Below are 110707 nucleotides of genomic sequence, written 5' to 3'. Positions count from 1 at the left end.
CCGGCAGCGGATGCGTACTTTACGCACGATCCGGGCTGAGCACAAGGGCTTTTTCCATCGATTGTCATTTCGAGGACATGCGGGCGACATCTCTTCCCTCATCACCTCTTCTTGCTCCTTGGGCCTCGTCTCGCCGTTGCTTGCTGACACATCTCTTCCCCGGCCAGAAACGCATTCGGCCCCGCTAGGAATGGCGGGGCCGAATATCGATCATCACACCAATGCCAGCTGGCGCTTACTTGTTGCCGCGCAGCTTGCGCCCCAGCGCCATGATCGGGCCACTGGCGACATAGCAACCGAACAGGCCCAGCAGCATCACGGACGGCTCCAGCGAGATGACCACGAAGGCCAGCACGATGGCGAGCAGCGCCACGAAGGGCACCGGCCCCTTGAGGTCGATTTCCTTGAAGCTGTAGTAGCGGATGTTCGACACCATCAGGATACCGGCAGCCGCGACCACGAAGACCATCAGCGACTTGAAGGCGAAGGTCTCGGCGTCGAAGTTGTGCATGGTCCATACGCAGCCGGCCACGAGTGCCGCCGCTGCCGGGCTCGGCAGACCGATGAACCACTTCTTGTCGGTGGAGCCGATCTGGACATTGAAGCGCGCCAGACGCAGTGCAGCGCCTGCCACGTAGACGAAGGCGGCGATCCAGCCGATCTTGCCGACATCCTGCAGAATCCAGCTGAAAGTGACCAACGCCGGCGCCACGCCGAAGGACAGCATGTCCGCGAGGCTGTCGTACTCGGCACCGAAGGCGCTTTGCGTATTGGTCAGGCGCGCCACACGACCGTCCAGGCCGTCGAGCACCATCGAGACGAAGATGGCGATGGAGGCGTTGGCAAACTCCCCGTTCAGCGCACACACCACAGCGAAGAAGCCGGAGAACAGCGCGGAGGTGGTGAACAGGTTGGGCAGCAGATAGATGCCACGCCGACGAACGGGCTTGCCGTCCTCGATGGCTTCTTCCACGACTTCGCTGTCGTCGGTGAACTCCTCCACTACCTTGTCCAGCACTGAACTGCTGCGGCGTGTCTGTGCTTCGGGGGCTTCTTCTGCGCCGGGATGTCGATTTTCGTCAGTCATGGGATTCCTTGCATCATGCCTCGTCGTGGCAGGGTAACCACATTCTACACCTGCCAGTGAGCGCGAATAGTGGTGACACCCTAGCGGCCTCACCGTCGACTGTCACTTCCCTCTCCCATTCGATAGCGCTTATAGAGCAACAACGCAAGCGGGGCGCCCTCCTGATGGAGAGCGCCCCGCTCATTTCACGCCGGACCCAATAGCCAGGATCAGTTGCGTGACTTGTCGACCAGCTGGTTGGCAGTGATCCACGGCATCATGCCGCGCAGCTTCTCACCAGTCTGCTCGATCGGATGCTCGGCGTTCTGGCGACGACGGGCCGTCATGGACGGGTAGTTGGTGTTGCCTTCCTGGATGAACATCTTGGCGTATTCACCGCTCTGGATGCGCTTGAGTGCATTGCGCATGGCGACACGGGACTGCTCGTTGATGACTTCGGTACCGGTCACGTACTCGCCATACTCCGCGTTGTTGGAGATGGAGTAGTTCATGTTGGCGATGCCACCTTCGTACATCAGGTCGACGATCAGCTTGAGCTCGTGCAGACACTCGAAGTAGGCCATTTCCGGTGCGTAGCCGGCTTCGGTCAGGGTCTCGAAGCCCATCTTGACCAGCTCGACCGCGCCACCACACAGGACAGCCTGCTCACCGAACAGATCGGTTTCGGTCTCGTCCTTGAAGGTGGTCTCGATGATGCCGGTACGACCGCCGCCGACGCCTGCCGCGTAGGACAGTGCGATGTCCTTGGCCTGGCCAGTCGCATCCTGGTGGATGGCGATCAGGTCCGGGATACCGCCGCCCTTCACGAACTCGGAACGCACGGTGTGACCCGGTGCCTTCGGCGCGATCATGATGACGTCGAGGTCAGCACGCGGCACGACCTGGTTGTAGTGGACGTTGAAGCCGTGAGCGAAGGCCAGTGTCGCGCCCTGCTTCAGGTTCGGTTCCACCTGGTTCTCGTAGATGGCCTTCTGGTTCTCGTCCGGCGCCAGGATCATGACCAGGTCGGCCGCCTTGACCGCTTCCTCGACTTCAGCAACCTTCAGGCCAGCCGCTTCGGCCTTGGCCCAGCTGGAGGAAGAGCGACGCAGGGCTACGGTGACGTCGACGCCGGATTCCTTCAGGTTGTTCGCGTGGGCGTGGCCCTGGGAACCGTAACCGAGGATGACCACTTTCTTGCCCTGGATGAGGGAGAGGTCACAATCCTTGTCGTAATAGAGTTTCATCGTCATTGCTCCTGGCGGCTCACCCCGTCAGCGGGATGGCGTGAGATCTTGAAAGAGTGTCTGTTGTTCTTGCGACCCTTCCCGCGAGGGAAGGGCGTATGTCAGTGTCCAGCGCCGACGGCCATCTATCCTGACCGCTCTGCGTCCCTGGGAGGTCGTGCGCCTTGGATCAAGGTCTGCCGTCCTCCTCCTGCGCGGCGATGAGTCCACCTTACCCGCACCTCGACATTGCGTAAAATGCTATATTTGCACCATCATATGCCATATAGCGCAACACAAGGCATTTCCCCCTTCAGCACTCATCGACAGCGGACTCCGGCATGGACAATCGTCAACTCAAGCAATTCCTGACCCTCGCCGAAACGCTGCATTTCGGACGCGCCAGCACTGCCCTGCACCTGAGCGCCTCTGCCCTGTCACGTGCCATTCGCGCCATGGAAGAGGAACTGGGCGTCAGCCTGTTCGAGCGCGACAACCGCAGCGTCGCACTGACACCGGCGGGAGAGCGCTTCCGTCGTCATGCTCGCGAACTCCTGAGTCAGTGGGATGACATTCGTCAGTCATTGCTGGAAGACAGCGACGAACTGCGTGGCGAGCTATCCCTGTACTGCTCGGTGACCGCCAGCTACAGCTTCCTGTATGAGATTCTCGCCTCCTTCCGGGCCCGCCATCCGCATGTGGAGCTCAAACTGCATACCGGTGACCCCGCCGTGGCATTGGAGCGCGTGCTGATGGGCCACGAGGACCTGGCGATCGCCGCACGCCCGGACGTGCTGCCCTCGCGCCTGGCCTTCACCGACTTCGCCGAGTCGCCGCTGCGCTTCATTGCCCCGCGTCGTGATGGCCCCGGCCATCAGCTGGAAGGCATCGGCGAGGCGGACGATTCGTCAGCGGGGGACGACCACATCGACTGGGCGCGCGTCCCGATGATCCTCTCCGAGACCGGCCTGGCGCGCGAGCGCTTCGATGCCTGGTGCCATACTCGTGGCATCAAGCCGCGCCTGTATGCCCAGGTTGCCGGCAACGAGGCCATCGTCAGCATGGTCGGATTGGGCTTCGGGATCGGCGTGGTGCCGCAGATCGTGCTCGACAACTCCCCGCTGGCCGATCAGGTGCGCATCCTCGATGTCGATCCGCCGCTGACCCCCTACAAGGTCGGGCTGTGCGTACAGGAGAAACGTCTTCGACATCCACTGGTACGCGCACTCTGGGAACAGCTGCCCGGCACCCCGCGGCGGCCAGAGGAGTGATGACGCAGTGACCCTGCGCCACGGAACATTGCGCTACATGGCCTGCCCCACGCCACAACGAAAACGGCGCCCCGAGGGGCGCCGTTCTTGTTTTGCGTTTCCACAATCACCGTCTTACAGGCTCAACACCTTCTCACCGCGGGCGATGCCGGAGACACCGGTACGAGCCACTTCCAGCACCCCTACCGGCTGCATCGCCGCCAGGAAGGCATCCAGCTTGCCACCATCACCGGTGATCTGGATGGTGTAGAGGCTCGGCGTGATGTCGACGATCTGGGCACGGAAGATGTCCGCCGTGCGCTTGATCTCGTCACGCTGGGCGCCCAACGCCTTGACCTTGACCAGCATCAGCTCGCGCTCGATGTGGCTGCCCTCGGTGAGATCCACCAGCTTGACCACATCCACCAGCTTGTTGAGGTGTTTGGTGATCTGTTCGATGACACGATCTTCACCGACCGTGGTGACGGTCAGACGGGACAGGGTCGCGTCCTCGGTCGGGGCCACGTTGAGGGTCTCGATGTTGAAATTGCGCTGTGAAAACAGGCCGACGACCCGTGACAGCGCGCCCGGTTCGTTTTCCATCAGAATGGAGATGATATGGCGCATCAGGTCCGCTCCGTCTTCGTAAGCAGCATGTCACGCATGGAGCCGAGAGGCACCTGCATCGGATAGACGTGTTCACGCGGGTCGACATAGATGTCGAGGAACACCAGCTCGTCCTTGTTGCGGAAGGCTTCTTCCAGCGCAGGCTCGAGCTCCTCCACCGTGTGCACCTTGATGGCACGGAAGCCATAGGCGCCCGCCAGCTGCACGAAGTCAGGCAGCGACTCCATATAGGAATGCGAGTGACGGGACTTGTAGTTCAGGTCCTGCCACTGACGCACCATGCCCAGCGACTGGTTGTTGAGGTTGATGATCTTGACCCCGATCCCGTACTGCTTACAGGTCGAGAACTCCTGCATCATCATCTGGAAGCTGCCTTCCCCGGTGAACAGCACCACATCGTCATCCGGGTAGGACATCTTGATGCCCATGGCCGCCGGGAAGCCGAAGCCCATGGTGCCCAGACCACCGGAGGTGATCCAGCGGTTGGGGCGCTGGAACTTGTAGTACTGGGCGGCGAACATCTGGTGCTGACCGACATCGGTGGCTACGAAGGCTTCGCCACGCGTCGCGCGGTGCACGGCTTCCACCACCTGCTGCGGCTTGAGCGGCTCGCCCGGGGCGGACGGCTCATACAGCTTGCCTTCACGCTCGGCACGCCAGCCATCGATCTGGGACCACCAGGCCTCCAGTGCATCAGGGTTGGCCAGCTCACGCCCCTGCACGAGGCTGATCATCTCGTTGATCACGGCATCGGCCGGACCGACGATCGGCACATCGGCGCGCACGGTCTTGGAGACCGAGCTCGGGTCGATGTCGACGTGGATGATCTTGGCCGTCGGGCAGAACTTCGAGGTGTTGTTGGTCACGCGGTCATCGAAGCGCGCACCGATGCAGATGATCAGATCGGTGTGGTGCATGGCATTGTTCGACTCATAGGAGCCGTGCATGCCGGGCCAGCCCAGACACTGGCGATCGCCCTGCGGATAGGCACCGATGCCCATCAACGAGGTGGTGATCGGGAAGTTCAGACGGCGCACCAGGTCGGTCAGCGCTTCGCTGGCACGACCGGAGACCACGCCACCGCCGGTGAAAAACAGCGGGCGGCGGGCCTTGAGCATCAGCTCGACGGCCTTCTTGATCTGGCCGCTGTGGCCACGGGTGACCGGGCTGTAGGAGCGCATGCGTACCTTCTTGGGGTAGCTGTACTCGTAACGCTCGGTCGGGGCGGTCATGTCCTTCGGGATGTCGATGACGACCGGCCCCGGGCGTCCGCTGGAGGCCAGATAGAAGGCCTTCTTGATGACTTCCGGAATCTCGCTCGGGTGCTTGATCGAGAAGCTGTGCTTCACGATCGGGCGAGTCACACCGACGATGTCGGTTTCCTGGAAGGCGTCTTCACCGATCAGGTGGCTGGCGACCTGGCCACACAGCACGACCATGGGAATCGAGTCCATGTAGGCCGTGGCGATACCGGTCACGGCATTGGTCGCGCCGGGGCCTGAGGTGACCAGCACGACTCCGGGCTTGCCGGAAGCGCGTGCGTAGCCATCGGCTGCGTGGGTAGCAGCCTGTTCGTGGCGGACCAGAATGTGCTGGACCTTGTCCTGACGGAACAGGGCGTCATAGATGTGCAGCGCCGCTCCACCGGGATAGCCGTATATATACTCCACGCCCTCGTCATGCAGCGCGCGGGCGATCATGTCAGCGCCGGAAAGCAATTCCACTTGGTTGTTCTCCCCTGGAGGTCTCGAGTGCGTCCGGCAGCAATACGCAAGCCGGATCGAGTGCGACCTGAATGTCGCTACCGCAACAGTTGCGGCACCTGATGCCAAACCCTGGCGTCTGCGGCCCGGTTAGGGCCTGCACTCTTGTCGCATCGGTTGGATGCGGTCGGGGCTGATGGCCGATCGGTACGGTTGGCGTACCCTGATCGGCATATCCTTCGACAGGCGGACAGCGACTCAGCGTCTGTCCTTCACGTGGCGCTTCGAGGGTCGCCCGAATGGCCACGCCCGCAATCAGGAATGGTCAAGAGTCCAACAGCCGCAAGGGGCTGTCAACTCAACCTTACGCCAGTGTGCGCCGCCTACGCCAAATGCCACACCGATAACGGGAAATCCGGCCATATGCGTGCGTAAAACCTCACAGATGGCATTTAATTCGCAATTTTCTGCCTCGTGATTTTCAGCATCCCTGCCGCCGGGTTGTCATTTTGCGCCCAGACGACAGACACGAAAACGCCCCACCGCAAGCGGAAGACAGACTTCCGTCACGGTGGGGCGTCACTCACGGGCGCGCGATTCAGCGCGTGAAGGTCAGCTCTCCGCCCTCTTCGCCGACCTGGATCACGTCACCGGGCACGAATTCACCGCCCAGCAGCGCCTGGGCCAGCGGGTTCTCGATACGACTCTGGATGGCGCGCTTGAGCGGACGCGCACCGTAGACCGGATCGAAGCCTGCCTTGGCCAGCAGCGCCATCGCGGCATCGGTGATCTCGAAGCCGAGATCACGTTCGGCCAGCCGCGCCTTGAGCCGCTCGAGCTGAATGCCGGCGATGGAGGCGATCTGCGCCTGCCCCAACGCGTGGAAGACCACCACTTCATCGATGCGGTTGATCAGCTCCGGCCGGAAGTGATTGCCCACGACTTCCATGACCGCCGTCTTCATGTCGTCGTACTGGAAGGCCGCCTTGCGACCGACACTCTCTTGCGTGTCTTCCTCGTCCGCCAGCTCGCCATTGAGACCGCTCATGCGCTGGATCATCTCGGACCCCAGATTCGAGGTCATCACGATCACGGTATTGCGGAAGTCGACGGTACGCCCCTGCCCATCGGTCAGGCGGCCATCTTCCAATACCTGCAGCAGGATGTTGAAGACATCCGGATGCGCCTTCTCGACCTCATCGAGCAACAGCACGGAGTACGGCTTGCGACGCACGGCCTCGGTCAGATAGCCACCCTCTTCATAGCCGACATAGCCGGGAGGCGCGCCGATCAGACGAGCCACCGAGTGCTTCTCCATGAACTCGGACATGTCGATGCGCACCATCGCCTCTTCGGTATCGAACAGGAAGCTGGCCAGCGACTTGCAGAGCTCCGTCTTGCCGACCCCGGTCGGGCCGAGGAACAGGAAGGAGCCGTTGGGGCGATTCGGATCGGACAGCCCGGCGCGTGAGCGACGCACCGCATTGGCCACCGCGATCACCGCCTCATCCTGACCGATCACCTTCTCGTGCAGCGCCTCTTCCATGCGCAGCAGCTTGTCGCGCTCGCCTTCGAGCATCTTGGAGACCGGAATGCCGGTCCAGCGCGAGACGACCTCGGCAATCTCCTCCTCGGTGACATTGGAGCGCAGCAGCACGTGGGCGGAGGTATCCGCCTCGCCTTCGCCGGCTTCGCTGATCTGCTTCTCGAGCCCCGGAATCACGCCGTACTGCAGTTCCGACATGCGGCTGAGGTCGCCGGCACGCCGCGCCTGTTCCAGATCGATACGCGCCTGTTCCAGTTCGGCCTTGAACTGCGCTGCCCCCTGGATACTGGCCTTCTCGGCCTTCCAGACCTCATCGAGATCGGCATATTCGCGTTCCAGCTCCGCGATCTGGTCCTCAAGCGCGCCGAGACGCTTGAGTGCCGCTTCGTCGGTCTCCTTCTTGAGGGCTTCACGCTCCATCTTGAGCTGGATCAGACGGCGGTCGAGACGGTCCATCTCCTCCGGCTTGGAGTCCAGCTCCATGCGGATGCGTGACGCGGCTTCATCGATCAGGTCGATCGCCTTGTCCGGCAGCTGACGGTCCGTGATGTAGCGCGATGAGAGGCGCGCGGCCGCAATGATCGCACTGTCAGTGATATCCACCCCATGGTGCACCTCGTAGCGTTCCTTCAAGCCACGCAGGATGGCGATGGTGTCCTCCTCGCTGGGCTGATCCACCTGCACCTTCTGGAAACGACGTTCCAGCGCGGCATCCTTCTCGATGTACTGGCGATACTCATCAAGCGTGGTGGCACCGACACAGTGCAGCTCGCCACGCGCCAGTGCCGGCTTGAGCATGTTGCCGGCATCCATCGCGCCCTCGGCCTTGCCCGCGCCGACCATGGTGTGCAGCTCATCGATGAACAGGATGACCTGGCCTTCTTCCTGCGACAGCTCCTTGAGGACGGACTTGAGGCGCTCCTCGAACTCACCGCGGAACTTGGCCCCCGCCAGCAGCGAGCCCATGTCGAGAGACAGCACACGCTTGTTCTTGAGGCCTTCCGGCACCTCGCCATTGACGATACGGCTGGCCAGCCCCTCGACGATGGCGGTCTTGCCGACACCGGGCTCACCGATCAGCACCGGGTTGTTCTTGGTGCGACGCTGAAGGACCTGAATCGTGCGACGAATCTCCTCGTCACGCCCGATCACCGGGTCGAGCTTGCCGTCGCGCGCACGCTGGGTGAGGTCCATCGTGTACTTGTTGAGTGCCTCGCGATTGTTCTCGGCGTCGGCATCTCCCACCGCCTCGCCACCGCGCAGTGCATCGATGGCGGAGGTCAGGGCGGGCTTCTTGATGCCCGAGGAGGTGAACAACTTGCCAAGATCACCGCCCAGCTCCAGCGCGGCCAGCAGCGCGAGCTCGGAAGCGATGTATTGATCGCCGCGTTTCTGGGCTTCGCGGTCGGCCAGATTCAGAAGCTTGCCGAGCGCCTGGGAAGGCGCGACATTGCCGTCGAACTGGGACACGGTGGGCAGGTCATCCAGTTGACGCTTGAGCCCGCTCATCAAGCTGGTGGCATCACCGCCCGCCTTGTTGACCAACGCCTTGAGACCGCCATCGCGGTCCTCCAGCAGGGCCAGCAGCAGGTGCTGGGGATGGATTTCATTGTGGCCTCGCCCGACGGCGAGCGACTGGGCATCCGCAAGCGCGTTCTGCAGCTTGCTGGTGAGTTTGTCGATGCGCATGGTGCCTTCTCCTGAGAGTCATGGCGGTACTCCTCTTCTCAGGAGCTTCGCCTGTAACATTTCGTATCTAACCCTAGAGATGGGGGGCTGGGAGGTCGCTTTCAAGGCGTGATTTGCGGCAACGCAGCATGTTGTCCGCGAAGCATGATCCAGATCAGGTTCCCCTGCAGCAGGTTGGCCCTCAGCGCCTGAAGATGTCGCCAGGGGCTTTCGCTCGACACGGAAAAGCGCCCCGCCAACCTGAGTGATCAGGTCAACGGGGCGCTTTTGTCTTTCGGCTTGCCGAGCGTCGGTGCATCGCGGCGGCCAGGTCTCCACTTCATGCTATCAGCGTAACCAGATCACCGTGGCCATTCGCCCCGTCACGCCATCATCACGGCGATGGGAGTAGAAGCGCGATTCCGAGGCGGTGCAGAAGTGACCGCCACTGACATGGCCGACACCGGCACGCTCCAGCCGCAGACGAGCCAGCTTGTAGAGGTCGCCCATATAGTGGCCCAGCCGGTAGGGACTGGATTCGAAGGCGTCGTCGGCCTCGGGGAGATCCGCGATGAAGGCGTCACGCACCTCGGGGCCGACCTCGAACTGGGCATTGGAGATCGCCGGGCCCAGCCAGGCCATCAGCTCGCCCGGGTCATCTCCCAGGCGGGCGACAGTGGCTTCCAGCACACCTTCCACCAGGCCACGCCAGCCCGCATGCGCCACCCCGACCCGCGTCCCCTGACGATCACAGAACAGCACCGGCAGGCAGTCCGCCGTCATCACCACGCAGGCCTGCCCCGTACCGGTACTGATGCAGGCGTCAGCACGTGGTGGCACCGCCTCATGGCGCTCATCGGCGTGACAGACGTCAAAGGCATCCACCACCTGAGTCCCATGCACCTGATCCAGCCACGCCAGTGGACGACCATCATCGACCTCCGCCGCGAGCAGATCACGCACCCGCGCGACCATCGCCGGATCATCCCCGACATGCCGCGCCGGATTGAAGCCAGCGTATGGCCCCTGACTCGGGCCACTCTCACGCGTGGTCACGAAGGCCTGCACCGGACTGGGGGCTGGCCAGTCCGGCAGAATCAGGGTCGGGCGTAGACTGTCGTCGTGCATAACCTCTCCTGGCGCGATGGGATACGCGAACCGAGCCCCTCAGCGGGCGATGTCTTCCTTGAGATAGTCGATCAAGACCAGCATGTCACCCGGCATCTCGGCGCGGAATTCGACTTCCTTGCCCGAGATCGGGTGGATGAAGGCGAGGCGACGGGCATGCAGCGCCTGACGCGGGAACTGACGCAGCAGCTCCTTGAGCGGATCACTGGCCCCCGGCGGAAGCTTCAGACGGCCTCCGTAGACCGGGTCCCCGATCAGCGGATAGCGCTGGTGCGCCATGTGCACACGGATCTGGTGGGTACGCCCGGTTTCCAGCTTGCAGCGGATATGGGTATGACCCCGGAAGCGCTCCACCACGCGAAAATGCGTGATCGCCATCTTGCCGCTATGGGTCACGGCCTGACGCTTGCGATCCTTGGGGTGACGCCCGATGGGCGCATCCACGGTACCGCCCGCCGTCAGCACCCCGGTCACGACGGCATCGTACTCGCGAGACACGGTACGCGCCTGCAGCTGCTCGACCAGGTCCGCCTGGGCGGTCAGCGACTTGGCGACCACCATCAGGCCACTGGTGTCCTTGTCGAGACGATGCACGATCCCGGCACGCGGCAGCATGGCATTACCCGGACAATGGTGCAGGATGGCGTTGAGCAGCGTGCCATCCGGATTGCCGGCCCCCGGGTGCACGACCATGCCGTGCTCCTTGTTGATGACCAGCACGTCGTCATCCTCGAAGACGATCTCGAGCTCGATGTCCTCGGGGCCATGACTGACTTCTTCTTCAAGCTCGGCGGTCAGGGCCAGACGTTCACCGCCATAGACCTTCTCGCGGGGTTTGACGGCGGCACCGTCGAGGGTCAAGGCACCGGTCTTGATCCAGTGCTTGAGGCGCTCGCGGGAATAGTCGGAGAAGATCTCGGCGCAGGCCTGATCAAGGCGCATGCCAATCATCGCCTCCGGGATCCGCTCTTCGCGGTTGATGGTGTCTGCCATATTGCTCTCTGAGGCCGTTTCGCAGGAAAGGGCCTTTGCTTTATAGTGAGTGCGGATCGGCGGATTCTAGCATGCCCGCCATGGATTGCCCGAGATGAGGAAACCGATGCGCGCCCTTCCCTTGACTGCCTTCGCCCTGGCCAGCACCTTGCTGGTCGGCTGTGCGTCCAACGAGCCGGCACCGGATCTTCAGGAGCAGGAGCTGTACCGTCAGGCTCAGGTTTCCCTGGATACCAGCCGCTTCAACTCCGCCGTGCAGCAACTTGAAGCACTGGATACTCGCTTCCCGTTCGGCAGCTATGCCGAACAGTCGCAGCTGGAGCTGATCTACGCCTACTACCAGGTGGACAACTGGGAAGCCGCACGCGCGGCGGCCAGCCGCTTCATTCGGCTGCACCCGGACCACCCGCAGGTCGATTATGCCTACTACATGCGTGGACTGGCAGCCTATAGTGCAGGGCGCTTCAGCCTAGAATCGCTGGACCTGATCGACATCTCCAAGCGGGATCTCGGTGCGACGCGGGACGCCTACGTCGACTTCGGCGAGCTGGTGCGCCGCTTCCCCAACAGCACCTACGCCGCAGATTCGCGTCAGCGCATCATCTATCTGCGCAACGTACTCGCACGTGGCGAGCTGCAGACTGCCGATTTCTACCTGCGCAAGCAGGCCTATCTGGCCGCCGTGAAGCGTGGTGAGTGGGTGATCGAGCACTACCCTAACACTCCTGCCACTCGCGATGCGCTGGCCGTGATGGTCGAAGGCTATCTGGGCCTCGGTCTGCGCGACCGCGCCAGCGAGACGCTCAAGGTGCTGATCCAGAATGATCCGGACAACGAACGTCTGGATGGCCGTACCTTCGAGCCGCGCTACGTGAAGGCGGATGACCTGACCGTCTGACGATCAGGCTTCCCGCCTCACCATCGAAAAGCCCGTGATCACCGATCACGGGCTTTTTTCATGCGATTGTCGACTCAACATCGCTGCATCCGGGCGTCATCGGCATCTTGCGCAAAGAATTCGCAATCCCTGACACCGGACATGAGTTGCCTCAGTCGCCGGCCGCCCAGCCATTGACGATCGGGTAGCGACGGTCACGCCCGAAGCCACGCGGCGTGACACGCACGCCAACCGGCGCCTGACGGCGCTTGTACTCACAGCGGTCGACGAGACGCACCACACGATAGACATCCTCTTCCTCGAAACCGGCACGGATGATCGCCTCGGCACTCATGTCACCCTCGATGTAATGGGTGAGAATCGCATCCAGGGTGTCGTAGTCCGGCAGCGAGTCGCTGTCGAGCTGGTCTTCGGCGAGCTCCGCGGATGGCGGACGCGTGATGACACGCTCCGGAATCGCCGGGCCCATGGTGTTGCGCCAGTTGGCAAGACGGAATACCCAGGTCTTGTAGACGTCCTTGAGCGCATTGTAGCCACCGACCATGTCGCCATAGAGCGTGGCGTAACCCACCGCCATCTCGCTCTTGTTGCCAGTGGTCAGCACCATCAGGCCCTTCTTGTTGGAGATGGCCATCAGCAGCACGCCACGACAGCGTGACTGCAGGTTCTCCTCGGTGGTATCGCGCTCACTGCCGGCAAAGCTCTCCGCCAGTGTCTCGGTGAAGGCCTCGACCATCGGGGCGATGGGCATCACCTCGTAATTCACGCCCAGCAGTGTCGCCTGCTCGGCAGCGTCTTCCCTGGAGATGTCCGCGGTGTAGTGGTACGGCATCATCACCGCATGCACGCGGTCCGCGCCCAGCGCATCGACGGCAATCGCCAGCGACAGGCCGGAGTCGATGCCACCAGAGAGACCCAGCACCACGCCCTTGAAGCCGCTCTTGTTGACGTAGTCACGCAGGCCGGTGACCAGTGCACAGTAGAGCGACTCTTCCGGTGACAGCAGCTCGGCGATCTCGCCGCTCTGCGGCGCCCAGCTACCGCCTTCCTCCTTGAGGAACTGCACCGGCATCAGGCCGACATCCCACCAGGGTGCCTGCACGCAGGTATTGCCCTCGGCATCGATGGCGGCGGAGCCACCATCGAAGACCAGCTCGTCCTGGCCACCGATCTGATTGACGTAGACCAGCGGACACTTCACTTCGGCCGCCCGCTGAGCGAACAGATGATTGCGCTCGGCCGGCTTCTCCAGATGATAGGGCGAGGCATTGAGGCTGACGAGAATGTCCGCGCCGGCATCCCGCGCCTGACGAACGGGCGCGCCATCCCACAGGTCTTCACAGATCACGATGCCCAGACGGGCGCCGCGGCATTCCACCACGCAGGCCTCGGAGCCCGGCGTGAAGTAACGCTGCTCATCGAAGACCTGATAGTTGGGCAGTGCCTGCTTTGCGTACTCGGCGATCCACTCGCCATCCTTGAGCACGCCGGCCAGGTTGTAGCGCTTGCCGTCACGCATGCCGGGGTAGCCGACGATGACCATCACGCCACGCGCGACCTTGCTGGCCATCCGCGCGCGCGCCTCGTCGAGTCGTGCCTCCATGGATTCGCGCAGCAACAGGTCTTCCGGCGGGTAGCCGGTCAGACACAGCTCGGGCAGCACGACGACGTCGGCCTTGTGCTCGAGACTCGCTTCACGGACGGCTTCGATGGCACGCTCGGTATTGCCGGGGATATCACCGACCAGCGGGTCGAGCTGGGCCATCACCAGAGTCAGATCTTGCATGCGGTAAGGATCTCTCGATTGGCGGTTCGATAAGGGGCCAGTACACTGTGGCCAGACATCTGGCTCAGACTGCTGAGCCGTGCACCGGCTCATCAGTCTCATGATGGCCGCCATTGTCCCGCAAGGTCGCGCCGCTGGCAAAAAGCCACGCGCGCCGCCTCATCTGGGAGTCATATAGGAATGAGCCTGTTGATCATCCGTCTGCTGGTATTCGTCGTCCTGTTCTGGGCAGGCCTGCGCCTCTATCGCATGTATCGCCAATGGAAGCTGAGCCAGGACAACCACAATGACGGCCAGCCTGCCGAGCGCGAGGCCCAGAACATGGTGCGCTGCGCCTACTGCGATCTGCATCTGCCGGAAAATGACGCCATCCGCCATGAAGCGCTGCACTTCTGCTGTCAGGAGCACCAGCAGCATTTCCTCGACGAGGGCCCACGCAAATAACGCACTGTCTTCCCCCTCGAGACGAAGGCTCGAGGGGGAAGACGCCATGACGATGCTCAGGCCCAGCGCGTCGCGTCTGGCTGGGACGAGGCTTCCAGCGTGGCGATCTCGCCCAGCAAGGTCTCGGGCTGGTAGGGGGTGGGGTCGATGATCGGCGTACGCCCCAGCAACTGGTCCGCCAGCAGGCGGGTCGAGGCCGGCGCCAGTACCAGGCCATTGCGATAGTGACCGGCATTGACGTGCAGGTGGCGGCGTTCAGGCACGGCACCGATGAACGGCGTGCCGGTCGGCGAACCGGGACGCAGCCCCGCCCAGTGATGCTCGACCTCACACTCGGCCAGCGCCGGGATGATCTCGCAGGCGCTCTTGATCAGCGACTCACGCGCCTCAAGGGTGGTCGCCTTGTCGAAGCCGACCTCCTCCAGCGTGGAACCCGCCACGATGCGCCCATCGCCCCGCGGTATCACGTAGCGTCCATTCTTGAGTACCACGCGCTCCACCAGCCCCTTGGGTGCCTTGAACAGCACCATCTGGCCGCGTACCGGCCGCACCGGCAGCGCCAGCCCCGCCTTACTCAGAATCTCGCGACTCCAGGCGCCCCCACAGACCACGACCTGTCCGGCGGACAGCACTGAATTGGCGGTCTGCACGCCGATGGCGGTGTCGTCCTGCAGCAGAATGCCCTGCACCGCGACATTCTCGAGCAGACGTACGCGCGGGTGGGCATCGAGAGCGGCGCGCAGTGACTTGCCCAGGCGCGGATTGCGGATGCTGCCCAGCGTCGGCATCCACAGCGCCGATTCGCAACCGGGCGCGACGGCCGGTGCCTTGTCGTAAAGAAAGTCAGCCTCCACGCGCGTCAGCGGCTTGGCGTATTCCTCGGACCAGCTCAGTGCCTGCTCGGCATCCTCGACATTCAGGTACAACAGACCCTGCTGGCGATATTCGGGGTCGATGCCGGTGGTCTCGATCAGGCGCTCGGCCAGCGTGGGGTAGAAACCTTCCGACCAGGCAGACAGGCGTGAGATCGGCGCACTATAACGCCACGGATACAACGGCGAGACGATACCGCCGCCCGCCCAGGATGCCTCGCGCCCACACTGGCCCCGCTCGACCAGCGTGACCTCGGCACCGCCATCCGCCAGTTCCAGCGCAGTCAGCGTGCCGATCACGCCACCGCCTACCACCACAAAGTCATTCACGCCTGTTCGCTCCTGCCTCAAGACCGGGAAAGGCTTCCAGAATACGCCGCCCGCAAGGCGGTGCAAGCGAGCCGCGCGCAATCCAGCATCGCACCGAGGCCGCTCTCGCCACTGCTACCAGCAATCGCCATCGCCGGTCGTGTCGCGGATGCCGGTATTGGTGAGGGTCAGCGCAGGGCAATCGGTATCGGCGCTCTGAGGCGCCACCGCAGTCGCGATCAGCGTGAAGCGGGTCGTCGTGGCGCCATCCTCCAGGCTCAGGGCGTAATAGCCTTCCGGCGACTCGGTGGCGCGCCCCAGTCCCTCCTCGTCACAATCACTGTCACCGGCGATGCTGGTCGCGTAGCCACCGCAACGCGCCATGTAACGCTCCTGAGCCTGGGCCAATGACATCAGTGCCGCCTGCCCATCGGCACGACGTGAGCGGATTACCTGATCCTGATAGCTCGGGTAGGCGATCGCCGCGAGGATGCCGACGATGACGACCACGATCATGATTTCCGTCAACGTGAAACCGCGGGCGTACCTGCGGTGAGACAGCGCATTGCGAGACAGGGCACTGCGGGACAGGCTAGCGCCTAGAGAGAGAAAGCTGGCCATGAAGATCTTCCTTGAAAGGCGGACTTGAAGGTACTGCTGAGAAGTGAAGGCGCCGCCACACTCTGAGAGAGCGTGACGGCGTCGGGTCATGCATCACAGATGCAATGCGATCAGCGCAGTTGATACCAGGAAACACGACCGGTATCCGTCGAGCTGGACACGTTCAGGTCGTAGGATGAGACGGTGCCTTCTACCGTTCCCAGAGAGCTGCTACCCACATAGACCGTATTGCCGACACTGACGCTGGACGTCGGCGTACCGCTCAGTTTCACGCTGACGACCACATTGCCGACGGCGACGGTGTTGTCGATGATGGTGCCGACCAGATCATCGGCGCTGAAGGCCTCATCCTGATTGAAATCGAAGATGGTCACATAGCTGCCTTCGCTGTCGTCGTAGGTCGGCAACCCTGTCTCGGTATCCAGCGCGACCAGCCAGCCGCCCCCGGTGCTTTCACAGAAGTTGGTCCCCGTGCTGGAGGTGCTGGTAGAGAAGACCACCAGGTTCGAGAGCAGGTTGGCCGGCTCGACCAGCTCTTCCTGCTCGGAGGCATCCAGATCCAGATACCAGCCGAAGCGATCGCTGTCCTGATCTTCCAGCTGGCTGGGGTAATAGCTGAAGCTGTCGCCACCGAGAGTCCGTCCAGTCAGCTCCCCGTTGGTGTAGCTGCCACTGACGAAAGTCCGCTCCTCGAGGTTGCTGCGCATCAAGCTGGTGTGACTGCCACCGGCATCCAGCACGGTGTAGAGGCTCTGGGTGACCCAGGCCTCGTCCTCGGCATCAGCGTACATGTCCTGCCCTGTTCCGAAGGACACCAGCAGATTGGGCGAAGACATGGTCTGCGTGCCTCCGGAGTAGCGACTCAGCGTCGGTTTGACCGTGATCGGTTGCAGCGCATCCGTCTGGCACTCCCCGCCAGTCAGGCTGGTAGCACAGGCCGTGAATAGCCGCGTGACACTCCACTTGCTGCTGTCGTCATCACTGAGATCGAACTTCCACAACCGCCCCTGAAGATCTCCCCCATAGGCAAAATCGACAGTGCCATTGCTGTCGATATCAGCAACCTGCAGATTGGCCAGGCCGCCGGTCACCCCACTGGGGGACAGCTTGGCGATCACGCCGCCGGCATTGACTCCATCGAGCTCCAGCGCGAACAACGTCGGCGCGGCATTCTCATCGGCCGTTTCCAGGCCATTGCCGACCAGCACCGCACTGTCACCATTGTTCAGTGATACGATATGCGCACTGCCGAAGACATGCCCCATGTCATCATCGTCGCTTGAACCGAACTCCCAGCGCACTACATCATCTTCATCGAAGTCTTCACCCGCCACGGCCTTGGTGACATTGAGCGCGAACAGGCCGCGTCCACCGCCCGCCAGACCGGATACCAGCCACTCCTCGCCATCCAGACTGGCGATACGCACTTCACCATCGACATAATAGCGATGCTGATAGCCCGGGTCGGTCAGATAGCCCAGCCCTGCGTCGTCCTCTTCGCTATAGAGCAGCTCCGGAATGTAGGCGAACTGCTCGCTACCGGTATTGAGGTCGAAGGCGTGCAGCATGCCGTCGTTGGCCCCGACGAAGACACTGCCCTGTGTCGTCGAGTCCTCACGTGTCACGACGACTGGCGATGAGCCGATGATGTCGCCCAGCTGCACGCCAGTGCGATTGCGCAGACCATCGCCCTCATATTCATCACTGCCCCGCAACCACTCGATCGCTGCCTTCACATGGTCATCGGTAGAGTTGCCACCGACTTCCATGCGCGCGAGATCGTTGCGCTGGCTCGAGCTCAGGCGGCCCGCGTTGTCAGTCGTGAACTCGACGCCGTTCCCCCCGGACATGGTGAAGACCGTACGTGACTCGAGGCCACCCTCCTCTGCCAATGCCTCACTCAGCTGGGTGGCAGCACTCCAGAGCTGATCGTCCTCCTCGACGTCATTGCCCTCCTGTACCGAGGAGGCCACCACATCTCCCGTCCAGGTCGAGGCGGAATAGCGGCTCTCGACCAGTCGACTGTCCGTCTCGACACTGGCCGTCGTCAGATTGGTAGAAAGGCCGCTGACACTGTTGCCTACCGCGACGATCTCGGAGGCGATCGCCGCCAGCGCCGAGACAAGATCCGTCGGGCTGGAGGCATTGAAGTAGGAGCCGCCGCCATCGATGGCGGCCTGTTCCAGGTCATCGATGGTGCTGGAGCTGCTCTCGATGACACGCTTGTTGTCGCTCCAGTCATTGCTGTCGGAGTCCACCCCGAAGGCGACGGTATAGGTCGTCATCACCTGCTTTTCATAGGTACCACTTCCAAGCTTCGGCAACAGATCATTATGGGCATAATAATAAGCGACATCCGCCAGCGTGGCATTACCGCCATAACTGTAGTTATAACTTTCCCGCCAGGTCCGTCCGTCCCCATTGGCATCGCCGATCTTGCTTTCGATATTACTGGAGGCGGTAGAATTCTCGGAATTCCAGAAACCATCCGTGATCAGAACAGTGAAGTTCTGCTGACACATGCCGCCTTCATCTTCGGAAAGAATCGGTGTAGAGCCCAGACCGGAATAATTATCACTGTAATATTCACCAGCGCGATAGAGAGCTTCTCGTAATGGTGTACCCCGGTAGGTGTTACTCGTACTAATTTCAGAGTCGACAATTGCATCTCTTACTTCGGTCAGATGGCCGTTACCACTATCACTATTGGTAATCAACTCAACCACATTACCCAAAACATTGGTCACAAGCTCGACAATTTGATCGACAATATTATCAACGACAGCTTTTTCACTACCATTGCGGGGATTTATAGTTAGGTAACCTGTCCTATATTCAGTACCGGCCAATAACTCCAATGCTGCAGCTTTACCGACGCCTAGACGATCTCGATAGTATGTAAACCAATTAGCGTAATTAACTTTCTCTGCATCTGAAAGTGTCTTATCTGATATTCTAACCTCGGTTTTATCCTTGCATTTATCACCTGTATAATAACGAAAATCAAGATCAGGGTCTGTCAGGTTAACAAGATTGCTTTTGGAGTTGCCGCCCTCAAAGTCAATCCATGCTGCTGTCGGGTCCATATTAGCATAGCGTTCGTCACCATCTCCCTTTTTCCAAGGTAGATAGGTTTGAGTAGGGTCGTAAGCCTGCTTGTTTTCAACAGCACAAAAATAATCATTGGATAAGTTATATCTAGGCCTAAACTCAACATCACACCAATATTTGGTGCAATTGGAGTATTTATAGTACCAGCCATAGACCAGATCATATTTCTGGACGGACTCTCCACCCTCAAAAGTGTCTTCAAAAGACATCGAGCCCGAATCATCCAATACCAGCAGGACATTGGGGGTGACGCCGACGCTCTGGGTAGTGGGCAACTGAAGTAGCGTGTCGCTGTCTGCCAGTACGGGCAAGGTGACCACCAGCAGTCCGCTTGAGAGCAAGACCGGCAGGCGAATACGACGCAAGCCGCTGGGGCGGGGTGAATGCTTCGATTTCATCGATAGATTCCCTTCAATCGGCCATCATGATTTCGCTTTGCACCACTGCCAGTGCACGCTTTCTGCTCTCAAGGTCTCCCGCGCTCTCAAGACTCCAACCGGCGGCCGTGATGCGGAAGGCATTCAACAACTGGCTGCTGCTCAGGTTGTCGTCATTCAGAACGCCTTCTGTCGTTTCCCCAAGATATTCAATGACATAGTTACCATTGGCAGCCGCATTGCCACTCAGGATGCCCTCGCCATCCCAGGCGTCTGCCTGCAGAGGATCGAAGTCCAGACTTTCTCCCGCCGTCAGGTCATAGAAACCATCCTCGCCGAAGTCATCCAGCGTCAGCTCGCCCTCGAGCAGACGACTTTCGGCCTGCTGCTGAAGGCTCTCGGCCTCGGCATAGGCATTGTCGTAGAACTGGGTATTCATCAGCATGCGGGTCTGCAACTGGGTATCCTCATTGCCCGTCACTGCCATCACGCCGACCACGATCAGCATGATCAACACGACCAGCAATGCCATCCCCTGCTGACGAGGATGCCGGGGGGCGTTCATCTGATTCATAGACCGATATTCCTCGGGCTCAGGGTAATGTCGAAGGTACGTTCCAATTCACCATCATCCTCACCCTCGACGTTGATCGTCGGTGGCGTCTTGAGGGTCAGGCTGATGTGGATACGTCTGACGCTACCCCAGTCATTTGCGGCTTCCACTTCCGCCGCGCTGCGCTCTACTGCGAAACGACTCGCACTGCCACTGCCCGAGGCCGTATCGAAGGACAGATCCAGCGCTTCGACGTATCGCGCCACTTCTTCATCACAGCCTGCGGTCGGGTCACCATCGACATCTTCTCCGTTCAGGCACAGACGGACGGGAGAATCGTCATCGGTCTGCGACACCAGCAGATACCAACGCTGCAACGGGTAGACATATGCCTGGGTCTGCTGGGCACCGCCGTAGCCATGTTCCACAGCACTCGACAGATCCAGTGAATTGCTGCCATCGCCCGCCAGGCGAGCGATATCACCACTCTCGCAGTCACTGATCAGCACGACGCTATCCGCCTCCAGCGTATCGGCGGCGTAATCTTCAAGTACCAACGACGTATCCCCCTGAGCGACACTCGACCCGAGCTGCCAGCCACGCTGCGCTCCCAGTGCGGGTACCTGCAGGGCCAGGCGGTCGTAGGTGACCCCCGCCACCGTGTCGGACTCGGCCGTCAAGGGAGCATCGGACAGCGCGTGGCTGCCGGTGCCATCACTGACACTGCTCACCGACGCACAGCCGGAAAAACCGGCATTGCGCACCAATGGCTGCAAGCGACGCGTGACATGGCGCGCAGACTCCTGCAGGTAGGACACGGCAGACGTCGTGTTGAGGGTTGAGCGCGAGGCGAGAAAGTACTCCAGCGCCATGGCGGAAATGAACAACCCCAGCACCAGCGCCAACATCAATTCGACCAGGCCGACGCCCTGCTGGGCACGCCGTGAAGGCATCGAGCGAGGCGCCCTGGGCGAGCGCGACGCGCAGGCTCGCCGCGAAAGAGAGACTTTCAATGACATCAGGGCACCACTCGTATCTGTAGGGTCTCGCTCAACGCCTGAGCATCGGCGTCCATGCTGTCTGCGTTCTGACCCAGCGGCGCGGCACCGCTCCAGCCGAGAGTCAGTGTCAGAAGATCACTCCCGCTGCTGGCGATGGCCCCGACCGGCGCGTTCAGTCCACTGTCCTCAAGCCTGTCCGCCCACACCGCTACATCGCGTGCCGCCAGCTCAGCAACACTGCAGGGACAATTGCCGGGATTGCCCGCGCTCTCGGTGTCGAGACCAGCGTAGTCATCCACGCCGTCAGGGTTGGCCTGGATACGCTCCGCCATGCTGATCAACAGGATGCGAGCTTCGGTACGCGCATAACTCTCGTTGTTGGCCTGCAGGCTCTCCATCTGCATGAGTCCGAAACCCAGCAACGTCAGCCCCATCAGCAACAGGGCGATCAGAGCCTCCAGCAGACTGGTACCTTGTTGCCCCTCTCTCGCGGGATGCGAGCCCACCTCAGCAACTCTGGTCATCGCTGCCATATGTCTCCGTCAGTACTCGTCCAATGGGGGTCAATTCAAGCTGGCGATGGCCCTGACCACCCGACTGGTCACAGATCAACAGCCAGGTGGAGTCCGGTGTCGCGCCCTGGTCATCAAAGGTCACGCCGGCGACATCTGCCTGCACGGTGATGGCGGCATCGAACAGACGCAACAGATCATCGCCCAGCGATACTCGTGCATCCGCCTGAGTGCCCTGCACGACCGCCCAGCCATTGCTCCAGCGGGTCGAATTCATGCAGGCATCACCCGCGGCATTCAGCGGACAGAGCGTGATGCTGCCACCACTGGCCACCGCCTCGCTGCGCGCGTAGTTGACCGAGGCAATGAGTGTCTCGGCGGTACTGGTCACGGCATTGCGCGCGACCACTCCCTGCCAGGCGGGGACGGCGATCGTGATCGTGATGACCAGCACTGCCAACGTGATCATCAGCTCGATCAACGTGAATCCTTGCTGCCCCTCCTGCTGACGTGTGCGTCGAAGCACATGCAAAACTGACATCGTCATATCCCTGAGAAACACGCAGGCGAAGGTGCCCTTCGCGATGTGAAATGGGGCAATGTAACGTCAACCAGCCACATAATGGAATTATTATGTTACATAGAATTACCTGACATCCCACAAATTACTCATATTCATCATTGTTTCATCTTTGGTGGCGCGAGTTTCTGGACAACGAAAAGCCCCGATCCAAAAGAATCGGGGCTCGTGTCTGCTGCAAACGGATGGCAGGGTGTGCTGCGTTACCAGCAATTGCTACTGTCGGTGCCTTCTGAATCTGCCAATACCGCAGCTCCCTTGATACCCAGCTCCGTCAACGTGAAAGTGGCACAGTCCTCATCATTGGCCTGACTGCCCGTGGCAGTGGCCGTCAGCGTATAGCTGTCGGCGTCCCCCGCGACGGCCAGTGTATAGAAGCCCTCCTCGCTGGCCGTATCCGCCTGGCCAAGCCCGATCCCGTCTCCGCCGAGCCCCAGAGCATCATCACAGTCCGTGGCGGTAGTCACACTGGCGGTCGCATATTCTCCGCAGGTGGCCATGATGCGCTCCTGGGTCTGAGCAAGCGCCAGCAGGGACGTGATGGCATCCGTGCGGCGTGAGCGCTCCACCTGATCCTGATAGCTGGGATAGGCGATAGCGGCCAGGATTCCGATGATGGCCACGGCAATCATCAGCTCCATCAAGCCGAAACCACCTTGTGATCGAGAACCGCCAGTTCGTCTGATCATCAACGCCCCCTGCGAAGCAGCGTGATATCGATCACCGGTCTTGGCTCGCCGCGCGGATCGAAGCGTACCTCGACCTCCTGCCCCGGATTGAGGTGGAATGCCTGAAGTTCTCGCCCATTGCGATTGAGGACGCGCGTGGAGGGCAGGATCACGAACCCCATGTCGTTGAGCTGCAGCTGGTCCCCCTCCACCTGGTCAATCACGCCTGTGACGGTCTGCTCCATGTCCAGCTGAATCAAGGTATCTGCCGCCATGGCCGTCCCGCCCCACCCCGTGAGGAGTGCACAGGCTGCCAGCATCCATGCGCCGCCGCTCCGCTGCCACTTGTGTCGTGATATCTGCATGTTCCCTCTCCTAGCGCAGCTGGTACCAGGCACTACGGCCTTCCAGTCCATCGATCCCGAAGTCCATGGCCATCTCGACCACCTGATTGGTACCGCCCTGACCGACGTACTGGGTATCTCCCAGGAACTTGGGCGAGGTGGGCTCCCCGTCCGTCTTTATCGACAGCACGACCTGATTGTTGACGTTGTCGCTGGCATCCACCTTGCCGTCGCCATTGTAGTCAAAGACCTGCTGGACACTGTTGTTGCTGCGGACCGGTTGCAGGCCATTGCGCAGGCTGAGGGCATTCAACCAGCCGCTGGCACCACCGGTACAGGGGCCATTGCTGCCCGGGATCGTGGTATTGAAGACGATCAGATCGCCACGTACTGCCGGAATCGTCACCAGACGCTCCCCGGAATCGGAAAGCTCCACATACCACCCGTACTGGATGCCATTGTTGTTCTGATTGGCATAATCGACACCCACACCGGTGACGGTACGTGCATCACTGACCCCGGTGATGTTCGTGAAGCTCTGCTTTTCCAGCTGTCCGTGATAACGACGCGTCGTGTCGCCCGTGTGCAATACGCTATAGAAAGACTGCGTCGAGGTGTCGATGGCATCCTGCAGTGTCAACAGTTGCCCCGTCCCCCAATAGACATTCAGGTACGGCGTATCGACGGTACTGTTGAAGACACCGCTGCGTGCCACGGCCACTCGCGAGGTGATGGGCTGGCGCGAAGCCGTCGGACAGGTCGATGTCGTGCTGTTCAGAGCCACCGCACATGACTGGAAGAGGCGCGACGTCTCGCCGCTCCCCACGTCATCCAACGAGAAATCACGCATGTCGAACACCCAGACATTGCCGTGAAGATCACCCGCGTAGACCCAATCGGTAATGCCATCGGCATCGATGTCCGCCAGCTCCGGGCTCGACATGCCATTGCAGTCGCTGTTGGCTGACGTGCAGGACCCCCCGGCATTGCTGCCCTGCTGTGAATCCAGCAGCGCGAAGTTTTCCGGGTCCTCCAGATCCACGATGAACAGTTTGGCACGCCCGTCACTATCCGCGTTGTAGCCATTGCCGAAGATGGCGTACCACTTGCCATCATCAAGTCGAGCAACCTGAATGTCGCTGAAGGTGTAACCGAGATCCTCGTGGGTGAATTCCCACTGCACGATATCCGCCGGCGAGGTGCCATTGGACTCCCCCAGCGTGTCGAAGGCTTCGGGATCCGTGATATCCAGCATGTAGACCGCCTTGCCACCCGCGCCAAGCCCCCCCACCAGGACCGAATGCCAGCTGGGAGCGTCTTCCTCTCCCAGTTGTACGTGGACATCGCGCGCGACAGGCGTGGCATCGACGTAATACTGGTGAACATAATTCTGGTCGGCGAGCTGACGAATGCCACGCCCACCCTCGATGCTGAAAGCGGCATATGGCATGTAGGCGAATTTCTCTTCCCCGCTTTCCATGTCGATGGCATGCAACATGCCATCGTTGGCACCGATGTAGATCATCGACTGGCGATCTTCATGCAAGGTCTTGAAGGAGCGGTACGAAGACACTTCCATGTCATTGCGGTAGCTGGCGGAAGGCGGGCCGACGATGGCCGGCGAGGCGTGGACGATATCACCGAGATAGTTGTCGTCACGATCACGGAACAAGGTACCTTCATAGGTATCATCGCCCTTGAGATAGCCGATCAGATTCTCGAGCTCCGACGTTCTCACGGCAAGCGGTGTCCCATTGAGCGTGAGGAAGGTCCCGCTCGTATCCAGAATCTGCCCCGTCAGCTGCGTCACGGTATCACCGACCAGCTCCAGCACGCCGCTCTGCCCGCCGGTCAACCCCAGGGCATTGGCCAGACCATTGCCATTCCCCAGGCCGAGCCCCAGACCGTTGCCGAGAGTCCCGGAGACCCCGTTTGCAGCTTCACGCACGGAGATCAGCACGGCATCGGTCAACAGCGTCTCGTCCAGGAAACCGACGAGGTCGAGAATCTGTTCCGCCTCCAATGAGCCGGCCTCCTCGATATCAAAGAAGAAGGCCTTCTCGTCGACGTCCGAAATCCCCGGATTATAGGTGATCACCTTGCGACTGCTGCTGCGACCGGCATCGTCACGCAACCACTCCGCGACGGACCACTCGGATGTGCTGCTCAAGGTGCCATCGCTGCCGATCTTGCGTGCGACCACATCCCCCGCCCAGTTGGCCGGGTCATAGGTCGTCTGGATGACATAGGCATCACTGGTCTGGCTACCACTGCTGATATCCAGACTGCCGGTGCTGGCAGCACGCCCCGCGATTGACTGGGCGATATTGTTCAATGCATCGATCAGGGCCTGGGGGTTGGCAGCACTCAGATACTCGCCGCGTCCATTCCAGGCGGCATGGCGAAGATCATCAATGGTGGTATTGGTATTGGACACCGGCTGAGGCCAGGTGAAGGAGGTATCGATACCGGATGGATTCTCGGTCAGGGAACCATCCACCCCGAAGCCGACAGTGTAGGTGACCATGTGCTGGGACGGGTTTTCATCCACATCCGGCACGGTGGGAACGCTATTGATCAGATCAGTGCGCAGGTCGGTGCGATAGTAATACATCGCCACGTCACCCAAGGTATTGGAGTAACTGTCACGGTGACTGGCACTGATGTAATCACCGCTGCCACCATCGACATTGCCGACACTGGGACTTGAGCCATTCCAATAGCCATCAGTCATCATGATCGCGTAATTCTGCTGACACATGCCGCCTTCATCCGCACTCAGGATGGGCGCATTGTTCCCGGTACTGGCGAAGTATTCGCCGGCATTCTTCAAGGCCGTGCGCAGTGGAGTCCCGCCGGAGGGATAAGCGGTGAACAGCTCTTCCATCAGGTCGTCACGTTCATCGGCATCGGTCATGTCCGCGACGTTGCGGTTGTTGCGCCCCTGGATGGTACGCAGGCCTACCCGAGACTCGTTGGTATCGATGACGCCTGCCATGGCCGACTTGGCAACGGACATGCGGTCGCGGTAATAGGTGAACCAGTTGGCGAAGTTGGTCTTCTGCGCGGCGGACTGCTGGTTGATGTAGGTCTGACGCGTGGTATCCACATAAAGACCATTGCCACTTCGATAGAGCCCGCACTCCTCGAAGTCATACTCGCCGTCACCGTCATTGTCCGTCCAGGGCATGTAATAGACCCCGGTAAGATTGACGGTTGTCGTCGGCTCATAGGGATCCGCGCGCGCCGTCAGGAGCGTCGCGTCGAGGTAATCCGCTCCAAAGCGATCCTTGCCCGCCCAAGGGGCATAGGTGAGCGCCGGATTGTAGGCCAGGACATTGAAGCCATTGCACGAGCCAATGGCGCGGGCAACGCTGGTCTGGGATTGATGACTGACAGTCCCAAAGTTGCTGATCGAGTAGACTCCGGAGTCTCCAAGCACCGACGAGGCGGGCTGATAGCCCCAGTATTCGACGCCCTGATTGAGCGTATCCTCCCAGGCCATGCTGCCCGAATCATCAAGGATGAACAGGATATTGGGCTGAACACCGGTGGCTTCCGTCACTGGCGCACGAGCGATTTCCCCGGGAGCCGCCAGGCAAGGCAGAGCGAAAAGGCATAGGGCACCACTCAGCAGATAACGCATGTTCATGCTCCTCTCAGAAGTAAGGGCCCAGTTCCAACTCGCTTTGCACCACTGTCCAGGAGGCGCCATTGCCGCCTCCCAGGCCCATTGCACTGACGCGGAAGGCATCCAGGCGCGTACCGACCGCATTCAATTCGTTGCTGGTATTCAGTGGGGGCTGCCCGACCTTGCCCAGATACTCGATCACGTACGCCCCGATCACCGCGCCGTCATCATCGTCCAGCGTATCGATGCCATTGGCCTGCCAATCCGCTTCAGAGAGCGGGTTGATCGGCGGCGCATCCTCAGGGAGTGCCAGCATCAGCCCAGCCGAGTCATCGAAATCGCCCAGTTCCCAGGCGCCATTCTCCAGCCCCTCCTGCAACGCCCGCTCACCGATGCTGAGGCTGGTCTCGGCGTTGTAATAGGACTGCTCGAAGTTACGGCTGTTGACGGCCATCCGGGTCTGCAACTGACTGTCCTCCACGCCGGTGACGGCCAGCAGGCCGATCACCACCAGCATGACCAGCACGATCAGCAGTGCGATGCCTTGCTGATGCGCGGGCCCCCTCGTTGCCGCGCAGGGCCCGGATGTTGACGGCGATGTATGCATCAGCTGCCCCTCAGTTGCAGATTGCGCGGCGTGAACGTGAGATTGAAGGTGCGTGTCAGACGGCCATCGTTATCTCCGCCCGGCACCACGCCTGGCAGGCTCTCGAGCGTCAGGGCGATCTCGATGCGACGCACCTCATCCCAACGGTCTTCGCTGCGAACCGTGGCGGCAGGCACCTTGACCCGATCGACACTGCCGTTGCCAGTGGTGTCCAGACTGAAGCTGACATCGAAGCCCTCGACGCCAGAGGCCAGCTCTTCGCGCGCAAAGGTGGCATCGATGCGATCGAGATACAGCGCACGCACCGAGCTGTCATTGGCCTGATCATCCAGCCGGAGCTCCCAGGCCTGCACCGGATACAGATAGGCGTTCGATGACTGTGAACTGCCATAGGAACGCGACAGGGTATCGTTGGTCTCGATACTGCCCTGGGTCGTCCCCGACACCTTGAAGACATCGGTGCTGTTGCAATCACTGACCAGTGCGAACTCGTCGGTCACGAAGGCCGCTTCACTGCCATTGCGCACGCTCAGCGGTCCGCCCAGTGAGGTCATGCTGCTGATGAGCGTGGTCTCATCGCCATCCTTGCTGGCGGCGACGAACGTCAGATTGAAATAGCTGAGGCTACGCTGGGTACGCTGCTGCCCACCGAAGGGCGCCGTGAGATCGTGGGAGTCATCCACTGAACTGGCATTGGTGATATCACGACTGTTGGCACACCCCGCGTAGCCCACATTGCGCATGAGGGGCTGAAGCCGGAACGAGACATAACGCGCCGACTCCTGAAGATAGGACAGGGCTTCCTGGGTACTCACGGTACTGCGTGACGTCGAGAACATCTGCACCGCCATCGCCGTGATCAGCAGACCCAGCACCAGACTGATCATCAGTTCGACCAGGCCAACCCCCGCCTGATGCGCGCGAGAGGCTGGAGAGCGAGAGAACTTCTTGCCAGCGATATAGACACGCGGGTTCATGGCTCCACCTCGAAGCGATATGCCTGGATATCCATTCCACCATTGAGCGTATCGCTCCATTGCACCTGGACACTGACGTCATGCACCCCGATACCGGCACCGCCGACCAGGCGCTCGTCTACCGTCACGTTGCCGACACCGCTGGTCAGAGTGGAACCCTGAATGGCCGTTCGCCAGTCGATCACATCCTGATTGGCCAACTGAGCAGGCGTGCAGTCTGACGAGCATCCATTGTCCGGTGGGTCCTGCGTATCGGCACCATCGTATTGCGCAATGGCTTCGAGATTGGCCCGGATGCGCTCGGCCATGTCCAATGACAGCAGCTGTGCCACCGTATTGCTGTAACTGACGCGCTGATGCTGCAACGTCTGCACCTGCAGCAGCCCCAGCCCCAGCAAGGAGACACCAAGCAGCAGCACGGCCACCAGCGCCTCGATCAGGCCGACGCCACGCTGACGATGCGCCGTCGCGATCTTCGGAGGGTTACGTCTTGTCATGAGCAATCACCTCCCGTCTCGAGTCTCACGCGCCCTGAAGGCGCCACCACCACGGAAGTGGAATCCGATGCTGCGCAGAACACCAGCGTGCTGTTGCCGCTGTTGAGTGTGCCGCGATCATTGAAGGTGATACGACTGGCACCGCCGGATTGCGCCACCGAGTTGCTGCCCTGATGAACCCACATGCGATCCCCTGCCGTGAAATTGGCTCCACTGCCTTCATACACCACCCAGCCATTCGACCAGTCCGCATCACAGACAGTGGGATTCGGCGTGGCAACGCTCGGAGCATAGGGGCAGACGCTGACCATGGTGCCGCGACTGGTCGCGGCACTGCGTGCCATCGCCAGGGCATGCGTCAGGGCGCGAACGTCGGACTCCACCTGAGAGCGCTGTACCATCCCTTGCCAGGCAGGCACCGCCCAGGCAGCGATGATGGCGATGATCGCCACCGTCACCACCAGCTCGATCAGCGTGAAACCGCGTGAATGACGCATAATGTCAGGCTCCCCGGCCTCTCGTGGCCTCTCATGCAACGCGAAAGGCAGTTCTCTCCCGACCCGATGTCGAGAGGATGGTCTCGCAGACTTCACCAACACCGCCCCCCTCCTTCCGCGCCGGTATTCATGACCTCATCCATCCACAGAATGCCGCAGTCATCGTTGAGCTGTGCTCCCTGCGGAGTGGCTTGCAACACGAAGGTGCTCGGCGTGAGGCTGCGATAGGAGATCAGGTAGCGCAGATTGCCGCCGGCATCCTCGATACTGCTGACGCCATCGGCTGGCAACTCCCCCTCCAGCACCGGCGCCTCGGAGAAATCGTGTCCATAGAAGCCATGCAACTGCCTGGCCTGCTGGCCCAGCGCCTGCTGAGCATGAGAACGCCAGCTGCGCTCCACGTACCCGAGATAGGATGGCACTGCTACCGCCGCCAGAATCCCGATGATCGCGACCACCATCATGACTTCGATGAGCGTGAAGCCTCGTGCTCCTCTGGGCCCGCACGCTCCCGCTGCCCCGCGTCGTGCACGAGCACCGATGACGCTTTTGGCTAGGGGATGGCATGGCATGCCGATATCTCCAGAGGTGGCTTACCCTCCATTATGTATCATTTTCGTAACTGAGCATTACATTTTTTTTCATATATCCTCAGGCCAGATCAACGCTCACCGGAATGATCAGGGCATTGAGAACATGCGCAAAAACTCACAAAGAGCCAGATATTGCGGTTCAGACATGAAAAAAGCCGCGACAGAGTCGCGGCTTTCAGATGACCAATGACTTACAGAGCGTTACAGCTCGCGAATCTGATCCGAGGCGATCAAGCGCTCCTTGAGCTCCTTGGGCATGGAGAAGACGATATTCTCCTCCTGACCTTCCAGTTCCTCGGGCGCCGAAGCCCCCAGTGCCATCAGGCGATCGATCACGCCCTGCACCAGCACTTCGGGCGCACTTGCGCCTGCCGTGATCCCGATACTGCCGATACCCTCGAGCCAGGCGGCCTCGATCTGCTCGGCATCATCGATCAACCAGGCCGGGGTCTGCATGCGCTCGGCCAGTTCGCGCAGGCGATTGGAGTTGGAGCTGTTGGGGCTGCCGACCACCAGCACCACATCGCAGGCTTCCGCCAGCATGCGTACGGCGTCCTGACGATTCTGGGTCGCGTAGCAGATATCGTCCTTGCGCGGCCCCTGAATCGCCGGGAAGCGTTCGCGCAGCGCATCGATCACACGCGCCGTGTCATCCATGGACAGCGTAGTCTGGGTGACGAAGGCCAGCTGATCCGGGTCCTTGACCTCCAGGCGCGCCACATCGGACTCGTCCTCCACCAGGTGGATGGTGCCACCCTTGGAGGTGTCATAGCGGCCCATGGTGCCCTCGACTTCCGGGTGACCCTCATGGCCGATCAGCACGCAATCCTGGCCCTTGCGCGCATAGCGCAGCACTTCCATGTGCACCTTGGTCACCAGCGGACAGGTGGCATCGAAGACCTTGAGGTTGCGACGCTCGGCCTCTTCCTGCACGGCACGCGAGACACCGTGGGCCGAGAAGATGACGATGACGTCATCCGGCACTTCGTGCAGTTCCTCGACGAAGATGGCGCCGCGCTCCTTGAGGGAGTCGACCACGAAGCGGTTGTGCACCACCTCGTGACGCACGTAGATCGGCGGCCCGAACACGTCGAGCGCCCCGTTGACGATATCGATGGCGCGATCCACTCCGGCGCAGAAACCGCGCGGGTTGGCCAGCTTGATCTGCATGACAGGCTCCGCTTGATGGCAAGGGGCACACGTGTGAGGCGCCCCTGGAAAAGAAGACTCAGTGCGTGGTCGCGGGGGAGACGGACAGCACCTCGACCTCGAAGGTCAGGGTACGCCCGGCCAGCGGGTGGTTGAAGTCGACCTTGACGTCACGCTCATCGATCTCGCGAATGATGCCCGGCAGCTCCGAGCCTGACGGCTCGGCGAAGGACATCACCATGCCGACCTCGATCTCGTCATCGAAGCTCTTGCGCGCCACGGTCTGGACATTCTGCGGATTGTGCTGACCGAAGGCATGCTCCGGCGTGACCGTGAAGCTGCCGGTCTCACCTGCCGCCATGCCCATGATCGGCCGCTCGAAGCCCGGCGGCAGATTGCCATCGCCTACCTGGAAGGTGGCCGGCGTCTTGTCGAAGGTGGAATCCACTTCGGTACCGTCTTCCAGACGCAGACGGAAATGGAGGCTGACCTCCATGTTTTCGGCGATACGATATTCGCTCATGCTGACCTCGTTTGCGCCACTCACTCGGAGCGGCCACGGAAGGATTCGATGATCAGTGCCACGGCTCCCAGGCTGATGGCGACGTCCGCCACATTGAAGGCCGGGAAGAAGGCATTGCCCCAGTGGAAGGACAGGAAGTCCACCACGTAACCATGCACGACACGATCATAAAGATTGCCCAGTGCGCCACCCAGTACCAGCGCGATGCCCAGCGCCGTGAAGGTCTCGTGACGCTTGAGGCGCGCAAGCCAGATGCTCAGACCGATGGCCGCCACCACGGCGATGCCGGCGAACAGCCAGCGCTGCCAGCCGTCATGACCGGCCAGGAAACTGAAGGCCGCGCCGGTATTGTGCAGCAGCGTCAGATTGAAGACCGGCAGCACCTCGTTGGCCTGACCGTAGATCAAAGAACTGCTGGCCAACCACTTGGTGGTCAGATCCAGCACCACGATCACCACTGACAGCCACAGCCAGCGCAACGGCGAACGCATCGGCTCACTGGCGGCCGAGCCGGCCTCACTGGCAGGCGGTTGTGAAGAAGACGTCATGTTACCTTCCTGTCGGGGATGCCATGGGCATCCCTGCATGAAATGAATCCGTCGGCGGCAAGACACGAACGCCGGGCCAGAGCCCGGCGTTCGATATCAGCGCTCAGCGGAGGCTGAACGATGCCGCGGTCGCGTCAGCGATCACGCGAAGTGACGCGTCTCGCCTTCGCCATCCGGCAGGTTGGTCACGCAGCGGCCACACAGGGTCGGATGTTCCGGCAGAGTGCCGACTTCCGGACGGTGGTGCCAGCAACGCTCGCACTTGACATTCTCGCTGACCTTGACCGCCACCTTGAGGCCGGACACTTCGGTCTCTTCTGCGTCACCCGCAGCATCGAGAGGCGCCAGGGTCACGCCGCTGGTCAGCATCACGAAGCGCAGTTCGTCGCCGAGACTTGCCAGCAGAGTGCTGAGCTCATCATTGACGTAGAGGGTGACTTCCGCCGCCAGGCCATTCTTGACCAGACCGGCGTTGCGCGCGCCTTCCAGCGTCTTGTTGACCGCCTGCTTGACGTGCAGCACCTGCTCCCAGAACTCACGCCCCATGGGGGCATCATCCGCCAGCGTGGTCAGGCCGGTGTAGGCCGTCTCCAGGAAGATGGTGTCCTTGCGCGGGCCCGGGATGTTGGCGTAGATCTCTTCTCCGGTGAAGGAGAGGATCGGCGCCATCCAGCGTGCCAGCGCCTCGATCACGTGATACAGCGCCGTCTGACAGCTGCGACGCGCACGCGAGTTCGGCTGCGTGGTGTACTGGCGGTCCTTGATGACATCCAGATAGAAGCCGCCCAGCTCACGCGAGCAGAAGGTCAGCACCTGCTGATAGATATCGAGGAAGCGGTATTCCTCGTAGGCCAGCTCGACACGTGCCTGCAGCTGGGCGGCACGATCGACCACCCACTGGTCCAGCGCCAGCATGTCGTCGAAGGCCAGCGCATCACGCTCGGGCTCGAAACCGTTCAGGTTGGACAGCAGGAAGCGCGAGGTGTTGCGAATGCGGCGATAGGCATCGGCAGTCCGCTTAAGGATCTCGTCCGAGACGGCCATCTCACCGGAATAGTCATTGGAGGACACCCACAGGCGCAGAATGTCGGCACCCAGCTTGTCCATCACCTGCTGCGGCGCGACCACGTTGCCCACTGACTTGGACATCTTGCGGCCCTGCGCATCGACGGTGAAACCGTGAGTCAGCAGTGCCTTGTAGGGCGCGTGGCCGTCGATGGCACAGCCAGTCAGCAGTGACGAGTGGAACCAGCCACGGTGCTGGTCGGAGCCTTCCAGATACAGGTCGGCACGCGGACCTACCTCGTGACCATGCGGGTGCGACCCACGCAGCACATGCCAGTGGGTCGTTCCGGAATCGAACCACACGTCCAGCGTGTCGGTGACCTTCTCGTAGTTCTCGGCCTCATCGCCCAGCAGCTCCTGGCTGTCGAGTGACCACCAGGCATCGATGCCGTGCTCGGCGACGCGATCCGCGACCGCTTCCATCAGCGCGACGCTGTCAGGGTGCAGTTCGCCAGTGGCGCGATGCAGGAACAGCGGAATCGGCACGCCCCAGTTGCGCTGACGCGAGATGCACCAGTCAGGGCGGTTGGCGATCATGCTCTTCAGGCGCGCCTGGCCCCAGGCCGGGATGAAGGTGGTGTCCTCGATGGCGGACAGCGCCTTGTCACGCAGGGTCACGCCATCGGTGCCGGCGATGTCCATGCCGACGAACCACTGGGCCGTGGCGCGATAGATGACCGGCGTCTTGTGGCGCCAGCAGTGCATGTAGCTGTGGGTGATCTTCTCGTGCGCCATCAGCGCGCCGAGTTCTTCCAGACGCGCGACGATGTTCGGGTTGGCCTTCCAGATGAACTGACCACCGAATTCCGGCAGGTCCGGCACGTAGACGCCGTTGCCCTGCACCGGGCTCTCGATCTCGTCGAAGCTCATGCCGTAACGACGGCAGGTGTGGAAGTCATCCTCGCCGTAGGCCGGCGCGGAGTGGACGATACCGGTACCGGCACCGGTCTCGACGTAGTCGGCCAGATAGACCGGCGACAGACGATCGTAGATCGGGTGGCGGAAGTTGAGATTCTCCAGTGCCGCGCCATTGACGGTCGCCAGTGTCTCGCCACTCAGCCCGAAGCGCGCCAGGCTGTCCTCGACCAGCTCCTCGGCGAGCACCAGCAGGCGCTCGCCGGTATCGACCAGCGAGTAGACGAAGTCCGGGTGAACGTTGAGCGCCTGGTTGGCCGGAATGGTCCACGGGGTGGTGGTCCAGATCACGATCGCCGCCGGCTTGCTCAGTGACTCGAGGCCGAAGGCCTTGGCCAGCGCCGCGCTGTCGTCTGCCGCGAAGGCGACATCGATGGCGTCAGAGGTCTTGTCGGCGTATTCGACTTCCGCTTCCGCAAGCGCAGAGCCACAGTCGAAGCACCAGTTGACCGGCTTCAGGCCCTTGAAGACATAACCGCCCTTGACCATCTCGGCCAGCGCACGGATCTCACCGGCTTCGTTGGCGAAGTCCATGGAGCGATACGGGTTGCCCCAGTCACCGACGATGCCGAGACGGATGAACTCGTGCTTCTGACCTTCCACCTGCACGCCCGCGTATTCCCGGCACAGGTGGCGGGCTTTCTCGGACTCGAGATGCTTGCCGTGGGTGGTCTCGACCTTGTGCTCGATGGGCAGACCATGACAGTCCCAGCCCGGCACGTAAGGCGCATCGAAGCCCGCCATCGTCTTGGACTTGACGATGATGTCCTTGAGAATCTTGTTGACGGCGTGACCGATGTGAATATTGCCGTTGGCATAGGGAGGGCCGTCGTGGAGCACGAAGCTCGGACGGCCCTTGCCTGCTTCACGCAGACGCGCGTAGAGGTCAATCTCGTTCCAGCGGGCCAGTTGGTCCGGCTCACGCTTGGGGAGATTGCCGCGCATCGGGAAGTCGGTATCGGGCAGATTCAAAGTGTGCTTGTAGTCGCTCATAGCCTTTCGGGTCAGCCGTCGTGGGGGCGGGAAGCCTGAGCTTCCCGAGCTGTGGAATCAGACACCTCAGCAGTGCCGTGTAAGGGTGCCGTCGGCGCATTCATCAGTGCGCTCAGCGGACGGCTGGCCAGCGGCAGGTCAGCCATCGAGGTCATGCAATCGAGCAATGCCTGCTCATCACTGGCGGGCGTCTCGCCTGCGGCCAGCGCGAAGAAGCGGCGTGCCAATGCGATATCGGCGTAGATGGCGGCCTTGAGAGCTTCCAGGCCATCGAAGCGCTGCTCGCCACGCAGGAAGGCACAGAAGCTGACACGCATCGACTGGCCATAGAGGTCCTCCGCGAAGTCCAGCAGGTGAACCTCAAGGACCGGGCGCGGCGTGCCGACCGTCGGGCGCCAGCCGATATTGGCTACCGCCGGGCAGGCGCGGCCATCGGCCAGATGCGCCATCACCGCGTAGACGCCGGAGACCGCCAGCGGCGCATTCGGCAGCGGCAGATTGGCGGTCGGCACGCCGATGGTACGCCCCAGCTGACGGTCCGCGACCACGCGCCCCTGCCAGTGATGGGCTCGTCCCAGCAATCTGGCGGCCAATGCCATGTCACCCGCGGCCAGTACCTTGCGCACGCGAGTGCTGGACACACGCTCACCGGCGATCTCGAAGGTGCGGGTATGCTCCACCGCGAAGCCCTCGGCGGCGCCGATGCGCTCCAGCAGCGCGAAGTCACCGGCACGATCACAGCCGAAGCGGAAGTCGTCGCCGACCACCAGGTGGCGCACGCCGAGGCCATCGATCAGTACCTGCTCGATGAATTCACGGGCCGACAATGAGCGCAGCGCCTCATTGAAGGGCAGGCACAGCACGCGCTCGGCGCCGTGGCTACCCAGCAGGCGGACCTTTTCCGCCAGTCGCGTCAGGCGTGGCGGCGCCTTGTCACCCGCGAAGAACTCGCGCGGCTGCGGCTCGAACACCACCACCGTGGCCGGCAGCCCATAGGCCGCCGCGCGCTCGCGCAGTTGCTCCAGAATCGCCTGGTGGCCGAGGTGCACCCCATCGAAATTGCCGATGGTGGCCACGCAGCCGCGACTGCCATCCTGCTTGCGCAGGCGGGCGAGATTGTGGAGTCCTCTGATCAAGTCCATGCGTGCATCACACAAGCCGCCGAAAGTGGTCGATTATAGCGAAGGGGCACGGCGCTGACAGCCACCGTTGCCCCACCAGAGAGAAAACTGCTGGAACGCGAGATGTGAATCGGGAGTCGGGGCTCAGCCCTGCATGCGGAAGTGGCGCGGACGTATGCCGCAAAGCCCCAACCACAGCGCATAGACCAGCACACCGCCGACGACCAGCGCCCCCATCATCGCACAGCGCTCCCACAGGCCCCAACCGAGCCAGGTGGTCCAGTCCGGTGACAGCCACAGCAGGCCGCCGCCCATCAGGGCGCAACCGCCAATCAGCGTCAGCGAATAGCGCCCCCAGCCCGGCTGGAAGCGCAGCACACCCTCGCGATACAGGCCACGCGCCAACAGCCCGGCATTCAGGAAGGCCGACAGCGCCGTGGCCAATGCCAGGCCCGCATGGGCCAACGGCACGATCAGCGCGAGGTTGAAGGCCATGTTGGCGACCATCGCGATGATGCCGATCTTGACCGGCGTCTTCGTGTCCTGACGCGCATAGAAGCCCGGTGCCAGCACCTTGATCAGCATGAAGGCCAGCAGCCCGAAGCTGTAGGCCCGCAGGCTCTGGGCCGACATCACCACATCATTGTCCGTCATCGCCCCATAGTGGAACAACGTGATCAGCAGCGGCTCCGCGAGCACGCCCAGCGCCAGCGCCGCCGGCACGCCGATCAACAATACCGAACGCAGCGCCCAGTCGAGCATCTTCTGGAAGTGCTCCAGCGACTGCTCCGCGTGACGCTTGGAGAGCGCCGGCAGAATCACGGTGCCGATGGCGATGCCGATGATGCCCAGCGGCAGTTCGACCAGCCGGTCGGAGTAATAGAGCCACGACACGCTGCCGGTGACCAGAAACGAGGCCAGCACGGTATCCAGCAGCAGGTTGATCTGCGAGACCGAGACCCCGAACAGCGCCGGTGTCATCAACTTGAGGATGCGCCGCACGCCTTCGTGGGCGAAGTTCGGCCATGGCTTGGGCATCAGGCCAAGACGCAGCAGGAACGGCACCTGGAACAGCAGCTGCACGCCACCGGCGATCAACACGCCCCAGGCCAGCGCCATGGCGGGTGTCTCGAAACGCGGTGCCAGCAACAGCGCCGCACCGATCAGGCTCAGGTTGAGCAGCACCGGGGTGATGGCCGGCACCGCGAAGCGATTCCAGGTATTGAGCACGCTGCCGGCGAAGGCGGTCAGCGAGATCAGCAACAGATAGGGGAAGGTCAGGCGCAGCATATCACCGGTCAGCGCCAGCTTGCCGGCATCGTCACCGAACCCGGGCGCGAAGACCCACACCAGCCAGGGCGCGCACAGCATCGCCAGCGCCGTGATCAGCGCCAGGATGACGCCGAGACTGCCACTGACGGCATCCAGCAACTCGCGGACCTCTTCCCGCGTGCGCCGGGTCGCATACTCGGACAGCACCGGAATGAAGGCCTGATTGAAGGCCCCCTCGGCGAACAGACGACGCATGAAGTTGGGGATCTTGAAGGCCACGAAGAAGGCATCCGCCCCGCTGCCTGCCCCCAGCAGACTGGCGATGATCACGTCTCGCGCCAGCCCCAGCACCCGCGACAGCATCGTCATCACGCTGACGATCAGTCCGGAGCGCAGCAGTCCCGCGCGCACCGGCAGGCTGTCTCCACTGCTGGTCTCTGCCTGAGCCGTCGCCTGAGAGCCAGTCTGCACGGCCTGGCGACCCGACTCCTTCCCGACATCCTGATCGCCTCTGGGCGACTCATCCTGCGGCTTGCTCACCCTGACACCCCTTTCACTTCCCTGATCCGATACCGATGCCATCCAACACGATAGACAGACACAAAAAAACCGGCCGAAGCCGGTTTTTTCACGCGAACACGTCTCAGACAGCCAGTGCCTTGACGCGTGCGTTCAGACGGCTCTTGACGCGAGCGGCCTTCTTCTTGGACAGGATGTCCTTGTCGGCGTAACGGTCGAGGACCTTCTGCGCGACATTGAAAGCGGCCATGGAAGCAGCGTGGTCACCAGTCTTGACGGCCTTCAGCACGTTCTTGACGCTGGTACGCACGGCGGAACGCTGTGCGGAGTTGTGCTGACGACGGACTTCAGCCTGACGAGCGCGCTTGCGAGCTTGCTTGGAGTTTGCCACTTTGATGCTCCTTATGAGTCCACCCGTAGGCGCGTACTCATGAACTTGAATTTGGAAGACGTTGTCGCGGGGCGACAGCGGGTCCGGTCATCTCTCGCTTTCGACACTTGACGTGAAGACCATAGAGAAATCAGCGACTTGACGTGGAAGCCCCGCCAAGCCTTCGCCATCGGAGCGGACCAGCTCCCGACAGGACGGCAGAGTCTAGCATGGCCAGACGGATGACTGCCAGCATGAGGCCCGCATCGGCAGGCCTCATGCGCCCTACAGCACGATGAGGTTGTCGCGATGAATCAGCTCCGGCGCCTCGATATAGCCCAGCGCAGCCTCGATCTGATGACTCGGCAGCCCCAGGATGCGCTCGGCATCGACCGCGGAATAGTTGACCAGCCCCTTGGCGATCCGCGCGCCGGATTCATCGACACACTGCACCAGGTCACCGCGCTTGAAGGTGCCGTCTATCTTCTTCACGCCCACCGGCAGCAGGCTGGAACCACGCGTGGTCAGCACGCTGACGGCTCCGGCATCCAGCGTCAGGGTGCCCCGCACCTGCAGTTGCCCGGCGATCCAGCGCTTGCGCGCCGCGATCGGCGCATGCTCGGGCAGCAGCAGGGTACCGAAGCGCTCGCCAGCGGCCAGGCGCGTGATCACGTCAGGCTGGCGGCCGGAGGCAATCACCGTCAGCGCGCCGCTGCGGGCTGCCAGGCGCGCCGCCCGCACCTTGGTGGCCATGCCGCCACGCCCCAGCACCCCGCCGCCACCGGCGACCTTGACCAGCATCGGGTCATCGGCCTGCGCTTCCTCGATCAGCCTGGCCGCCGGATCATGGCGCGGATCGGCGTCGTACAGCCCTTCCTGATCGGTGAGCAGCAACAGGGCATCGGCTTCCAGCAGATTGGCGACCAGCGCGCCGAGCGTATCGTTGTCACCGAAGCGAATCTCGTCGGTGACCACGGTGTCATTCTCGTTGATCACCGGCACCACGCGCAGCTCCACCAGGGTGCGCAGCGCCGAACGTGCATTCAGGTAACGCTTGCGATTGGAGAGATCGTCGTGGGTCAGCAGAATCTGGGCGGTGGTCAGGCCGTGACGATGGAAATGCTCTTCATAGCACTGGGTCAGGCCATTCTGGCCGACCGCCGCCGCGGCCTGCAGCTCATGCACGCCACTGGGTCGCGCTGTCCAGCCAAGCCGGGACATGCCGACGGCGATCGCGCCGGAAGACACCACGATCACCTCGATGCCACGCGCATGCAGTGCCGCGATCTGGTCGACCCAACGCCCGATGCCGGCATCGTCCAGCCCGCGGCCGTCGTCGGTCAGCAGCGCACTGCCGATCTTGACCACCACGCGCCGCGCCCTGGCCAATGCCTCACGTCCGACCCGACTGCCCATCTCCGCCACTTCCGCCACCTTCTGCTCCGCCACCGCACTATCTCCTGTCATGTGGTCTCCCGCCCCGCTCGGCAGGCTGTGACTGCCCCGTCGCGTCATTGTCCGCTCCCGCCCCGCTGCTGTCATCACCCTCGAGCGGCACCTGCAACGAAAACGCCCCGCCGCGAGACCAGAAGGCTCGGGGCGGGGCGTGAATCGCGAAGCGGGTCGCTCGTCACTCAGTGACTGCCTCGCAGGGCAGCCACCGGACGAACCTCGACCTCAGGGCGCGTATTCGACCTCGACGTCGTAATCGTCGTCATTGAAGTCGTCATCGTCCTCTTCTTCGTCATCCTTCTTGCGCTTGCGACGTGTCAGGCGCTCTTCAGCGCGCTCCAGCGACTCGTTCTCCATCCGCGCCAGCAGGGCGGCATGCGCCTCGGCAGCTTCCGGATCTTCCGCCAGCTGCAGGCGTTGCTCGCCCAGCCAGCGGTGTGCGGCCTGCACCAGCTCCTGAGTGCCGATACCACTGGCCGCGGAGACGACGAACAGCTCACCTTCCCAGCCCAGACGCTCGACGAGGTCCTTGACCATCGCCTCGCGATCCTCTTCCGCCAGCAGATCGATCTTGTTGATCACCAGCCAGCGCGGCAGCTCCGTGAGTGCCGAGGAGAAGTTCTTGAGCTCATTGAGAATCGCCTCGACCGCGTGGACCGGGTCGCTCTCGTCGAAGGGCGCGATATCCACCACATGCAGCAACAGGCGCGTACGCGTCAGGTGCTTGAGGAAGCGCAGCCCCAGGCCGGCACCATCCGCCGCCCCTTCGATCAGGCCGGGAATGTCGGCCATCACGAAGTGCTGGTGGCTACCGATCTTCACGACGCCAAGGTTCGGCACCAGCGTGGTGAAGGGGTAGTTGGCGACCTTGGGCTTGGCCGCGGAGACGGCCCGAATCAGCGTCGACTTGCCGGCATTCGGCATGCCCAGCAGGCCGACATCCGCCATCACCTTCATCTCGAGACGCAGGTTGCGACGCTCACCCCAGGTGCCCTTGGAGGTCTGGCGCGGCGCGCGATTGGTGGAGGACTTGAAGTGGATGTTGCCCAGACCACGACGCCCACCCTGCGCAACCAGCACCAGCTGGCCGATTTCCGTCACGTCACCGATGATCTCGAGGGTTTCCTCGTCGATCACGGTAGTGCCGACCGGCACCTTGACGATCAGGTCCTCACCCGCCTTGCCCGCCATCTGACGGCCCTGGCCGGCGTCACCGCTCTCGGCCTGGTAATAGCGCTGGAACTTGAAGTCGATCAGGGTATTGAGGGAATCATCCCCGATCAGGTACACACTGCCGCCGTGCCCGCCGTCACCCCCATCGGGGCCACCACGCGGCACGTATTTCTCACGGCGAAAACTCAGGCAACCATTGCCGCCACGTCCGGCCTCGACAATGATCGACGCTTCATCAAGGAACTGCATGCTGCTCTCTCCTGACGACGACCCGGGCCGTCATGCGACAAAAAAGCCCCGCCTGAGCGGGGCTTCCTTGCAGACCGTCATACGATACCGGGGCATCGTCCAGTCTGCGTAAGCTGTCAGACGTTTCAAGCAGAAACGATGCTGACGAACTTGCGGTTCTTCGGACCCTTGGTCTCGAACTTCACGTGGCCGTCGGCCAGAGCGAAGAGAGTGTGGTCCTTGCCGATGCCAACGCCAGTACCGGCGTGGAAACGGGTGCCGCGCTGACGCACGATGATGTTGCCGGCGATAGCCGCTTGGCCACCGAACAGCTTCACACCAAGGCGCTTGGATTCAGAATCGCGACCGTTGCGGGTAGAGCCCGCCGCCTTCTTATGTGCCATTGGATAATTCTCCTATGGTGGGTAGCGCTGCAATTACGCAGAGATACCAGTGATCTTGACTTCGGTGAACCACTGACGGTGGCCCGCACGACGCATGGAGTGCTTCCGGCGACGGAACTTGATGATGGTGACCTTGTCGCCACGGCCGTGAGACACGACCTCGGCAGCAACCTTGGCACCTTCAACCAGCGGAGCGCCGACCTTGATGTCGTCGCCTTCAGCGACCATCAGGACTTCGTCGAACTGGATAGTTTCGCCAGTGGCGACTTCAAGCTTCTCGAGCTTCAGGGTCTGGCCTTCCTGAACGCGGTACTGCTTGCCACCGCTCTTGATAACTGCGTACATGATTCTCTCCATCGAACTCATCAAGGGTGTGCTCTTGGGTGGCCTGCTGCGAGTGGCGCCCCTTCTGGAGCCATCTGACAGGGAGCGGGATGAGTCACGGCCGCGTATTATAGCGCCGCGTGCCGCGATCGACAAGCAATGTCAAGATGCACACGCCCGACCCGCCGCCAGCCTGCATCCCTGCGCGGGTGCACGCCTTGACGGCCATAGGGGTGCCCCATAGCATAACCGGCAAATGGCACGCCACGGCGGCCTCACCTCTCGCTACGGGCACGACGACCTCATGCAAGCCGACGCATCGACCCTTCACGCGGCAGTGGCAGATGACTTCGCCGCCGTAGACCGCACCATTCTCGCGCAGCTCGAGTCGCGCGTGCCGCTGGTCCAGACCATCGGTCAGTACATCATCCAGAGTGGTGGCAAGCGCCTGCGCCCGGTCCTGGTGCTGCTGGCAGCCCGCGCACTCGGCTATCAGGGTGATCGCCACATCAACCTGGCCGCACTGATCGAGTTCATGCACACCTCGACACTGCTGCACGATGATGTCGTCGACGAGTCCAGTCTGCGTCGCGGTCGCTCCACCGCCAATGACACCTGGGGCAATGCGCCCTCCGTGCTGGTCGGTGACTTCCTCTATTCCCGCTCTTTCCAGATGATGGTGGAAGTCGGCTCGATGGACGTGATGGCGATTCTCTCCGCCGCCACCTGCACCATCGCCGAAGGCGAGGTCCTGCAGCTGACCAACATCGGCAATGCCGACATCGATGAAGCCGCCTACTTCGAGACCATCCACGGCAAGACTGCCATGCTGTTCGAGGCAGCCGCGCATGCCGGGGCGATACTCGCCCAGGAAGCGGATGGCACCGTCACGGCGGCACAGGTCAGCGCGCTGCAGAACTATGGCCGCTACCTGGGCCTCGCCTTCCAGCTCATCGATGACCTGCTCGACTATCAGGGCGACGCCGAGACCATGGGCAAGAATGTCGGTGATGACCTGGCCGAGGGCAAGCCGACCCTGCCGTTGATTCGCGCCATGCAGGTCGGAAGCCCGGCGCAGGCCAGCCTGGTACGTGGCGCCATCGAGAAGGGCGGACTGGAGCAACTCGACGAGGTACTGGAAGTCGTGCGCCTCACCGGCGGCCTCGACTATACCCGCAGTCGCGCGCAGGAAATGGCCGACAACGCCCTGGCGGAACTCGAGGCGCTGCCGGAGAGTGACTTCCGCGACAGCCTCGAACGCATCGCGCTGTTGAGTGTCGGCCGTCAGGCCTGATCCCCCTTTCAGCCACGGGGAGACAGACCACCAGCAGGAAAACGTGACGAGAAGTACCGGCAGGATGAGGTGAAGAGAAGCGCGCTGCTCGACAGCCGAATTGCCCCTTGAGACATCGATAAAACTTTTTGACCTCAAGGGCTTGCAAAGCAAAGCTGTCTGCGTATAATTCACCTCCGTCGAGACAAGCTCACGACGCATCGGAGTATAGCTCAGCTTGGTAGAGCGCTGCCTTCGGGAGGCAGAGGTCGTAGGTTCGAATCCTGCTACTCCGACCAGATATCTGAAAAAGCCGCTGATCACTGATCAGCGGCTTTTTTGATGCTGGAAGGTTTTCCTGCGGCTCATGTTGCCCAGTGACGAACTCCCCTCCAACGCCTTACATCCCTCAGGATGCCACATGCACACACTGCGCCTTGCCATGCTGTCCCTGCTGCTCACCTCCCTGCTCTCCGCCTGCGCCTCCACCCGTACCCAATGGGAGAAGCCCGGTGCCAACAGCACGGAGGCTCACAACACCTGGGCCGGCTGCCAGTACGAACTTGGCCTGACGGACAAGTCAGACAACGAGAAACAGACGCTGCTGAAGTACTGCATGGAGCGAGAAGGCTACCGACTGCAGAGCTACTGAGTCGCTCACCTGCGTCAATCGGACATCCAGGTGTCACTCGCCTTGCGGGCCCGCTCGCGACCAGCACGTTCTCGGTCGCGGCGGGCCTTTTGCTTGAGGTAGTAACTGCGCAGCGCCAGCCCCAGTCCACAGGCCAGCATCAGGGCGAACACCAGCCCCTGCCACGGGCGGGCGGCATCCCCCAGCCAGGTTTCCAGCGCGACGATGGCGATAAGGCCGGCGGCCTGACTGGCAACGGCGATCGCACGGCTACGGTCATAATGATGTGAAAGCATGGGGATATCCCTGAAGCGTCCTCGGCGCCAGAGCAATGCTCAGCGCGCGAGGCGTGGATGTCGAAGTCCGTCGATTATCGCATACTCGAGCCTCACGACTGCAGCGCCGGCCAAGCGCCGCTCGACAGGTAGTGCTGACCCGAATGCCCCTTCCCGGACACCGCCAAAGGATAACCGCATGGATGCCATCGCTCTGGGCCCTGCCCTGATTTCCGTCGAACGCCTCTATGCCTTCGTGGCAGCCCTGGTAATGCTGATCGAGTTCTCGCTGCTGATTCGTCTACTGGCGCGCATGCACGCCAGGGGCGCGCCCGCTCACGACTCTCCATCGCTGAGCCCCTCGCGCTGGTTCAATCGCATGCTGGTCAGCTGGGTGATCGGTGCGCGCCTCACTTACGTCGCCCTGCACTGGGCAAGTTATCAGCAGACACCGCTGGATATTCTCAAGCTGTGGCAACCGGGCTACCACCTGCTCGGCGGCATGCTGGCCGCGACCCTGGCCAGCCTGTGGCTGTTGCGCCGACATGGCGTGATTCGCCAGGTCATCGCGCTGGGCAGTCTGACTCTGGGCCTGACCGCTTTCCTCGGCCTCAAGCAGCTCGACCCGCTGGGCAGCACGCATTCCATCGAGCGCATGCCGTCGATCACCCTGCATCATCTGGATCGTCGCCCGGTGTTGCTGGATGAGGTCCGCAATCAGCGCGTGATCGTCAATCTGTGGGCTACCTGGTGCCCGCCCTGCCGCCGGGAGATGCCGCTGCTGGCCGAGGTGGACGCCCGGCCGGATGTCACCGTGGTGCTGGCCAATCAGGGCGAACAGGCGCTCGCGGTCACTCGTTTCCTCAAGAGTGAGCGACTCACGCTGGAATACGCCCTGCTGGACCCCGCCATGCAGCTGATGGGGCTCGCCGACGCACAGGGCCTGCCCGCCACCCTGATATTCGATGGCGAAGGCCGCCTGATCGAACGCCACATCGGCGAGCTGAGCCGCGCCCAGCTGCAGGCGCTGATGCCCCCGTCTGGATCGTGACGGACACTCTCCCCCAAATCATGAGAGAAGGCCTCATGCCATGGGTGCACCACGCCCAGTGACGACACGAGAGGACAAAGACGCCTCACAAGGACAAAAGGCGCTTAAGCCACGGCGCGTGATCCGGTAAGATACCGCGCCCCTGTATTCCCGATTCCCGTCTTTGTCCTACCCCGAGGCATCATGAGCGACTTCATTCCCGGTCAGCGCTGGATCAGTGATGGTGAGGCCGATCTCGGCCTTGGCACGATCCTCAATGTCGATTTCCGCACGGTTACCGTCCTCTTTGCCGCCAGCGAAGAAACCCGCACCTACAGCCTCCGCGAGGCGCCCCTGACCCGAGTCGCCTTCGGCAATGGCGACCGCATCCAGTCCGACGATGGCGAATGGCTGATCGTCGATGATTCCAAGGAAGTGCGCGGCCAGATCCTCTACATCTGTGAACGTGAAGGCGAAAGCGCCGGCGAGCTGCTCGAGCTTCCCGAGGCACGCCTCAACGACAAGATGCAGTTCAACCAGGCCCGTGACCGCCTGCTGACCGGCCAGGTCGACCGCAATGACTGGTTCGACCTGCGTTACCGCACCCTGCGCCACTTCCATCGTGTCGAGCAGAGCCCCGCGCTGGGCCTCTCCGGCCCCAAGGTCGACCTGGTACCGCACCAGCTGTACATCGCCGATGAGGTCTCGCGCCGTCACGCACCGCGCGTGCTGCTGGCCGATGAAGTCGGCCTGGGCAAGACCATCGAAGCCGGCCTGATCCTGCATCGCCTGCTGCTCAGCGGTCGTGCCCGTCGCGCCCTGATCCTGGTACCGGCGAGCCTGACCCACCAGTGGCTGGTCGAGATGCTGCGCCGCTTTGCGCTGGATGTCTCGCTGCTCGATGAAGAGCAATGCAAGGCCCACGGCACGCGCAACCCCTTCGAAGGCAACCAGATCATTCTGGCCAGCCAGGACTGGCTGTTCGCCAACCCGTCGCGTCAGATCCAGGCTGCCGCCTGCGACTGGGACATGCTGATCGTCGATGAAGCCCACCACCTCGACTGGAGCGAAGACAAGGTCGGCCCGGGCTATGCCTGCGTCGAATCACTCGCCCGCCAGACCGCCGGTGTGCTGCTGCTGACCGCCACACCAGAGCAGATGGGGCTGGAGAGCCACTTCGCGCGCCTGCGCCTGCTCGACCCGGAGCGCTACCACGACCTGGAGCGCTTCAAGGCCGAGGAAGAGGGTTACGTCGCCGTGGCCTCGGCCATCGACAGCCTGGATGCCCTGCCGACTGACACCAGCGGCCTGGACAGCCTGACCGCCGTGCTGGATGACGGCGACAGCCGCGCCCTGCTCGAGACCCTGATGGACAGCGACAGCGATGACGCCCAGCGCGACAGCGCACGTCGTCAGCTGCGTGACCAGCTGCTCGACCGCCACGGCACCGGCCGCGTGATGTTCCGCAACTCGCGCACCCACGTCGAAGGCTTCCCCGAGCGTCGTCTGCACGTCCACGAGCTGGAGTTGCCCTCCTCCTACCGGCGTGTGGTGCGCAAGCTGGAGCGTGACGAGGACTACCTCGATGACCTGCTGATCGAGACCGGCATGAACCACCCCGAGGTGGTGCTGTTCCTCGACGAGATGTACCGCGCCCTGCCTGATGACCGCATGAACGCCGAGCCCTGGTGGCAGATCGACCCGCGCGTCATGTGGCTACTGGAAACCCTGACCGACCTCGGCAACGAGAAGGCGCTGGTGATCTGTCACACCGCCGATACCGCGCGTGAGCTGTCCGAAGGTCTGCGCGTGCTGGGCGGCGTGCATGCACCGGTCTTCCATGAGGGCATGAGCCTGGTCGAGCGTGATCGCGCCGCCGCCGCCTTTGCCTCCGAGGAAGAAGGCGTGCAGCTGCTGGTGTGCTCGGAAATCGGCTCGGAAGGCCGTAATTTCCAGTTCTGCCACCACCTGGTGATGTTCGACCTACCGGTGCATCCGGACCAGCTCGAGCAGCGCATCGGGCGTCTGGACCGCATCGGCCAGCAGTTCCCGATCGAGATCCACGTACCGGTCTTCGAAGGCTCACCGGGCGCCCAGCTGCTGCGCTGGTACCGCGATGGCATGGACGCCTTCAGTGCGCCCCACGGCATCGGCAGCGAGCTGTATTCCCAGTTCGGTGACGAGCTGGAAGAAGCCCTGCTCGACAGCGAAGAGATCGACAGCATCATCGAGCAGACCCGCGAACGCTTCGACGCCCTGCAGGCCGAGCGCCAGTCCGGCCGCAACCGTCTGCTGGAACTCAATGCCTGTCGTCACGAGCGCGCCGCGGAAGTCATCGCCGCCATCGAGACACTGGACAACGACAAGGCGCTGCCGGGCTACCTGGAGCGCGCCTTCGACATCTTCGGCATCGAGAGCCGGGACCTCGGCGATGGCATCACCTACCTGGCACCAGGCCCGCACATGCTCGACGGCCTGCCGGGGCTGGTGAAGGGCGAGGAAGGCTTCAGCGTCACCAGCGACCGCGCCACGGCGCTGTCACGCGAAGATGTCCAGCATCTGTCGTGGGAGCACCCGCTGGTCCGCGAGATGCTGGTGCGCATCATCGATGGCTCCATGGGCAACACCGCGCTGGCACTGCTCAAGCACCCGGCGATCCCGGGCGGTCGCCTGATGACGGAAGTGGTGTTCCGCACCCAGTCCACCGCACCGCGCGGCTTGCGCCTGGGTCGCTTCCTGCCACCGACCGCCATCCGGGTGCTGCTGGATGAAAACGGCAGCAACCTGTCCGACAAGGTTTCCTTCGGCGGGCTGGCCAAGAACCTCAAGCCGGTCAAGAAGGCGGTCGCACGTGATCTGATCAAGCAGAGCCACGCGACACTGCGCAAGCTGATGAGCGACGCCGAGCAGGAAGCCGAGCGCGAACTGCCGAGCATCGTCGAGCAGGCCCAGCAGCAGATGCGTGAGCAGCTCAGTGCTGAGCTCGCCCGCCTCGAAGCATTGGCCAGCCACAACCCGTCGGTGCGCGAGGAAGAGCTGGAAGCGCTGCGCCAGGAGCGTGCCGCTCTCGATGGCGCCATCGAGACCACGCGTCTGCGTCTGGACAGCGTGCGCGTCATCGTCACCGTGGATGCTCACGAACGTTGATCTGCCCGCGCCGTGATGTCAGGTAGCCCCTGACGTCACGGCTTGCCAATGACGCAAGGAAAGCGCCCCACCTGCCATCGGCAAGTGGGGCGCTTTTCATTGTGAGTCGCCGAAAGCGTTATTCTTGGGCCTGACCGACCAACCCCTACCACCCTAGAGCACCGTCATGGCGACATCACATCCAGAAAGCCGACCCGATACCACGACCGAGCATGGCTGGCAGGGACAACGCCTTGCCGAGGAGGTCGCGCGTGTCGAGGGAGTGGGGCTGACGCTGCTGGCGGCAGGCGATGACTGGTGGGCGATCGACAAGCCGGCCGAGCTGCCCTCGGTACCGGGCCGCGACCCTTCACGCTTCGACAGCGTCCATTCGCGCTTGTGCCGGTTGAGCGAGGACACCCGTGCCGTGCATCGGCTGGATGTGGCAACTTCCGGGGTGCTGCTGGTGGCACGCAATGTCGAGGGACAGCGGCGGCTGTCGCGCCTCTTCCAGTCGCGCACCCTCGAGAAACGCTACGTGGCCGTGGTGGCAGGGCATCTCACGCCCGACGAGGGCAGCATCGCCCTGCCGCTGCGCTGTGACTGGCCGCGCAGACCGCGGCAGATCGTCGACTTCCTCCATGGCAAACCGGCACTGACGCACTATCAAGTCGAGCGTCACCTGATGCTCGATGGCCAGCGCCCGGATGGCTCGCCTCAGACCCTCGCCGCCAGCCGTGTCCTGCTGACACCTCATACCGGGCGCTCGCATCAGCTGCGCCTGCATATGCTGGCGCTCGGCCATCCCATCATCGGTGATGGCTTCTATGCACGCGGGGCGGCACTGAATGCCAGCCCTCGCCTGCTGCTGCATGCCGCTCAGCTGGTGATTCCGTCAGCGACAGGCAGCGACGCGCCATCGCTGGTGCTGAATGCTCCGCTGCCGTTCTAGCCGCCAAGTTCTGGCCAGGAGGCTCTAGCCCCCAGGGGCAAGTCCTGCAGCATCAGACCCAGGCCTTCACTTTCTCAGAATGTCGGCGAAGGCCACGTCAAGGGTCGGGTAGTCGAAGGTGAAGCCTGCGGCCAGCAGGCGCGCCGGCACCATGCGGGCGCCCTCCAGCAATAGCGTGCTCATCTCTCCCAGCCCCAGCTTGAGTGCCTTGGCCGGCAGCGGCAGGATCGCCGGACGCCCCAGACCGCGCGCCAAGGCGTGGGTAAAGCCCATGTTGGTGACCGGATGCGGTGCACTGGCATTGAAGGCCCCACTCAAGTCCTCATCCTCCAGCAGACGCTCGATGATGCGGATCAGATCATGGCGGTGGATCCACGGCATGTAGTGACGGCCATCGCCGAGACGCCCACCCAAGCCGAACTTGAAGGGCGTCAACAACTTGGCGAGCGTTCCGCCATCCGCTTCCATCACCAGACCGATGCGGATGATCGCCAGGCGAACACCACAGTCCGAGACTGGCATGGCGGCCGCTTCCCAGTCGCGACACAGGCGATGATTGAAGTCATCGTGAGGCGTTGCCTGCTCGTCGATCTCGACATCACCCGGCTCGCCCGCCTTGGGCTGCGCGCCGTAATACCCCATCGCCGAACCGGATACCATCACCTGGGGGGCCTGCCCCTCAGCCGCCAGTTGCTGACACAGCAGCACCAGATGCTCGGTGGTTTCCAGCCGCGAGCGACGCAGCTCTTGCTTGTGATCCTCGCTCCAGCGCCTCCCGGCAATCGATTCCCCCGCCAGATTGACGATACCCTGTGGCTGCCAGTCCTTGAACATCAGCGCCGAATCCGCCGCCTTCAGGGTGATGCCCAGTTCGGCGAACTGCCGCTCGGCCCGCTCCGGACGACGTGACACCACTGCCAGCTCATGCCCGGCCGCGGCCAGTGAGCGGCAGAGTGCCTGACCGACAAATCCCGTTGCCCCCGTGATCAAGATTCGCATGCTGTCCTCCTCGGCGATGAAGCATCGAGTGTGCCAACTCTTGCCATGAATCTATACCTTTATTGTACAATCCTGCACAAGAAGTTAACTTCAAGGGATGCCGGCGTCATTTCATGTTCCATCCTCCCGGTCCATCTTCCCCAGCAGGAGCCCTGCCTGATGTCAGTATCGTCCATCGCCATCATCGGTGCCGGTATCGCCGGTCTCTCTGCTGCTTCGTACCTGGCAGCGCAGGGTCACGCGGTGACGATCTTCGAGAAGGGACGCGGCCCGGGCGGTCGTCTGGCCAGTCGGCGCACTCCCCACGGCCCCCTCGACATCGGCGCTCAGTATTTCACCGCGCGTGATCCGCGCTTCCAGTCAGCGCTCGAGACATGGCGGGCAGACGGTATCGTCGTCCCCTGGGGTGACAGGCTGTTGCGTCTGGGCAAGACAGCGTCTGACACGCAGGAATGGCAGCGGCTTCGCGATGATTCTGCCCGCTATGTGGCCAGTCCGCGCATGAGCGCCCTGAGCCGCCACCTGAGCGAGGAGCTGCCGGCCAATGCCACCCTGCACACTCGCCTGCGCATCACACGCCTGGTCCGCGATGAAGCGGCGGGCGGCAAGGTTCGCTGGCAGCTTGAGGACCGGGACGGCGAGCGGCATGGTCCCTTTGATCATGTGATGATCACCGCCCCGGCCCCTCAGGCCCGTGCTCTGCTGAATGACGCCGGCACCGACGCTGAAGGCAACGTGCCGGCCTCGGCGCAACACGCCTCACACTCTCTGGCGCCCGAGCTGAGCGCCCTGCTCTCGCGGATCGAGATGGCACCCACCTGGACCGTGATGGCCGCATTGGAGACACCGCTGCCGGCCCTGGCAGGCATCGAGGACTGGCAGGGGCTGCTGGTCAGTCGCGGAGATGACGCCCCACTGCGCTGCGTGATGCGACAGCATTCGCGCCCCGGCCGCCAGCCCCCCTCGGGGGCTCGCGAGACCCTGAGCCTGCTGGCCACCGCCGGCTGGAGCCAGACTCACCTGGAAGACTCGCCTGAGGACATCTGCGCGGCACTCTGGCAAGCCTTCACGGCACTGCCCGAGATCCAGGCGCTTGGCGAGGACTGGAGTGAAGACAAGGTATCGCTCACGGCCCATCGCTGGCGCTATGCTCATCCGACCCGCTGCGCACCTCAGGCAATGCCCGCCTCGCCGATGAGCCAGCACGGTCTGAGCCTGGCGGGCGATGCACTGAAAGGACCGCGAGTCGAAGATGCCTGGCTGTCAGGACGCGAAGCGGCAGAGCGACTGGCTGACGCGCTGAACTCATGAGCTCACGAGCTCAGAGAACTGACCCACGATCCCCCCATGACAGGAAGCCCTCATGAGCAAGAAGGAACACCAGGATGATGCCTTGATCCTGCTGGCGCACGGCTCGCGTGATCCACGCTGGCGCGAGCCCTTCGAGGCACTCGAGACCTCGCTCGCCAGTCGCCTGAAGCGCCCGACACGTCTGGCCTACATGGAGCTGTGTGACCCGCTGCTGACCGACACCATCGACGCCCTGGCGGCAGACGGTGCGGCGCGTATCGACATCCTGCCGCTGTTCTTTGCGGCGGGACGCCATCTGCGCGAAGACGTCCCCGCCATGCTCGAGACATCCCGCCAGCAGCATCCGGATTGTCCGATCACGTTGCTGGACCCGGTGGGTGCCCATCCAGCGTTTGTCGAGGCCTTGATCGAGATTGTGGAGCAACAGGACAACGCATGATGACCCGATGACCCGAGAGAGACTGCGAACCGGAAAGGCTCTGCGATGCCACCTTCAGGCCTGCGCGTCGAATATGCGACGTGAATTGACGCGTGATGCCACTTGTCAGGCCGAGGCGGCTGCGCCATCCTGAGCCCCACATGTACAGCTAATGCACAAGATGCATTGCCGGCATCCCGCAGCGCTTCGAATGCTTCAGTTCCCACTTCTGTGCTTCGTTCCTCTTCGTGCTTCATCCGGGATGCCTCGTCACCGCAGAGGTAACACCATCCATGACTGACAAGGCCACGGAAACTGCCAGCTCGCCCCTGTTTCCGATCCGTGAAGTCTCACGCCTGACCGGCGTCAATTCGGTCACGTTGAGAGCCTGGGAGCGCCGCTACGGGTTGATCGAACCGCGCCGAACGCCCAAGGGACATCGCCTGTATGCCCGCGAGGACATCGAGCGCATCGAGCACATCCTGCAGTGGCTCAACAGGGGCGTGCCCGTCAGTCAGGTGCGGGAGCTGCTGGATCAGCCCCAGCCAGAGACGGCGCCGATGCCGGATGAAGGCAGCTGGGGCGGCCAGCAGCAACTGATCATGGCCGCCATCGACGCCCAGGATGAGTCTCGGCTGGCGGAGCTCTACAACCAGAGTCTGGCGCTGTATCCGGTCAACAGTGTGGTCGAACGCCTGTGGAAGCCGGTGGTCGAGCAGCTGGAGGAGCGTGGCACCACGACCTTCGGGGCCCGATTGGCACAATGTTTCCTCGAGAGCTTCCTGCGCTCACGTATCGGCGCCCGCCTGATGTTCGCGAATCAGGAGCGCCATGCCCCGCACATCACTCTGACGCGCCTGCCGGATGAACCGGGGTTGAGCTGGCTGCTGCTGCTGGCGCTGGTCGCCAGCGATGCCGGTTATCACGTCAGCCTGCTGGATGGCCCGCTGCCCCTGGCCGAGCTGCCACTGGCCGCTGAGCGATTCCAGGCGCAGGCCGTGATCCTGGTCGGCACTCAGGCCGAGCGCAGCGATGTCATGCGCCGCCAGTTGCCGCGGGTGGCAGAACAACTCTCCGTGCCGTTGGCCATCGCTGGCCCGGCCGCCCAGATTCGCCAGCAGGAGCTGGTGGACGGGCCCCTGGAAGGTCTCGGGGCCGACCCCGTTCAAGCGGTGGTCCGCCTGAGGTCCTTGCTGGCTCGTTGATCCTCCCGAAGCTCCTGCGCGATGCACATTTTCGACCGCAAAGGAGCTTTCATGCCTGCCCCTTCTCCCACATCCCGCACTTCCACCGCCTCACGGTCTCCCGGTACGGACACCGAATCCGGGGCTGACTCCGATGCGAGCCGACAGCCTCTGCAGCTCGTGTGGCTGCGAAGCGACCTGCGCGTGCATGACAATACCGCCCTCTCGCAAGCGGCCGCACGCGGCCCGGTGGTGGCGGTGGTCATCCCCTGCTACGCCCAGTGGATGACCCATGGTCATGGTGCCAACAAGCTCGACTTCCTGCGTCGCGGTCTGCACGTCCTGCAGCAGGCACTCGCCGGCCATCACATCCCGCTCAAGGTCCTCGACTGCGACACCTTCGCGGAAGTACCCGAAGCGCTGGCCACGCTGTGCACGCAACTTGGCGTCCAGGCGCTGCACTTCAATGACGAGTACGCCGTCAATGAGCGCGAACGCGACAGACTCGTCCGCGCGCGCCTGGCCGACAGCGACATCCGCCTGCATCGCTACACTGACATGCTCGCCTTCACGCCCGGCGAACTGCTGACCGGCAAGGGCGATTACTACGGCGTCTTCACGCCCTTCTCCAAGCGCTGGCACAAGGAGATCGACGCGCGGCGTCTGGCGCTCAATGAGGCTCCCGCGGTGCAGGATGCGCCCCGAGACGCCGAGGGACGCGAGATTTCGGGAGACGCCATTCCCGCGCTTCCCGACACGCTAAGCGTCGACGTGGAACATGGGCCGAGCGAGCCGCTGGAGGCGGAGCGATGGCCTGCCGGCGAGGATGCCGCCCAGGAGCGCCTGGAGCGCTTCATGACCTTCCGGGCGCGCCGCTACCACGAGCAGCGCGACCTGCCCGCCACGCGCGGCACCAGCGAACTGTCCCCCTATCTGGCGCTCGGCATGATCTCGGCTCGACAGTGCTACGCGGCGGTATTGGCGGAAAACGGCAGTCTCGCCGACGGTGATGTCGGCCTGACCACCTGGGTCAACGAGCTGATCTGGCGCGAGTTCTACCAGCACATCCTGATCGGCTTCCCGCGCGTCAATCGCCACCGTCCCTTCCAGCGCCATACCGAAGCCCTGCAATGGCGCGATGATGACGCAGGCTTCGCCGCCTGGTGCGAAGGCCGTACCGGCTACCCCATCGTCGATGCCGCCATGCGTCAGCTGGTCGAGACCGGCTGGATGCACAATCGCCTGCGCATGGTGACGGCGATGTTCCTCACCAAGCACCTGTTGATCGACTGGCGCCGTGGTGAGGCCTACTTCCTGGCACACCTGGTGGATGGTGAATTGGGGGCCAACAATGGCGGCTGGCAGTGGGCCGCCTCGACCGGCACCGATGCCGCGCCCTATTTCCGCATCTTCAACCCCACCACCCAGGGGCAACGCTTCGACAAGGACGGCGACTTCATCGCAAGCTTCGTGCCTGAACTGGCCGAACTTCCCGCCAAGCGTCGTCAACAGCCCACGGCTGACGACTGCCATGCCTGTGGCTACCCGCGCCCGATCGTCGACCACAAGGCCGCCCGCCAGCGAGCCCTCGATGCCTTCAAGGCGCTCACCAGAAGCGAATGACCCTGCCAGGCGGCCTGCTGATCTCCAGCGGGCCGCTTTTTCATTGCCTCGACGTCAGGAGCACAGCCATGCAATCGCTGCCCCCCGAGATGAGCCCGGCGCTGGTTCGGGTCTGTCGCCTTTACGAAAAGCTGGACAAAACCTCTACAGAGCTGCTGAAATCAGTCTATAGTGACGATGTCGTTTTTCGCGATCCTCTGCACGAAGTTCAGGGCCTCGAAGCACTCAACCAGTATTTCTCAGGGTTGTACACGAATGTCTCATCGATTGATTTCGTGTTTCATCATCCGCTGGGCCCGACTCGGCCAGAGCCGGCCGCCACGTCGCATGAGGCACCGGACACGTGGGAGAGCGCGGAGCAGGGACTGGCATGGTTGAGCTGGACGATGACCTATCGCCATCCGCGCCTGAACGGCGGCAGCGATATCGTGGTGGAAGGTGCCTCACGCCTCGAATTCCGACACGGCAAGGTATGTCGGCACCGTGACTTCTTCGATGCCGGCGAGCTGCTCTACGAGCAGGTGCCGTTGCTGGGCAAGGTGATCAGACTGCTCAAGCGACGCATGGACTGATGTGCCCCCAGGCACGCAGATGACATCCCCCCACCGACAGTCAAGCGGTGCGCTCATCGCGACAGGCGAACACGCCAAGGAGAGAGAATGCCCAGTCAAGCCAGGCCCCCAGCCACGACACGCAAGCGCATCTGGTTGACCGGTGCCAGCTCCGGGATCGGTGAAGGGCTGGCGCGTCGCCTGCTGGCCGATGGGCATCGTGTCGTGCTGAGCGCACGCTCCACCGACAAGCTGAAGGCCATCGCGGCCGACGCCGAACAAGGCCCCGGTGATGCACTGGTGATCACGCTGGATCTCACCGACCGTGATGCCATCCGCACGGCTGCACGACAGATCGAGGAAGACTTCGGTGGACTCGACCTGATGCTCCTCAACGCAGGTACCTGCGAATATCTGGATGCACGTGATTTCGAGGCCGATCTGGTTCACCGAGTCTTCGCCACCAATTTCCAGGCAGCCGTGGATGTGATCGAGAGCGCGCTGCCCCTGCTTCGCACGGCTGCCGCGCAGGGGGGAGAGCGGCCACAGCTGGCGGCGGTGTCGAGTGCCTCGGCCTACCTGCCGCTGCCACGCGCCGAAGCCTACGGAGCTTCCAAGGCTGCAGTGAGCTACTTCCTCGAGTCGCTGCGGCTGGACCTGGATGCCCAGGGGATAGATGTCAGCGTGATTCATCCGGGCTTCGTCAAGACACCGCTGACCGAGCGCAATGACTTCCCGATGCCGATGCAGGTCACGGTCGATCAGGCCGTCGAGGCGATCGTGTCAGGGCTGGCGCGTCACCGGCTCGATATCCACTTCCCCAGGCGCTTCACGCTGCTGGTGAAGCTGCTGGGCATTCTACCGCCGACATTGCGCCGCCAGATCGGACTGCGCATGACGCGAGATTGACCGACATCAGGCATGCGAATGCCTGCCACGAACAGCATGTTTCTTGATCGCAGGTCTTCCTTCTCTGGAGTGGCATGAATACAACGACGTCACAGGCAACAGCTCCTCTTCCCCGCCAGCGGATCGCCGTCATCGGCAGCGGCATCAGCGGCATGGCAGCGGCCTACTACCTCAGTCGTCACCACGAGGTGCATGTCTTCGAGTCGGCCGAGCGTCTCGGCGGCCACACTGCGACCATGGACGTGCAGACCGCCGATGGCAGCGAATGGGCCATCGATACCGGATTCATCGTCTTCAACGACCGCACCTACCCCCACTTCCAGCGCCTGCTGGAACGTCTCGATGTCGCCTATCAGCCCACCGAGATGAGCTTCTCGGTACACACCACCGCCGAGGACTTCGAGTACAACGGCCATACGCTGATGTCGTTGTTCGCCCAGAAACGCAACCTGTTGCGCCCGCGCTTCTATCGACTGCTGCGTGACATCCTGCGCTTCAATCAGCAGGCCGCGGCGGACCTGGACAGCGGCAGACTCGCCGAGGGCGCGACCCTGGGCAGCTATCTCGACGCCAACGGCTACTCGCAGGTGTTTCGTGAGCATTATCTGCTGCCGATGGGCGCGGCGATCTGGTCCGCCAGCATCGCGGACATCGAGCGCTTCCCGCTGCAGTTCTTCGTGCGCTTCTTCCGCCATCACGGCCTGCTGTCGATCAACGATCGTCCCCAGTGGTTCACGCTGATCGGTGGGTCACGCAGCTACATCGCCCCGCTGACCGAGGGCTATGCCGAGCGCATTCACCTCAACAGCGAGATCCGCCAGATACGGCGCGATGTCGACGGCGTGACACTGGAGCACGTCGATGGGCGCTGCGAACGCTTCGATCAGGTGGTGCTGGCCTGTCATGCGCCTCAGGCACTGGCTCTGCTGAAAGACGCCAGCGCCCGTGAGCAGGACGTGCTCTCGGCGATTACGACCCAGCGCAATGACGTGGTGATGCACACCGACACCTCCCTGCTGCCCAGGCGTCGTGAGGCCTGGGCGAGCTGGAACTACCGTCTCGATGGCCGGGATGACGCCCAGCGAGCCAGCGTCACCTACGACATGAACATCCTGCAGCGCCTCGATGAGCGCGACTATCCGCCTCGAGAGACCTTCTGCATCACGCTCAACGACAGCGATGCCATCGACCCCGCCCTCGTACTGGGCCGTTACGCCTATGATCACCCGCGCTTCACGCTTGAGGCCGAGGCCGCCAAGCAGCGCTTCATGGAGATCTCCGGTGTCTCGCCGCGGCCCGGTGGCCCGTTGGGACGCACCCATTTCTGTGGTGCCTGGTGGCGCAACGGCTTCCATGAAGATGGCGTGTGGAGTGCATTGCGCGTCGCCGAGGCACTGGGTGCCCGCGAGGCAGACGATTGAAGGCGCCTGCCAGCCGTATCGGCTACGGCACGCTGCGCCATCGTCGCCATGCGCCGCGCCAGCATGCCTTTCGCTATCGCGTCGCGATGGTGTGGCTGGCGCTGGATGAGCTGCCGGACCTGATGGCAGGCCGGCGTCTGGCAAGCGCCAGCCGGGCGGCACCGCTGGCCTTTCGCGAGCGCGACCATCTCCCGGCAGCCCTGCACGGTCTGACGGATGGCCCATTGATCGAGCGTGTCCATGAGGCTTGTCGACGCGAGCTCGCCATGGCGGGCGATCATGCGCCCCTGCCGCAAGGCCGCATCTTCCTGCTGACCCAGCTGCGGCATTTCGGGGTGGGCTTCAACCCGATCCGACTCTATTACCTCTACCACGCGACGGGCCAGCTGGGCGCCGTGCTCGGTGAAGTGACCAACATTCCCTGGGGCGAGCGTGTGCTGTATGCCTCGCGCACCGATTCGCGACGGCGCATGCATTCGGCGCATTTCGACAAGCGCCTGCATGTCTCGCCCTTCATGCCGATGGGCATGCGCTATCACTGGCGCTTCAATGACCCCAGCAACGATGAGCTCCTGTTGCACATGGAAAATCATCCACTGGGCGAGGAAGTGACACGCAAGCCCGGGGAATCACTCTTCGATGCCAGCCTGAGCCTGCATCTGGAACCCGCGACTCCACGCGCCATGACCCGCCTGCTGCTGCGCTTCCCGTGGATGACGCTCAAGACCGTGGCAGGCATCCATTACGAGGCGCTGCGTCTGGCGCTCAAGCGCGTGCCGATCTTCGATCATCCGCGCCCTCAGCCAGAGACTCGGCATCCGTCATGAGGACATCACCATGAGCCAGTTTGAACCCGTTCCCCCCAGTCCGGTGGCAATCCCCCGTTACGATGACCGCCTGACCCGCCTGCTGCGCCCTCGGCTGCTGCGCATGCTCGACAGACTCGAGGGCGGCAGCCTGACCGTGCTGGAAGGTCGTGAGCGCCATGTGCTGGGGCAAGGGGGGCCACGTGACATCACGCTGCGCATCCACGATTCGCGCGCCTGGCGGCGCATGGCACTGGGGGGCACCGTCGCGGCGGCGGAAGCCTACATGGACGGTCAGTGGGAGACGGATGATCTGGTGGGGCTGGTGCGTCTGTTCGCCTTCAATCTAGAACAGGTCAATGACTCGGTGGACAGCGGGACCTCGCGCCTTTCCAAGTGGGCACTGAGTGTCGCCTACGCGCTGGCGCGCAATACCCTGGCGGGCTCGAAGCGCAATATCTCGGCGCACTACGATCTTGGCAACGACCTCTTCGCGCTGTTCCTCGATCGCGAGCACCGCATGTACTCCGCGGCGGTCTTTCCGCATCCCCAGGCAGACCTCGAGGAAGCCTCGACGCACAAGCTGGAGCGACTGTTCGACCTGCTGGAGCTGGGACCACAGCATCATCTGCTGGAGATCGGTACCGGCTGGGGCGGCCTTGCCATCCATGCTGCCCGAACGCGCGGCTGTCACGTGACCACCACCACCATCTCCGATGAGCAGCATGCCTATACGGCGGCACGCATCGCCGAGGAAGGACTGGAAGATCGCATCACGCTGCTCAAGCAGGATTATCGTGCCCTCGAAGGCCGCTTCGACCGTATCGTCTCGGTGGAGATGATCGAGGCGGTCGGGCATCAGTATCTGCCGACCTACCTGAAGACTCTCGAGCGACTCCTCAAGCCCGAAGGCCTGATCGCCCTGCAGGCCATCACGATCCGTGATCAGCGTTTCGCGGCCGCCAGCCGCGAGATGGATTTCATCAAGCGCTACATCTTCCCGGGCGGCTTCCTGCCCTCACATGGCGCCATACTGGGTGCCATGCAACGTGATACCCAGCTGAACCTGCTGACACTCGAGGATATCGGCCTGCATTACGCGGCCACGCTCAAGGCGTGGGGGCAGCGTTTCGAGGCACGCCTCGACGATGTCTATGCACAGGGGTATGACGAACGCTTCGTGCGAATGTGGCGCTACTACCTGGCCTACTGTGAAGGGGGCTTCCGGGAGCGCACCATCGGCACCTGTCAGCTGCTGCTGGGAGGTCCTGGCGCCCGCCCGGTGCAGGTGGGACTCAAGGACTGGAACGCCTGAACGTGCGCTCCCCACGCATCACCCCACTGCTGAATGCCGGGCTGTTTCAGCTTGGCTGGTTCAGTTGCGTGCTGGGGGGCGCCTGGGTCGCACTGCTGGTCACCCCGCTCATTCTGGCCGCGCATCTGGGCTGGGTCGTCCCACAGGCCCGGCGCGCACGAGAGCTGCGATGGCTGGGGGGCTTTCTGGCACTGGGCATGGTGGTGGACGGCGGCCTGACCCTGGCCGGTGGCTACTCGCTGCCAGCCACCGCGCCGGACTGGACACACTGGCTGCCGCTGCCCGTGTGGATGTGGTGCCTGTGGCCGCTGTTCGCCAGTACCGTACATCATGCATTGCACTGGCTATGGCAGCGCCCATGGCTCGCCGCCATCGGCGGGGCGACAAGCGCGCCCCTGTCCTATTACGGCGGCGCTCAGCTCGCTGACGTCACGCTCGCCGATTGGCTGTTGCCGGCACAGGCCCTCATCTGGGGCGGGCTATGCCTGGCCATCTCGCGCTGGAAGCTGGCCCAGCCAGGCACATGATGTCCGTGCATCGAGGCGGCTTCAGGCCATGGCCATGGACAACTGGCCGGATTCATAGCCATTGAGACGCTCGATGACATCCGCCGCCGGCGCGGGACGGGAGAAGTAGAAGCCCTGAATCCAGCCACAACCGTGCGATACCAGGTATTCACGCTGCTCTGCCGTCTCGACACCCTCCGCGATCATCTCCATGCCCAGCCCCTTGGCCATCGCCAATACCGCCATGGTGATGGCCGCATCGGAGCGCTCCCCCGGCAAGCTGCGAATGAAGGCCCGATCCAGCTTGAGCTTGTCCACTGGCAGATCCTTCAGATAGGACAGCGACGAATAACCGGTCCCGAAATCATCCACCGCGATCTGGTGGCCTCTGCTGCGCAGGGTCGCCAGCCGGCGCGAGATGTCACCGGCGCGCTCATCCAGCAACACCGACTCGGTCAACTCCAGGCCGATGCTGTCCGCCGGCACGTCATACTCCAGCAGCAGCGCGGCCAGCGAGGCCTCGAAATTGCCCTGTATCAGCTGCAGTGCCGAGACATTCACCCAGATGCACAGGCGGTGCCCCGCACGTCGCCAGTTCGCCTGCTGCTGCACGGCCTCGCGCAGCACCCAGTTGCCCAGTCGCAGCATCAGGCCATGGCGCTCGGCCAGCGGGACGAAGTCAGCAGGCGACACCGGCCCACGCAATGGATGCTGCCAGCGCAGCAGCGCCTCGACACTGCTCACCTTGCCGGTACTGGCCTGATGCTGACACTGGTAGTGCAGCTGCAACTGGCCATGGCTCTCGAGCGCTGCCCGTAGATCGTTGGCCAATCCCAGCTGGAGATCGGCACCGGAGTCCAGCGCCGGCTGGAAGCGCATGTCGATATTGCGACCGTGGCGCTTGGCGGCGTAGAGCGCGCTTTCCAGGCGCTGCATCACCACTTCGGGATCACGCCCGTCCTCCGGTGCACGACAGCTGCCGATCGAGAGCGCCAGGTGGAGAATCTGATCGTCCACTTCCAGTGGCTGGGTCAGCGTCGAGCGCAGCTCTTCGATCCACTCACCATGGTCTCCCCCCGCCGTGGTTCGCAGAATCACGAACTCGTCACCGCCGATGCGTCCTGCGACACCGCCGCGTGCCAGCTCCGTGAGGCGCCGCGCGAACAGCTTGAGCAGACGGTCTCCCCCCTCGGTGCCCAGCGAGTCGTTGATGCTCTTGAGGGCGTCGATGTCGATCAGCGCCAGGTCCAGGGCTTCCCCGGCCCGCAAGCTGCCCAGACGACTCACCATCAGGTCACTCAGACGACGTCGATTGGGCAGGCCGGTCAGAGTGTCCTCCAGCCCGATGCGCTGCAGGTCTTCCTCCCGCGCCTTATGGCGCGAGATATCCGAGAACAGCGCGATGTGGAACACCTCTCCCGCGCGCTCCATGCGTCGCGCCCTCAGCCACTCAGGGTACTCATCGCCCTGCTTGCGCCGGTTCCAGACCTCGCCCTCCCAATAGCCATGCACCGCCAGGGCCTGCCAATAGCGGCGATAGAAGTCCTCGTCATGGCGGCCCGAGGACAGCAGGGAAGGGTTGCGCCCGATGATCTCCTCCGGCGCGTAGCCGGTGATCCGACTGAAGGCGGCATTCACCGCCAATACCTTGTTCTGACTATCACTGATCAGGAGTCCATCGCTGCTGAGGTGCACGGCCGCCTCCAGCAACTCGCGCCGCAGATGCAGTCGGCGCATCAACCGCAGGATGTCCGCGCCTGCCAGGATGACCGGTATCAGCGCGCACAGTCGCAGTTCGAGGCCTGGCAGCCACGGCATCAGGCACAGAGCAATGACTCCCCCCCAGATGAGGGGGCGATTGAAGGAAGCATTCGGCCACATACCGGACCCTCGGTCGAGATGACGATATCCACTACACGGTTTCATCATGCAAATGGCCACTTCACAGCCAGGCTGGCCCGCGCACCAATGCTGCCCATTCTCCACGGAAATGTCATGCCAGCCCGCTGACACCCATCGTCTTATCGACTGGCACGCCAAAAGCTGAAGCAGATATTTGCACCGCCCCATGGTGCCCTTTAGTCTGCCCCCCACGTGCATTCAGTGGGGCCAGCCATTAGACTAGCCCCATTCGGGCGTTGTTACGCCCCGTACGGCATAACCATCCCGCTACTCGGAATGACTCAGTGACCAAGCAACACTCCTTTACTCGCGACGAGCTGCTGGCCTGCGGCCAGGGCGAACTCTTCGGCCCGGGCAATGCGCAACTGCCTGCTCCCAACATGCTGATGCTGGATCGCATCACTCACATCAGTGAGGAAGGCGGTAGCCACGGCAAGGGGCAGTTGATCGCTGAGCTCGATATCACTCCGGACCTGTGGTTCTTCGACTGCCACTTCCCGGGCGATCCGGTCATGCCGGGCTGCCTGGGCCTCGATGCCATGTGGCAACTGGTCGGGTTCCACCTCGGCTGGCTTGGCAACCCGGGCCGCGGTCGTGCGCTGGGCTGCGGAGAAGTGAAATTCTCCGGTCAGGTCCTGCCGACCGCCAAGAAGGTGACCTACACCATCAACATCAAGCGGGTCATCACTCGCAAGCTGATCCTCGGCATCGCCGATGGCACAGTCACCGTTGATGGCCGCGACATCTATCAGGCCAACGACCTGCGCGTCGGTCTGTTCACCTCCACTGCGAACTTCTGAACGGGAGGCTCCCATGCGTAGAGTGGTAGTCACCGGGCTGGGCATTGTTTCCTGCCTGGGCAATGATCGCCAGCAGGTCCTGGAATCCCTCCAAGAGGGACGTTCCGGTATCCGCCGCAAAGAGGAATACGCCGAGCTTGGCTTCCGCAGCCAGGTCGCGGGCGTAGTCGACATCAACCTCGAAGACCATATCGATCGCAAGCAACTGCGCTTCATGGGAGATGCCGCGGCGTATGCCTACATCTCCATGGAGCAGGCGATCGCTGATTCCGGCCTGAGCCCGGAGCAGGTCTCCAACGAGCGTACCGGCCTGATCGCCGGTTCCGGTGGCGCATCTTCCGCCAACCAGGTCGAGGCCGCTGACATCATGCGCGCCAAGGGCCTGCGCCGCGTCGGACCGTACCGCGTCACCCGCACCATGGGCTCCACCGTCTCCGCGTGTCTGGCCACGCCGTTCAAGATCAAGGGCATCAACTACTCGATCTCCTCGGCCTGTGCGACATCGGCTCACTGCATCGGCAGCGCTGTCGAGCAGATCCAGCTGAACAAGCAGGACGTGGTCTTCGCTGGCGGCGGTGAAGAAGAACACTGGACACTGTCCTGCCTGTTCGATGCCATGGGCGCGCTCTCCACCAGTTACAACGACTCGCCGGAAACCGCGTCTCGTCCGTACGACACCACCCGTGACGGCTTCGTCATCGCTGGCGGTGGCGGCATGCTGGTACTGGAAGAGCTGGAGCACGCCAAGGCACGTGGCGCCAAGATCTACGCCGAAGTGACAGGCTACGGCGCAACGTCAGACGGCCACGACATGGTGGCACCGTCCGGTGAAGGCGCCGCACGCTGCATGCGTCAGGCGATGGCAACCGTGAATGGCAAGATCGACTACATCAACACTCACGGCACCTCGACGCCAGTGGGTGATGTCGCCGAACTCAAGGCCATCCAGGAAGTCTTCGGTGCGGACAGCCCGGCGATGAGCTCCACCAAGTCGCTGACCGGCCACTCTCTGGGCGCCACTGGCGTGCAGGAAGCCATCTACTCGCTGCTGATGATGGAGAACGACTTCATTGCCGCCTCCGCCAACGTCAGCGAACTGGATGAACGCGCCGACGGCCTCGATATCGTCACCACTCGCCGTGATGGCGTGAAGATCGAGCGTGTGCTCTCCAACAGCTTCGGCTTCGGTGGCACCAACGCCTGTCTGATCCTGGAGCGCTTCCAGGACTGAGATCATGGATCTCTGACCGGTGATGCATGACACGAAAAGGCCGCCCCATGGGGCGGCCTTTTTGCTGATGCCGAGCTATCGGCTGGCTTTCACATCACTTCACCGCCCGACTTCCTCCAATCGGAGCGCTCAGACGCCCACGCTGTCTGCCGGTGCCTTTTCCTCGAGTGGCGGACGTGGAGTGCGGGATATCCGCTGCAAGGTGTCTTCCACCCACCCCTCGACATCCGCGATCACCGCATCCGGCTTGCGGCCGTTGGTCTCGATCGCAGGCCCGAAGACGACATGCAGGGTGCCAGAACGCTTGATCCAGCTGTCATTGGGCCAGATCTCGCCTGCATTGTGGGCCACTGGGACGACCGGCACTCCAGCACGACAGGCAATCGCGGCACCTGACTTGTTGAACTTCTTGCGCGTCCCCGGAGCCAGGCGTGTCCCTTCCGGGAAGATCAGCACCGTGAAGCCATCCTTGAGCCGCTGCGTTCCCACGCTCAACACCTGCTTGAGCGCCTTGGCGGGCTGCTTGCGGTCCAGCGGAATCGGCTCAAGCAGCTTGAGACCCCAACCGAAGACGGGAATCTTGAGCAACTCCTGCTTGAGCACGGTGCATAGCGGCCGCTTGACCACCTGCAGATAGATGGTTTCCCACTCACTCTGGTGGTTGGAGAGCAGAACGCATGCCCCTTCAGGCAGCTGCTCACGTCCGCTGACCTCTACCCTGACGCCACAGGTAAGACGGAACCACCAGAGCACAAGGTGGTTGTAACTATGCAGAACGCGATAACGTGCCTTGAGCGGCAAGCAGGCTGCCACGGGTACCAGCACCAGGGCACTGAGCAGCAACGCCATGAAATAACCGAAGTAAAACAACACACTACGCAGTGCATTCACAGTAAAGATCTCCGCACGTCAGACATCCTCTTGAGGTGAGGTCACCGGGGTGCGCTGTGCCACCCAATCGTCCAGCAGGCGGGACAGCTCCAGCCGCCAGGGTTTCTGATGCACCCCGAAGGTCTCCAGCACTCGTCGACAGTTGAGCACTCGGCGCAGCGGAGTTCCCGAGTTGAGCGTCAACGCCTTGATCGGGCCGGGTGATACCTCCTCCCCGATCCCCTCGAGCCGAGTGATCAGCTGAGTCCGCACCACGCTGATGAAGGCGTAACTGCTGACAGGCTCGGTACCCGCCAGATGATAGGCGCCCCAGGAACCCGCACCGCAACGTTGCTGTTGCAGCATGCCGACCAGCGCCATGGCCACGGCGTCGACACTGGTCGGGCACAGGATGACGTCTTCCGCAGCGCGGACTTCCTGACCCGCGAGCAACGACTCGATCAGCGTCGGCAGCCAAGCATCACGGCCGTCAGGGCCGAACAACGGCCCGAGACGCACGATCAGATGGCTCGGCAATTCGGCGCGGATGCGGTCGCCCGTGGCGATGACCCGACGCAATGCCGTATCGATGGGGGACGGCACCTCTTCCTCATCGAGCAAGCCTTCCCCGCCCTGCTCGAACATCTGGTCCGCCACGCACCACACCAGCGGCGTGTCTGTCTCGACACAGGCCGCCAGCACGGCTTCCACATGCTCGGCATGCGCCGTGACGTCTGCCGGTGCCGAGTCCGCAGGACTGACGAAGGGAGGCACGATCACCACATCCGCGCGATGCGAGCGAATATCACTGGCGTCGATACGCACGGCATCAAGCACTTGAAGCTCGAGATCCGTACGGGTGTTGGCCACTCGGGCCAGGCCGAGGCTCAGGCAATGCCCGGCATCCAGCAGCAAGAGTTTCACAGGCACACTCCGGCAAACAGACGCATCGGCACGAAGCGTGCCGATGCAAAGGCGACATTCTATCAACCTTGCAGGCTGGCTGCAGGCCCGTTGTCGCGCCGGGGACCAGAAGTGAGCAGCACCCCTCCCAGCGGCTGGGGGCGACCGATACCATAGCCCTGAACGAGATCGACACCGATCTGCTCAAGTGCCGGCAGCAAGTCACGTCGCTCCACGTATTCGGCGATGGTGACGATGCCCATCTGGGCACAGATGCGGCAGATGGCCGAGACGATGGCAGCGTCCAGGCTGTCACGGGTCAGATTGCGCACGAAGGCGCCATCGATCTTGAGCTGATTGACGGGCAACTCCTTGAGATAGGCGAAAGAGGACATTCCGCTGCCGAAATCGTCCAGCGAGAAGCTGCAGCCAAGGCGACGAATGCCACGAATGAATTCGCGTGCTTGCGCCAGATTGCTGATGGCGGCCGTCTCGGTGATCTCGAAGCACAATCGCTCAGGCGCCACACCACTCTCCTCGATCATGGTGATCAGCTGATCGCGCAATGGCATGTCACTCAGGCTTTGCCCCGAGAGATTGATGGCCAGGATGGCGTCTTCTTCAATGCGCCCGTCATTGGATTTCAGTACCTGCAGCGCTTCAGTGACGACCCAGACATCAATGGCAGGCATCAGCCCGAAGCGCTCGGCAGTGCCCATGAAGTGGGCCGGGGTCATATGCTCGCCCTCGGCATTGACGTAGCGCAGCAATACTTCGTAGTAAGGCCCACTGGACGGGCGGCACAACGATTCAATCGGCTGGATATAGAGCGTGAAGAAGCGTTTCTCCAGCGCTTCCTGCAACAGAGGCAACCATTGGAGCTCGCGCTGGGCACGCTCGAGCCCGGCATCTTCCTCGTGATAGGCATGCACCTGGTTGCGACCATTCTGCTTGGCCATGTAACAGGCCGCGTCGGCCTGACGCAGCACTTCCGTGGCCGGTGCACTCCCCGTGATGGACGCCAGGCCGATGCTGACACCCAGCTGGAACTGACGCCCATCCTCGAGATAACGATAATCCGCGATGGTCGAGCAGAGTCTCGAGGCGCGCTCCAGTGCCTGTTCACGATTGCATCGGTAGAGGATGACCGCGAATTCATCGCCTCCCAGACGGGCGAGCACATCAGAATCCCGGATCTGCTCGCGCATCAGATGCGCAATCTCGCGCAGCACGGTATCCCCCGCTGCATGACCGCAGGTGTCGTTGATGACCTTGAAGAAGTCGAGATCCAGATACAGCAATTGATGCAGATCGCCGTCTTCCAGCGAGGCCCCCAGAGCATCATCGAAGGCACTGCGGTTCTGCAGCCCCGTCAGGCTGTCATGATGGGCCTGGAAATCGAGCCGACGAATCATCGCCTGGCGATAACTGATGTCACGGAAGACCAGCACGGCACCTTCCACCTCATCATTGCGAGCGCGGACCGGAGACGCCTTGAGCTCTATCGCACACTCACTGCCATCCCTGGCGACCAGCAGGGTCTGGTTCGCCATGTGCACGACCTCCCCGCGGCTGAGCACGACATCCAGGTGGGTATCCATCATGTGGAGCGAACCCTCATGGCGCAATTGCAGAATGCGCGCCCAAGGGCGGCCCCGGGCCAGCGCGGGATCCCAGCCACACAATTCTGCCGCGATGGGATTGATGTGGCGGATCATTCCCTCCCGATCAAGGCTGATCACCCCTTCATCGATGGAATCCAGCATCACGGTTACCTGATCCCGTTCGTGACGCAATTCCCGGGTGCGGTACTCCAGCAGACCGCTCAACCGCGCCCGATAGTGTCGACTGCGCCGCACACGACTTTCTGCCTTCAGCGCCAGCAACGTCAGTCCCAGCACGGCCAGTGAGGCAACCCCGAGTATCACTGCCAGCCAGACATGCTGCCCTCCCCCCGAACGAAGCGGGGGAGCCGGCATCACCGAGTCAGGCACCACTTCCATCGCCGCCATGCCCAGATAGTGCATCCCTGCGATCGCTCCCCCCATCAGCAACGCAGCAAGGGCCTGATAACTGCGACGCGGGCGGCGTTGATGCAGAAAGAGCCCTCCAAGCCACAGCGCAGCCGTCGAGGCGATGACGGCCACCAGAATCGACAGTCCCAACAACGGGGCATCGTAGCGATACGCCATCGGCATCTGCATCGCCGCCATGCCGAGATAGTGCATCGAAGCGATCCCGCCCCCCATCACCGCCCCGCTGCCAAACAGCCATGGCAGCGTCAAGCGCGACAGCGTGTTGGCCCACAGCGCCAGTCCGGAAGAGAGCACGGCCACCATCATCGAGAGTAGCGTCAAGCCCCACTCATAGGTGACCGACGTACCGATGTCATAGGCCAGCATGCCGATGAAATGCATTGACCAGATGCCCAGGCCCATCGCCAAAGCCCCACCCAGCAGCCACCCCAGGCGACTGGCACGCGACACCGACAGCGCGACCTGCCGAATCAGCTGCAAGGCAGCATGAGATGCCAGTACCGCGACCAGAATGGAAAGCAATACCAGTGAGGGGGAATAGCTACCATGCATGAATGACCTCAATCATCGGGGGCCTGCCAAGGGGAACGAGCTGAAAGTGGACATACACTTGAAACGATAGTTTACCTGCAAGGTACGGAACTGCCTGATTTTTTCCTCCACGCTCAGTGTCCTCAAGCGAGACGACAGCGTGATGGCCCGATCATCGGACTCGGGGCATACCCCCTTACGCTCGCAGAGCGACTTTGGATGTATCGGCCGATATCCTGGCAGATGGAGGGGGAATGCCTGAAAACCTCCCCGCCCTCTCACGCAGCACCCTCGATACCTCGAGAGGTTTCCTTTGCCTCCAGAAACGAAAAACCCCCGCTTAGCGGGGGTTCAAGACAATATGGATGACCATGGAGCTGATGATCAGAACGGAATCTCATCATCGAAATCGTCAAAGCTGCCAGCCGGCGGCGCGCCGAAATTGTTGTTCTGCGAGTTCTGTTGAGGAGGCTGGTGAGCGGGCTGCTGAGCCGGAGGCGGAGTATGCGGCGCTGGCGGCTGACCACCGAAGTTGCCACCCTGCTGCGGTGCCGGCGGCTGGCCGCCGAACTGGCCACCCTGCTGCGGAGCTGCCGCGGCCTGCTGCTGACCACCATACTGACCACCTTGCTGAGGTGCCTGCTGGGGACGACCGCCACCACTGAAGCCGCCACCGCCGCCGCCTTCACCACGGGTATCCAGCATCTGCATGTCATTGGCGACGATTTCGGTGCTGTAGCGGTCGTTGCCGTTCTGATCCTGCCACTTGCGCGTCTGTAGACGACCTTCGATATAGAGGCGTGAGCCTTTCTTGACGTATTGCTGAGCGATTTCCGCCAGCTTGTTGAACATCACCACACGGTGCCATTCGGTACGTTCCTGACGCTGACCGCTCTGACGGTCATTCCAGGTATCCGTGGTGGCGAGGTTGAGGTTGCACACCGCACTACCGGACGGAGTGAAACGGACTTCCGGATCCTGACCGAGATTACCGATCAGAATGACCTTGTTTACGCCGCGAGCCATGAAGATTACTCCTGAAAATAGACCGGTGCACATCAGGCACCGGCGAAGGTATCGAGTGCACTGACAGTGATCTGCCAGTGTCAGGGTTCAGCTGGCAGGTGCCTCGGCACCTGCCGGAGTTTCGCCATCACGCTGGCGAGTGAAAGTCGCCAGCGCCTTGTCATCCAGTGTATCGCGTGTGACCTTCAGATAGGCGACCTGTTCCTCACGCACGACCAGAGCTTCTTCCACGCCGGCAATGGCCAGCAGGCGCGTCTGCAACTCGACGACCGGAAGCCTCGCGGCTTCTGGCGACAGGCCGACCACTTCACTGCCAAGATGTCGCGGCGGCTGCATGTTCCAGACCACAGCCAGCCACAGCAGCGCCAGCAACCCCATGCCGAAGAAGACGCCACTCAGCCCGAAATGGCCCGTCAGCCAGCCGCCGCCGACACCCCCCACGAAGGCACCGAGGAACTGGCTGGTCGAATACACCCCCATCGCGGTGCCCTTGGCACCGGCCGGCGCCAGCTTGGAGATCATCGACGGCAAGGTGGCTTCCAGCAGATTGAAGGCCACGAAGAACAGCCACAGCAGGCCAAGGAAGGGCACAAGACCTGCGTGCTCGATGCCATCCACCCCCAGCAGCAACAGGCTTGTCGCGATGGTCGCCACGGCGCCCAGGAAGACCGGCTTCATGCGGCGGTACTTCTCGGCCACGATGACCAGCGGAAGCATGGCGACAAACGCCAGGCCCATCAAGGGCAGATAGACCCAGCCATGATGGGCGGGCGCGATGCCGAAGTTGACCAGCTGCTGCGGAATGGCCACGAAACAGGCCGTGAGGATCATGTGCAGCGCAAAGATCGACACATCCATGCGCAACAATGCGGAATTCGCAAGAATGCCCTTGAGCTGGCGACGATCAAGCCCCACATCTTGATGCTGACGCCTGGGTGCAGCAGGCACCAGTTTCCAGAGTACGAACACGCTCGCCACGGCCATGATGGCCGTCAGCCAGAAGACGCCCGAAAGTCCGAACGCATCCGCGGTCAGTGGTCCCGCGACCATCGCCAGCGCGAAGGCGACGCCGATCGACATGCCGATGGAGGCCATCGCCATGGTGCGCACCTCCTCTCGCGTCTGATCGGCCAGCAGCGCCATGATCGCACCTGCCACGGCACCGCTGCCCTGCAGGCAACGACCAAGGATGATCATCTCGATGCTGTCGGCATTTGCCGCGACCAACGAGCCAAGGATGAATAGCCCGAGTCCGAAGCCGATCACGGCCTTGCGCCCGAGGCGATCGGACAACCAGCCGAAGGGGATCTGCAGCAGTGCCTGGGTCAGGCCATACCCGCCCAACGCGACGCCGACCAGCGTCGGCGTCGCGCCAGCCAGATCACGGGTGTAGAGCGCCAGCACCGGCAACACCATGAACAGCCCGAGCATGCGGGTGGCATACAGGCTGGCAAGGCCGACGATGGCGCGACGTTCCGGCGCTAGCAGTCGAGAGGTCTTCATGGATGGCGGCGGGCTCCGGAGCAGGACAGTCAAGAAAGGGAGGCCGACCACGCGGGTCGCCAGAGAGTAGACTCCATGGGTGCTGATCACCGATGGACTGCACATTCTAAGGCTCGCCTGTCGGCTTTGAAAGCATGCAGCCTTTGCCGGGCGTTTCGCCCGCGCCTTATAATCGTTGCTTTTATCGACGCAGCCCGAGGTGGCAATGGACAGGATTCAGGTCAGGGGTGCGCGCACCCACAACCTCAAGAACATCGATGTCGAACTGCCGCGTGACAAGCTGATCGTGGTGACCGGGCTCTCCGGTTCCGGCAAGTCGTCACTTGCCTTTGACACACTCTATGCCGAGGGACAGCGGCGCTACGTCGAATCACTGTCCACCTATGCTCGCCAGTTTCTGTCGATGATGGAAAAACCGGACATCGACCACATCGAGGGTCTGTCACCGGCGATTTCCATCGAACAGAAATCGACATCGCACAACCCCCGCTCCACCGTCGGTACCATTACCGAGATCTACGACTACCTGCGCCTTCTGTACGCTCGCGCCGGTACGCCGCGTTGCCCGGACCACGACATCGATCTGGAAGCCCAGACCATCTCGCAGATGGTCGATCAGGCGCTGGCCCTGCCCGAGGGCAGCAAACTGATGCTGCTGGCACCGGTAGTCAGCGGGCGCAAGGGCGAGCACCTGCAACTGCTTTCCGAGCTGCGCGCCCAGGGCTTCGTCCGCGCGCGGATCGATGGCCTCATCGTCGAGCTGGATGACCTCAAGCCGCTGGAGAAGAACAAGAAGCATGATATCGACGTCGTCGTCGATCGCTTCAAGGTGCGCGAGGACCTCAAGCAGCGTCTGGCCGAGTCCTTCGAGACCGCACTGAACCTGGCCGATGGCAGCGCCCGGCTGCACTTCATGGACGGCGAACAGGAAGACCTGGTGTTCTCGTCGCGCTTCGCCTGCCCGGTGTGTGGCTATGCCCTGGCCGAGCTGGAGCCACGCCTGTTCTCCTTCAACAACCCGGCGGGCGCCTGCCCGACCTGTGACGGTCTCGGCGTGAAGCAATACTTCGACCCGGAGAAGCTGATCAGCCATCCGGAGCTGTCGCTGGCCGAAGGCGTCATCAAGGGCTGGGACCGTCGCAGCGTCTATTACTTCAGCCAGCTGCAGGCCGTCGCCGAGCACTATGGTTTCGCTCTGGAAGCCGCCTGGGAATCGCTCAGTGATGAAGCGCGTGATGCCGTGCTCAATGGCAGCGGACGTGAGGACATCGCGTTCAGCTACGTCAATGACCGCGGCCGCAAGGTGACGCGCGAGCATCCCTTCGAGGGCGTACTGCCCAACATGGAGCGGCGCTACCGTGAGACCGAATCCAACATGGTGCGCGAGGATCTCGCCCGCTATCTGGCCGTTCAACCCTGCCCGAGCTGCGATGGCTCGCGTCTGCGCCGCGAGGCACGCAATGTCTACGTCGACAATCGCACCCTCGCCGAGGTCGTGCGCCAGCCGATCGGCGAAGCGTGGGAAGAGTTCGGCAAGCTGAGCCTGCCGGGGCGCAAGGGCGAGATCGCTGCCAAGATCGTCAACGAGATCCAGGCGCGCCTCGAGTTCCTCGTCAATGTCGGCCTCGACTATCTGACGCTGGAGCGCAGCGCCGACACCCTTTCCGGGGGTGAGGCACAGCGCATCCGTCTTGCCAGCCAGATCGGCGCCGGCCTGGTCGGCGTGATGTACATCCTCGACGAGCCCTCCATCGGCCTGCATCAACGTGACAATGACCGCCTGCTCAAGACACTGATTCACCTGCGTGATCTGGGCAACACCGTGATCGTGGTCGAGCATGATGAAGATGCCATCCGTGCCGCGGACCACGTGCTCGATATCGGCCCCGGCGCCGGCGTGCACGGCGGCGAGATCGTCGCCCAGGGCACCCCGGCGCAGATCGAGGCGACGCCCGGCTCATTGACCGGACAGTACCTGAGTGGCGAGCGTGAGATCGCCGTGCCGCCCTATCGCCTGCCCGCCAATCCCGAAAAGGTGCTGCGCCTGACAGGTGCCACAGGCAACAACCTGCAGAACGTGACGCTGACGCTGCCGACAGGCCTGCTGACCTGCATCACCGGCGTCTCCGGCTCAGGCAAGTCGACACTGATCAACGCCACGCTGATGCCGCTGGCCGCCCGTGAGCTCAATCGTGCGACCACGCTGACCCCGGCGCCCTACGGCAAGATCGAGGGGCTGGATCTGTTCGACAAGATGGTGGACATCGATCAGAGTCCCATCGGGCGTACACCTCGCTCCAACCCCGCCACCTATACCGGGATCTTCACGCCGATCCGCGAGCTGTTCTCCGGGACCCAGGAAGCGCGCGCGCGCGGCTACAAGCCGGGCCGCTTCAGCTTCAACGTCAAGGGTGGGCGCTGCGAAGCCTGTCAGGGCGATGGCCTGATCAAGGTCGAGATGCACTTCCTGCCTGACATGTACGTGCCCTGCGATGTCTGCAAGGGCAAGCGCTACAATCGTGAGACGCTCGAGGTCCAGTACAAGGGCAAGAACATCCATGAAGTGCTGGAGATGACCATCGAGGAGGCACTGGAGTTCTTCTCTCCGGTGCCCGCCATCGCGCGTCGACTGCAGACACTGATGGATGTCGGCCTGTCCTATGTCCGCCTCGGCCAGAGCGCGACCACGCTCTCCGGCGGGGAAGCCCAACGCGTCAAGCTGGCGCGCGAGCTGGCCAAGCGCGATACCGGCAAGACGCTCTACATTCTCGATGAGCCGACCACCGGCCTGCACTTCGAGGATATCCGACAACTGCTGGTGGTCCTGCACCGCCTGCGCGATCACGGCAACACCGTCGTCGTCATCGAGCACAACCTGGATGTGATCAAGACCGCTGACTGGTTGATCGATCTGGGGCCGGAAGGCGGCTCAGGCGGGGGCCAGATCATCGCCGAGGGGACGCCGGAGCAACTGGCAACGCAGGAGGTCTCGCATACCGGTCGCTTCCTGGCACCGCTGCTGAAGCGCCAGAGAGCCTCCAACGCCAAGACAGGCGCTCAAGACACGTCAGCGGACAGCAAGCCGTCCAATGGCGGGAAGCCCGGCAGCAAGAAGAAGGCAGAAACCAGCAACTGACCTTCGTCAGGTGCCCCAGCGACACCCCTGACTCCTTCGTACCGTTTCCTTGCGGAACGTGACGAGTCAGGGCTTGCCCATGACGCCTGGCCGCATGAGCTGCCCAACCGACAGGCCTGTCTATCAGGCATAAAAAAAGGCCAACCCCGAAGGGTTGGCCTTTTCTTGTGGACGAAGCAAGCCGAAGCTTACTCTTCGCCCGCTGCCTCGGAGGCAGCCGGACGATCGACCAGCTCGACGAATGCCATCGGGGCATTGTCACCGGCACGATAGCCACACTTCAGGATGCGCAGGTAACCGCCCGGACGGGTGGTGTAGCGCGGGCCGAGCTCATTGAAGAGCTTGCCGACCGCTTCCTTGGAACCGGTACGAGAGAACGCCAAACGACGGTTCGCAACGGAATCCTGCTTGGCCAGGGTGATCAGCGGCTCGATATGACGACGCAGTTCCTTGGCTTTCGGCAGGGTAGTCTTGATGACTTCGTGCTCTACCAGAGAGATGCACATGTTCTTGAACATGGCTTCACGGTGAGAGCTGGTACGGTTCAGGTGACGACCACTCTTACGATGACGCATGGTTGTGATTCCTTACCAGTCTGGGGCTTGAGCCGACCGGGCTTCCTTAAGCGGAAGCCTTGTCGTCCTTCAGGCTTGCGGGCGGCCAGTTTTCCAACCGCATGCCGAGGGACAGACCACGCGCGGACAGCACGTCCTTGATTTCATTCAAGGACTTCTTGCCGAGATTCGGGGTCTTCAGCAGCTCAACTTCGGTGCGCTGAATGAGATCACCGATGTAATAGATATTCTCGGCCTTGAGACAGTTCGCACTGCGAACGGTCAGCTCAAGATCGTCTACGGGACGGAGAAGGATCGGATCGATTTGATCTTCCTCTTCTTCGACTTCCTGTTCCTTGTCTGCTTCCAGATCAACGAAGGCGGCCAGCTGCTCCTGCAAGATGGTTGCGGAGCGGCGGATCGCTTCTTCCGGATCCAGCGTGCCGTCGGTTTCCAGGTCAATCACCAGCTTGTCAAGGTTGGTGCGCTGTTCAACACGCGCCGCCTCGACAGCATAGGAGACCCGGCGAACCGGCGTGAAGGTCGCATCCAGCTGGAGACGGCCAATGGCACGTGATTCGTCATCTGCAGAGAGACGCGCGTCAGCCGGTTCGTAGCCGCGGCCACGAGCGATCTTGAGTTGCATCTTCAGCTCGCCACCATCATTCAGGTGAGCGATGACGTGATCCGGATTCACGATTTCGAGATCATGGTCACCGGCGATGTCGCCAGCAGTCACGATGCCCGGGCCCTTCTTGTTCAGCGCCAGCACAGCTTCGTCGCGACCATGCATCTTGATGGCCACGTCCTTGAGGTTCAGCAGGATTTCGATGACATCCTCCTGTACCCCTTCAATGGCGCTGTACTCGTGCAGAACGCCTTCGATCTCAGCTTCCACGACGGCACAGCCGGGCATGGAAGACAGCAGGATGCGACGCAGAGCATTCCCCAGGGTGTGGCCGAAACCACGCTCGAAGGGCTCGAGGACGATCCGCGCATGATGGGCGCTGACTTCCTCGACCTTGATATCGCGAGGACGGAGAAACTCTGTCACTGAGCGCTGCATAAGAACACCTTTAAGGCTGCCAAACGGATAATCTGGGTACTCCAGCCGGGCCGACGAATCAGCCCGGCATCACATTACTTGGAGTACAGCTCGACGATCAGGTTTTCGTTGATATCGGCAGACAGGTCGCCACGCTCGGGGACAGCCTTGAAAGTGCCTTCCATCTTCTTGGAGTCGACGTCGACCCAGGAGACATCACCGCGGTTGGCAGCGAGTGCCAGAGACTGCTGGATGCGAGCCTGGTTCTTGGCCTTCTCACGAACGGTAACCACATCACCGGCCTTCACATTGAAGGAAGCGACGTTGACGGTACGGCCGTTCACGGCGATCGCCTTGTGGCTGACCAGCTGACGTGCCTCGGAACGCGTGGAGCCGAAGCCCATGCGGTAGACGACGTTGTCGAGGCGAGCCTCGAGGAGCTGGAGCAGAACCTCACCAGTCGCGCCTTTCACGCGAGCGGCTTCTTTGTAGTAATTGCGGAATTGCTTTTCCAGAACGCCGTACATGCGACGAACCTTCTGCTTTTCACGCAACTGCAGGCCGTAGTCTGAAAGACGTTGACGGCGCTGGCCATGAACACCCGGGGGTTGTTCGGATTTGCACTTCTTCTCGAACGGAGTCACGCCACTCTTCAGGAAGAGGTCGGTGCCTTCACGACGAGACAGTTTGCACTTCGGTCCAATATAACGAGCCATGAGTCTGTCTCCTTAAACGCGGCGTTTCTTCGGCGGACGGCACCCATTATGCGGGATGGGGGTCACGTCGGTGATGCTTTGCACGCGGAAGCCTGCGGCATTGAGAGCACGCACGGCGGACTCACGACCCGGACCCGGGCCCTTGACCAGCACGTCGACGTTCTTCACACCATATTCGGCTGCAGCGGTCGCTGCACGTTCACTTGCGACTTGCGCAGCGAACGGGGTGCTCTTGCGAGAACCACGAAAACCCGAACCACCGGCAGTTGCCCAGGAGAGAGCATTGCCCTGGCGGTCTGTGATCGTCACGATAGTGTTGTTAAAAGAGGCATGGATATGCGCGATGGCATCCACTACCTGCTTTTTAACCTTCTTGCGCTTACTCGGGTTAGCCATTAGATGTTTCCTGTCTAAACGCCAGTTCGTTTACTTGCGAATCGGTTTACGCGGACCTTTGCGTGTACGTGCGTTGGTCTTGGTGCGCTGACCGCGCAACGGAAGACCACGACGATGGCGCAGGCCACGATAGCAACCGAGGTCCATGAGACGCTTGATGTTCAGCGTGATCTCACGACGCAGGTCGCCTTCGACGGTGTACTTACCCACCTCGGCACGAACCAGGTCCAGTTGTTCAACAGACAGATCAGCGATCTTGACGCTCGGTTCTAAACCGAGAGCGGCGCAGATCTGCTGTGCACGCGTACGGCCAATCCCGAAGATATAAGTCAGCGAGATCGCCGCGTGCTTGTTGTCCGGGATATTGACGCCAGCAATACGGGCCATCAGTTTTCTCCGAAAGGTTAGCGGCGGATTTTACATCCACAAAGGGCGCAATAGCATACCCCTTGATCCCGTTGGGAACAAGGGGGTATGCCAGCACCCGAGCTTGTATTCAGCTAAGCGGGGTCGAGGGATTAACCCTGACGCTGCTTGTGGCGCGGCTCAGTGCAGATGACCCGCACTGCGCCACGACGCCGAATGATCTTGCAGTTACGGCAAATTTTCTTGACGGAAGCTCGAACTTTCATCGTTCTCTCCAGTTTGCTAACAGGGGCTGCGCAATCAGCGCATCATGCCACCGCTGCCATAGCCTTTGAGGTTGGCCTTCTTCATCACCGACGCATACTGATTTGACATCAGATGCGACTGCACCTGGGCCATGAAGTCCATGACCACCACAACCACGATGAGCAGAGAGGTACCGCCGAAATAGAACGGAACCTGCCAGGCGACAACGAGGAATTGCGGCATCAGGGAGACGAGGGTGATGTAGAGGGCGCCGAACAGCGTCAGGCGAGTCATCACCTTATCGATGTAACGGGCCGTCTGTTCGCCTGGGCGAATCCCCGGGAGGAAAGCTCCTGACTTCTTGAGGTTGTCAGCAACATCCTTGGGATTGAAGACCAGCGCCGTGTAGAAGAAGCAGAAGAATACTACAGCGGCAGCGAAAAGCAAGATGTACAGTGGCTGGCCCGGCCCGAGAGCCTGAGAAGCCGTCTGCAACCATTGCATGCTTTCACTCTGGCCAAACCATTGGCCCATCGATGCAGGGAACAGCAGGATGCTTGACGCGAAGATCGGCGGGATGACCCCGGCCATGTTGACCTTCATCGGCAAGTAGCTGCTCTGACCGGCATACATCTTGTTGCCCACCTGACGGCGCGGATAGTTCACCGTGATGCGGCGTTGACCGCGTTCGATGAACACCACAAAGGCAACGGTAACGACTGCGAGCAGCGTCAGCGCCAGCAGCGGAAGCACATTCCAGGCACCATCATTGCGCGCCAGTTCGAAAGACTGGCCGATGGCACTCGGCAGCCCGGCGACAATACCAGCAAAGATGATCAGTGAGATCCCGTTGCCGATACCCTTCTCGGTGATCTGCTCTCCCAGCCACATCAGGAACACTGCACCAGCCACGAACGTACTCACGGCGGTGAAGTAGAAGCTGAAGTCAGCGGAATAGGCGACACCGTTTCCGACCAGTCCGACTGCCATGCCGATCGATTGGACCAGGGCCAGTACGACCGTGCCGTAGCGCGTGTACTGGCTGATCTTGCGACGACCGGCCTCACCTTCCTTCTTCAACTGCTCTAGCTGAGGCGAGACCACCGTCAGGAGCTGCATGATGATCGACGCGGATATGTAGGGCATGATGCCCAACGCGAAGATACTCATTCGCTCCAGTGCACCACCGGAGAACATGTTGAACATGCTCAGGATGGTGCCCTGGTTTTCCCTGAACAAGGCAGCAAGCTGGTCAGGATTGATACCGGGAACGGGGATGTGTGCACCGATTCGGTACACCACGATGGCGATGAACACGAAGCGCAAACGCGCCCAGAGTTCGCTCAACCCACTTCCCTGCATCGCCGGTACGTTTCCTGACTTAGCCATTTAGTCCTCTACCTTGCCACCGGCAGCTTCGATCGCAGCACGGGCACCCTTGGTGACCTTGATGCCGCGGACCGTGACTGCCTTGTCCAGTTCGCCGGAGAGCATGACCTTCGCGAACTTCGTGGAATCACGAAGCACGTTGGCCTTCTTCAGCGTTTCGAGGTCGACGATATCACCGTCTACCAGTGCCAGCTCGCTCAGGCGCACTTCTTCGGAAACCAGAGATTTCGCGGAAGTGAAACCAAACTTCGGCAGGCGACGCTGCATAGGCATCTGACCGCCTTCGAAGCCCGGCTTGACGCTGCCACCGGAACGGGACTTCTGGCCCTTGTGGCCACGACCGCCGGTCTTACCAAGACCGGAGCCGATACCACGACCGACACGCTTTGCAGCGTGCTTGGAGCCCGGGGCCGGACTCAGGGTATTCAATTTCATGGATTACTCTCCCTCAACACGGACAAGGTAATGAACCTTGTTGATCATGCCGCGTACCGCGGGGGTGTCTTCCAGCTCGACAGTGTGACCGATGCGACGCAGCCCAAGGCCTTTCATGGTGGCCTTGTGCTTTTCGAGGACGCCGATGGTGCTGCGGATCTGGGTTACCGTGATCTTAGCTGCCATGGTGCCTTACCCCGCAATCTTGTCGACAGACAGGCCACGCTTGGCGGCGATGTCTTCCGGAGATTTCATGGCAGCGAGACCGTTGATGGTCGCGCGCACCACGTTGACCGGATTGGTGGAACCGTAGCACTTGGCCAGGACGTCATGGACGCCTGCCAGTTCGAGCACGGAACGCATCGCACCGCCGGCAATGATGCCGGTACCTTCGGATGCTGGCTGCATGTAGATCTTGGATGCGCCGTGACGAGCCTTCACCGGGTACTGCAGGGTGTGGCCCTTCAGGTCAACCTTGATCATGTTGCGACGAGCTTGGTCCATTGCCTTCTGGATCGCGACCGGCACTTCACGCGCCTTGCCACGACCGAAGCCAACACGACCATTGCCGTCACCAACGACAGTCAGAGCGGTGAAACCGAAGATACGGCCGCCCTTGACTACCTTGGCGACGCGGTTGATCTGCACGAGCTTCTCTTGCAGGTCACCGCCCTTCTGTTCGATATTCGCCATCGTAAAACCCTTTAGAATTCCAGGCCGCCTTCACGTGCGGCATCGGCCAGGGCCTTCACGCGACCGTGGTACTTGTACCCGGAGCGATCGAAAGCCACTTGCTTGATACCCGCTTCCTTCGCGCGCTCGGCAATCAGAGCACCCACCTTGGCGGCGGAGTCCGAGTTACCGGTAGAACCTTCGCGCAGGCTCTTGTCGAGCGTGGATGCGGTGGCCAGGACCTGGCCGCCATCCGGCGAGATGATCTGCGCGTAGATGTGACGCGGGGTGCGGTTCACGCACAGGCGAAACACGCCCAGCTCGCGGATTTTCGCACGAGCGCGGCGGGCACGACGGAGACGAGATTCTTTCTTCGCGTTCATAACCCTGCCTTACTTCTTCTTGGCTTCTTTACGACGGACGACTTCGTCGCTGTACCGAATACCTTTGCCCTTGTAGGGCTCCGGCGGACGGAACGCGCGAATCTCTGCGGCGACCTGACCCAAAGCCTGCTTGTCAGCAGATTTCAGGACGATCTGAGTGTTCTTCGGCGTTTCAGCCGTAACACTTGCCGGCAGTTCATAGTCGACCGGGTGTGAGAAGCCCAGTGTCAGGTTGATTGTCTGGCCTTTGGCCTGGGCACGATAACCCACACCATTGATTTCCAGAGACTTGGTGAAGCCTTCGGAAACACCAGACACCATGTTGTTGACCAGAGCACGTGTGGTACCAACCATTGCCCAGTTCTTGGCAGTCTCAGCCGGGGCGAAGGTCATCTGACCTTCTTCCAGGTTGATGACCACGTCCTGGTGGACGGTCAGTTCCAGCTGGCCATTGCTGCCCTTCACGGTCAGCTTGTCGCCATCGAGTTTTGCCTCGACGCCGTTCGGCAATTTAACCGGATACTTGGCTACGCGGGACATTCCAAACTCCTAGAATACGGTGCAGAGGACTTCGCCGCCGACACCAGCTTGACGGGCCGCACGATCGGTCATCACGCCCCGGGAGGTGGAAACGATCGCAATACCCAGGCCATCTGCGACTTTCGGCAGCTCGCCCTTGCCTTTGTACTGGCGCAGGGACGGCTTGGAAACACGCTTGATGTTCTCGATAACCGCCTTGCCTTCAAAGTACTTGAGGGTCACGGTCAGTTCCGGCTTCGCGCCTTCTGCGACAGCAAACTCGGAAATGTAACCCTCTTCCTTCAATACGCGGGCCACTTCAACCTTGAGCTTGGAAGACGGCATGGTAACCGTCTCCTTGGTGGCCATCTGCGCATTGCGGATACGAGTGAACATATCCGCCAGAGTGTCTTGCATGCTCATTTACGTTGCGCTCCTGAATTCTTGCAGTGGTGTTACCAGCTGGACTTGGTCAGACCAGGCACGTCACCACGCATAGCGGCTTCACGCAGCTTGTTGCGGCTCAGGCCGAACTTGTTGTAGTAGCCGTGCGGACGGCCAGTGATACGGCAGCGGTTACGCTGACGGACCGGGCTGGCATCACGCGGCAGCTGCTGCAGTTTCAGCTGTGCGTCGAAGCGCTCTTCTTCAGAAGCGTTGACGTCATTGATGATGGTCTTCAGTGCGTCGCGCTTGGCGGCGTACTTTGCGACCAGCTTGGTGCGCTTGAGCTCACGCTCAACCATGCTTTTCTTTGCCATGATCCACCCTTATTTCTTGAACGGGAAGTTCAGCGCGCCCAGCAACGCACGACCTTCATCATCGGTGTTGGCGCTAGTGGTGATGGTGATGTCCAGGCCACGAATCCGGTCGATCTTATCATACTCGATCTCCGGGAAGATGATCTGCTCACGCACACCCATGGAGTAGTTTCCACGGCCATCGAAGGACTTCGGGTTCAGACCGCGGAAGTCACGAACGCGCGGGATAGCCACGTTCACGAGACGGTCCAGGAAGTCCCACATACGATCGCTGCGCAGGGTCACCTTGACACCGATCGGCCATCCTTCGCGGACCTTGAAGCCAGCGATGGACTTGCGTGCCTTGGTGATGATCGGCTTCTGACCAGACAGCATCTGGAGATCGGCAAACGCGTTGTCGATCAGCTTCTTGTCAGCGGTGGCTTCACCGATGCCCATGTTCAGGGTCACCTTGGTGATACGCGGCACCTGCATCACGTTGGCGTAGCCGAACTGCTCTTTAAGCTGGGCGGCCACTTCGTTCTGATAACGTTCTTTCAAGTTCGCCATGTTGTACCCGACTCGCGTTAGGCGTCGATCAGCTTCTGAGTCGACTTAAAGATGCGTACCTTAGTACCGTCTTCCTGAACCTGGATACCGACACGATCCGCCTTGCCGGTCTCCTGGTTGAAGATGGCCACGTTGGACGCGTGAATCGGAGCCTCGCGCTCGACGATACCCCCCTGGGTGCCCAGCATCGGGTTGGGCTTGGTGTGACGCTTGATCATGTTCACACCGGACACTAGCAGACGCTCACCTTTCAGCACCTTGCTGATGGTACCGCGCTTGCCCTTGTCCTTCCCGGCGATGACGATGACTTCATCGTCACGTTTGATCTTTTGCATATCCGCTTCCGCTCCTTACAGCACTTCGGGCGCCAGGGAAATGATCTTCATGAACTTCTCACTGCGAAGTTCACGGGTAACCGGGCCGAAGATACGGGTACCGATCGGCTGTTCGTTGGTGTTATTCAACAGAACGGCCGCATTACCGTCGAAGCGGATCACGGAACCGTCATTACGACGGACACCGGCTTTGGTACGAACGACCACTGCCTTCATGACTTGGCCTTTCTTGACCTTGCCACGCGGGATAGCTTCTTTGACGGTGACCTTGATGATGTCTCCAACACGAGCGTAACGGCGGTGTGAACCACCCAGCACCTTGATGCATTGCACCCGGCGCGCGCCACTGTTGTCGGCGACATCCAGCATTGTCTGAGTCTGAATCATCGGTTTTCTCCAAACCTAATCTGACTGCCTGGTGGGAACTGGCCTAGGGATCAACCCTTGGCCTGTTCAACCACCTCGACCAGGGTCCAGGCTTTCTTCTTGGACAGCGGACGAGTCTCGGCGATAGAGACGGTGTCACCGATCCGAGCCTGATTCGCCTCATCATGGGCGTGCAGCTTGGTGGAGCGTCTCAGGTACTTGCCATAGATCGGGTGACGCTCACGGCGCTCGACCATGACAACGATGGATTTTTCCATCTTGTCACTCACCACCTTGCCGGTGAGTGTGCGTGCTTTAGTTTCTTCGGCCATTTTACTCACCTGACTTCTGGTTGAGCACAGTCTTAACCTGAGCAATTTGGCGACGAGTCTGCTTGAGCAGGTGAACCTGGCTCAGCTGACCGGTAGCCTTCTGCATGCGCAGATTGAATTGCTCACGCAGCAGTTCGAACAACTGCTCCTGGAGCGCCTCGACTGACTTTTCACGGAGTTCTTGGGCTTTCATCACATCACCGTCCGCTTAACAAAGGTGGTGGAGATCGGCATCTTCATAGCGGCCAGACTGAATGCTTCACGGGCCAGCTCTTCGGATACACCTTCGATCTCGTAAAGGACCTTGCCGGGCTGGATCTGTGCGACCCAGTACTCGACAGAACCCTTACCTTTACCCATACGAACTTCCAACGGCTTGTTGGAAATCGGCTTGTCTGGGAAGACGCGGATCCAGATCTTACCGCCACGCTTGACGTGACGAGTGATGGCACGACGGCCAGCTTCGATCTGACGAGCGGTGATACGACCACGGCCGGTGGCTTTCAGGCCAAACTCACCAAAGCTTACCTTGCTTCCGCGATGCGCCAGGCCACGATTGCGACCTTTCTGCATCTTGCGGAATTTCATACGCTTGGGCTGTAACATCGATTACCCCCTTACTTGCCTTTCTTCTTGGGTGCGGACGCGGGCTGCTTCGCCTTGGCTCGCACCTCTTCGATGCCACCGAGGATCTCGCCTTTGAAGATCCAGACCTTGACACCAATGATGCCGTAGGTGGTGTGAGCTTCGAAGGTGGAGTAATCAATGTCAGCACGCAGGGTGTGAAGCGGAACGCGGCCTTCGCGGTACCATTCGGTACGGGCGATTTCGGCACCGCCGAGACGACCGGAGAGCTGAATCTTGATGCCCTTGGCGCCCAGACGCATTGCGTTCTGCACAGCACGCTTCATCGCACGACGGAACATGACACGACGCTCGAGCTGACCTGCCACATTGGCAGCGACCAGCTTGGCATCGAGTTCCGGCTTGCGAATCTCCTCGATGTTGATGTGGACGGGAACGCCCATCATCTCGGAAACTTCACGACGAAGGCGATCGACATCTTCACCTTTCTTACCGATCACGATACCCGGGCGGGCAGTGTGAATGGTAATACGGGCGTTGTTTGCCGGACGCTCGATGCTGATGCGGCTCACGGAAGCGCTTTTCAGACGCTCTTCCAGGAATCCACGCACCTGCAGATCGTTGTTCAGTTTGTCGGCATAGGTAGCGCCTTCGGCGTACCAGACAGAGGTATGATCCTTGACAATACCCAGTCGGAAACCTGTCGGATTAACTTTCTGACCCATTGGTCGTCTCCTACTTCTCGGCTACCTTGACGGTGATATGACAAGTGCGCTTCAAGATGCGATCCGCACGGCCTTTAGCACGTGGCTGGATGCGCTTGAGCGTCATGCCCTCGTCGACACAGATAGTCGAGACGCGAAGCTCGTCAATGTCCATGCCGTTGTTTTCTTCCGCATTCGCGATCGCGGACTGCAGAACCTTGCGAACAATCTTCGCGGCCTTCTTCGGTGAGAAAGCGAGCAGATTCAGCGCCTCGGCGACCGGCTTACCGCGCACCTGGTCAGCCACCAAACGGGCCTTCTGGGCGGATAAACGAGCGCCGCGCAGCTTAGCAGCTACTTCCATCTCTTAAATCCTCTCTGGCTTACCGTTTGGCTTTTTTATCTGCAGCGTGCCCGCGGTATGTGCGGGTGGCAGCAAACTCGCCGAGCTTGTGACCGACCATTTCCTCAGAAACGAGAACCGGGACATGCTGGCGACCGTTATGGACGGCAATGGTGAGCCCGACCATGTTCGGCAGGATCATGGAACGACGCGACCAGGTCTTGATCGGTTTGCGGTCGTTCTTTTCCACTGCTGTCTCAACCTTCTTCAGCAGATGAAGGTCAATAAATGGACCTTTCTTCAGTGAACGTGGCACAGCCGTTACCTCTCAATATCTGTTACTTGGCCTTGCGGCGACGGACGATAAGCTTATCGGTGCGCTTGTTCTTGCGAGTCTTGTGACCCTTGGTCGGGACGCCCCACGGGCTGACCGGGTGACGGCCACCAGAGGTACGACCTTCACCACCACCATGCGGGTGATCGACAGGGTTCATCGCGACACCGCGAACGGTCGGGCGCACGCCTCTCCAACGCTTAGCACCGGCCTTGCCCAGTTGACGGAGGCTGTGCTCGGAGTTGCCCACTTCGCCGAGTGTTGCACGGCATTCGGACAGCACCTTACGCATCTCGCCAGAGCGCAGACGCAGCGTGGTGTAGTTACCGTCACGTGCCACGACCTGGGCACTGGTACCTGCACTACGAGCGATCTGAGCGCCCTTGCCCGGCTTCAGCTCTACACAGTGAACGGTGGAACCCACCGGGACATTGCGCAGCGGCAGAGCGTTGCCTTTCTTGATCGGTGCGTTGACACCGGACTCGAGACGGTCGCCAGCAGAGACACCTTTCGGTGCAATGATGTAGCGACGTTCGCCATCGAGGTACTTCACCAGCGCGATGTTCGCGCTACGGTTCGGATCGTATTCCAGGCGCTCGACGATGGCCGGAATGCCATCCTTGTTGCGCTTGAAGTCGACCAGACGGTAATGGTGACGATGACCACCGCCGATGTGGCGAGTAGTGATGCGACCATTATTGTTACGACCACCGGACTTTGACTGCTTTTCAAGCAGCGGAGCGTACGCGCGACCTTTGAAAAGTTCGTCATTGACGACTTTTACCAGGTGGCGGCGACCGGCGGAGGTAGGTTTTGTCTTAACAATTGCCATGTTCCGTACTCCTGCCTTACTCGGCGCCAGAGAAGTCTTCGATGGTCTCGCCGGCGGCCAGAGTTACATAGGCCTTGCGATAACCAGCGCGACGACCAACACCGCGAGCGGTGCGCTTGGTCTTGCCTTTCATGTTCAGAACCTGAACACGATCGACTTTCTTGCCAAACAGCTCTTCGACGGCTTTCTTGATTTCGGGCTTTGTCGCGTCGCTGGCAACCTTGAACACGTACTGGTTGTTCTCGGCAGCGACCGCGGCCTTCTCGGTCATGTGAGGACCAAGCAGGACCTTGAATACGCGTTCCTGATTCATCCCAGGTTCTCCTCGAACTTGCGCAGGGCAGCGACAGTCATCAGCACCTTGTCGTATCCGACGAGGCTGACCGGGTCAGCGCCAGCGACATTGACGACGTCAACATACGGGATGTTGCGCGCAGCCAGGTACAGATTGACGTCCTGCTCTTCTGTGACGATCAGCGCTTTCTCAAGGCCCAGTTCCTGGAGCTTGGCGATCAGCAGCTTGGTCTTCGGAGCATCGACAGTGATTGCGTCGACCGCGACCAGGCGATCCTGACGGACCAGCTCGGACAGGATGGAACGCATGGCAGCGCGATACATCTTGCGGTTGACCTTGTGCGAGTGGTCCTGCGGACGCGCTGCAAAGGTCACACCGCCAGAACGCCACAGCGGGGAACGGATGGTACCGGCACGAGCGCGGCCAGTACCTTTCTGACGCCACGGCTTCTTGCCACCACCGGACACGTCAGAACGGGTCTTCTGAGCCACGGTACCCTGACGCGCACCAGCCAGATAGGCGGTGACGACCTGGTGAACCAGAGCCTCGTTGAAGTCCTTACCAAAGGTAGCATCGGAGACGTCTACTGCGCCGCCTGCACCTGCAAGATTAAGATTCATCGGTTAATTCCCCTCAGCGAGCTTTCACAGCGGAACGCACGATCACTTCGCCGCCCGGAGCACCTGGAACGGCACCCTTGACCAACAGAAGATTGCGCTCAGCGTCGACGCGGACCACTTCCAGGCTCTGGACGGTGGAACGGACGTTGCCCATCTGGCCAGCCATCTTCTTACCTTTGAAGACGCGGCCCGGGGTCTGACAGTTACCGATGGAACCCGGCGCGCGGTGCGACAGTGAGTTACCGTGGGTAGCGTCTTGGGTGCGGAAGTTCCAGCGCTTAACTGCGCCCTGGAAACCTTTACCCTTGGAGGTGCCAGTCACGTCAATCTTCTGACCAGCTTCAAAGAGGGATACGGTGAGTTCGCCGCCCACTGCAGGAGCTTCATCGCCTTCTTCCAGGCGGAACTCCATCAGGGAACGACCAGCCTCAACACCCGCCTTGGCATACTGACCAGCAGTTGCCTTGGTGAGGTGCTTGGCCTTGCGGGAACCAGTTGTCACCTGAATCGCATTGTAGCCATCAGTCTCGACGGACTTGATGGTCACGATGCGGTTCGGCTCAACTTCAATCACGGTAACCGGCACGGATGCGCCAGCTTCGGTGAAGACGCGGGTCATCCCGGCCTTCTTACCGACTAAACCGATAGACATGTTCAGTCTCCTTTAGTGTACGGGGCTGTCACCCGCTATGGCTGCCCTTTCCAGAGCATTCCACTAGCACATTGTATGACGCCATCCCGGCGTGGCGGCTGCTGCTCCATCATTGAGAGCGCTGGGCCGCAGTGACTAGTGAGGTATCAGTCAACCTTGATCTGGACGTCCACACCGGCGGCCAGGTCAAGCTTCATCAGCGCATCGACAGTCTTCTCTGTCGGCTCGACGATGTCGAGAACGCGCTTGTGGGTACGAATCTCATACTGGTCACGCGCGTCCTTGTTGACGTGCGGAGATACCAGGATGGTGTAACGCTCGCGACGGGTCGGCAGCGGGATCGGGCCACGAACCTGAGCACCGGTACGCTTTGCAGTTTCAACGATCTCTGCAGAGGACTGGTCGATCAGACGGTGGTCGAATGCTTTCAACCGGATGCGAATCTTCTGGTTTTGCATTGCCCAAAACTCCAATGGATGTCGACGGCGTAGGCCGTCACCCACGCATTCAAAGGATGCGCATTATAGGCAGACTGACATCAGGTGTCAAACATGCGAGAAAAGGGGGCCCAACAGGGCCCCCTTCTGTGTCAGGTAAGGAGAACCTTACTCGACAATCTTGGCCACGACGCCAGCGCCGACGGTACGACCGCCTTCACGGATAGCGAAGCGCAGACCATCTTCCATGGCGATCGGAGCGATCAGAGACACGACCATCTGGACGTTGTCGCCCGGCATGACCATCTCGACGCCTTCCGGCAGCTCACAGGTACCAGTGATGTCAGTGGTACGGAAGTAGAACTGCGGACGATAGCCCTTGAAGAACGGAGTGTGACGACCGCCTTCTTCCTTGGACAGAACGTAGACTTCTGCTTCGAACTTGGTGTGCGGCTTGATGGAGCCCGGCTTGGCCAGAACCTGGCCACGCTCGACATCATCACGCTTGGTGCCACGCAGCAGAGCGCCGACGTTCTCACCAGCACGACCTTCGTCCAACAGCTTGCGGAACATCTCGACACCGGTAACGGTAGTCTTGGTGGTGTCACGCACGCCGATGATCTCGATCTCTTCGCCAGTCTTGACCAGACCACGCTCGATGCGGCCAGTCACGACGGTACCACGGCCAGAGATGGAGAAGACGTCTTCGATCGGCATCAGGAACGGCTGGTCGATAGCACGCTCCGGCTCCGGGATGTACGCATCCAGGGCCTTGATCAGGTTGGCAACGGCGGTAGTACCCATGCCGTTGTCATCCTTGCCTTCCAGAGCCATCAGAGCAGAACCGATGACGATCGGAGTGTCGTCACCCGGGAAGTCGTACTCGCTCAGGAGTTCGCGCACTTCCATCTCGACCAGCTCGAGCAGTTCTTCGTCATCGACCATGTCAGCCTTGTTCAGGAAGACAACGATGAACGGAACGCCGACCTGACGGGACAGCAGGATGTGCTCGCGAGTCTGCGGCATGGGGCCGTCAGCTGCGGAACAGACCAGGATAGCGCCGTCCATCTGGGCAGCACCGGTGATCATGTTCTTGACGTAGTCAGCGTGACCCGGGCAGTCGACGTGCGCGTAGTGACGCACTTCGGACTGGTATTCCACGTGAGCGGTGGAGATGGTGATACCACGCTCACGCTCTTCCGGGGCGTTATCGATGGAGTCAAACGCACGCGCGTCACCACCGAAAACTTCTGCAGAGACACGAGTCAGTGCCGCAGTCAGAGTGGTCTTGCCGTGATCGACGTGACCAATGGTGCCGACGTTGACGTGCGGCTTCGAACGCTCAAATTTTTCCTTAGCCACTGCTATAACCTCTTTCGTTAGCTAATCGGTTACTTCTGGTTGATGACGGCTTCGACGATGCTGTTCGGCGCTTCGTCGTATTTCGCAAACTCCATGGAGTAGCTTGCGCGGCCCTGGGTCTGTGAGCGCAGGTCGGTCGCATAACCGAACATCTCACCCAGCGGCACCAGTGCATTGATGATCTTGCCAGTGGAAGAATCATCCATGCCCTGAACGAGGCCACGACGACGGTTCAGGTCGCCCATGACGTCACCCATGAAATCTTCAGGCGTGACGACTTCGACTTTCATGAGCGGCTCAAGCAGCACTGCACCCGCTTTCGGGGCACCGGCCTTGATCGCCATGGAAGAGGCAACCTTGAACGCGGTCTCGTTGGAGTCGACGTCGTGGTAGGAACCATCGAACAGCGTGACCTTGACGTCGATCATCGGATAACCGGCGATGACACCATTCTTGAGCTGCTCAGCGGCACCCTTCTCGACGGCCGGCACGTATTCCTTCGGAACCGCACCACCGACGATCTCGGACTCGAACTTGAAGGTCATTTCTTCGTCGTCGCCCTTGTCCTCTGCAGTCAGAGGCTCAATGCGAAGCCAGACGTGACCGAACTGACCACGACCACCGGACTGACGAACGAACTTGCCTTCCTGCTCGACCTTGGTGCGGATGGTCTCACGGTAAGCCACCTGCGGCTTGCCGATGTTCGCCTCGACATTGAACTCGCGACGCATGCGGTCAACGAGGATATCCAGGTGAAGCTCACCCATACCGGAGATGATGGTCTGACCAGACTCTTCGTCGGTCTCGACGCGGAAGGACGGATCTTCCTGGGCCAGCTTGCCCAGTGCGACACCCATCTTTTCCTGGTCGGCCTTGGACTTCGGCTCGACGGCGACGGAGATGACCGGCTCAGGGAATTCCATGCGCTCAAGCACGATCTTGTTGTCCGGATCACACAGGGTATCCCCGGTGGTCACGTCTTTCAGACCGATACATGCGGCGATATCGCCAGCATAGACTTCCTTGATCTCCTCACGAGAGTTGGAGTGCATCTGGACGATACGACCGACACGCTCCTTCTTGCTCTTGACGGAGTTGAAGACGCCATCGCCAGACTTCAGCACGCCCGAGTAGACGCGGATAAAGGTCAGGGTACCCACGAACGGGTCGGTCGCGATCTTGAACGCCAGCGCCGCGAACGGAGCCTTGTCGTCAGCTTCGCGGGTCTCGATGGTACCGTCCTTGTCGTCAAGCTCACCTTCGATGGCCTTGACTTCAAGCGGAGACGGCATGTATTCGATGACCGCATCCAGAACCGCCTGGACACCCTTGTTCTTGAAGGCAGAACCACAGGTCACGAGGCAGATTTCGTTGGCCAGGGTACGCTGACGCAGCGCAGCCTTGACTTCTTCCTCGGTCAGGTCGCCTTCTTCAAGGTACTTGTCCATCAGTTCTTCGGACGCTTCAGCAGCAGACTCGAGCATGTGCTCACGCCATTCGGCAGCTGTGTCTTGCAGCTCAGCCGGAATGTCGATCAGCTCATAGTTCATGCCGTGATTGTCTTCGTCCCAGACGATCGCCTTCATCTTGATCAGGTCGATGACGCCCTTGAACTCGTCTTCCGCGCCCCAGTTGATCTGGATCGGCACGGCGTTCGCGCCCAGGCGCTTGCGCACCTGTTCGACGACCATGAAGAAGTCCGCGCCAGCGCGGTCCATCTTGTTGACGAAGATCATGCGCGGAACTTCGTAACGGTTGGCCTGACGCCAGACAGTCTCTGTCTGCGGCTGGACACCGGAAGAACCACACAGCACCACGACCGCGCCATCGAGAACACGCAGTGAACGCTCGACTTCAACAGTGAAGTCAACGTGCCCCGGAGTATCGATGATGTTGATACGGTGCTCGTCGAACTGCTTGTTCATGCCCTGCCAGAAGCAGGTGGTCGCCGCAGAGGTGATCGTGATGCCACGTTCCTGTTCCTGCTCCATCCAGTCCATGGTGGCAGCACCATCGTGGACTTCGCCGACCTTGTGGGACAGGCCGGTGTAGAACAGGACGCGCTCGGTAGTGGTAGTCTTACCGGCGTCGACGTGGGCACAGATACCGATGTTGCGGTAACGCTTAAGTGGAGTCTTGCGTGCCACGGTGAGTATCCCCGTTGTTTAGAAGCGGTAGTGGGAGAAGGCCTTGTTGGCTTCTGCCATGCGGTGCACGTCTTCACGCTTCTTCACAGCAGAACCCTTGCCTTCAGCGGCATCCAGGATCTCGCCAGAGAGGCGCTGCACCATGGTCTTTTCGCCGCGCTTGCGCGCAGCGTCCACCAGCCAACGCATGGCCAGTGCCTGGCGACGGGACGGACGAACTTCGACCGGCACCTGGTAGGTAGCACCACCGACACGACGGGACTTCACCTCAACCATCGGCTGGATGGCTTCCAACGCCTTGTCGAAGAGATCCAGCGGCTCATCATTGGAGCGTTCGGCAACACGGTCGAGGGCACCGTAAACGATGCGCTCGGCTGCAGACTTCTTGCCGCTGATCATCAGGTGGTTCATGAACTTGGCCAGGCGCTCGCTTCCGAACTTCGGATCCGGCAGGATTTCGCGCTTAGCTGCTACACGTCTTCTAGGCATGATAAGCCCTCAGTAGAAGGGTCCTTCAGGTAAACCCGGGATGCCTCGCGATGGACGCGACACCCGACCTTACTCTTATCAGACCGATATTAAACTTTGAATTACGCCTTCGGACGCTTGGCGCCGTACTTGGAACGGCCCTGCTTACGGTTCTGCACGCCAGAGGTATCCAGTGCACCACGAACGGTGTGGTAACGGACACCCGGCAAATCCTTCACACGACCGCCACGGATCAGAACAACAGAGTGTTCCTGAAGGTTGTGACCTTCACCGCCGATGTAGGAAGAGACTTCGAAGCCGTTGGTCAGGCGAACACGGCAGACCTTACGGAGTGCGGAGTTCGGCTTCTTCGGGGTAGTGGTGTATACGCGAGTACACACGCCACGCTTCTGCGGGCATGCCTGCAGCGCAGGGACGTCACTCTTGGACGCCTGACGCTTGCGCGGCTTGCGCACGAGCTGGTTTACGGTTGCCATTTGCTTGCTCCAATGGGTTGTACTGCCTTCCAACAATCGGACAGGATGCACCTGCCCTACTGTTAAAGGCTGCATATTCTAGGGCTTGGGCCACAAGGGCGTCAACCCCGCCGTCAGCGACGGCGGGGCTCAAGACCTCAGAGGTCGTCGTCGTCCGCGTCGAGAGCGGTCAGCTGGGCACCCAGCTCCTGCTCGACGTCCTGTGCCGACGGGGCCGGTGCGAGCGGCAGGCCATCACGACGGCGGCGACGCTCATCGTGATAAGCCAGGCCAGTACCCGCCGGGATCAGGCGACCCACCACGACGTTCTCCTTCAGACCACGGAGATAATCGCGCTTGCCGGTGACAGAGGCTTCGGTCAGAACTCGTGTGGTCTCCTGGAAGGAGGCCGCCGAGATGAACGATTCTGTCGCCAGGCTCGCCTTGGTGATACCGAGCAGGATGCGGTCGAACTTGGCCGGGAACTTGCCTTCGGCCTCGAGACGCATGTTCTCTTCGACGACACGGGCGTATTCCACCTGGTCGCCGGTGATGAAGCTGGAATCGCCGGAATCGGTGATCTCCACCTTGCGCAGCATCTGACGCACGATGACTTCGATGTGCTTGTCGTTGATGCCGACACCCTGGAGGCGATAGACCTCCTGGACTTCGGTGGTGATGTACTTGGTCATTTCCGCGACGCCGAGCAGACGCAGGATATCGTGCGGATTGCTCGGGCCATCGGAGATGACCTCACCCTTCTCGACCGTTTCCCCTTCGAAGACGCTGATCTGGCGCCATTTCGGGATCAACAGCTCGAACGGGTCACCTTCGGCCGGCGTGATGGTCAGGCGACGCTTGCCCTTGGTTTCCTTGCCGAAGGTCACGGTACCGGAGATCTCGGCCAGGATGGCCGGTTCCTTCGGACGACGTGCTTCGAACAGGTCGGCAACGCGCGGCAGACCACCGGTGATGTCCTTGTTACCGGACGCTTCCATCGGGATACGTGCGATGACGTCACCCACACCGACGGCTGCGCCATTCTCGGCGGACACGACGGCATTGCCCGGCAGCAGGTACTGGACCGGCGTGTTGGAGCCCGGCAGTGTCACGTGCTTGCCACTGGAATCCACCAGCATGATCATCGGGCGCTTGTCACGTGCCGCGGACGGACGTGAGGCGCTCTCGATGACTTCGATGGAGGACAGGCCTGTCATCTCGTCGGTGGTACGGTTGATGGTCTGACCATCTTCCATGTCCGTGAACTGCACCTGACCCGCCACTTCGGCGACGATCGGGTGAGTGTGCGGATCCCACTTGGCGACGGACTGACCGGACTCGACCTTGTCACCGTCACGTACGGACAGCTCGGCACCATACGGCAGCTTGTAGAACTCACGCTCACGACCGTGGTCGTCAGCGACAGCCAGCGCACTGGAACGCGAGACGACGATCAGCTTGCCATCCGCGCGCTCGACCGACTTGATGTTGTGCAGACGCACGTGGCCGCCGTGCTTGACCTGGACGCTATCCACGGCAGAAGCACGCGAGGCGGCACCACCGATGTGGAAGGTACGCATGGTCAGCTGGGTACCCGGCTCACCGATGGACTGTGCCGCGATGACACCGATGGCTTCACCGACGTTGACCTGATGGCCACGCGCCAGATCACGGCCATAACAGGCCGAGCAGACACCGTGCACGGTTTCACAGCCGATGGTGGTACGCACGATGATCTCATCGACGCCCATGGTATCGAGCTGTGCACACCAGGCTTCATCCAGCAGGGTGCCGCGTGCGATCAGGACCTCATCAGAGACCGGATCGACGACATCCTGTGCCACGACACGACCCAGCACACGCTGAGACAGCGGGACGATGATGTCACCGCCTTCGATGACCGGGTGCAGGATCAGACCTTCCTGAGTGCCACAATCCGCTTCGGTGATGACCAGATCCTGGGCAACATCGACCAGACGACGCGTCAGGTAACCGGAGTTGGCGGTCTTCAGTGCCGTATCCGCCAGACCCTTACGGGCACCGTGGGTGGAGATGAAGTACTGGAGTACGTTCAGACCTTCACGGAAGTTGGCGGTGATCGGCGTCTCGATGATCGAGCCATCCGGCTTGGCCATCAGGCCACGCATGCCGGCCAGCTGACGAATCTGGGCCGCGGAACCACGAGCACCGGAGTCAGCCATGATGAAGACGCTGTTGAACGACTCCTGCTCCATCGGCTTGCCGTCTTCGCCGTTGACCACTTCGCCCTTCCAGTTGACGACGGTCTCTTTCGAGATACCCGCCATCATCTCCTTGGCGACACGGTCGTTGGCACGCGCCCAGATATCGATGACCTTGTTGTACTTCTCGCCCGCGGTCACGAGACCGGAGGAGAACTGGTCTTCGATCTCTTTCACTTCGTCTTCGGCCGCGTCGATGATGACCTTCTTCGCGTCCGGAATGACGAAGTCGTTGACGCCGATGGAGGCGCCGGACCAGGTCGCGAGACGGAAGCCGGTGTACATCAGCTGGTCAGCGAAGATGACGGTGTCCTTCAGACCGACGCGACGGTACGCCTCGTTGATCAGACCGGAGATGGCTTTCTTCTTCATCACCTGGTTGATCAGCTCGAACGGCATGCCCTTCGGCAGAATGCGGAACAGCAGTGCGCGACCGATGGTGGTGTCGTGCAGGGACGTCTTCTCGTACAGCTCGCCGGATTCTTCATCCTTGAGCGTCTCGGTCAGACGGACCTTGACCATCGCGTGCAGGTGAGCGCTGTGCGTGCCGAAGGCGCGCTCGACTTCACCCAGGTTCGCGAAGGCCATGCCCTCACCCTTGGCACCGATCTTCTCGCGGGTCATGTAGTACAGACCCAGCACGACGTCCTGGGACGGCACGATGATCGGCTCGCCGTTGGCCGGCGACAGCACGTTGTTGGTCGACATCATCAACGCACGCGCTTCCAGCTGGGCTTCCAGCGTCAGCGGTACGTGGACGGCCATCTGGTCACCATCGAAGTCGGCGTTGTACGCCGCGCAGACCAGCGGGTGCAGCTGGATGGCCTTGCCTTCGATCAGCAGCGGCTCGAACGCCTGGATACCCAGACGGTGCAGAGTCGGGGCACGGTTCAGCAGCACCGGGTGCTCGCGGATGACGTCGGCGAGGAAATCCCAGACTTCCGGGGCTTCACGCTCGACCATCTTCTTGGCGGCCTTGATGGTGCTGGCGTGACCGGAGGCCTGCAGCTTGGCGTAGATGAACGGCTTGAACAGCTCAAGTGCCATCTTCTTCGGCAGACCACACTGGTGCAGACGCAGGGTCGGGCCGACGGTGATGACGGAACGACCGGAGTAGTCGACACGCTTGCCCAGCAGGTTCTGACGGAAACGACCCTGCTTGCCCTTGATCATGTCGGCCAGTGACTTCAGCGGACGCTTGTTGGAACCGGTGATGGCGCGACCGCGACGACCGTTGTCGAGCAGTGCATCCACGGATTCCTGCAGCATGCGCTTCTCGTTGCGCACGATGATGTCCGGCGCATTGAGGTCGAGCAGACGCTTGAGGCGGTTGTTGCGGTTGATCACGCGGCGATACAGATCGTTCAGATCCGAGGTCGCGAAGCGGCCGCCGTCCAGCGGTACCAGCGGACGCAGGTCCGGCGGCAGCACTGGCAGCACTTCCATGATCATCCAGCCCGGCTTGTTGCCGGAATAGTAGAAGGCTTCCAGCAGCTTGAGGCGCTTGGACAGCTTCTTGATCTTGGTCTCGGAGTTGGTCTGCGGAATCTCTTCACGCAGGCGCTCGACCTCTTCTTCCAGCTCGATGTCCTCGAGCAGCGCCTTGATGGCCTCGGCACCCATGCGGGCATCGAAGTCATCGCCGAATTCTTCCAGCGCCTCGAAATACTGCTCATCGTTGAGCAGATGACCCTTCTCGAGGGTCGTCATGCCCGGATCGATGACCACGAAGCTTTCGAAGTACAGCACACGCTCGATATCACGCAGAGTCATGTCGAGCAGCATGCCGATACGGGACGGCAGCGACTTCAGGAACCAGATGTGCGCGACCGGGCTGGCCAGTTCGATGTGAGCCATACGCTCACGACGCACTGCCGCCTTGGTCACTTCAACGCCACACTTCTCACAGATGATGCCGCGATGCTTCATCCGCTTGTACTTGCCACACAGGCACTCGTAGTCCTTCACCGGGCCAAAGATCTTGGCACAGAAAAGACCATCACGTTCCGGCTTGAATGTCCGGTAGTTGATGGTTTCAGGCTTCTTCACTTCACCAAAAGACCACGAGCGAATCATGTCCGGAGACGCCAGGGTAATCTTGATGGCGTCGAATTCTTCGGACTGCGCCTGCGATTTGAGAACTTTCACCAAATCTTTCATGGGTCGCTCCGTTGCGGAGTTGTCATGGGCAAAGCCTGGCTGCTGACACCAGGCTTTGCGGACCGTCAATACTTGTGGCTTTTCGGCGTCAGCCTTCCAGCTCCATGTCGATACCCAGCGAGCGGATTTCCTTCACCAGCACGTTGAAGGATTCGGGCATGCCCGCCTGCATGGTGTGATCGCCATCTACGATGCTCTTGTACATCTTGGTACGGCCTTCCACGTCATCGGACTTGACCGTGAGCATCTCCTGGAGGGTGTAGGCAGCGCCGTACGCCTCGAGGGCCCAGACCTCCATCTCACCGAAGCGCTGACCACCAAACTGCGCCTTACCACCCAGCGGCTGCTGCGTGACGAGGGAGTAGGAGCCGGTCGAACGCGCATGCATCTTGTCATCCACCAAGTGGTTGAGCTTGAGCATGTACATGTAACCGACGGTCACCTTGCGATCGAACTTCTCGCCGGTGCGGCCATCGTAGAGGTCCATCTGTCCGGAATCGGGGATACCGGCCAGCGTGAGCAACTGCTTGATCTCGTGTTCCTTGGCGCCATCGAAGACCGGCGTCGCCATCGGCACGCCCTTCTTCAGGTTGTGCGCCATGGTGATGATCTCGTCATCACTGAGCACGGAGAGGTCTTCCTGGCGGCCACCGACGGTGTTGTACACCTTGTCGAGGAACTCGCGGATCTGCTTGACCTGCTCGGCACGCTCTTCGCGCAGCATGTGCTCGATCTTCACGCCCAGACCACGCGCGGCCATGCCGAGGTGGGTCTCGAGGATCTGACCGACGTTCATGCGCGACGGAACACCCAGCGGGTTCAGCACGACATCTACCGGCTCGCCGTAACCATCGAACGGCATGTCTTCCACCGGCATGATCGCGGAGATGACACCCTTGTTACCGTGACGACCGGCCATCTTGTCACCCGGCTGGATACGGCGCTTCACGGCGACGTATACCTTGACGATCTTGAGCACGCCCGGTGCCAGATCATCGCCCTGGGTGAGCTTGCGCTTCTTGTCTTCGAAGCGCTCGTCCATCTCGCGACGACGGATCTCGAGCTGCTCATCGGCCTGGGCCAGCAGCTCATTGAGAGATTCGTCCTGCAGACGCAGCTTGAACCACTCCTGACGCGGCAGGGCCTCGAGGTAGTCATCGGTCAGCACGTCGCCCTTCTTGAGCTTCGGACCACCGTTGACCGCCTGACCGACCAGGTTGCGCTGCAGACGCTCGAAGGTCGCCTCTTCCGCGATGCGGTAGGTTTCCTGCAGGTCCTTGCGGACCTCGGCCAGCTGCATCTGCTCGATGGAGAGCGCACGCTGATCCTTCTCGACGCCGTCACGGGTGAAGACCTGAACGTCGATGACGGTGGCCTTCATGCCGGTCGGGGCACGCAGAGAGGTGTCCTTCACGTCGGACGCCTTCTCGCCGAAGATGGCACGCAGCAGCTTCTCTTCCGGCGTCAGCTGGGTCTCGCCCTTTGGCGTGACCTTGCCGACCAGGATGTCGCCCGGGTTCAGCTCGGCACCGATGTAGACGACACCGGACTCATCCAGCTTGGAGAGTGCGGACTCGCCGACGTTCGGGATATCGGACGTGATTTCTTCCGGCCCGAGCTTGGTGTCACGCGCGACACAGGTCAGTTCCTGGATGTGGATGGTGGTGAAGCGATCTTCCTGCACCACACGCTCCGAGAACAGGATGGAGTCCTCGAAGTTGAAGCCGTTCCAGGGCATGAACGCCAGACGCATGTTCTGACCCAGTGCCAGATCCCCCATGTCGACGGACGGGCCGTCGGCCAGGATATCGCCGATGGCGACTTCGTCGCCCGGGCGCACGATCGGACGCTGGTTCTGACAGGTGTTCTGGTTCGAGCGGACGTACTTGGTCAGGTTGTAGATATCAACGCCGGCTTCACCGCCGATGATCTCTTCTTCCCGCACACGCACGACGATACGCTTGGCATCGACGGAGTCGATGACACCGCCACGACGTGCCACGGCGCAGACGCCGGAGTCACGCGCCACGAAGCGCTCCATGCCGGTACCGACCAGCGGCTTGTCAGCCTTCAGGGTCGGAACGGCCTGACGCTGCATGTTCGCACCCATCAGGGCGCGGTTGGCATCATCGTGCTCGAGGAACGGGATCAATGCCGCAGCGACGGAGACGACCTGACGCGGAGACACGTCCATCATGGTGACCTTTTCCGGCGCCATGAAGGTAGTCTCGCCACGGTGACGCACCTGAACCAGGTCGTCGACCAGACGGTTGTTCTCGTCGACGGTCGCGGAGGCCTGGGCGATGATGAAATCGCCTTCCTCGATCGCGGACAGATCGACGACGTCGTCGGTGACCTGACAATCCACGACCTTGCGGTACGGCGTCTCGAGGAAGCCATAGCTGTTGGTCTTGGAGTAGGTCGCCAAGGAGTTGATCAGACCGATGTTCGGGCCTTCCGGCGTCTCGATCGGGCACAGACGGCCGTAGTGCGTGGCGTGAACGTCACGAACTTCGAAGCCGGCGCGCTCACGGGTCAGACCACCCGGACCAAGCGCGGAGACACGGCGCTTGTGCGTCACTTCGGACAGCGGGTTGTTCTGATCCATGAACTGGGAGAGCTGGCTGGAACCGAAGAATTCCTTCACCGCCGCCGCAACCGGCTTGGCGTTGATGAGATCCTGCGGCATCAGGCCTTCGCTCTCGGCCATGGAGAGACGCTCCTTGACCGCACGCTCGACACGGACCAGACCGACACGGAACTGGTTTTCCGCCATTTCGCCCACAGAGCGAATACGACGGTTGCCCAGGTGGTCGATGTCATCGACATCGCCATTGCCGTTACGGATGCTGATCAGTTCCTGCATGACGGTCAGGATATCGTCCTGATCGAGCACGCCGCTGCCGGTATCGCTTTCGCGACGCAGGCGACGGTTGAACTTCATGCGACCCACGCCCGACAGGTCGTAGCGGTCTTCGCTGAAGAACAGGTTCTGGAACAGTGATTCTGCCGCGTCCTTGGTGGGCGGCTCGCCCGGACGCATCATGCGGTAGATCTCGACCAGTGCCTCGAGCTGGTTACGCGTGGTATCCAGCTTCAATGTGTCAGACACGAACGGACCGCAATCCAGATCGTTGGTGTAGATGACCTCGAACTGGGTGATCTTGGCCTGAGCCATCTTCTCCAGCAGTTCCGGGGTGATCTCGCTGTTGCATTCGCACACCAGCTCACCGGTGGCCGGATCGATCTGATCCTTGGCCAGCACCTTGCCGTAGAGGTACTCCATCGGCACTTCGAGACGCTCGAGGCCGGAGTTTTCCATCTGACGGACGTGCTTCTGGGTGATGCGACGACCTTCTTCCACGATCACGCTGCCATCGGCATCCTTGATGTCGAAGGCGGCAGTCTCGCCACGCAGGCGTGACGGCACCAGCTCAACGGAGAAGCCGCTGCGCTCGATGTGGTACATGGTGGTATCGAAGAAGGTACCGAGGATCTCTTCGCTGGTCATGCCCATGGCACGCAGCAGCACGGAGGCCGGCAGCTTGCGACGACGGTCGATACGGACGTAGACGTTGTCCTTCGGGTCAAACTCGAAGTCCAGCCAGGAACCGCGGTAAGGAATCACACGTGCGGAGTACAGCAACTTGCCGGACGAGTGGCTCTTGCCCTTGTCGTGATCGAAGAACACACCCGGCGAGCGATGCAGCTGAGACACGATGACACGTTCAGTACCATTGATGACGAAGGTACCGTTCTCTGTCATCAGGGGGATTTCCCCCATGTAGACTTCCTGCTCCTTGATGTCCTTGATCGCCTTGTTGGACGATTCCTTGTCGTAGATCATCAGGCGCACTTTCACGCGCAGCGGTGCAGAGTAGGTCACTCCGCGCAGCTGACATTCCTTTACGTCGAACGCCGGCGTACCGAAACGGTAACTGACATACTCGAGCGCTGCGTTGCCAGAGAAACTGGCAATCGGGAACACGGACTTGAAGGCAGCGTGAAGGCCGACTTCCAGGCGCTGTTCTGGCGCCCTGTCCTGCTGGAGAAAGTCGTGGTAGGAATCAAGCTGGATGGCCAGCAGGTAAGGCACATCCATCACTTGGGGCAGTTTGCCAAAATCCTTGCGGATGCGTTTTTTCTCAGTGTATGAGTAAGCCATCTGTATTCCCCAGCTTGTTCACCTTGGGTGACCGATGCGTGGTCGGCTCATACCTGATGGCGCGGCGATGTCCATCAGGCGCGGACGGCAAGCCTCCCTTGCGGGCTGGCTCGCCGTCATAATTCGTCTTGCAACAGAAAAAGGCTGGTGGCGGAGTCCGCCACCAGCCAGGAAGCTTACGCAGCGTGCGTAGCCTGGAACACGAGTTACTTGAGTTCCACGGACGCGCCAGCTTCTTCCAGCTTCTTCTTCGCTTCTTCAGCGTCTTCCTTGCTCACGCCTTCTTTCAGGGTGGCCGGAGCGCCGTCAACAGCTGCCTTGGCTTCTTTCAGGCCCAGGCCAGTCAGTTCGCGAACAGCCTTGATGACGTTGACTTTCTTGTCACCAGCAGCAGTCAGAACGATGTCGAACTCGGTCTGTTCTTCAGCGGCTTCACCTGCAGCGGCCGGGCCAGCAACGACGGCGGCAGCGGCAGAAACGCCGAACTTCTCTTCCATTGCTTCGATCAGCTCAGCCACTTCCATGACGGTCATGTCAGCGACGGCGTTGATGATGTCTTCTTTGGTCAGTGCCATTTTAGCAATCCTAAACTTTGCGGAGCAAAGATGCTCGGTCAAACGGAAATCGATTCAGGCTGCACGAGACAGCCAGGAGGAAGAAGCGACGCTTACGCGGCGGCTTCGGCTTCCTGCTTCTGATCGCGCAGTGCTGCGATAGTACGGACCAGCTTGCCTGCAGAAGCTTCCTTCATGACAGACAGCAGCTTGGACAGTGCTTCGTCGCGGGTCGGCAGAGATGCCAGACGGTCGATGTTGGCCGCCGGGATGAACTCGCCTTCGTAGGCCAGTGCCTTGACTTCGAATGCCTCGACCTTCTTGGCAAATTCCTTGAACAGACGAGCGCCAGCGCCCGGGTGTTCCATGGAGAATGCAAGCAGGGTCGGGCCGACGAAGGACTCGTTCAGCACCTCATAAGAGGTACCGGACAGCGCACGGCGAGCCAGGGTGTTGCGAACAACACGCAGCTGGACGCCCGCTTCGCGGCACTGCTTGCGCAATTCGGTCATTGCGCCAACAGTTACACCACGAGAGTCGGCAGCGACTACGGAGAGAGCACCCTTGGCGGTTTCGCTGACCTCAGCAACAATTGCCTTCTTGTCTTCGAGACCTAAAGCCACGGTGTTGACTCCATTTCGTGCCGGGGAACGAATTCCCCAGTGGTTTACCATCTCTCTCACCTGAACTGCGCGGGAGAGTCTTGGAGGATGGCTGCCACCAGCGAGGCTGGGACACCATCTGCGCAGGCTGCGCGCGATGCAGGCATCACGTCGCGATTAAGCCAGCCCTGCCACCGAAGCGACAAGGCTGGCACCTGCGGTCTTTGACGGCGCCCCGCGGCTGAGCACGGGGACCGCAAAGTGAAACATTCTGTGACTGCCTTACGCGTACTTGGCGTGATCGACGGTCAGACCCGGACCCATGGTGCTGGACAGGGTGATCTTCTTCAGGTAGATACCTTTGGAAGTGCTCGGCTTGAGCTTCTTCACTTCGGCGACCAGGGCGTCGATGTTACCCTGAATCGCGTCTGCACTGAAGTCGATCTTGCCGATACCGGCGTGGATGATGCCGTTCTTGTCAGTACGGAAACGCACCTGACCTGCCTTGGCATTCTTCACGGCAGTCGCGACGTCCGGCGTCACGGTACCGACTTTCGGGTTCGGCATCAGGCCGCGCGGGCCGAGGATCTGACCCAGCTGACCGACGACGCGCATGGCGTCCGGAGAAGCGATGACGACGTCGAAGTCCATCACGCCTTTCTTGACCTGCTCAGCAAGATCGTCCATGCCGACGACGTCTGCACCGGCTTCCTTCGCTGCTTCAGCGTTGGCGCCCTGGGTGAAGACAGCGACACGCACGTCGTTACCGGTGCCGTTCGGCATGACGGTAGCGCCGCGAACGACCTGGTCGGATTTACGCGGATCGACACCCAGGTTCAGAGAGACTTCAACAGTCTCCTTGAACTTGACGGCGGACAGCTCGGACAGCAGGGCGACAGCTTCTTCGACGCTGTAGACCTTGCCGGATTCGACTTTTGCGTTGATCGCCTGGGCGCGCTTTGAAATCTTGGCCATGATCAAAGACCCTCCACGTTCAGGCCCATGCTACGGGCAGTACCGGCGATGGTGCGAACAGCAGCGTCCAGATTGGAAGCTGTCAGATCCGGTTCCTTGGTGGTCGCGATCTCTTCGAGCTGAGCGCGAGTCACGGTACCGACCTTCTTCTTGTTCGGCTCGCCAGAACCGGACTTCAGACCAGCAGCCTTCAGCAGCAGGACGGCGGCAGGCGGCGTCTTGGTGACGAAGGTGAAGCTGCGGTCGGAATACACGGTGATGACCACAGGAGTCGGGAGGCCCGGCTCGACGTTCTGGGTAGCGGCGTTGAACGCTTTACAGAACTCCATGATGTTGACACCGTGCTGACCGAGGGCAGGACCCACGGGCGGGCTCGGGTTAGCTTTACCGGCTGCGACCTGCAGCTTGATGTAAGCCTGTACTTTCTTGGCCATAATAGGACTCCATTTTGGGTGGTAGCGCCTTGCGGCTCCCCGTGAAACCGGGCCGCCTCAGGCGACCCGTCGTGTTGCCGTGATGCTCGTGTCCAGACAGGAAAGGTGATCCAGAGATCAGTCCTTCTCGACCTGCGAGAACTCGAGCTCCACTGGCGTGGCACGCCCGAAGATCAGCACGCTGACCTGCAGGCGGCTCTTTTCGTAATTCACTTCTTCGACGACGCCATTGAAATCGGCGAAAGGACCGTCGGTGACGCGCACTGTCTCGCCCGGCTCGAAGAGAGTCTTCGGACGCGGCTTGTCAGTACCGTCCTGAACGCGACGCAACATGGCGTCGGCTTCTTTCTGGGTGATCGCAGCCGGCTTCTCCGGCGTGCCACCGATGAACCCCATGACGCGCGGGGTTTCATTCACCAGGTGCCAGGACTGATCATTCATGTCCATCTCGACTAGCACGTAGCCTGGATAGAACTTGCGCTCACTCTTGCGGCGCTTGCCGTCACGCATCTCGACGATTTCTTCCACAGGCACCAGGATCTCACCGAAGTGTTCTTCCATGGCATACAACTTCACACGCTCATTCAGGGAGCGCATGACCTGCTTTTCGAAACCGGAATAGGCGTGTATGACATACCAACGCTTGGACATGGAAACTCCGTTAACTGACGATGCCGGACATCAGCCAGCCGAGGGTGGTATCGATGAGCCATAGCAACAGGCCCACGATAAGCACGGCACCCAGCACGATGGCAGTTGTCTGGACAGTTTCCTGTCGGGTCGGCCAAACGACGCGCTGGATCTCGCGGCGCGCACTGCTTGCCAGCTCGACGACATCACGACCCTTGTTGGTCGTGATGGCCAGAGCAGCCGCTGCAACGCCAAGCACGACGACGCCAAGCACGCGATAAAGCAGCGCTTGGTCAGCAAAATAGGCGTTGCCGGCAACAGCCAGCACAAGAAGAATGACAACGACCGACCACTTGAATCCGTCGTGGCGCGCTTCCTGCACCTCGGCGTTCTGTTTCATCAAAGAGACTCCTCAAGGGTGCAGCGATCGCTAGAATCGAGAATCGGTAAGAAGTCGAATACCATCCTGGGGAAGGATGGCAGGCCAGGAGGGAATCGAACCCCCAACCTGCGGTTTTGGAGACCGCTGCTCTGCCAATTGAGCTACTGGCCTGTAACACTTGCGTGTTCCAGAGACTAAAAACAAGGCTGAATTAACAGCGGGCGCCATCATAGCTGAGACAACCCATACTGACAAGCCTTATCTTTGACCGCGACCTGGGAGGTCGTCGGAAACGAAAAAGACGAGCCAAACTGCGACTCGCCTTTCCGTTGTATGGAGCTCGTGGGCGGATTTGAACCGCCGACCTCACCCTTACCAAGGGTGTGCTCTACCCCTGAGCTACACGAGCAAAACCTTTGCGCAATCTCGTCAGACGAGATGAACTGGAGCGGGCAGCGGGAATCGAACCCGCGTCATCAGCTTGGAAGGCTGAGGTTCTACCATTAAACTATGCCCGCTTTCCAACTCTTGCTGCCCAGATGAACATGCCATCATGAGCGAATCTGGTGGTGGGGGAAGGATTCGAACCTTCGAAGCTTTCGCGGCAGATTTACAGTCTGCTCCCTTTGGCCACTCGGGAACCCCACCTCTTCTATGGCGACAAATCTTACGTCGCTTGGGATACGCTGTCAAGTGCTTGATTTCTTTTGACTTCAAGCGCTTGAGGGAATGTATCTCCTCAGAACGGGGCGTAGTATGTCAAAGCATCTGGGTAAGTGCAAGCCCTGAGCGAAGTTTTTCCAGATCAGCAACGCGCGGCTGCTCCGGCGCGCCTGACAGGCGTCCGGCACGCTCCGCCGCTGTCAGCGGGAAAAGCGCCTCGAGACCGGCATAGACCATGTCCGGCCATAATGCATGAGGAACCCGCAGGCCTCTCGCTACCACGCGTGCATCCCCTCCGGTCAGCAACAGCGGCAGCGCGACCCCCTCACGATCACACACCTCGGCATACAACCGATTGACGGCACTGACCGCCGCCATGTAGATCCCGTGATTGACCGCCTCCACCGTATTGCGTCCCGGCGCCAGCAGGCTGTCCACCTCACTGTCCGGGTCGATGGCCACGTTGCGCGTCCCCAGCTTGAGACTCTCCTTCATCAGGCGTAGCCCGGGAATGATATAGCCCCCGAGATGCTTCCCGCCCGGCAACACGAAGTCCACGGTAATGGCGCTTCCACAGTCCACACTGCAACATCCGCCGGTCAGATGATGCCCGGCAAGCGCGCCAAGCCAGCGATCCACCCCCAATCGCTGCGGCTCTTCATACCCGCAGGTGACCCCCAGCGCCTCACGTGTCGAGCGTGCCACATGCACTGCCCCGACCTGCTTGCGCAGCAGCTCGACGGTCTCATCCAATACCTGCTTGCGCGCCACGCTGGAAATGCGCACTGCCGTGACGACGTCCAGATCGGGAATATCCTCCCCTGGACGCCACTCTTCACGTGTCCATACTGCGCCGCGTGAGCGGATCTCGCTGGAGACAGTGTCCTTGAGACGCCACTTGGACAAGGTGTTGCCGATATCAAGATCCAGAATCATGAGACAGCGCGCAGACTGATCTCGCCACCGGCGAGTGTGATGGTTTCGCCATTCATGCGCACCTCGAGATTTCCGTTGATATCCACACCTTCAGCGATGGCTTCCTCCCGCTTGTCGCCTCGCAGAATCACCACATCGCGCCCCTTGAACGCATTGCGCTCATTCCAGCGCTGCTGCCAGGCAGAGAACCCTTCAGCTTCGAACTCAGGCAACAGGGCCAGCAGCGACTCCATCAGGCGAGCCGCATAAGCGTTGCGTGAAGCGCCCGGGATGATGTCACGTACCGCCGCGACCGATTGCCCGATATCCTCGCGATGACTCGGCGGCAACTCGATGTTCAACCCGATACCGATCACGACATCACAAGGCCCGGAGACATCACCTGTCACCTCGACCAGAATGCCGGCAATCTTCGGCTGGTCCTTCTGTATCTGAAGCAGGACATCATTCGGCCACTTCAGGCGCGCAGGCAACCCATCCGCCTCCAGCACCTCGGCGACTGCCACGCCGATCGCCAGGCTCAAGCCTTCCAGTGACGCGGCACCTGACTCGAAGCGCCAACCAAGTGAGAAGACCAGGCTGCGGCCCCATGGCGTCTGCCACTCGCGACCACGACGACCCCGCCCGGCAGACTGCACCTCAGCCAGGCAGACCTCTGCATGACCCGCTCCCTGGCGAAAGCGCTCACGGATGAAGGTATTGGTGGAATCCAACGATTCCTCGATGAACAGGCGCTTCAGATGCTTGCGAGTCTCGCGTGGCAGCGCTTCGATGATCCGCTGTCCATCAAGCAACTCGATAGGGTTGGCCAGTCGATAGCCCAACCCCTTCACAGCCTCAAGCGGGATATCAAGCGCCTCAAGTTTCTTGAGCTGCTTCCAGACCGCCGTACGCGACACCCCGAGCTCTTCGCCCAGGGCCTCTCCGGAGTGGTAGTCACCATCTCCGAGCAGGCGAATGAGATCACGGATGGTCATGCGGGGAGCGTCCCTGTGCAAAAGGGCACATTCTATCGGATTCATGGGCTTGCGAGCCAAGAACAACGACCAAAGTTCGGGGGCTTTTCACTCATTCCTGCTCCTCCCTTCGCGTACCGGCCCCTGCCAGGCGCTTGAATAACGCTGACAGCAGCATCAGCACGGTTCCAAGCCCGAGCCATGACCCCACTCGCCACAGGCCATCCAGAGTCGCCGTGTCCCAGAGTCCGACCTTGAGAATCGTCACGACCAACAGCCCCTGTCCGACGCGCTGCCAGTGCGGTTGCCCCATTCTGGCACCGCCAATCACGAGACTCGCCGCAACGGCCAGCAAGGCGAGACTATAGGCATAAAGCTCCGCCTGCTCGACCCCGAGCCAGAGCCCGAGCGCGCCACCATGCCAGACATGGCGCAAGCTGAGCCCAATCCATAGCCCGACAGCCAGCAGACCCACCACCTCGCAGAGACGACGCAGCAAGGCAACATGCTGCGAAAGACGCCATACCAGGGCGGCTCCCAGCGCCGGCAGCGCATAAGCGGGCAATAGCCAGTTCAACAATGGCCAGCGACCGACATCACCGTCCTGCCACAGCGGATTGAATGCCAGAACGATGCCGGCAAGCCAGATGATTCCTGCCAGGCCGCCCACGACGGAGGCCAGCAGGCGGTATAGCGCGACATTCGTCGCCGAACCACGCCCGCGCCAGGCATAGCCCGCCGCCACACCAGCGAGCGCCAACACCTGCAGGGAGAGTTCCGCCAGTGAAAGAGGGCCGGAGAAAGGCTGACCGTCTGTCAGCAGATAACGAATCTCCAGCACTGTCGTGGCGAGCGCAAGCTGAACCACGACCCCTTCCAGCCAGCGCTGGATAGACTTGCGGTGTCGCATGCCATGGCTGCTGAGGGCGACACAGACAAGCACCGGCAGAAAGACCTGCAACGGCCAGTGACTGATGTCGTCATACGTGCCAGTGACGACACCCCAGGCCAGACGCAGGGCCACCCCCCAGGCAAGCAGGCGCGCCAACTCGGCAAACAGGGAGCGTCCGGCGCCATCCTCATCAGCCTGGAGTCGCCACCAACGCCACTCACACCCCGTCAACCCAAGCAGTTGCAATGCCAACGCCAATGTCAGCGATGGTCCATCAAGCGCGATCACCAGCGCCAGCGCAATCCCGAATTGAGCGGGCAGCCACAAGCCGGCAGCCAGACGCACTCCTTCTCGCGAATGGAAACGGTTGGCGCCAACCCAACATACCAGCCCCCAGATCAAGGGTGGCATGGCGGTGTTCAGCCATGGGGCCGCTCCACCCCCCGCCTCGACAGGGATGGTGCCGTTCCAGACGGCCAGTCCCCACGCGACCAGCGGTACCAGAGTCGCCATGGCCCACCAGCAGGCAGACAGCATGTGCGCCTGCTTGGCAGGTGCCTGCGAGGCCTGCGGTTTCCAGCAGGCAAGGCCAACCAACCCGACACACAGCGCCATCGGCCCTGTCATCACCCAGTTCCCGCTCGCCGTCAGTGGGCTCCATCCCCATGCCAACAACCAGAACGCTACCGCCCCCACCATCATCGACCAGCTAGCCGCCATGTGTCGTGCGGTCCATCCCGTGACCCACAGCAGCAGGACACTCGGCAACCAGTCACCGGGCGCGATGTCATTGGCAGCCTCCAGCCCCCCAACATGGGGCAGCAACAGGCTCATGGCATTGACGGCCCCCAGCAGCAGACCCGCGATCCAATGACGCTGCACCCGCGGGGTGGCACGCCATGGCCACCAGGTCATGGCCTCCCCCGTGGCACTCACGCCACCCTGCGCGCCATCTGCCACCACCCGGCCTTCGGATCGTCCAGACTCGTCTCGCCAGGTATGGAGGTACGCAATAGCCAACAGGCACAACCAGAGACCCGCAAGTCCGCGCTCCAGCTCGCCTGAGACAGGTCGCAGGTCAACAGTTCCCGCCTCCAGGGGGAGCAGCGCCATCCACCATAGCAAGGCACCGCACAATCCCCCCCAATACAGCCAGTTCAGTCCGATCTTCCGGTGCAGAAGGCGGCATGCCAGGGCGATGACCCCTAGATGCCCCAGCAGCATCAGGCTGGCGGCTCCTCCCAACTGTGCCTGAAGGGGCAAGGCAAGCGGGAGGGCGTAACCACCTAGCATGCCCAGCGCGGCCAGCCATGGGCCATGATGGCGGGCACGCTCCAGCGTCCACAGACTCAGCAGAGCCAACAGCACGAAGGTGACGAGTGGAGAAGCCAACGACAGCAGGTAGTGACCGGCCAATAGACTTGCTGCGGTGACCAGACTTCCCGCACCGCTCACGGCTCCGGTCAAGCTGGGAGATTGCGTCGTGCGCCATCGTAGCCATTCAGCCAGCACGATCATGCCGATGCCGAAGCCCAGCCCCAGCGCCAGTCGCATGCCCGGCCCCAGCAGCCCCTGCTCAAGGGAGTAACCCACCAGCATCACGCCCGCCATGACCAGAGACAGGGCACCGACAAGTATCATCCAGTGCTCGCGCATTACCGCGAAGCTCCGCGCCATGGGGGTGCCACCGGCGCGCTCCGTGCTGCCGCTCTCACGCCCCTCCCCCCTGGGCCTGCCAGACGCGCCATGCAGCAAGCGTGTCCATAGCGACTCGAGCAGCTTCACGGGAGCGGCGCCTGCATCCGCATCCGTCTGATGAGAGGATGCCTCGTCAATAGGACTTCGGCTCGCTGCGGCCTTCTTCCCATCAGGTGACAAGCCCCCCTCGGCATCGTCAGTCGTGGTAGAGCCATCATTCGACTTATCCACACCCTGACACCTGGAGGTGCTGTGTATAAGCTGTGGCCCGACCTCTCGCAGCTGTGCTTCCAGCTTGAGAACACGCTGCTCCAGCCCCTTGATCTTGAGCAGACTGAGCCAACCCGTCAGCGCCCCACCGATGACCAGAACCGCAAACACGGCACCGACCACGATCAACTCGTCCATTGCCTTCCCTGTCATCAAAGAGATATGCCTAGAGACTACGGCATTTTGATCGTCGGCTCATGCCACAAGGGGCAAAGCACCGTCTTTGCACAATCAAGGTCAACCCACGAAAAAGCCCGACTCCAGGAGGAATCGGGCTTCACGTCGAGGCGACAGGGACAGAACTCTCGTATGGATGACTCAGCGGGGTGCACGCCACCCCGATCTGCATATCACTTTCCTGCGCACCACTTTTTCCGCGCACAAAGAGAACCGCCCCTGCAGCTGGGCTGCAGGGGCGGTTC

The 110707-nt window shown here is 61.5% G+C and carries 106 protein-coding genes and 5 tRNA genes; 22 read left to right on the top strand and 89 right to left on the bottom strand.

Annotated features, from left to right (window positions below; translation table 11 throughout):
- Positions 1 to 235: 235 nt before the first annotated feature.
- Both pssA and ilvC read right to left on the bottom strand, forming a co-directional pair.
- On the bottom strand, positions 236 to 1087 hold the full coding sequence (gene pssA / locus OW493_RS15430; protein ID WP_043337235.1) for a CDP-diacylglycerol--serine O-phosphatidyltransferase: 852 nt from the start codon (positions 1085 to 1087) through the stop codon (positions 236 to 238).
- A gap of 209 nt (positions 1088 to 1296) precedes the next feature.
- Entirely contained in the window at positions 1297 to 2313 is a 1017-nt protein-coding gene (ilvC, locus tag OW493_RS15425) for a ketol-acid reductoisomerase (RefSeq protein WP_043337232.1), read from the bottom strand.
- Between the two features lie 320 nt (positions 2314 to 2633).
- On the opposite strand from ilvC, the gene ilvY reads away from it, so the two are divergent.
- Positions 2634 to 3563, top strand: coding sequence for an HTH-type transcriptional activator IlvY (ilvY, locus tag OW493_RS15420; protein WP_084207772.1), 930 nt, complete (start codon positions 2634 to 2636; stop codon positions 3561 to 3563).
- Between the two features lie 114 nt (positions 3564 to 3677).
- Here the strand turns inward: ilvY and ilvN are convergent, their stop codons facing one another.
- The 5 genes from ilvN to rluD form a co-directional block, all read right to left on the bottom strand.
- Positions 3678 to 4169 carry an acetolactate synthase small subunit gene (ilvN, locus tag OW493_RS15415; protein WP_043337227.1) on the bottom strand — a complete coding sequence of 164 codons (492 nt, stop codon included), beginning with the start codon at positions 4167 to 4169 and terminating at the stop codon, positions 3678 to 3680.
- Positions 4169 to 5893 carry an acetolactate synthase 3 large subunit gene (locus OW493_RS15410; protein WP_136939691.1) on the bottom strand — a complete coding sequence of 575 codons (1725 nt, stop codon included), beginning with the start codon at positions 5891 to 5893 and terminating at the stop codon, positions 4169 to 4171. The genes ilvN and OW493_RS15410 overlap by 1 nt, the downstream gene beginning before the upstream one ends.
- A gap of 577 nt (positions 5894 to 6470) precedes the next feature.
- Positions 6471 to 9107, bottom strand: a complete 2637-nt coding sequence (gene clpB / locus OW493_RS15405; protein WP_289864825.1) for an ATP-dependent chaperone ClpB — start codon at positions 9105 to 9107, stop codon at positions 6471 to 6473.
- Positions 9108 to 9434: 327 nt separating this feature from the next.
- Positions 9435 to 10214 carry a peptidoglycan editing factor PgeF gene (pgeF, locus tag OW493_RS15400; RefSeq protein ID WP_077373486.1) on the bottom strand — a complete coding sequence of 260 codons (780 nt, stop codon included), beginning with the start codon at positions 10212 to 10214 and terminating at the stop codon, positions 9435 to 9437.
- 39 nt (positions 10215 to 10253) lie between these two features.
- Complete coding sequence (gene rluD / locus OW493_RS15395; RefSeq protein WP_176494356.1) at positions 10254 to 11207, bottom strand: 23S rRNA pseudouridine(1911/1915/1917) synthase RluD; 954 nt, start codon at positions 11205 to 11207, stop codon at positions 10254 to 10256.
- A gap of 106 nt (positions 11208 to 11313) precedes the next feature.
- Here rluD and OW493_RS15390 point away from each other — a divergent pair, with 106 nt between their 5' ends.
- Positions 11314 to 12105 (top strand): outer membrane protein assembly factor BamD, encoded by a 792-nt coding sequence (locus OW493_RS15390; RefSeq protein ID WP_192839436.1) that lies wholly within the window; start codon positions 11314 to 11316, stop codon positions 12103 to 12105.
- Between the two features lie 151 nt (positions 12106 to 12256).
- On the opposite strand, the gene OW493_RS15385 is transcribed toward OW493_RS15390, so the two are convergent.
- On the bottom strand, positions 12257 to 13891 hold the full coding sequence (locus OW493_RS15385) for an NAD+ synthase (protein WP_084207770.1): 1635 nt from the start codon (positions 13889 to 13891) through the stop codon (positions 12257 to 12259).
- A 180-nt stretch (positions 13892 to 14071) separates the two neighbouring features.
- Between OW493_RS15385 and OW493_RS15380 the strand changes: the two genes are divergently transcribed.
- Positions 14072 to 14335: a PP0621 family protein gene (locus OW493_RS15380; protein ID WP_289864824.1), complete on the top strand. Its 264-nt coding sequence runs from the start codon at positions 14072 to 14074 to the stop codon at positions 14333 to 14335.
- A gap of 56 nt (positions 14336 to 14391) precedes the next feature.
- Here OW493_RS15380 and thiO read toward each other — a convergent pair whose 3' ends face one another.
- The 26 genes from thiO to rplU form a co-directional block, all read right to left on the bottom strand.
- A complete protein-coding gene (thiO, locus tag OW493_RS15375) occupies positions 14392 to 15537 on the bottom strand; it encodes a glycine oxidase ThiO (RefSeq protein WP_289864823.1) in 1146 nt (381 codons plus the stop codon).
- Between the two features lie 114 nt (positions 15538 to 15651).
- The gene (locus OW493_RS15370) at positions 15652 to 16137 is read right to left on the bottom strand and encodes a type IV pilin protein (protein WP_289864822.1); all 486 of its coding nucleotides are present in this window, start codon (positions 16135 to 16137) and stop codon (positions 15652 to 15654) included.
- 110 nt (positions 16138 to 16247) lie between these two features.
- Complete coding sequence (locus OW493_RS15365) at positions 16248 to 18659, bottom strand: PilC/PilY family type IV pilus protein (RefSeq protein ID WP_289864821.1); 2412 nt, start codon at positions 18657 to 18659, stop codon at positions 16248 to 16250.
- A 1000-nt stretch (positions 18660 to 19659) separates the two neighbouring features.
- The gene (locus tag OW493_RS15360) at positions 19660 to 20199 is read right to left on the bottom strand and encodes a hypothetical protein (RefSeq protein ID WP_176494352.1); all 540 of its coding nucleotides are present in this window, start codon (positions 20197 to 20199) and stop codon (positions 19660 to 19662) included.
- Positions 20196 to 21131, bottom strand: a complete 936-nt coding sequence (locus OW493_RS15355) for a hypothetical protein (protein WP_279875990.1) — start codon at positions 21129 to 21131, stop codon at positions 20196 to 20198. Before OW493_RS15355 ends, OW493_RS15360 begins: the two co-directional genes overlap by 4 nt.
- Before the next feature lie 65 nt (positions 21132 to 21196).
- The gene (locus OW493_RS15350) at positions 21197 to 21703 is read right to left on the bottom strand and encodes a hypothetical protein (RefSeq protein WP_271303364.1); all 507 of its coding nucleotides are present in this window, start codon (positions 21701 to 21703) and stop codon (positions 21197 to 21199) included.
- Positions 21687 to 22232: a GspH/FimT family pseudopilin gene (locus OW493_RS15345; RefSeq protein WP_191237859.1), complete on the bottom strand. Its 546-nt coding sequence runs from the start codon at positions 22230 to 22232 to the stop codon at positions 21687 to 21689. Before OW493_RS15345 ends, OW493_RS15350 begins: the two co-directional genes overlap by 17 nt.
- Positions 22233 to 22474: 242 nt before the next feature.
- On the bottom strand, positions 22475 to 22960 hold the full coding sequence (locus OW493_RS15340; RefSeq protein ID WP_084207762.1) for a type IV pilin protein: 486 nt from the start codon (positions 22958 to 22960) through the stop codon (positions 22475 to 22477).
- Positions 22960 to 23304, bottom strand: coding sequence for a hypothetical protein (locus OW493_RS15335; protein WP_136939702.1), 345 nt, complete (start codon positions 23302 to 23304; stop codon positions 22960 to 22962). The genes OW493_RS15340 and OW493_RS15335 overlap by 1 nt, the downstream gene beginning before the upstream one ends.
- A gap of 10 nt (positions 23305 to 23314) precedes the next feature.
- Entirely contained in the window at positions 23315 to 26929 is a 3615-nt protein-coding gene (locus OW493_RS15330; protein WP_176494346.1) for a PilC/PilY family type IV pilus protein, read from the bottom strand.
- Between the two features lie 13 nt (positions 26930 to 26942).
- Positions 26943 to 27521, bottom strand: a complete 579-nt coding sequence (locus tag OW493_RS15325; protein ID WP_136939704.1) for a hypothetical protein — start codon at positions 27519 to 27521, stop codon at positions 26943 to 26945.
- A complete protein-coding gene (locus OW493_RS15320) occupies positions 27521 to 28498 on the bottom strand; it encodes a PilW family protein (RefSeq protein ID WP_289864820.1) in 978 nt (325 codons plus the stop codon). The genes OW493_RS15325 and OW493_RS15320 overlap by 1 nt, the downstream gene beginning before the upstream one ends.
- Positions 28495 to 28995 carry a type IV pilus modification protein PilV gene (pilV, locus tag OW493_RS15315; RefSeq protein ID WP_077373441.1) on the bottom strand — a complete coding sequence of 167 codons (501 nt, stop codon included), beginning with the start codon at positions 28993 to 28995 and terminating at the stop codon, positions 28495 to 28497. The genes OW493_RS15320 and pilV overlap by 4 nt, the downstream gene beginning before the upstream one ends.
- The gene (locus tag OW493_RS15310) at positions 28992 to 29492 is read right to left on the bottom strand and encodes a GspH/FimT family protein (RefSeq protein WP_077373519.1); all 501 of its coding nucleotides are present in this window, start codon (positions 29490 to 29492) and stop codon (positions 28992 to 28994) included. The genes pilV and OW493_RS15310 overlap by 4 nt, the downstream gene beginning before the upstream one ends.
- Before the next feature lie 92 nt (positions 29493 to 29584).
- Positions 29585 to 30034: a type IV pilin protein gene (locus OW493_RS15305; RefSeq protein WP_255303302.1), complete on the bottom strand. Its 450-nt coding sequence runs from the start codon at positions 30032 to 30034 to the stop codon at positions 29585 to 29587.
- A gap of 252 nt (positions 30035 to 30286) precedes the next feature.
- Positions 30287 to 31255, bottom strand: a complete 969-nt coding sequence (gene ispH, locus OW493_RS15300; protein ID WP_077373435.1) for a 4-hydroxy-3-methylbut-2-enyl diphosphate reductase — start codon at positions 31253 to 31255, stop codon at positions 30287 to 30289.
- Positions 31256 to 31313: 58 nt separating this feature from the next.
- Positions 31314 to 31757: an FKBP-type peptidyl-prolyl cis-trans isomerase gene (gene fkpB / locus OW493_RS15295; RefSeq protein ID WP_077373432.1), complete on the bottom strand. Its 444-nt coding sequence runs from the start codon at positions 31755 to 31757 to the stop codon at positions 31314 to 31316.
- Between the two features lie 20 nt (positions 31758 to 31777).
- Entirely contained in the window at positions 31778 to 32305 is a 528-nt protein-coding gene (lspA, locus tag OW493_RS15290) for a signal peptidase II (protein WP_240499635.1), read from the bottom strand.
- A gap of 141 nt (positions 32306 to 32446) precedes the next feature.
- The gene (ileS, locus tag OW493_RS15285; RefSeq protein WP_289864819.1) at positions 32447 to 35278 is read right to left on the bottom strand and encodes an isoleucine--tRNA ligase; all 2832 of its coding nucleotides are present in this window, start codon (positions 35276 to 35278) and stop codon (positions 32447 to 32449) included.
- Between the two features lie 11 nt (positions 35279 to 35289).
- Positions 35290 to 36420 carry a bifunctional riboflavin kinase/FAD synthetase gene (gene ribF / locus OW493_RS15280; protein ID WP_077373426.1) on the bottom strand — a complete coding sequence of 377 codons (1131 nt, stop codon included), beginning with the start codon at positions 36418 to 36420 and terminating at the stop codon, positions 35290 to 35292.
- A 123-nt stretch (positions 36421 to 36543) separates the two neighbouring features.
- A complete protein-coding gene (murJ, locus tag OW493_RS15275) occupies positions 36544 to 38082 on the bottom strand; it encodes a murein biosynthesis integral membrane protein MurJ (RefSeq protein WP_255317675.1) in 1539 nt (512 codons plus the stop codon).
- Positions 38083 to 38314: 232 nt separating this feature from the next.
- Positions 38315 to 38581, bottom strand: a complete 267-nt coding sequence (gene rpsT / locus OW493_RS15270) for a 30S ribosomal protein S20 (RefSeq protein WP_077373420.1) — start codon at positions 38579 to 38581, stop codon at positions 38315 to 38317.
- A 264-nt stretch (positions 38582 to 38845) separates the two neighbouring features.
- Positions 38846 to 39976 carry a glutamate 5-kinase gene (gene proB, locus OW493_RS15265; RefSeq protein ID WP_136939727.1) on the bottom strand — a complete coding sequence of 377 codons (1131 nt, stop codon included), beginning with the start codon at positions 39974 to 39976 and terminating at the stop codon, positions 38846 to 38848.
- Between the two features lie 261 nt (positions 39977 to 40237).
- Complete coding sequence (gene cgtA / locus OW493_RS15260) at positions 40238 to 41434, bottom strand: Obg family GTPase CgtA (RefSeq protein ID WP_077373417.1); 1197 nt, start codon at positions 41432 to 41434, stop codon at positions 40238 to 40240.
- A gap of 125 nt (positions 41435 to 41559) precedes the next feature.
- Positions 41560 to 41817, bottom strand: coding sequence for a 50S ribosomal protein L27 (rpmA, locus tag OW493_RS15255; protein WP_043335969.1), 258 nt, complete (start codon positions 41815 to 41817; stop codon positions 41560 to 41562).
- Between the two features lie 33 nt (positions 41818 to 41850).
- Positions 41851 to 42162: a 50S ribosomal protein L21 gene (gene rplU, locus OW493_RS15250; protein WP_065392479.1), complete on the bottom strand. Its 312-nt coding sequence runs from the start codon at positions 42160 to 42162 to the stop codon at positions 41851 to 41853.
- Positions 42163 to 42445: 283 nt separating this feature from the next.
- Between rplU and ispB the strand changes: the two genes are divergently transcribed.
- From ispB to OW493_RS15235, 3 genes are all read left to right on the top strand, one after another.
- Positions 42446 to 43435 (top strand): octaprenyl diphosphate synthase, encoded by a 990-nt coding sequence (gene ispB / locus OW493_RS15245; protein ID WP_084209569.1) that lies wholly within the window; start codon positions 42446 to 42448, stop codon positions 43433 to 43435.
- 201 nt (positions 43436 to 43636) lie between these two features.
- Positions 43637 to 43713 (top strand) — tRNA-Pro (locus OW493_RS15240).
- A gap of 122 nt (positions 43714 to 43835) precedes the next feature.
- On the top strand, positions 43836 to 44066 hold the full coding sequence (locus tag OW493_RS15235) for a hypothetical protein (RefSeq protein WP_077373415.1): 231 nt from the start codon (positions 43836 to 43838) through the stop codon (positions 44064 to 44066).
- A gap of 14 nt (positions 44067 to 44080) precedes the next feature.
- On the opposite strand, the gene OW493_RS15230 is transcribed toward OW493_RS15235, so the two are convergent.
- The gene (locus OW493_RS15230) at positions 44081 to 44341 is read right to left on the bottom strand and encodes a hypothetical protein (RefSeq protein WP_077373412.1); all 261 of its coding nucleotides are present in this window, start codon (positions 44339 to 44341) and stop codon (positions 44081 to 44083) included.
- A 178-nt stretch (positions 44342 to 44519) separates the two neighbouring features.
- Between OW493_RS15230 and OW493_RS15225 the strand changes: the two genes are divergently transcribed.
- From OW493_RS15225 to OW493_RS15215, 3 genes are all read left to right on the top strand, one after another.
- Positions 44520 to 45371: a TlpA disulfide reductase family protein gene (locus OW493_RS15225; RefSeq protein ID WP_284729254.1), complete on the top strand. Its 852-nt coding sequence runs from the start codon at positions 44520 to 44522 to the stop codon at positions 45369 to 45371.
- A gap of 183 nt (positions 45372 to 45554) precedes the next feature.
- Positions 45555 to 48497 (top strand): RNA polymerase-associated protein RapA, encoded by a 2943-nt coding sequence (gene rapA / locus OW493_RS15220; protein ID WP_289864818.1) that lies wholly within the window; start codon positions 45555 to 45557, stop codon positions 48495 to 48497.
- Between the two features lie 166 nt (positions 48498 to 48663).
- Positions 48664 to 49428 (top strand): RluA family pseudouridine synthase, encoded by a 765-nt coding sequence (locus OW493_RS15215; RefSeq protein WP_077373403.1) that lies wholly within the window; start codon positions 48664 to 48666, stop codon positions 49426 to 49428.
- A gap of 66 nt (positions 49429 to 49494) precedes the next feature.
- On the opposite strand, the gene OW493_RS15210 is transcribed toward OW493_RS15215, so the two are convergent.
- The gene (locus OW493_RS15210; RefSeq protein WP_077373400.1) at positions 49495 to 50427 is read right to left on the bottom strand and encodes a TIGR01777 family oxidoreductase; all 933 of its coding nucleotides are present in this window, start codon (positions 50425 to 50427) and stop codon (positions 49495 to 49497) included.
- Positions 50428 to 50586: 159 nt separating this feature from the next.
- On the opposite strand from OW493_RS15210, the gene OW493_RS15205 reads away from it, so the two are divergent.
- The 10 genes from OW493_RS15205 to OW493_RS15160 all read left to right on the top strand — a co-directional run bounded on the left by OW493_RS15205 (position 50587) and on the right by OW493_RS15160 (position 60492).
- Positions 50587 to 51738, top strand: coding sequence for an FAD-dependent oxidoreductase (locus OW493_RS15205; protein WP_289864817.1), 1152 nt, complete (start codon positions 50587 to 50589; stop codon positions 51736 to 51738).
- Positions 51739 to 51790: 52 nt separating this feature from the next.
- On the top strand, positions 51791 to 52177 hold the full coding sequence (locus OW493_RS15200; RefSeq protein ID WP_289864816.1) for a CbiX/SirB N-terminal domain-containing protein: 387 nt from the start codon (positions 51791 to 51793) through the stop codon (positions 52175 to 52177).
- 272 nt (positions 52178 to 52449) lie between these two features.
- Positions 52450 to 53361, top strand: a complete 912-nt coding sequence (locus tag OW493_RS15195) for a MerR family transcriptional regulator (RefSeq protein WP_077373395.1) — start codon at positions 52450 to 52452, stop codon at positions 53359 to 53361.
- 51 nt (positions 53362 to 53412) lie between these two features.
- Positions 53413 to 54963: a deoxyribodipyrimidine photo-lyase gene (phrB, locus tag OW493_RS15190; protein WP_289864815.1), complete on the top strand. Its 1551-nt coding sequence runs from the start codon at positions 53413 to 53415 to the stop codon at positions 54961 to 54963.
- Positions 54960 to 55535: a nuclear transport factor 2 family protein gene (locus tag OW493_RS15185; protein ID WP_289864814.1), complete on the top strand. Its 576-nt coding sequence runs from the start codon at positions 54960 to 54962 to the stop codon at positions 55533 to 55535. The genes phrB and OW493_RS15185 overlap by 4 nt, the downstream gene beginning before the upstream one ends.
- Before the next feature lie 87 nt (positions 55536 to 55622).
- Positions 55623 to 56423, top strand: a complete 801-nt coding sequence (locus tag OW493_RS15180) for an SDR family NAD(P)-dependent oxidoreductase (RefSeq protein ID WP_084207751.1) — start codon at positions 55623 to 55625, stop codon at positions 56421 to 56423.
- 74 nt (positions 56424 to 56497) lie between these two features.
- Positions 56498 to 57844, top strand: a complete 1347-nt coding sequence (locus OW493_RS15175; protein ID WP_289864813.1) for an FAD-dependent oxidoreductase — start codon at positions 56498 to 56500, stop codon at positions 57842 to 57844.
- The gene (locus OW493_RS15170; RefSeq protein WP_289864812.1) at positions 57841 to 58671 is read left to right on the top strand and encodes a DUF1365 domain-containing protein; all 831 of its coding nucleotides are present in this window, start codon (positions 57841 to 57843) and stop codon (positions 58669 to 58671) included. The genes OW493_RS15175 and OW493_RS15170 overlap by 4 nt, the downstream gene beginning before the upstream one ends.
- Before the next feature lie 10 nt (positions 58672 to 58681).
- Positions 58682 to 59965, top strand: a complete 1284-nt coding sequence (locus OW493_RS15165; protein ID WP_289864811.1) for a cyclopropane-fatty-acyl-phospholipid synthase family protein — start codon at positions 58682 to 58684, stop codon at positions 59963 to 59965.
- 2 nt (positions 59966 to 59967) lie between these two features.
- Positions 59968 to 60492, top strand: coding sequence for a DUF2878 domain-containing protein (locus OW493_RS15160; RefSeq protein ID WP_084207749.1), 525 nt, complete (start codon positions 59968 to 59970; stop codon positions 60490 to 60492).
- 21 nt (positions 60493 to 60513) lie between these two features.
- Here OW493_RS15160 and OW493_RS15155 read toward each other — a convergent pair whose 3' ends face one another.
- Complete coding sequence (locus OW493_RS15155) at positions 60514 to 62352, bottom strand: GGDEF domain-containing phosphodiesterase (RefSeq protein WP_084207748.1); 1839 nt, start codon at positions 62350 to 62352, stop codon at positions 60514 to 60516.
- Positions 62353 to 62657: 305 nt separating this feature from the next.
- On the opposite strand from OW493_RS15155, the gene fabA reads away from it, so the two are divergent.
- Complete coding sequence (gene fabA, locus OW493_RS15150) at positions 62658 to 63173, top strand: 3-hydroxyacyl-[acyl-carrier-protein] dehydratase FabA (protein WP_077373372.1); 516 nt, start codon at positions 62658 to 62660, stop codon at positions 63171 to 63173.
- Between the two features lie 13 nt (positions 63174 to 63186).
- Positions 63187 to 64404, top strand: a complete 1218-nt coding sequence (gene fabB, locus OW493_RS15145) for a beta-ketoacyl-ACP synthase I (protein ID WP_077373369.1) — start codon at positions 63187 to 63189, stop codon at positions 64402 to 64404.
- A gap of 129 nt (positions 64405 to 64533) precedes the next feature.
- Here fabB and OW493_RS15140 read toward each other — a convergent pair whose 3' ends face one another.
- The 5 genes from OW493_RS15140 to OW493_RS15120 form a co-directional block, all read right to left on the bottom strand.
- Complete coding sequence (locus tag OW493_RS15140; protein WP_289864810.1) at positions 64534 to 65253, bottom strand: lysophospholipid acyltransferase family protein; 720 nt, start codon at positions 65251 to 65253, stop codon at positions 64534 to 64536.
- A gap of 60 nt (positions 65254 to 65313) precedes the next feature.
- Positions 65314 to 66198: a sugar nucleotide-binding protein gene (locus tag OW493_RS15135; RefSeq protein WP_077373366.1), complete on the bottom strand. Its 885-nt coding sequence runs from the start codon at positions 66196 to 66198 to the stop codon at positions 65314 to 65316.
- 62 nt (positions 66199 to 66260) lie between these two features.
- A complete protein-coding gene (locus tag OW493_RS15130) occupies positions 66261 to 68765 on the bottom strand; it encodes a bifunctional diguanylate cyclase/phosphodiesterase (RefSeq protein WP_271303382.1) in 2505 nt (834 codons plus the stop codon).
- 363 nt (positions 68766 to 69128) lie between these two features.
- A complete protein-coding gene (gene ssb / locus OW493_RS15125) occupies positions 69129 to 69770 on the bottom strand; it encodes a single-stranded DNA-binding protein (RefSeq protein WP_077373360.1) in 642 nt (213 codons plus the stop codon).
- An 87-nt stretch (positions 69771 to 69857) separates the two neighbouring features.
- Positions 69858 to 71273: an MFS transporter gene (locus tag OW493_RS15120; protein WP_289864809.1), complete on the bottom strand. Its 1416-nt coding sequence runs from the start codon at positions 71271 to 71273 to the stop codon at positions 69858 to 69860.
- A gap of 205 nt (positions 71274 to 71478) precedes the next feature.
- Here OW493_RS15120 and uvrA point away from each other — a divergent pair, with 205 nt between their 5' ends.
- The gene (uvrA, locus tag OW493_RS15115; protein ID WP_136939721.1) at positions 71479 to 74409 is read left to right on the top strand and encodes an excinuclease ABC subunit UvrA; all 2931 of its coding nucleotides are present in this window, start codon (positions 71479 to 71481) and stop codon (positions 74407 to 74409) included.
- 188 nt (positions 74410 to 74597) lie between these two features.
- On the opposite strand, the gene rplQ is transcribed toward uvrA, so the two are convergent.
- The 47 genes from rplQ to OW493_RS14880 form a co-directional block, all read right to left on the bottom strand.
- Complete coding sequence (rplQ, locus tag OW493_RS15110; RefSeq protein WP_065392559.1) at positions 74598 to 74984, bottom strand: 50S ribosomal protein L17; 387 nt, start codon at positions 74982 to 74984, stop codon at positions 74598 to 74600.
- A 46-nt stretch (positions 74985 to 75030) separates the two neighbouring features.
- Positions 75031 to 76029: a DNA-directed RNA polymerase subunit alpha gene (gene rpoA / locus OW493_RS15105; RefSeq protein WP_065392560.1), complete on the bottom strand. Its 999-nt coding sequence runs from the start codon at positions 76027 to 76029 to the stop codon at positions 75031 to 75033.
- A 74-nt stretch (positions 76030 to 76103) separates the two neighbouring features.
- Complete coding sequence (gene rpsD / locus OW493_RS15100; RefSeq protein WP_065392561.1) at positions 76104 to 76724, bottom strand: 30S ribosomal protein S4; 621 nt, start codon at positions 76722 to 76724, stop codon at positions 76104 to 76106.
- A 12-nt stretch (positions 76725 to 76736) separates the two neighbouring features.
- A complete protein-coding gene (gene rpsK, locus OW493_RS15095) occupies positions 76737 to 77120 on the bottom strand; it encodes a 30S ribosomal protein S11 (protein ID WP_043334827.1) in 384 nt (127 codons plus the stop codon).
- A gap of 30 nt (positions 77121 to 77150) precedes the next feature.
- The gene (rpsM, locus tag OW493_RS15090; protein ID WP_024950672.1) at positions 77151 to 77507 is read right to left on the bottom strand and encodes a 30S ribosomal protein S13; all 357 of its coding nucleotides are present in this window, start codon (positions 77505 to 77507) and stop codon (positions 77151 to 77153) included.
- Between the two features lie 131 nt (positions 77508 to 77638).
- The gene (rpmJ, locus tag OW493_RS15085) at positions 77639 to 77752 is read right to left on the bottom strand and encodes a 50S ribosomal protein L36 (protein WP_077373351.1); all 114 of its coding nucleotides are present in this window, start codon (positions 77750 to 77752) and stop codon (positions 77639 to 77641) included.
- A 34-nt stretch (positions 77753 to 77786) separates the two neighbouring features.
- Positions 77787 to 79121 carry a preprotein translocase subunit SecY gene (gene secY, locus OW493_RS15080; RefSeq protein WP_065392562.1) on the bottom strand — a complete coding sequence of 445 codons (1335 nt, stop codon included), beginning with the start codon at positions 79119 to 79121 and terminating at the stop codon, positions 77787 to 77789.
- Positions 79122 to 79556, bottom strand: a complete 435-nt coding sequence (gene rplO, locus OW493_RS15075; protein WP_065392563.1) for a 50S ribosomal protein L15 — start codon at positions 79554 to 79556, stop codon at positions 79122 to 79124.
- A 3-nt stretch (positions 79557 to 79559) separates the two neighbouring features.
- Positions 79560 to 79742, bottom strand: a complete 183-nt coding sequence (rpmD, locus tag OW493_RS15070) for a 50S ribosomal protein L30 (protein WP_024950669.1) — start codon at positions 79740 to 79742, stop codon at positions 79560 to 79562.
- Positions 79743 to 79748: 6 nt separating this feature from the next.
- Entirely contained in the window at positions 79749 to 80249 is a 501-nt protein-coding gene (gene rpsE, locus OW493_RS15065) for a 30S ribosomal protein S5 (protein WP_054556902.1), read from the bottom strand.
- 11 nt (positions 80250 to 80260) lie between these two features.
- Entirely contained in the window at positions 80261 to 80611 is a 351-nt protein-coding gene (rplR, locus tag OW493_RS15060; RefSeq protein ID WP_024950667.1) for a 50S ribosomal protein L18, read from the bottom strand.
- A gap of 9 nt (positions 80612 to 80620) precedes the next feature.
- The gene (rplF, locus tag OW493_RS15055; protein WP_065392564.1) at positions 80621 to 81151 is read right to left on the bottom strand and encodes a 50S ribosomal protein L6; all 531 of its coding nucleotides are present in this window, start codon (positions 81149 to 81151) and stop codon (positions 80621 to 80623) included.
- Positions 81152 to 81160: 9 nt separating this feature from the next.
- On the bottom strand, positions 81161 to 81553 hold the full coding sequence (gene rpsH, locus OW493_RS15050; protein ID WP_065392565.1) for a 30S ribosomal protein S8: 393 nt from the start codon (positions 81551 to 81553) through the stop codon (positions 81161 to 81163).
- Positions 81554 to 81585: 32 nt separating this feature from the next.
- Positions 81586 to 81891, bottom strand: coding sequence for a 30S ribosomal protein S14 (gene rpsN / locus OW493_RS15045; protein WP_043334842.1), 306 nt, complete (start codon positions 81889 to 81891; stop codon positions 81586 to 81588).
- Between the two features lie 9 nt (positions 81892 to 81900).
- Entirely contained in the window at positions 81901 to 82440 is a 540-nt protein-coding gene (gene rplE / locus OW493_RS15040; RefSeq protein ID WP_065392566.1) for a 50S ribosomal protein L5, read from the bottom strand.
- 17 nt (positions 82441 to 82457) lie between these two features.
- On the bottom strand, positions 82458 to 82775 hold the full coding sequence (rplX, locus tag OW493_RS15035; protein ID WP_043334846.1) for a 50S ribosomal protein L24: 318 nt from the start codon (positions 82773 to 82775) through the stop codon (positions 82458 to 82460).
- Positions 82776 to 82790: 15 nt separating this feature from the next.
- Positions 82791 to 83162 (bottom strand): 50S ribosomal protein L14, encoded by a 372-nt coding sequence (gene rplN, locus OW493_RS15030; RefSeq protein ID WP_043334850.1) that lies wholly within the window; start codon positions 83160 to 83162, stop codon positions 82791 to 82793.
- Positions 83163 to 83212: 50 nt separating this feature from the next.
- Positions 83213 to 83473 carry a 30S ribosomal protein S17 gene (gene rpsQ, locus OW493_RS15025; protein WP_043334852.1) on the bottom strand — a complete coding sequence of 87 codons (261 nt, stop codon included), beginning with the start codon at positions 83471 to 83473 and terminating at the stop codon, positions 83213 to 83215.
- 1 nt (position 83474) lies between these two features.
- Entirely contained in the window at positions 83475 to 83666 is a 192-nt protein-coding gene (gene rpmC, locus OW493_RS15020; RefSeq protein ID WP_024950659.1) for a 50S ribosomal protein L29, read from the bottom strand.
- Positions 83666 to 84079, bottom strand: coding sequence for a 50S ribosomal protein L16 (gene rplP / locus OW493_RS15015; protein WP_043334854.1), 414 nt, complete (start codon positions 84077 to 84079; stop codon positions 83666 to 83668). Before rplP ends, rpmC begins: the two co-directional genes overlap by 1 nt.
- An 11-nt stretch (positions 84080 to 84090) precedes the next feature.
- The gene (gene rpsC / locus OW493_RS15010) at positions 84091 to 84783 is read right to left on the bottom strand and encodes a 30S ribosomal protein S3 (protein WP_043334856.1); all 693 of its coding nucleotides are present in this window, start codon (positions 84781 to 84783) and stop codon (positions 84091 to 84093) included.
- A 10-nt stretch (positions 84784 to 84793) separates the two neighbouring features.
- A complete protein-coding gene (gene rplV, locus OW493_RS15005; protein WP_043334859.1) occupies positions 84794 to 85126 on the bottom strand; it encodes a 50S ribosomal protein L22 in 333 nt (110 codons plus the stop codon).
- 19 nt (positions 85127 to 85145) lie between these two features.
- On the bottom strand, positions 85146 to 85421 hold the full coding sequence (rpsS, locus tag OW493_RS15000) for a 30S ribosomal protein S19 (RefSeq protein WP_024950655.1): 276 nt from the start codon (positions 85419 to 85421) through the stop codon (positions 85146 to 85148).
- Positions 85422 to 85443: 22 nt separating this feature from the next.
- Complete coding sequence (gene rplB, locus OW493_RS14995) at positions 85444 to 86271, bottom strand: 50S ribosomal protein L2 (protein ID WP_043334862.1); 828 nt, start codon at positions 86269 to 86271, stop codon at positions 85444 to 85446.
- 16 nt (positions 86272 to 86287) lie between these two features.
- Positions 86288 to 86584: a 50S ribosomal protein L23 gene (gene rplW / locus OW493_RS14990; RefSeq protein ID WP_065392567.1), complete on the bottom strand. Its 297-nt coding sequence runs from the start codon at positions 86582 to 86584 to the stop codon at positions 86288 to 86290.
- Positions 86581 to 87186, bottom strand: coding sequence for a 50S ribosomal protein L4 (rplD, locus tag OW493_RS14985; RefSeq protein ID WP_065392568.1), 606 nt, complete (start codon positions 87184 to 87186; stop codon positions 86581 to 86583). The genes rplW and rplD overlap by 4 nt, the downstream gene beginning before the upstream one ends.
- A gap of 13 nt (positions 87187 to 87199) precedes the next feature.
- Positions 87200 to 87838 (bottom strand): 50S ribosomal protein L3, encoded by a 639-nt coding sequence (gene rplC / locus OW493_RS14980; protein WP_065392569.1) that lies wholly within the window; start codon positions 87836 to 87838, stop codon positions 87200 to 87202.
- A gap of 146 nt (positions 87839 to 87984) precedes the next feature.
- Positions 87985 to 88296 carry a 30S ribosomal protein S10 gene (gene rpsJ, locus OW493_RS14975; protein ID WP_024950650.1) on the bottom strand — a complete coding sequence of 104 codons (312 nt, stop codon included), beginning with the start codon at positions 88294 to 88296 and terminating at the stop codon, positions 87985 to 87987.
- A gap of 147 nt (positions 88297 to 88443) precedes the next feature.
- On the bottom strand, positions 88444 to 89637 hold the full coding sequence (gene tuf / locus OW493_RS14970) for an elongation factor Tu (RefSeq protein WP_065392570.1): 1194 nt from the start codon (positions 89635 to 89637) through the stop codon (positions 88444 to 88446).
- A 29-nt stretch (positions 89638 to 89666) separates the two neighbouring features.
- On the bottom strand, positions 89667 to 91784 hold the full coding sequence (gene fusA / locus OW493_RS14965) for an elongation factor G (RefSeq protein ID WP_065392571.1): 2118 nt from the start codon (positions 91782 to 91784) through the stop codon (positions 89667 to 89669).
- A gap of 18 nt (positions 91785 to 91802) precedes the next feature.
- Entirely contained in the window at positions 91803 to 92273 is a 471-nt protein-coding gene (gene rpsG / locus OW493_RS14960) for a 30S ribosomal protein S7 (protein ID WP_043334878.1), read from the bottom strand.
- Between the two features lie 101 nt (positions 92274 to 92374).
- The gene (gene rpsL / locus OW493_RS14955; protein WP_077373348.1) at positions 92375 to 92749 is read right to left on the bottom strand and encodes a 30S ribosomal protein S12; all 375 of its coding nucleotides are present in this window, start codon (positions 92747 to 92749) and stop codon (positions 92375 to 92377) included.
- Between the two features lie 137 nt (positions 92750 to 92886).
- Positions 92887 to 97128 (bottom strand): DNA-directed RNA polymerase subunit beta', encoded by a 4242-nt coding sequence (rpoC, locus tag OW493_RS14950; protein ID WP_077373345.1) that lies wholly within the window; start codon positions 97126 to 97128, stop codon positions 92887 to 92889.
- An 88-nt stretch (positions 97129 to 97216) separates the two neighbouring features.
- The gene (gene rpoB, locus OW493_RS14945) at positions 97217 to 101293 is read right to left on the bottom strand and encodes a DNA-directed RNA polymerase subunit beta (protein WP_077373342.1); all 4077 of its coding nucleotides are present in this window, start codon (positions 101291 to 101293) and stop codon (positions 97217 to 97219) included.
- Positions 101294 to 101499: 206 nt separating this feature from the next.
- Positions 101500 to 101868: a 50S ribosomal protein L7/L12 gene (rplL, locus tag OW493_RS14940; protein WP_043334886.1), complete on the bottom strand. Its 369-nt coding sequence runs from the start codon at positions 101866 to 101868 to the stop codon at positions 101500 to 101502.
- Between the two features lie 92 nt (positions 101869 to 101960).
- The gene (gene rplJ, locus OW493_RS14935; protein ID WP_065392618.1) at positions 101961 to 102470 is read right to left on the bottom strand and encodes a 50S ribosomal protein L10; all 510 of its coding nucleotides are present in this window, start codon (positions 102468 to 102470) and stop codon (positions 101961 to 101963) included.
- 261 nt (positions 102471 to 102731) lie between these two features.
- Entirely contained in the window at positions 102732 to 103424 is a 693-nt protein-coding gene (gene rplA / locus OW493_RS14930) for a 50S ribosomal protein L1 (RefSeq protein ID WP_289864826.1), read from the bottom strand.
- A 2-nt stretch (positions 103425 to 103426) separates the two neighbouring features.
- Positions 103427 to 103858 (bottom strand): 50S ribosomal protein L11, encoded by a 432-nt coding sequence (rplK, locus tag OW493_RS14925; protein WP_043334893.1) that lies wholly within the window; start codon positions 103856 to 103858, stop codon positions 103427 to 103429.
- A 117-nt stretch (positions 103859 to 103975) separates the two neighbouring features.
- Complete coding sequence (nusG, locus tag OW493_RS14920) at positions 103976 to 104509, bottom strand: transcription termination/antitermination protein NusG (RefSeq protein ID WP_065392619.1); 534 nt, start codon at positions 104507 to 104509, stop codon at positions 103976 to 103978.
- A gap of 10 nt (positions 104510 to 104519) precedes the next feature.
- Positions 104520 to 104888 carry a preprotein translocase subunit SecE gene (secE, locus tag OW493_RS14915; RefSeq protein ID WP_043334897.1) on the bottom strand — a complete coding sequence of 123 codons (369 nt, stop codon included), beginning with the start codon at positions 104886 to 104888 and terminating at the stop codon, positions 104520 to 104522.
- A gap of 77 nt (positions 104889 to 104965) precedes the next feature.
- A tRNA-Trp gene (locus OW493_RS14910) sits at positions 104966 to 105041 on the bottom strand.
- A gap of 163 nt (positions 105042 to 105204) precedes the next feature.
- Positions 105205 to 105279 (bottom strand) — tRNA-Thr (locus OW493_RS14905).
- A gap of 35 nt (positions 105280 to 105314) precedes the next feature.
- A tRNA-Gly gene (locus tag OW493_RS14900) sits at positions 105315 to 105388 on the bottom strand.
- A 46-nt stretch (positions 105389 to 105434) separates the two neighbouring features.
- A tRNA-Tyr gene (locus OW493_RS14895) sits at positions 105435 to 105518 on the bottom strand.
- A 111-nt stretch (positions 105519 to 105629) separates the two neighbouring features.
- Positions 105630 to 106469: a type III pantothenate kinase gene (locus OW493_RS14890; protein WP_077373339.1), complete on the bottom strand. Its 840-nt coding sequence runs from the start codon at positions 106467 to 106469 to the stop codon at positions 105630 to 105632.
- Positions 106466 to 107446, bottom strand: a complete 981-nt coding sequence (locus tag OW493_RS14885) for a biotin--[acetyl-CoA-carboxylase] ligase (RefSeq protein WP_289864808.1) — start codon at positions 107444 to 107446, stop codon at positions 106466 to 106468. Before OW493_RS14885 ends, OW493_RS14890 begins: the two co-directional genes overlap by 4 nt.
- Positions 107447 to 107537: 91 nt before the next feature.
- A complete protein-coding gene (locus tag OW493_RS14880) occupies positions 107538 to 110423 on the bottom strand; it encodes a DUF2339 domain-containing protein (RefSeq protein ID WP_289864807.1) in 2886 nt (961 codons plus the stop codon).
- Between the last annotated feature and the right edge of the window lie 284 nt (positions 110424 to 110707).

The sequence above is a fragment of the Cobetia sp. 14N.309.X.WAT.E.A4 genome, assembly GCF_030397495.1.
Taxonomy (GTDB): domain Bacteria; phylum Pseudomonadota; class Gammaproteobacteria; order Pseudomonadales; family Halomonadaceae; genus Cobetia; species Cobetia marina.
The sequence above is the reverse complement of the archived record's forward strand: the minus strand, read 5'-3'. Positions and strand labels throughout refer to the sequence as shown.

Bases quoted from the DNA above. Each gene is read 5' to 3' on its own strand.
- OW493_RS15225 (WP_284729254.1), top strand. From the start codon at position 44,520: ATGGATGCCATCGCTCTGGGCCCTGCCCTGATTTCCGTCGAACGCCTC.
- OW493_RS15165 (WP_289864811.1), top strand. From the start codon at position 58,682: ATGAGCCAGTTTGAACCCGTTCCCCCCAGTCCGGTGGCAATCCCCCGT.
- rplC (WP_065392569.1), bottom strand. From the start codon at position 87,838: ATGTCTATCGGTTTAGTCGGTAAGAAGGCCGGGATGACCCGCGTCTTC.
- OW493_RS15345 (WP_191237859.1), bottom strand. From the start codon at position 22,232: ATGTCAGTTTTGCATGTGCTTCGACGCACACGTCAGCAGGAGGGGCAG.
- rplV (WP_043334859.1), bottom strand. From the start codon at position 85,126: ATGGAAGTAGCTGCTAAGCTGCGCGGCGCTCGTTTATCCGCCCAGAAG.
- OW493_RS15235 (WP_077373415.1), top strand. From the start codon at position 43,836: ATGCACACACTGCGCCTTGCCATGCTGTCCCTGCTGCTCACCTCCCTG.
- rpsK (WP_043334827.1), bottom strand. From the start codon at position 77,120: ATGGCTAACCCGAGTAAGCGCAAGAAGGTTAAAAAGCAGGTAGTGGAT.
- rplE (WP_065392566.1), bottom strand. From the start codon at position 82,440: ATGGCGAACTTGAAAGAACGTTATCAGAACGAAGTGGCCGCCCAGCTT.
- rplL (WP_043334886.1), bottom strand. From the start codon at position 101,868: ATGGCACTGACCAAAGAAGACATCATCAACGCCGTCGCTGACATGACC.
- nusG (WP_065392619.1), bottom strand. From the start codon at position 104,509: ATGTCCAAGCGTTGGTATGTCATACACGCCTATTCCGGTTTCGAAAAG.
- rpmJ (WP_077373351.1), bottom strand. From the start codon at position 77,752: ATGAAAGTTCGAGCTTCCGTCAAGAAAATTTGCCGTAACTGCAAGATC.
- OW493_RS15370 (WP_289864822.1), bottom strand. From the start codon at position 16,137: ATGGCCAGCTTTCTCTCTCTAGGCGCTAGCCTGTCCCGCAGTGCCCTG.
- clpB (WP_289864825.1), bottom strand. From the start codon at position 9,107: ATGCGCATCGACAAACTCACCAGCAAGCTGCAGAACGCGCTTGCGGAT.
- OW493_RS15180 (WP_084207751.1), top strand. From the start codon at position 55,623: ATGCCCAGTCAAGCCAGGCCCCCAGCCACGACACGCAAGCGCATCTGG.
- OW493_RS15335 (WP_136939702.1), bottom strand. From the start codon at position 23,304: ATGCAGATATCACGACACAAGTGGCAGCGGAGCGGCGGCGCATGGATG.
- OW493_RS15155 (WP_084207748.1), bottom strand. From the start codon at position 62,352: ATGTGGCCGAATGCTTCCTTCAATCGCCCCCTCATCTGGGGGGGAGTC.
- rpsJ (WP_024950650.1), bottom strand. From the start codon at position 88,296: ATGCAAAACCAGAAGATTCGCATCCGGTTGAAAGCATTCGACCACCGT.
- pgeF (WP_077373486.1), bottom strand. From the start codon at position 10,214: ATGCACGACGACAGTCTACGCCCGACCCTGATTCTGCCGGACTGGCCA.
- ilvY (WP_084207772.1), top strand. From the start codon at position 2,634: ATGGACAATCGTCAACTCAAGCAATTCCTGACCCTCGCCGAAACGCTG.
- OW493_RS15390 (WP_192839436.1), top strand. From the start codon at position 11,314: ATGCGCGCCCTTCCCTTGACTGCCTTCGCCCTGGCCAGCACCTTGCTG.
- ilvC (WP_043337232.1), bottom strand. From the start codon at position 2,313: ATGAAACTCTATTACGACAAGGATTGTGACCTCTCCCTCATCCAGGGC.
- rplA (WP_289864826.1), bottom strand. From the start codon at position 103,424: ATGGCCAAGATTTCAAAGCGCGCCCAGGCGATCAACGCAAAAGTCGAA.
- OW493_RS15210 (WP_077373400.1), bottom strand. From the start codon at position 50,427: ATGCGAATCTTGATCACGGGGGCAACGGGATTTGTCGGTCAGGCACTC.
- cgtA (WP_077373417.1), bottom strand. From the start codon at position 41,434: ATGCAGTTCCTTGATGAAGCGTCGATCATTGTCGAGGCCGGACGTGGC.
- rpsH (WP_065392565.1), bottom strand. From the start codon at position 81,553: ATGAGCATGCAAGACACTCTGGCGGATATGTTCACTCGTATCCGCAAT.
- OW493_RS15185 (WP_289864814.1), top strand. From the start codon at position 54,960: ATGACCCTGCCAGGCGGCCTGCTGATCTCCAGCGGGCCGCTTTTTCAT.
- OW493_RS15310 (WP_077373519.1), bottom strand. From the start codon at position 29,492: ATGCGTCATTCACGCGGTTTCACGCTGATCGAGCTGGTGGTGACGGTG.
- rpsQ (WP_043334852.1), bottom strand. From the start codon at position 83,473: ATGGCCGAAGAAACTAAAGCACGCACACTCACCGGCAAGGTGGTGAGT.
- pssA (WP_043337235.1), bottom strand. From the start codon at position 1,087: ATGACTGACGAAAATCGACATCCCGGCGCAGAAGAAGCCCCCGAAGCA.
- ispH (WP_077373435.1), bottom strand. From the start codon at position 31,255: ATGCAGATCAAGCTGGCCAACCCGCGCGGTTTCTGCGCCGGAGTGGAT.
- rpsG (WP_043334878.1), bottom strand. From the start codon at position 92,273: ATGCCTAGAAGACGTGTAGCAGCTAAGCGCGAAATCCTGCCGGATCCG.
- rplU (WP_065392479.1), bottom strand. From the start codon at position 42,162: ATGTACGCAGTTATCAAGAGCGGTGGCAAGCAGTACCGCGTTCAGGAA.
- rluD (WP_176494356.1), bottom strand. From the start codon at position 11,207: ATGGCAGACACCATCAACCGCGAAGAGCGGATCCCGGAGGCGATGATT.
- ribF (WP_077373426.1), bottom strand. From the start codon at position 36,420: ATGGACTTGATCAGAGGACTCCACAATCTCGCCCGCCTGCGCAAGCAG.
- OW493_RS15385 (WP_084207770.1), bottom strand. From the start codon at position 13,891: ATGCAAGATCTGACTCTGGTGATGGCCCAGCTCGACCCGCTGGTCGGT.
- OW493_RS15195 (WP_077373395.1), top strand. From the start codon at position 52,450: ATGACTGACAAGGCCACGGAAACTGCCAGCTCGCCCCTGTTTCCGATC.
- OW493_RS15120 (WP_289864809.1), bottom strand. From the start codon at position 71,273: ATGAAGACCTCTCGACTGCTAGCGCCGGAACGTCGCGCCATCGTCGGC.
- rplD (WP_065392568.1), bottom strand. From the start codon at position 87,186: ATGAATCTTAATCTTGCAGGTGCAGGCGGCGCAGTAGACGTCTCCGAT.
- OW493_RS15175 (WP_289864813.1), top strand. From the start codon at position 56,498: ATGAATACAACGACGTCACAGGCAACAGCTCCTCTTCCCCGCCAGCGG.
- rpmC (WP_024950659.1), bottom strand. From the start codon at position 83,666: ATGAAAGCCCAAGAACTCCGTGAAAAGTCAGTCGAGGCGCTCCAGGAG.
- rapA (WP_289864818.1), top strand. From the start codon at position 45,555: ATGAGCGACTTCATTCCCGGTCAGCGCTGGATCAGTGATGGTGAGGCC.
- ispB (WP_084209569.1), top strand. From the start codon at position 42,446: ATGCAAGCCGACGCATCGACCCTTCACGCGGCAGTGGCAGATGACTTC.
- rpoB (WP_077373342.1), bottom strand. From the start codon at position 101,293: ATGGCTTACTCATACACTGAGAAAAAACGCATCCGCAAGGATTTTGGC.
- OW493_RS14890 (WP_077373339.1), bottom strand. From the start codon at position 106,469: ATGATTCTGGATCTTGATATCGGCAACACCTTGTCCAAGTGGCGTCTC.
- OW493_RS15200 (WP_289864816.1), top strand. From the start codon at position 51,791: ATGAGCAAGAAGGAACACCAGGATGATGCCTTGATCCTGCTGGCGCAC.
- rplP (WP_043334854.1), bottom strand. From the start codon at position 84,079: ATGTTACAGCCCAAGCGTATGAAATTCCGCAAGATGCAGAAAGGTCGC.
- rplR (WP_024950667.1), bottom strand. From the start codon at position 80,611: ATGAACGCGAAGAAAGAATCTCGTCTCCGTCGTGCCCGCCGCGCTCGT.
- ilvN (WP_043337227.1), bottom strand. From the start codon at position 4,169: ATGCGCCATATCATCTCCATTCTGATGGAAAACGAACCGGGCGCGCTG.
- rpmA (WP_043335969.1), bottom strand. From the start codon at position 41,817: ATGGCACATAAGAAGGCGGCGGGCTCTACCCGCAACGGTCGCGATTCT.
- OW493_RS15130 (WP_271303382.1), bottom strand. From the start codon at position 68,765: ATGCATGGTAGCTATTCCCCCTCACTGGTATTGCTTTCCATTCTGGTC.
- OW493_RS15230 (WP_077373412.1), bottom strand. From the start codon at position 44,341: ATGCTTTCACATCATTATGACCGTAGCCGTGCGATCGCCGTTGCCAGT.
- OW493_RS15360 (WP_176494352.1), bottom strand. From the start codon at position 20,199: ATGAATCAGATGAACGCCCCCCGGCATCCTCGTCAGCAGGGGATGGCA.
- rplF (WP_065392564.1), bottom strand. From the start codon at position 81,151: ATGTCCCGCGTAGCCAAGTATCCGGTTAAATTGCCGAACGGCGTCGAG.
- uvrA (WP_136939721.1), top strand. From the start codon at position 71,479: ATGGACAGGATTCAGGTCAGGGGTGCGCGCACCCACAACCTCAAGAAC.
- rplX (WP_043334846.1), bottom strand. From the start codon at position 82,775: ATGCAAAAGATCAAACGTGACGATGAAGTCATCGTCATCGCCGGGAAG.
- OW493_RS14880 (WP_289864807.1), bottom strand. From the start codon at position 110,423: ATGGACGAGTTGATCGTGGTCGGTGCCGTGTTTGCGGTTCTGGTCATC.
- rpsE (WP_054556902.1), bottom strand. From the start codon at position 80,249: ATGGCGAATATCGAACAGAAGGGCGGTGACCTGCAAGAGAAGCTCGTG.
- rpsL (WP_077373348.1), bottom strand. From the start codon at position 92,749: ATGGCAACCGTAAACCAGCTCGTGCGCAAGCCGCGCAAGCGTCAGGCG.
- OW493_RS15340 (WP_084207762.1), bottom strand. From the start codon at position 22,960: ATGATCAGACGAACTGGCGGTTCTCGATCACAAGGTGGTTTCGGCTTG.
- OW493_RS15380 (WP_289864824.1), top strand. From the start codon at position 14,072: ATGAGCCTGTTGATCATCCGTCTGCTGGTATTCGTCGTCCTGTTCTGG.
- rplB (WP_043334862.1), bottom strand. From the start codon at position 86,271: ATGGCAATTGTTAAGACAAAACCTACCTCCGCCGGTCGCCGCCACCTG.
- ileS (WP_289864819.1), bottom strand. From the start codon at position 35,278: ATGAGCGACTACAAGCACACTTTGAATCTGCCCGATACCGACTTCCCG.
- OW493_RS15350 (WP_271303364.1), bottom strand. From the start codon at position 21,703: ATGACCAGAGTTGCTGAGGTGGGCTCGCATCCCGCGAGAGAGGGGCAA.
- OW493_RS14885 (WP_289864808.1), bottom strand. From the start codon at position 107,446: ATGACCATCCGTGATCTCATTCGCCTGCTCGGAGATGGTGACTACCAC.
- rpoC (WP_077373345.1), bottom strand. From the start codon at position 97,128: ATGAAAGATTTGGTGAAAGTTCTCAAATCGCAGGCGCAGTCCGAAGAA.
- OW493_RS15140 (WP_289864810.1), bottom strand. From the start codon at position 65,253: ATGGCGTTGCTGCTCAGTGCCCTGGTGCTGGTACCCGTGGCAGCCTGC.
- OW493_RS15365 (WP_289864821.1), bottom strand. From the start codon at position 18,659: ATGTGTCAGCAGAACTTCACTGTTCTGATCACGGATGGTTTCTGGAAT.
- rpmD (WP_024950669.1), bottom strand. From the start codon at position 79,742: ATGGCAGCTAAGATCACGGTAACCCAGATCCGCAGCACCATCGGCGTC.
- fabB (WP_077373369.1), top strand. From the start codon at position 63,187: ATGCGTAGAGTGGTAGTCACCGGGCTGGGCATTGTTTCCTGCCTGGGC.
- rplK (WP_043334893.1), bottom strand. From the start codon at position 103,858: ATGGCCAAGAAAGTACAGGCTTACATCAAGCTGCAGGTCGCAGCCGGT.
- OW493_RS15325 (WP_136939704.1), bottom strand. From the start codon at position 27,521: ATGCATACATCGCCGTCAACATCCGGGCCCTGCGCGGCAACGAGGGGG.
- ssb (WP_077373360.1), bottom strand. From the start codon at position 69,770: ATGGCTCGCGGCGTAAACAAGGTCATTCTGATCGGTAATCTCGGTCAG.
- OW493_RS15205 (WP_289864817.1), top strand. From the start codon at position 50,587: ATGTCAGTATCGTCCATCGCCATCATCGGTGCCGGTATCGCCGGTCTC.
- OW493_RS15355 (WP_279875990.1), bottom strand. From the start codon at position 21,131: ATGCCTTCACGGCGTGCCCAGCAGGGCGTCGGCCTGGTCGAATTGATG.
- rplQ (WP_065392559.1), bottom strand. From the start codon at position 74,984: ATGCGTCATCGTAAGAGTGGTCGTCACCTGAACCGTACCAGCTCTCAC.
- rpsD (WP_065392561.1), bottom strand. From the start codon at position 76,724: ATGGCTCGTTATATTGGACCGAAGTGCAAACTGTCTCGTCGTGAAGGC.
- OW493_RS15330 (WP_176494346.1), bottom strand. From the start codon at position 26,929: ATGCGTTATCTGCTGAGTGGTGCCCTATGCCTTTTCGCTCTGCCTTGC.
- secE (WP_043334897.1), bottom strand. From the start codon at position 104,888: ATGAAACAGAACGCCGAGGTGCAGGAAGCGCGCCACGACGGATTCAAG.
- rplO (WP_065392563.1), bottom strand. From the start codon at position 79,556: ATGAAATTGAATACCCTGAGTCCGGCCCCGGGCTCCAAGCACGCTGCA.
- OW493_RS15215 (WP_077373403.1), top strand. From the start codon at position 48,664: ATGGCGACATCACATCCAGAAAGCCGACCCGATACCACGACCGAGCAT.
- lspA (WP_240499635.1), bottom strand. From the start codon at position 32,305: ATGACGTCTTCTTCACAACCGCCTGCCAGTGAGGCCGGCTCGGCCGCC.
- rpoA (WP_065392560.1), bottom strand. From the start codon at position 76,029: ATGCAGCGCTCAGTGACAGAGTTTCTCCGTCCTCGCGATATCAAGGTC.
- fkpB (WP_077373432.1), bottom strand. From the start codon at position 31,757: ATGAGCGAATATCGTATCGCCGAAAACATGGAGGTCAGCCTCCATTTC.
- phrB (WP_289864815.1), top strand. From the start codon at position 53,413: ATGCCTGCCCCTTCTCCCACATCCCGCACTTCCACCGCCTCACGGTCT.
- OW493_RS15320 (WP_289864820.1), bottom strand. From the start codon at position 28,498: ATGAACCCGCGTGTCTATATCGCTGGCAAGAAGTTCTCTCGCTCTCCA.
- pilV (WP_077373441.1), bottom strand. From the start codon at position 28,995: ATGACAAGACGTAACCCTCCGAAGATCGCGACGGCGCATCGTCAGCGT.
- rplW (WP_065392567.1), bottom strand. From the start codon at position 86,584: ATGAATCAGGAACGCGTATTCAAGGTCCTGCTTGGTCCTCACATGACC.
- rpsM (WP_024950672.1), bottom strand. From the start codon at position 77,507: ATGGCCCGTATTGCTGGCGTCAATATCCCGGACAACAAGCACGCGGCG.
- rpsN (WP_043334842.1), bottom strand. From the start codon at position 81,891: ATGGCAAAGAAAAGCATGGTTGAGCGTGAGCTCAAGCGCACCAAGCTG.
- rplN (WP_043334850.1), bottom strand. From the start codon at position 83,162: ATGATTCAGACTCAGACAATGCTGGATGTCGCCGACAACAGTGGCGCG.
- secY (WP_065392562.1), bottom strand. From the start codon at position 79,121: ATGGCTAAGTCAGGAAACGTACCGGCGATGCAGGGAAGTGGGTTGAGC.
- proB (WP_136939727.1), bottom strand. From the start codon at position 39,976: ATGGGCAGTCGGGTCGGACGTGAGGCATTGGCCAGGGCGCGGCGCGTG.
- rpsC (WP_043334856.1), bottom strand. From the start codon at position 84,783: ATGGGTCAGAAAGTTAATCCGACAGGTTTCCGACTGGGTATTGTCAAG.